This window comes from Colwellia sp. BRX8-4, from assembly GCF_014077345.1.
GTDB lineage: Bacteria > Pseudomonadota > Gammaproteobacteria > Enterobacterales > Alteromonadaceae > Colwellia_A.
The window spans coordinates 1-115343 of sequence record NZ_JACGVS010000004.1 but is presented as its reverse complement, the minus strand read 5'-3'; the positions used below and the strand labels follow the sequence as shown (position 1 = coordinate 115343).

Below are 115343 nucleotides of genomic sequence, written 5' to 3'. Positions count from 1 at the left end.
AAGTCTTCGACTTCTGCATCTTCTTTTTTAAGTAAGTCGACAATAGAATTTAACAGTACGAGTAGTAACTCTTTGTTAATGGCCTTTTTAGGCTCATCACTTAATAAATCTGTATTGCTATTAGTCAAGGTCGCTAAGGCTGATAATATCTTCTGGTGTTCTGTTATCAGTTGTCTCATGAGTGATAAACAGTTCTCAGGTTGCTCTTTTATTTTTCCTTCTAGCTCTGCTGATAACTCAGCTAAACAGAAGGCACCAATGTAAGCGGCATTAGATTTCAAAGAATGAACCATGCGATATAAACTTTCAACGTCTTTATCTTGGTAAGCTTGCTCTATTTTTTGAGGAATTTTTAGGGTACTTTTATGAAAGTCGATAACGAGTTTTTGATAAATATGCTGTCTGCCACCCATCGCCTGCAAGGCTTTCGCACTGTTTAAGCAACTCAGTTGTGCAATGCGATCCATTAATGTTTTTTCGGGGTTATCCGAAATCAACTCAGTAATATCAATATTTTGCTCTTTAATATCGACAGATTTGTTTACCACGGCATTAATTTTATCACTTAAGTATTTTGCCATTAAACTAAATAACGCGTTAGGGTCAATCGGTTTAGTAAAATATTCATTCATACCGGCTGCCAAACATTTATTGAGCTCATCTGGCATCGCGTGAGCTGTCATGGCAATAATAGGCAGCTTTTTAAATTGGGCTTGTTTTCTAATTTCTTGTGTGGCCGTTACCCCATCCATTTCAGGCATTTGAATGTCCATCAAAACTAAGTCATAACTTTTATTGGCTAATTTCTCTAAAGCGACAAGGCCATTTTCTGCAACATCAACATTCGCTTGGGTATCTTCTAAAAACCCTAAAACAACCTGTTGGTTTAACTCATTATCTTCAACTAATAATATGTCGGTTGTTGAAAAATCCATTAAACTTGCATTTTTTATGCTGTAAAAGTCTTCATCAGGGGAGATTTTCAATACATCCATCATCGCCTCTAATAGCAAGCTGGCATTAACAGGTTTCTCTAAGAAGCCATCAATACCCGATGAATGTGCTAACGGCATGGCATCACTTTTATCAAATGCCGTCACCATTAACACTGCTCGAACGTTATATTGATTTTTATCATCTTGTATCGCTTTAGCAAAAGCAATACCATCCATTTTGGGCATACGCCAATCAGTAATAACCAAGTCATAAGATTTATGATTACTTTTTGCCGTTGCTAACAATGCTAATGCTGTTTCTGCGCTGGCTACGGCGGTAATTTCACAATGAAACTCTTGTAACAACTCAGTAATAACATTCAAGCAAAGCTCATTATCATCCACCACTAAAATATTAAGTCCTTTAATAGCGTCAATATTTATCAGCTCATTGCCCGGTAAATCGCTTTTTTCACAGACAATATTAAAGCTAAATTTACTGCCTTTTCCTAACGTACTCTCAACCCAAATCTCACCACCCATCAAACCACTTAACTCTTTACAAATGGATAAGCCTAAACCTGTGCCACCAAATTTTCGGGTAATTGAACTGTCTGCTTGGGTGAACGACTGAAAGAGGTTATTCATTGTTGATTGTTCGAGACCGATACCTGTATCACTCACACTAAATTCAAGCGTAAGCTGATTACTATCATCAGCCATTAATGACTGTTTAGCCAGACCGACTTCAATAAGGATATGTCCTTGTTCGGTAAACTTAATAGCATTACTCACTAAGTTAACTAAAATTTGCTGCAGGCGAACCGGATCAGACTTGATATGCTTTGGCACATCACTATGTACTTTAACAATAAGCTCTAAATCTTTAGCATGAGCACGCAACGCACAAATATTATTGGTTTTCTTAATTAAGCCACCCATATTCATTGTTACCGACTCTACTGACATTTTACCGGCTTCAATTTTGGAGAAATCTAGAATATCGTTAATTAGCCCTAAAAGCGCTTGAGAAGCGTCTTGGGTTTTGCTAATTAAGTCTTTTTGATGGGGATTTAAATCCGTTTTCAGCGTTAAATAACCTAAACCGATAATAGCATTCATCGGTGTGCGAATTTCATGACTCATTTTAGCCAAAAACTCACCTTTTGCTTGCATCGCATATTCGAGTTCAACGGTACGCTCAGCGACTTTCGTCTCTAAACTGCGGTTAATATCTAGCAAGGTTAAATGCGTTTCAACACGCGATAATAGTTCGTATTTTGAGATAGGTTTAGTTAAATAATCATTACCGCCAGCAGAAAAACTTTCAACTAAGTCAACGACTTGATTTTTAGCCGTTAAAAAGATCACCGGTAACTCATTAACTGAATATTTTTCTCGAAGTTTTCGACAGACTTCATAACCTGAAATTTTTGGCATCATAATATCAAGTAAAATTAAATCAAACGGACGTTCCCCCGCCAACAAGCCTTCACTCGCTTGTTCAATAAGCGCTAAAGCTTGCTCACCACCGTGGGCTTGAAAAAGCTGATAATCCAGTGGCAATAAATAGTTATTTAAGACTTGACGGTTAATCGGATCGTCATCAACGATTAATACTCGAAAATCATTATTCTCCTTATTGGTCGTACTATTTTTCGGTGATAAAATATCAACAGGAAAGTAGTCAATAGTGTCATCTAGGGCCTGTAATCGTGATAACTGTTGCTTAGTTTGCTCATGGTTTACATCCCCCACGGCGATAAGTTCACTTAATTCACTATCACTTATATCGTAAATCGGAAGCGTGAAGCTAAATATGCTGCCTTTATTCTGTGTCGAGCTTACCGTTATAGTACCGCCATGTAACTCAACAAGCTGTTTAGAAACCGCTAAGCCTAAACCTGTGCCACTTGCGGCACGCGTCTCGTTACCCGTAACTTGTTCAAATGATTTAAAAATAGTCGCCAAATTTTCTGTTGCAATCCCAATCCCAGTATCACTGATATCAATACAAACAAATTGCTGTTCATCAGTACGGCTATTGCCCACTAATTGCGCAGAAATAGTCACTGTACCTGATGGGGTAAACTTAATGGCATTGCCAACTAAATTAAAAAGAATTTGCTGCAAACGGTCCTCATCAGCTTTGACCGCAGGGAAATCTTTAGCAATATTATTAATTAGTTCAATGTCTTTTGTTTTTAATGTGGCTCGAGATAAAGTAAAGACCACATCAACCATACTATTAATATCAATTGCAGAGGTCTGTATTTGTAAACCATGATTTTTTAATTTTGAAAAATCTAAGATATCATTCACTAAGTTTGATAACCGTCGACCACTTGCCACCACCATGGATAGGTCATGATTCGCTTTTTCCGGCAACTGCCCAGCAACACCGTCAATTAATGACTCGGCTAAACCAATAATACCGTTTAAAGGAGTACGTAACTCATGGGAAGTATTAGCTAAAAATTCATCTTTTAATTTATCAACACGGGTTAAACGTAAATTAATGGCTTGCTCTTTTAAACGTTGGTAATTCAAACGATATATATAAGAGATTAGCGCGCCAATACCGACAATAAAATAAAAAGTAAACGCCCACCAAGAAAGCCATGGCGCTGGTAATACCGTAACGTTTAATGACTTCCCTTGTTCGTTCCAGTAGCCGTCACCATTACTGGCTTTTACCCGAAAGACATAATCGCCTGCGGGTAAATTGGTGTAAGTGGCTCGGCGATTTTTTGCATCGGTATAAACCCATTTTTCATCAAAGCCTTCAAGTGTGTAAGCATATTTATTACTCATTGGCTCAGAAAAGTGGAGAGCTGAAAATTCAAAAGTGATCAGTTTTTCAAGGTGAGTTAATGTTAGTTGTGTTAATTCATTGATGACGGCATCAAGCATAAATGGCTGTTCAGTTTTATTGCCACTTTCTTCATATGAGCCCACTTTAACCGTTTCGTTATGTACCAAAAAATTGGTTAGGACAATGTTGGGTAATCTGGTGTCGTCTTTAATATCTTGTGGATAAAAATGGTTATAACCATTAACACCACCAAAAAACAACTCACCCGATTTGCTTTTATAATATGAAAGTGTGGCAAACTCCTTTGATTGAAGTCCATCGGTAACATCATAGTTTTTAAAATTTTCTGTTTCTGGATTAAAGTGTGACAAGCCATTAGTCGTACTCAACCATAAGTGACCTTGTTCATCTTCTAAGATGCCATAAATAGTAGAACTGGCAAGACCATGTTTTTCTTTATAATGGGTGAACTTTTCTGTTAATGGGTCAAATTTATTTAAACCATTTGAAGTCCCCAACCATAAAATACCGTCACTCGTTTGATGAATTGCATCAACAAATTGATTACTAAGGCTATTGTCATTTTTGGGGTCGTGCTTAAAGTGCGTAAAAGTATTCGTTTTAGGATCAAACTTATTCAAGCCACTAAACATGGTGCCGAGCCAAAGAAAGCCTTTATCGTCTTTATGTATCGCCCATATATTATTTCCTGACAAAGAATTTATATTGTTAGGATCGTGCATAAAGCGAGTAAACTTTTTAGTGCGCGTATCAAATTTATTGAGACCGCCCCCCCAAGTACCTATCCATAAAGTATGCTCATTCTCTTGAAAAATAGGTAGTATTTTATTATGGCTAATACTGTTTGGATCATCAGGATTATGCATAAAGCGCGTAAAAACTTTTGTTTTAACATCAAAAAGATTTAAACCGCCACCCACGGTACCCACCCAAACACCTTGTTTTTCATCATTGATTAACCAAGTAACCGTATTCGATCCTATGCTATTATTATTGGTCGGATCATGTAAATATTGATGATATTCGCCTGTCGTTTTGTCATATTCATTTAACCCTGATTGATAGGTTGAAATTAATAATTTATCAGTAGAGTGTTCCAAGAAGTGAAAAAAAGCACCACCTTGTAAGTTATTATTTTTTGTAACATCTTGTACTGTATGGTTAAATTGTTCTCTAGATACGTCATATTTATCAATACCATTGATATATGTACCTATCCATAGGTTATTTGCATTATCATTAATAATGGCTCTGATATCATTGTCGATTAAGCTATCAGGATTTTTCTTGTCTGATTGCAGGTGCTCAATATTTTTGCTGATGAGGTTATAGCGATAAAGCCCCTTATTCCTAGTCGTTATCCATAAGTCTTTATTATTCTGTAATAAAAATGAGGTAATATGGCTACTAGCAAGTTCATTAATTAATGTGTTGTGATCACTAAGCAAACCACTTTTCTTGTGGTATAAATACAAACCATTTTCAGTGCCTAACCATAATGTATTATCGTCATATTCGAAAAGGCTGGTGATACTTTGCTCTTTCAACTCTACTTTCACAGCGTTCAGCGTCTTAGTTTTCACATCAAAAAAACTAAGTCCACCTTGAGTACCCAGCCATAAATCATTGTTGCTATCTTCGAGAATAACTTGAATATTGTTACGTAAGGCATTATTTTCTTCACTCTGGTGGGAGAATAGAACAAAACTTTCGCCATTAAATTTATTTAATCCATTTTTGGTGCCTACCCATACGCTGCCAAACTTATCAGCAGTTAATGTTTGAACAATATTGTTACTCAAACTATTATTTTGTTTGTTGTCATGTAGAAACGTAGTAAATAACTCGGTACTTTTATTAAACCTATTTAAACCGTTTACCGTTCCAAACCATAAATTTTCATTGCTGTCTTGGGTAATCGATAAAACATTATTATTAGATAAACTATCAAGTTTATCGCTATTGCTGCGGTACACTTTAAATTGATAACCATCAAAGCGATTAAGACCATCAGTAGTACCAGCCCAAATAAAGCCTTGTTTATCGTGATAAAGAGCTTGCACTGATGCTTGTGATAACCCTTGGTCGCGAGAGAAGTGATCAAAACTATACTTCGAGTTTTCTGCATAGCTGTGTAGCGACGTAGCACATAATATGATGAGGGAAAGTAATTGAATTAAGCAGCGCATTTGTTTCTTCTTTTTATAAATAATGATTCAAGTAAGCTGGTATGTAGCTTAAATATAAAGTTTGACATCAACAAGTTATAATTAAAATTATCACTTGACAAGAAATTCAATTAATTACTATGCTATTGCAGCTTTATTTCAATGTACTGGTATAAAGTAAGGTAAATAATACCTCTAATCTAAGGATAAAAATATGTCTAATAATAAAAGTAACGCAGATCATCTACATGACGCTGGAGTAGTGAACAAAGCAGAGCTAAGTGATGAACATCTAAAAGCCATCGATAGTTTATCAAAAGAAGAAGTTGCACAATTAGAGTCTATTCATAAAAGTGCGAACAAAGGCAATGATAAGCCTGTTGGCGTTATTGTTTAATGGAAAAAAAGAATACGTTAACTCATTATCAACGTTTAAATACAAACCTTTTGTTAATGAAAATGCGAGCAGGGGCTGTAAATAGTACTTTTACTCAACTTGCTTGTTACCCTGATGTTTGTATAGAACAAGCCATCGTAAATTATAAAATATCAACGACATCTACAGAGTTGATGAAAGAAGTTATTCGTTGCGCTAAATTACGACCTGAAGACCCTATATCAAAACCCCTTATTGCTTACATGGAACAACATATTCCTGAAGAGCTTAATCACGACGAGTGGTGCTTACAAGACTTAGAAGTACTTGGGGTGCCCAGAGTGTCTGTTATCAATAAAATACCTTCAACCAATTTAGCCGCCTTAATTGGTTCACAATATTACTGGATCCGCCATGCTGACCCGATTGCCTTTATGGGATACTTGGCCTGTTTAGAGGTGAACCACCCTACCGTAGAATATGTTGAAACATTAATTGAAACTTCAGGTCTACCGGCAGCAGGCTTTAACAGTTTAATGCATCATGCCAAAGTTGATTCACATCATAAGCAAGATATTATCGATACGATAAACGCTTTACCATTAACGCAAGAGCAATATAAATTGATGGAACTAAGTGCTTTTCAGACTTATCGCTATGTCGCTTTAGTGATGGAAGATGTTTGTCGGGTAGCACCCGTTCAACAAAAAACGAGTACTTAATATCAAGGTTCGTTATTATTCTTTGTGGTAAGAAAAGTATTTATCTGATTATTTTTCACATAATTTGGTAACTGTTTTTTATATCCACTCACTCGATGGCAACCGCCTTTGCTGCTTTATCTAAATTCAAATATCCTGAAGGATAATCTTTTACATCGGGTAATTTTGGCGTTTTCCCTTTTAATGCAAGTGCTAAATAACAGTGACTTAATGATAGCAACAATTTATTTTTTATCAGTATTGCTAATGCTTTATTCACGTTGATGTCATCATTAGGGAGTGCTAACTCGGCTAACTTACTGATCAAACGACTTTTTGACACTGGCTCTTCACATAATCTGTAAATACATGCTGTTAAACCTGATAATTGATGGGTAACGTTAGTAGCCACTTTACGGGTGTCAATAACAACAATATTTTCGCCTTGGTCGCTCATATAAAGTAAGGGTACTGAGCTACCACTCCACTGCTGTGACCATAGCGTAACTTGCTCTTGTAGTAACTTATGACCCGCTACATTGTGAACATTACCAACAGTTAAACTAAAAACAGCTTGATCTTTTGTTGATTTCTCATCAAAAAAATAGGCGATATTAGCAAGTTCATTCTCTGTTAAAGGATAAATATACTGATAACTTTGTAATGGTTCAAGCGTTAGGCCGTACTTTTTAGGGTCTTTAAAATAAGGGCTAAAGCGCGGATAGCGTATTTTAATCAATTCATGATAAGGTGGTTGTAAGTGCATAATAAGCGGCAGTATTTCTGCCATTTCATCATACCAATGGTCTTTTTCATTTGGCGCTCCACATAACAAATTCCATGAAACCCTCACACCAAAATTTAAGCTCCATTTAAGTGCAGAAACATTTTGAATACCTGTAGCACCTTTAGCAACGAGCTTTAAAAAATCGTCGTGTAAACTTTCAAAGCCAGGTTGTATCCATTTTACCCCAGCATCAGCTAGTTGAGCGACATGCTCTTTTTTCAGGTTAGACTTTGTTTCATAAAAAATATTATATTTTTGTTCCTTACTTAATGCAGGTAGCACTGTTTTCATGTATTCCATCGGCAAAATATTATCAACAATTTCTAATTTATTAATGTTGTATTTTTGATGAAGCTCCTCAAATTCAGCTAATACTGCTGACGAAGACTTTGAGCGATGCGTCATGCTAACACCGTTTAAGCCACAAAAGGTGCAATGCTTTTTGGCTCCCCACCAGCATCCTCTCGAGGTTTCAGCTAACAACCCCGGATGAATACTTGCCGTTAAATCTAAATGATCTAACGTACTAAAATAGCTGTCGTAAATGGGGATACCTACCTGAGCCATATCTTCAATATAACCACGTGGTGGCTTGGTTGACACCTTGTTTTGTGAGAGCAATAAGTCATTATTTTTTTGGCAAATAAAACCATGCGGTAAGTTATGCGTGCCAATAAATTCATTACGCATCAGCTTATCAATGAACTTACCGATAACGTCGTCACACTCACCTGAAAAAACGTAATCAACCCACGGAAAAGACTCACTGATGGTTTGCCCCATAATACTTTCACAATTTGCCCCTCCCAGCATTGTTACTACATTGCTATTTTTTTCTTTGATCATGCGTAGTAACGCCAAAGAGGCACAATTTTGTTGGAAGGTAGAAGTACAGGCTACGACTTTGGGTGAGTCTGCTAGGATGCGATCAGCTAATTCAGCAATATATTGTTCCGCTTTATTTCTAGTGGATAAAAGTTGCTGTTTTATGATGTCGGTCAAATCAGTGAATAGCCCAAAGAAACCGTCATCATCACGTTTTTTGTCCGGAAAAGCACCACGAGAAAATGTCCATTCGCCAATGAGATGTTCAAAAAAAGAGTTGTCTATTTGATCATAAAGTTCAAGGCCAATTTTGGTCGAGAATTCAACATTGCCATATATTGTTTCTACTTGGTGACCATATTTATTAATATAATTTTCAATAAGCCCCAGTGCTAGAGAAGGCCGAGTAATTGAAGAATACGGCATATTGATCAAGTAGATAGTTGAAAGCATGAAAGAGACAAGTCTTATTAAATTTAATTAAACGATATATTAACAACTAAAATTATTTTTCGCTTCCTTTAATCTCTTTTGTATAAAGAGACAAAGTTTGTACACTTTTATCGACCTAACAAAACAAATATTGTATCTTTAGTCATTGTTATTGTTTATAAAGTTAAAAAAGACATGGAAGCCTTGCATAAAAGAACCATACAACCTGATATCCATGATCATCGTGATCACCAATTTTGTCTGCATCACGGTGACAAATCGCCCCAGTACAGCCATATAACTTGCCCAATTAAATTAAAAGAGCAAATGGCTGAAGATATTCTCCCTATGGTAGATTTACGCAAGAGTCTTACCTCTGAGATAATTAACCAAGGCTTACTTAATTCATGTTCAGCCTGTGCTATTGCAGTAGCGGCTGAACTTTATTTAGTCAAAGATAATCAGCCTTTTATTAATGAGAACATCAGTAATATCGATGCTTCACAAATGTTCATTTACTACAATGAGCGCGTAATAGAAGGTAAAGTTGATTTAAATGCCCCTGTTTTTATTCGTAACGGAATTAAATCTTTGTTTAAAAACGGCATTTGTTCAGAAGTCTCTTGGCCTTATCCTGAAACAACATTACCCAAAAGCATTAAAAATATTATTAGGACAGGCAGCGTTGCAGAAATTACAGCAGCGATAGCAAAAGCACTAAAAGACAATGAAACCGAATTACATGCTGCTATTTCACAAAGCCCCTCGATGCAGGCTCTCACACAAGCAAAAAAACATATAATCAACCGTTATTGCAAATTAACCCTAGATAACGGTTTGCTAGACCTAAAAATGTCTTTGTCGAAAGGCTTTCCTGTTATTTTTGGCATGATGGTACCGAGAAGTTTTTATTTAACACCGGCGAGTGGTATTTTTACTATGCCTTCCCAAAATGAAATTAGGCTCGGTGGTCATGCCTTACTAGCGGTTGGATATAATGATGCCGCGCAGCACTTTATTGTTAGAAATTCATGGGGTGAAGAATTTGGCGACAAAGGCTATTGCTATATACCTTATGATTTTTTTATTGGTAAATATAACACCAATCAAATAAGTCAGCCTGAAGAGACACAAGATAACACCTTTAGCTTTTGGTGCCTGACTCATGACTAATTACTGGGTAACAAGTTATGAGTCATCGGTGTGACCATTTAATGGCATTAATCTTAGGTAGATAAACTTAGGTACATAAACTTAGGTACATAAACTTAGATACATTAGCCTAACCATCAATCAATACCGTTAATATTTGCGGATTATTGTGCAATGTTCGATGCACAGGACAACGGTCAGCTATTTCCATTAATCGTTTTTTTTCATTATCACTTAACGGCCCAAACAACTGAACTTTGCGAAGTAATGATTCTATCTTTTCATCATGCTCTGACGCTTTGTCTGCATCATTTAAATAATTACGCTCGTGGGATAAAGAAACTTCAACGTGCTGAAGCGGAATTTTTTTGTGGTCGGCATACATACGGATGGTCATTGCCGTGCAAGTACCTAGAGCAGCAAGTAAATGTTCATAGGGATCTGGACCTGAATTCTTCCCACCTGACTGAGTCGGTTCATCCGCATACCAGTGATGGCTATCACTAAAAACTTCCTGCTGAAATTTGTGATCAAGCTCAGCAACCAAAACATGTCCCTTTGTAATGTTAACAGTCGAGATTTCAGGCGCGGGAAGATAACGACTCGCCCACCCTGAAATTGTTTGAGCAACATATTCACTATCAATTGATTTGGATAAAAGGTGATCAGCGGTATCTAGGCTAACAAAACTTTTAGGGTGTTTTGCCGCTTTGTAGATTTTCTCTGCATCTGCGATATCTACGGTTAAATCAATCGGAGAGTGTAAGACCAATAAAGCTTTATTCAAGTGTTGTATATGTTCTGTCGTTTGATTACGTAAATCATCCAAAAATTGCTTCTTAATTGTAAATTCACGAGAACCTAAACTCACTTTCGCCGAACCGCTTTGTTCAATTTTATCAAGGTGTGCATCAAAGTTATGTATAACATGGCTTACCTCATATGGGGCACCAATCGTTACTACGGCTTTAACTTTTGGAAGTTGTGAAGCCATAGCTAAAACAGCCGCGCCACCAAGACTATGACCTATTAAAAGTTGAGGAGCTTGATAATTTTTTTCAAGGAAGTGAGCGGCTGACAGTAAATCTTCAGTATTGGATGAAAAATTAGTATTGGCAAAATCACCGTCACTATTTCCTAAGCCAGTGAAGTCAAAACGAAAAACGGCAAAACCATGTTGCACCAAAAATCGACTAATACGTGATGCTGCCGCTATATCTTTACCACAAGTAAAACAGTGGGCAAAAAGTACATAGGCTCGAGTTTTTTGATCAGGCGTTTCTAACAAACCTGCTAGATATTGACCTTGGCTAGGAAATTCTACTTTTTTTCTCATCGGTTCTCTCCGGTGTGTTAATTAACGGCGTTAACTTACGTGCTATACGTAGATGACGTTAAGTAAGCAACAGTGGGTCGATAACCGCTTGCCAGTCGGTTAACCTTGATTGGTGATCTAACGGTACTTTACCAGCATTATTTATAAATAATGTTGGTGTTGCCCATACAGCCTTGGTGGCAGCATAACGAATAGGAGTACGAGCCTGGATGTAAGTATCGTTATTATTCATGCTGTTAATAAATTTTTCGCGGTCTACACTGGCATGCTCTTCAGAAAAATCGGCTATCAATTGAATTAAATCATAGTGAGACTTATGTAAAAACTTATCATTATAAAATTGTGCTTGTCGCTCAAATATAAATGTTGTGAAATCATAAAATTTACTGGCGTCACCCTGTGCTAATGCAAATAGCCCTAAACTCATATCCCAAGCCTGTCGGTGATTGCTTAGGGTGATTAAATGCACTCTAAGACTGACAGGCTTATCTTTATAATGTTCAGACACTGCCAGTAACGTTGGCCAGATAGTGCGAGAATGTGGGCATTGAATATCAATAAAAGCATCAAGAGTAATGAGTGCCGCTGCATCACCAAGAAGGAAGCCGCTCGGGCGATGAGGAATAGGTATAGTCATTACAAATATTTCCCTGTATTACTTATCATTGATGATTATAGCTAAATAAATTACCTATGAGACTGTTGAAACTTTGCCATTGAATAACTGTTTTTCAACAAGTCGGTCTAATGCAAAGCGCCCACCATTAAAGATAACAACCAATGCGAGTAATACTCCCCATAATACATGTTCAGCATAGGCGACTGGCGCAATATCTTCTAAACTTATCACAGCAACAATATTAACAAAAAACAAACCTAAAGCAGAAAATCGACTCGCTAATCCAGCCATTAATAACAAGGGTAAAATAATTTCTGCACCTGTACCTAAATAAGCGGCTAATTCAAACGGTAATACAGGTACTTGATATTCATATTCAAATAACATCAGTGTACTCTCCCAATCTCTGAGCTTCGTTAGTCCAGAGGCAAAAAAGGCCCAAGCAACATAAAAACGCGCAGCTAACAATGCGACGGGTTCTAACATACTAATTTTACTGGCAACATTACGATAAAAAAGGCTGGTTTGTAAGAATAGATTTTGTAAAGTATCCATGGTTATTTCTCTTTAAAATAATAAATTAAGTTACGTTCAATAGCACTAATCAGCCATTGTTCAAATGAAAACTCGTTGTCATGATTTACTGCATTAAGGGCTTGTTCTAATGATTTACCAGCCAGTAAGTCATTGATAAAAAGACCTTCATTTATAGTTAATGTTGTTACTTTTGGCTGATATTCAGGACGGTAAACCATCACAAATTGTTCTAAAGGTTTTACTGATAGTGCTTGCCTTGCATTATTCATTGCCATTTTTCGTTGAAGTTCATCTTCATGATGGTGTGCATAAAAAATATCTTCTAATGGAAATGCTGTTTTCAACACGCGCACATTCTGATTAAATTCAATAAAAATATCCTTAGGTTCACTTTCACCAAGCACTTGCAATGACGTTTGTACCAAGGTCTGATCACGACCATTTAATGCACAATGAATGTGCCAATCTAGAGCAGAACAATCAGAAATATAAGGATAAATCATAGCTATTTTTGTTGTTTCTAAAAAGTGAGAAAAATTTTCTCCCCATAGAGCCCAGTCACCTTGGTCTGGTGGCGATCTCCTTAAAAATTGATAAACTAGGTCTTCGCCAATATCACTATCTAACAATTCAAATACTGTTGGAAAACTAATCGTCAATGCTCGTTGAGCGTTAGCCAGTAGGTTTCGTCGATAAACAGTAATACCTTTAGCGTCAAAACCACATTGTTCTAAAACGGTTGAACCTTCATTCCAAATAACGTCTAGCAATGTTTGCTGGAGACTTTTATTGGGTTCCTTTCTACCTGGTTCATTAATGCTTAGCTCAGTTTCAGGTTGTTCACTCATGTGCTCTTTCTCACTAATACCGCATCGGCAATATCACGCGCTTTTTTAGCTTCAGCAACCAGTACTGACCACTCGGGCAAATCGCTGTCCCATTCAATAAGTGTTGGCAGTGCCCCAAAACGGGTTAGCGCTTTTTTATAGCCTAACCAAACTTCATCAGAAACGGGGCAAGCATGATCATCAATGGTTAACTCTCCCACCAAAGGTATGCTACAACCGGCTAAGTGAATTTGTGCCACACTCGCCACGGGTAATTCATTAATATAATCAGCTATAGATTGCTGAATATCGCCGTTATCAAAATTTACACTATTAACGGCAATATTATTAATATCTAATAATATTTTTGCCCCCGTACGTTGATAGAGCTGTGTTAAAAATTCAGCCTCTGAGAGATGGCTTTCATCAAACTTTATATAAGCAGAAACATTTTCAATGATAAGTTCTCGCCCTAAAAAATCTTGTACTTTTTCAACTTGTTCACACATCGAGGCTAACGTCTGCTGAGTATGGGCAATCGGTAACAGATCACCACTGTGAATAACTTGCCCTTGTTGCTGTCCCCAAGTAAAACAGGCATGTTCAGACATAAGAAATGGGTCAATATTTTCCGTTAATTTTTTCAAACGATCCAAGTAATGCTGCGGAATGTTCTGTGCAGAGCCAAGCCCCATTGACGTTGAATGCAAACTGACTGGGTATTTCTCTCTAACTTGTTTAAGTACAGATAACGCAGCGCCGCCTTGACCAAAAAAGTTCTCCGAATGTACTTCAATAAAATCAACCTGTTTGGGCTGAGTTAGTATGTCGGTAAAATGAGGGTGCCTTAGACCAACGCCTATCATTACATTACTGTTTAATACCGACATACTCATTATTTAAGCGCCTTTCGTTGCTTTATAAAGCTTTTTAGCATCTGCTTTTGATAGTCCGCCAAGTGTTGAGCAAGTACCTTTAGTTACTAGCTTCCATTCACCTTTATCGTTATCAACCTTTGACTGACCGGCACATGAATGGGTACCCGCTAAATTTGCACAATCGTTTTGTGCCGCTTTTGCTACGCCATAACATTTTTCTTTCTTATCTGCTGCTTCTGCTGGTGCAACAATACCTGTCGAAATTACTGCAGCTAGTGCTGCACTTACTAATAATTTATTATTCATCATTTATCCTATTATTGTTTAAATGAGCAACTAGGTCCGTTGCTCTAACCATTGTATTAATTGTTGTTGTGGTAAGCCACCTACACGCTGGTCAATAATTGCACTATTATTCACCAACATCAGCGTAGGTACACTACGTATACCATAATTAGCAGCTACACTTGCCATACTATCGACATCAATTTTAATCGTGTTAAATCTATTTTTCATCAGATCAGAGGCTCCTTCAACAATAGGAGACATTGTTTTACAAGGTCCACACCATGAAGCAGTAAAATATAACAGTGAATATTGATGCTGAGATAATAGATCATCAATTGAGTCATCTAATGTTAGTTTTTTCATCATCAAGCCTTACCTAATGGGTGAGTATTAGTCGTAAATTTTTTCAATTTGCGCTTCTGTTAACCCTTTAATATCGGTCCAATTAGTCTGAGCGGTTTCAATATAACCCGGAATATCTGTTACCCATTTTTTTTGCACGTCTTTATTGAGGTTTAAATATAATTTGTCACCACGGATATGCCAGGCCATCGGATCGGTATCAAATTTTTTATTCATCGTAACGCCAAAGGCACAGAAACCACCGTACTGTGGTGCATATTTACTTGGCTCAGATTTAAAAAGGTCACGGTTATCTGCCGTAGAAAACTGGTAAATAGCGCCGTTGTAAGCTGCAGTGAATTGATCTGAGCCTTTCGTTGGTGAGCCTTTAGTAAAATAAGATACCGTATCATAGCCTTTAATCGCTAAATCATTGCCATTGGCATTTACTTCAATATTCGCTGCAAAACTTAAACTGCTAACTAATAAGGCAGAAGTCGCAAAGGTAGATTTTATCAATGTTGAAATTTTCATTTTGTTGCTCCAGTAATTAATTTTTACTCTGTCATGTTCAAAGTTTGTTTATTAATAAGGATGTTTCCTTGGTTGATAATATAGGCCTTTCAATTACCTAAAAGGAATGAGATAGTCCTAACTTTGAACCCTATCGTCCAGAATAGGTATAAAGAGAGATAAAATGGATCAACTTTCAGTCATCTTGCAACGCTTTTCGATGAATACTGAGGTTTTCTTTACCGGAAATTTATGTGGTATTAGTAATTTTAATCGCGAGCAAAATCAGGGACACTTGCACTTACTCCGCAGTGGAGAGTTAACGCTGATTGATGAGCGGGGTAAACCTCAATTAATTAATGAACCGACCGTGTTATTTTTCCCAACACCTCATGCTCATCGTATTATTGGTAGTGAGCATAATCCTCCTGAATTAGTTTGCGCTAACATCATCTATAACGAAAGCTCCTCTAATCCCATTGCTAATGCTTTGCCTACGAGAATGTCCTTTACACTTGGCGAAGACGAAAAACTGAAACAAACTGCAGATTGGTTATTCGAAGAAGCGTTTCACGAACGATGTGGACGACTTCCTATGATTAATTCGTTAACCAATATCTTTCTTATTCATGTACTTCGCCATGTACTCGATAACAATATTATGCAGCACGGATTACTCGCAGGATTAGCCCACCCTCAAGTCTCCAGGGTATTATTAGCTGTTCATGATGCGCCACAGCATCAGTGGAGCTTAGAAGAAATGTCTGAGCTTGCAATGATGTCCCGTTCAAAATTTGCAGATATTTTTAAATGTACTGTTGGTCAAAGCCCTGGAGATTATTTAATTGATTGGCGTATTGTTGTGGCTAAAGGCTTATTAAAACAAGATAAATCTGTGGCATTAGTGGCTAATGCAGTTGGTTATGAAAATGGCTCGGCATTAGCACGGGTGTTTAGAAAAAAATTGGGAATATCCCCAAAGCAGTGGCTTGAACAAACACGCTAACTTAATTTGACTATGTGACATGACTTACCTTTTCAACGCAGCCAAAATTGGCTGCTATTAATGAAGTTATCTTTAATAATAAAACCAGCTATTGAAAAATAAATTATAAATAAAAATTTATGCAATACTGATATATTTTTATTTAACCGCCAAACCGCGAACTAAAAACATTACAATTTTTATTTGCTTAAACACTTAGCTTCAATATGATCTATTGATGAGAATATAGCGGTATATGCAGGGAGATTTTTGGTGAAAGAACATTTAGTCAATAAAAGTAACGTTAGGCGACTAACAAGCGCTGATTTCGGTCAAATATCAAGTGGTGAATCGACACAACTTTTTACCCTGCAAAACAACCGTGGGACTCAGATCAGTATCACTAACTTTGGCGGCATAATCACCGCCATTAACACCCAAGATAGTAAGGGGATTTTTGCTGATATCGTTTTAGGTTACGACAACATTGAAAGCTACGAACACGACCCTTATTATCTAGGTGCCATTATTGGTCGCTACGCCGGTAGAATTGAGCAAGGGACTTTCAGTATTGCTGATGAAACTTTTCAGCTGACCTTAAATGCTCCTGACAGCCAACTTCATGGAGGAAAAAAAGCCCTTAACAAGCAATTATGGCAAGCCAATACATTTCAAAATAACAGCTCGGCAAGTGTAGTGCTCACTTATACTAGCCCCGATGGCGAAGAAGGTTTTCCCGGCACCGTTACTTTTAAAGTAATTTATACTTTAGATGACGATAACCAATTCACCCTTGAATATTTTGCCCACACCGATAAAACTACTATAGTCAATTTAACGCAACACAGTTATTTCAACTTGGCTGGCCATGACAGTGGTAATATTTTAGATCATCAAGTTTATATTAATGCTAACCATTTTTTACCTATGTGTGAACGTGTCTATCCGACAGGTGAAAAAAGCCCCGTTGCTGGAACGGTTCATGATTTTACCAACGCTGCAGACCTACGCACTTTGGGAGATGAAATTAACGGTGAAGATGAACAAATAAAAATTGGCTTGGGTTATGACAATTATTGGCTTTTAAATAAAGAGTCTTTAGGGGGACAAGTGCTTGCAGCACAAGCTGTCGAAAAATCCTCTGGCCGTTGCCTAAGTATTTATTCAGACCAACCTAGCTTAATTTTATATACCGCCAATTATATTGACGGTAGCCAAATAGGTAAAGACCATTGCCGTTACCAGTCACGCGCTGCACTTTGTTTAGAAACCCAACGCGCTAATAGTTTTCACAAGGGCTGCTCTATCGACAATGTACTATTGACCCCTGAAGCAGATTTTTATAGTAAGACTCGCTGGATTTTTTCTTGTCTTTAAAATGAAGATCACAGATAAAAAGGATCGGTGATCCTTTTTATCTGCTGGTAATTACTTAACAAAAAACATGATGAGTGCACCAGCCATTGCGCCAAATAACGCCGCAAATAATATTTGCATATTTGGGTTAAAACTATTGTCTTCTTCATCTGAAAACGCTTCATCAAGCGCTTCAAGTAAAACTATCTCAGTTTGTGCTATTTCAAAAACCGACGCGAGTCCAAGTACGGTATCTTGAGAAGCATTACCGTAACGTTCTACGCGTTGCACCGTTCTTAAGCTAATAGCGCAGGCATCAGCTAAATGTTGTTGGGTCCAGCCATTGGCCGTGCGAAGCTCTTTAATTTTTTTGGCATTAACATCCATCTTATTCACCAAACAACATAAATAAAACGTTAACGGCTAAAAAACCACAAAGTGCACCGGCTACAAAGCAACTTGGGATGAACCACCAGAGTTTATCTTTACTGAGTTGAAGACTTTTCTTTAGTGCTTTTTTAAGTGTTTTTACATGGACATCATTTTTGATTAACGTACAGTGAGTTTCACCGGTAAACATATTAACAACATGTAATTCAACTTCATAGGAGTCTCCACCAATAGAAAAATAATGAATTGATTTACGTCTAAACGACCATTTTCCAGAGACTAATACATCATCAACATAAAGTCGCTCTTTACCATTAACCGCTGAGCAATTTAAGTAAACCGTATGGTCACCTTCAATAAAGCTATAGTTGAAACCCTTGCGAAAACTTATCGTACCTTCCAAATCTCGTTTAGCCGTTGTCATATTCGGTGGTATATTTTTTTCTGAGTTTTTCTTTGTCGTGTTTTCTGCATTATTTTCCATGATGTTGCCTTAGTTAGTCTTATTGGTGTGAGGCCAGTAAAACTTTTTTCGGTAATAACGTCTGCGTCATTGAGGTGACAGTACCCCTAAATGTCATATGACAACATCAGTGTCACATAAACTAACGTATTGAAAATATTAAACAACACAAAATAAAAGAGGGCAACATAATTGTTGCCCTCTTTTATGCTAAGTCAACCTAGTTAACTATACATCTAATAAATCTTTAATTTGTTGGGTGATTTCATCGATTCTATTAATATCTATCGGGGCAATAAAGATAGTATCATCGCCAGCTAATGTGCCTAAAATTCCGGCGGGTTCACCTAAACTGTCTAGCATTCTCGAAATCAATGGCGCACCACCAATACCGGTTTTCAAAATTATTTGCATATTATTATGCTTAACACTGACCACAACTGACTGAATAGATTGCTTTGATTTAGGTACTGCAAGCTCATCAGGTAAAATATAAACAACTTCAGTATTGGCGTTACGCATTTTAACTGCGCCAAGTTTTGACAACAAACGAGATATTTTCGCTTGTGACATGTTTTTAAAACCTTGCTTATCTAAAGCTTCAGCGAGCTGACTTTGTGAACCGTAGCATTGATCTTTTAATAAGGATTTGAATGCTAAAACTAATTCTGCTTCATTTTTTTTACGGCTAGAAATCATATCTTCGCTGGTACAGTGGTTATATTATTTTTTATTTTAAGCGATTAACACTATATTCACCTAGACAAATTTATAAAAAGTAGTGTTAACTTTGTATTTTCACTAAAGAAATAACACCTTAGGATACAAGGCTACATAAATAAAGCCTTAGCCTAAAACAAAAAAAAGTAAAAAGTGGGTAATAAACATCTGAATATAAAGACTTTTATGACAGTTCTGCGCGAGGATGTACCGTTCTTTCATTCCATTAGTATACGGATTTACCCTTCGTTGCTTTTGATTTACTGCTGAGACGCTAAGCAGCAATTTTACTTTACTCGATAGTTATACATATTTACTTGCTTACAATTTTTAAACATTTTTCAAACGCATATGTCTGACAAAATTTGCTTACATTTGTTAACATTTAGTTATATAAAAAATAATAAGAATTTATCGAAGAATCATGAACAATCATCTTCCAAAGACAGATCGCTTAATAGGCTGTAAATTATGTTGAGTAAAAACTTAATAAAAAGTACCTATCAACTCTTTTTTTTATTACTGACATTTATATCAGTACCCGCTTTAGCTGCTGATCCACAACATGAAAATGAAACTACGGTCTTTGATAAAACATTCAGCTGGCAAGCTATGGGTGGGATCTCAGGTATTTACCAACAGAGTCAATTAATGGGGGTTGAGCCATCAGAATTTGAAGATTACCTTAATATTTCACTGTTACTTGATGTTTATTACAAAGGTTTTTTTATCCAATCAAATCATCGTCGCTCTGATGCTGTCACGCTAGGAGGTGAAATAGGCTACGAACTCATTGTTGAAGACAATTGGGAACTCGATATTATCACCAAAACTTATGTACAGGGTTATCAGCCTAAAGAATTAATAAAAAATAGCGACTCTGGTATCGCCACCTTACTCGGTTTACAAGAAAGAGACTCGGGTGAAGGGTTAGGCTTTCGTTATTCCCACTTTTATGACGATGCTATTTTATCGGTCGATGTCGCCGCACTTATCACCGATGGCTGGGTGGCTGATATCTTTTATAGCAAGTTGCTTCCCTATAGAAATTGGGACATTTATCTTGGCGCAGGTCTTACCCACTATTCAGCACAAGTGACTGATTACTTTGTCGGTGTTAATAAGAATGAAGTTTCAGATATGCGTTCTTTTTATAAACCCGGTAGCAGTTATAAAGCACAATTAGAAGTATTTGCTCGCTACCCTATATCTCAAAAGTGGTCGTTTAATGGCGGTGTAACTCAAAGTTATTATTCTGCTTCTTATAATGACAGCCCTCTGATTGGCCAGCAACACTTAACACAAGTGATGTTAGGGGTACTTTATGTCTTTTAAATTTAGCAAAGGACATGCTAAAAAGTGGTTATTAAGCTGTTTATTCGCGGGTTTGACGTCTAGTGTCGCCGCAGAAATAACGCAGGAGAAACAAGTTCAGCAGCTCGAAAAATCGCCAAAAAATCACGTAAGCTTTTCAGCACAGCCAGCTAACTGTATTGCTTTGCGATATGGTAGAACCTGCTACGCTAACGTAAAAATAAATTGGTCTAGCGATATTAAGCAAGATTATTGTCTATTGATTAAACAAGAAAAAACAGCACGAACAGTTCAGCAAAACATAAAATGCTGGAAAAGTAGCAATGGCAACGAAATTATTTTTAATTTTGAATCAAATAAGAAAATTGAATTCCAGCTGATGTCCTCTAAAGACAAGCAAGTTATTGCAGAAACCGCAGTAGAAGTAAGCTGGGTGCACGAAGCAACCCCAAGAAAACGTCGCTGGCGTATATTTTAATGCTAACGTCAGATGTAATAAGGATAAAAAAATGACCAGTCGAATCTTATTAGTAGAAGATGATTTAACCTTAGCTGATTGGGTTTGTGAGTATCTTCGCGAACAAAATTTTATTGTTGATCATGTCGCTCGTGGTGACTTAGTCATGGCCGCCATGGCAAAATTTCAACCACAATTGGTATTGCTCGATATTATGTTACCTGGTTTGAATGGCATTGAAGTCTGCCGATTGATTCGCCAGGAAAGTCAGTTACCGATAATAATGCTCACCGCTAGAGCGGATGAGTTTGATGAAGTTATAGGCTTAGAGGCCGGCGCTAATGACTACGTAATAAAACCTGTTCGTCCACGTGCCCTACTAGCGAGAATAACGGGTGCGCTTAAGCATAGCGCTCCAACCGAATCATCTACGCAAATAATAACCTTCGGTTCACTCATTATTAATGGTGAAGCTAAGCGAGTCACCTATAAAAATGAAGAGGTGGAATTATCGACCAGTTTATTTGCCTTTTTAACTTTTCTTGCTAGCCATGCTGGCGAAGTTGTTGACAGAGACACCGTATTTAAAGCGTTAAAAAGTCGCGAATATGACGGACAAGATCGCCGTTTTGATGTGATGCTTTCAACACTACGAAAAATATTTAAAGACGATCCACAAAAACCACAAAAATTTAAAACGGTTTGGGGTAAAGGCTATTTATTCGTGGCCGATGCGTGGGCTGAATAAAAAATGAAACGCTTGTATATCAGTATGGTAGTTGCCGTGTTGGGGGCATTATTCATTATAAGTTGGGGACTAGATAAACTGGTCGCAAAACAAGGTAATGAACATGAAAATACAGAGTTAGTGGTTTACCAGAAACTCATTGATGGTTTTGAGCAACAGTTATCAAGCATAAAAGCTGATGAATTATTAGAAAAAACCAATCAATTAGCAAAGAACTTTCAAGTCAATGTTTCACTTGAAAGTACCGATAACATTGCTCTGCCACCCTCTTTACTGGCACAACTCTCACAATCAGGTGGTTTATTACTCGCTTCTCAAGATGATGCTTATTTATTAAGAAAGATATCCTTGTATCCACAAACGCTGATACATTTACAATTACCACCGATGGTGCCAGAAAATGAACAAGAAAATTTACTTTTCACCCTGATCCTCTATCTAGGTATTTGTGGTATTTTACTGCTCTGGCTGTTGCCATTAACTCGTCGCCTTTATTTACTGACATTTGCCGCTGCTAAAATTGGCGCTGGCGATCTATCAATACGTGTTCCTTATAACCGTTTATCTTATATAAATACCTTAGAAAGCAGCTTTAATAATATGGCGGCGCGCATAGAGAAATTGGTTGCTGACAATAAAATTCTTGCCCGCAGTATTTCCCATGATATTCGCACACCTATGTCATGCCTGCGATTTGGCGTTGAAGCCGCATTAGACTGTGATGATTTAAACAAAAAAAACAACTATCTTTTGCGTATGGAAAACGAATTGACCCGCATGGAAGATATGACAACTGCTTTTCTTGACTATGCGGGTATGGAACGACAGAGCTTTCATTTAAATACCGAATTAATTGATGTCAATAATCTCATTGAACTGGTGACCAGCGACTGTCAATCATTAGCAGAACAACATAATATTAAATTAACTTGCCAGTCATTAAACATAGAGAAATTCTATTCTTTAGACTTTCATTGGTGTTATCGCGCCGCATTAAACTTAGTGAGTAATGCTATTCAGCATGCCAATTCACAAGTCATATTATCGGTAGAGCTAACCCAGCAAGGGTTTTCCATTGCAGTAGAAGATGACGGTAAAGGTATTCCAAAAGATAAACGAGACGTCATTTTTTCACCTTTTATAAAACTTGATAGTTCACGTTCACGAGAGCAAGGACACTTTGGTTTAGGGCTTGCTATTAGCGCTAAAGTGATGGACTGGCATCAAGGCACCATTAAAGTCATTGCAGGTCTTCATTTATCAGGTGCACGATTTATTTTACTCTTTCCAGCGCAGAGTCAAATTGAAAAATAATAAACATTTACAATAGTTTGCTACCAAGACAACTTGTGATGATAATAAGATGAGTGTGCTATTATCGTTATCATTTACAGAAAGAATGGCCAATTGGTGACTGCTATTTTGCATTAGTACCCTATTAAGTTAGTTGCCACCCTCTACTTACGGTAAATATGAGTAATGCTAAAGCTTTAACTTCCCATATTTATAACTTTCTATTAGTATACCGCCTGATTTCATCTTGATAAAATTAACTAAAGCCTTTTAAAATAAAGGACTATTTTGTTTTTTATTTTTCAAAACTAAACACTAGCAGTAAATAACTATGAGTAAAGTTGTTAATAACACCTCCCTAAAACAAGTGCTAACGAACTATCGATGTTCTGTTGATCAATGTAGCGTATCTCCTTTAGGGAATGGCTTAATTAATAGCACTTACTTAGTGCGGAATATTAACGATAATTTTGTTTTACAACGAATAAACAAAAACGTTTTCAAAAAGCCAGAAGACGTCATTAATAATGCGGAATTGATTAACCAACATTTATTAGCAAAAAAGCAGCAGAATTTATATTCGCTATCGCCAATATGGCAAATACCAACTATCGATAAACAACCTTTTGTTATTGATGAACACAAAGAGTACTGGCGTGCTATTGGCTACATACCGAACTGTTTTACTGTTGAAGAAGTTGAAAACCCCGTACAAGCACGGCAGGTTGGCTCAGCTTTTGCGCAATTTACAGCAGCATTAAGTGATTTTTCTGCAACATCATTAACCGAAACCATTCCTGACTTTCATAATTTATCTAAACGAATGGATGATTTAAAAACGGTAGTCAATACCAATGCTAAGCAGCGTTTATCTTCATGCCAAGCACTCGTTGATTTTTGTTTTGCTCAGCAAGTTTTTATTGATGAAGTCGCTAGCCTTACCCAACAACTTCCGCTGCAAGTTACCCATAACGATACTAAAATTAATAATTTATTATTTTGTACTAAATCCAACCAACCACTTGCTGTCATTGATTTAGATACCTGCATGCAAGGATATCTTATGCATGACTTTGGTGACATGGTAAGAACTTGCTGTTCAAATTTACCTGAAGATGGCAAAGATTTAACAAAGATGGCCGTTAGATTTGATATTTACAGCGCGCTAGCGCAAGGCTACATAGAAGCTTTTGGTGACAAAATGTCGGCACTTGAACGACAAAGCTTAACAATTGGCGCACAATTATTACCTTTTATGCTCGGCGTTCGATTCTTAACTGATTATCTAGATGGAGATAATTACTTTCATGTTAAGCATCAAAGTCATAATGTAGAACGTGCTAAAAATCAGCTTAACCTTTATCAGTTGTTACATAAGGATCGTGAAAAACTGAATAAAATAACCACTGATTGTGCCCTCGCCATAAGTTAACCCCTGCTGTTGCCTTTGGTCAGACTTATAAACGGGGTAAAGTTATATTAAAGGCGACACGACCTGCTAATCAATCAATTCTACCTTCTTTATTGAGTGTTACTTTGCCACTTTTGCGATTAGAGACACAAGTTATAATGAGTGAAGAATCCAATAATGTATCTTATATTTGACGAGTTTGACCTTGTTGTTATTGTTTGTTTTTTAACCTACACTATTTTCAAAATATAATAATAAGAATAATAATGGCTCGCTATAATAACGTCACCCCAAGGTTTGTTAAATACGCCATGTTAGCAAGCATTGCATTTATATTGATAATTGCCAGTAACTTAGTTAATAACATCACAACATTTACTAAAAGCGATAATGAACAACAATTTGTGGAAGTAAGCACATTGCAAACTGGCATTGGTCAGCAGACTCGATTCTCGCTCTCTGATGGTTCAAGAGTTAAGCTCAACACCAATAGCCTAATCGAAGTCAATTTTTCAAAAAAGATGCGCTTATTAACGCTTATAAAAGGCGAAGCGAGCTTTGATGTTACTAAAGATAAAAGTCGACCCTTTATGGTCATGGTGGGTGAAAGATCATTTACCGCCTTAGGGACCATTTTTAATATAGAAAAAAAATCAAACAAAGATATCGAGCTTGTTGTGACCAAAGGCCGTGTTTTAATTACCGAGTCATACCAGCCCATCGATAAATTAGTTAAACAACAAACAAGGTTAACAACAGAAAATTTGCCTGGGGTAGTGATTGCGTCAGGTGAAATTGCCACCATAGAAAATAGTACCTTCACTGCAAATAAAAGCACGTCTTTTGAACAAATTCAGCGAGTACTCGCCTGGCAACAAGGTATGTTAGTTTTTAATGGTCAACCCTTAGATGAAGCTTTAACTGAAGTTAGTCGCTATACCACCATAAAGTTTGAAATCATTGATAGTAAACTCAACCAAACAAAAGTATCAGGCTACTTTAAAGCTAACGATATCGATGGGCTACTTGAATCTTTAAAAAACAACTTTAATGTTCAATTCGAAAAAGTAAATAATAACATCATTCGCTTAAGCCTAAACACCGAAGAAAATCACTAAAGCGTTTATTGCTAAGCTGGCGCCGAATACCGTTTTTAAAAGTATTATCTCATTTACTAAAAAAGCAAAGTGCTAAGACTTTGCTTTTTTAGGTTTTACGGTTAAGCATATTAAATTATTAATATTAGCTATCAGGGTCAAGACCCTGCTTAATTTTTTCTATTCGCTCTTGGTGCCTATGATGCGCTTTCAATGCATTAACAGAAAAGGCGCCAACAATAGCAATAATGGGTATTAATAATGCGAGTGTTGCCGGATTAAGTAGTGTTTCTAACCATCCCATCAGTAAGTCCTTTAAAATTATTAATTAAGCTTTAACGGTTATTCTTCGAAATAAGTCCCCCAACCATCATAATCAACTTTACAAAGGCTGGCTAACTCAAACATTTTTTTAGTCTCTTCGAAAATAATCTCTTCATCGAGCGGTTGTTCAGTAATAATATCAAAAGCGAAAACTTTATCACCATTTTCTAGCTCGGCTTCTTCAGGGTCTTCTATTTCTAAACCCATTTTAAAAGCGGTAATAGCCGCTTTTTCTAGCAGATCAAAATCTGTACTAGAAAAATGATGCTCAATAGTGTGATGTACCTCTTCATTGGTACCATCTTCGATAAGGGCATTCACTAAATTATTGGTGTGATCTTGCCATTGTTGCAAATCTTCATCTATCATCATGATCTCTATTTTTAAACTTTATTTTTTAGGATTAGCTCGTTTCCAGACTCTTTACTGAGCTCAGCAATTTTAACAAGCATACTTTTATGGGCGGTGTTAGCGACTTCTCTAATACTTTCTTTAGCTTGGTTATTAAAATATATAGGCTCTAATAGCTCAATAATCAATTTACCGTTGTTCCAACGACCTAATTTTATCTTGCCGTGTAAATTACTAACACAAACAGGAATAATAGGTACATTTGCTTGTTGCGCTGTTCGAAATGCGCCAGTTTTAAAAGGCAGTAAACCTTTACCATTACTTCTAGTTCCTTCTGGAAATAACCACACAGACAACTCTTTTTCAGTAATCTTTTTTGCAGTTAACGCTATGGTATTAATGGCTTTACTTGAATTTGAACGATCAATTAAAATGTTACCCGTTAACCAATACATTTGGCCGAAAAAAGGGATCCACTTTAAACTTTTTTTGCCAACACTAACAGTAGAAGGCTGAACAGCTGCACTAACAGTAAAAATATCGTAGCTATTTTGGTGGTTACATATATAAACTGCTGGTCCAATATTTTTAATACTTTCTGGTATTCTAACCTCAATAGTTAGGCCTAAAAGTGTAGAGACCTTACTCAAATAATGTGAGGTATGATAGACATTATTACGATGAAAGGGTCGTAAAATACTATAAATACAAGCAGCACAACAAATAAAGACTAAAGCTAGTGTCATGACAATAAAGCGAATTATGGCTAACAAATTTACATCCTAATTATTATATATCGGCGCAGTATACCTTATAGATGTTCGACAACAAAATTCCTTTTTATTAACTAAAATGGGGGTAAACAGCTATTATTTATCTAATGGAAATTATCGGGCTATTTGAATTTCTCTATATTTCATATAAAGAACTTTTAAACGCTCATATCAATACTGCGTAAAAAAGTCAGTAATATCTCTTTATCACCACTGGCATCTAATTCATCAATAACGATTTGCAAGGCAAGCATATCAATTCCTACCCCAAAAGCATCACGTTACGAAGATGGGCCTAGTATAGGCAAAACTAAATAAGGTCCTGGGGCAATGCCCCATAAACCCAGTGTTTGACCAAAGTATTCATTTTGTTTATCTAGACCTATTTTCGTTACTACATCAAATACACCCAAAACACCAAAAATACCAAGAGTGGTATTTACCGCAAAACGACCAAGAGTTTCAACGCCAACACTAGGTTTACTTGTAAAAGTGCGTTGATAAAAACAGAAAACGCTCCTACGTTTGTAAAAAAATACTAACCGCTCTTTCAACAAAGTCAGGTGTTATTGCTTTATAGCCAGCAACAAAAGGTAAAAGTATGTATTCGTCTGCTTTTGCATAAAGTCATACATACGTCGATTGAACCCTTGCCAAGGATCGTCATATCGATTAGTAACCGCTATTTTTTGATGGGCTAAAGACAACTTCACTCGAGGCGCTTCGACATTACCTTCAATAAAAGACAAATAAATAGGGTCATTAAAGCCAACTATTTCACACTCAATATTTTATTAAGCTAAATACTCTCGTTGTTTTTTGTACTGTGTTGACCAAGGTTAATTCTTCGACTAATCAAATATTAAGCGATATAAAGTGGTATTTAAGCTAAATATAACGCCTTTTTTTCAATACTTGCCTATAGTTAACATCTAGTAAAAGTTAATTAAAATAATAAAAACATTAATTTTTTGGAATAGGTTATCTCATGAAAATATTGATAAAATGGATGCTATCACTACTATTTACCTTAAGTGTATTACCTAATGCACAAGCCTACGACGATGAAAAAATAGTACCAAGCGCTATAGAGGGATCCTTAATTAGTGACTGGGCCAATTCGGCGGTAATTTTTGAGGCTTTAGATAAAGGTTATGATTTAGAAGCCATAGGGTTCCCTCTGACAAGCAAAGCCACTGCCCCATCTGAGACACGATTAATCAACAAATCTGAAACTCACCAAATAGCGATCGTTTTTGATAATAAAGCTTTTAGTGCCCAAAGTGGTTTTTCACACCAGGGGCTTGATCAAATTAATGAACAGACTTTTTTTATTCAAGGCAGTTACCGAGTACTACAACAAGAAAATTTTGCCTTACTTGTTACTGCAAAAATAGAGTCTTTAAGTGATCACTCAATCTACCAGTTTTACAGTAATGACTTTGTTTCAAGCGAAGTATCTTCCAGAGATATTAACGGCGCAAAATCCTATGCTAGGTTTGGTATTCTAGGTCAATATTCAATAAACAATAACTGGTATGTGAGCGGAGGGTTAACATCAACAGCTCATGAAGATTCTACAAACAATTTACCTATTAATAATATTCAAAAAGAACAAGTAGCGATATTTGGCACCACCTATATTTTTTAATCTTTGGTCGCAGTAAGATCAATAGAATTTCGTCACCACAAAAGGGGCGCTAAAACATCAATAGAATTGCAAGGGTCGCTATAAGAATTTCGTCATCACAAAAGAGACGCTAAAATATCATTAAAATGGCAAAGGTCGCTATAAGATCAATAGAATGACGTAATCAAAAAGGGTCGCTGTGAGATCAATAAAAAAGCGCTACCATAAAATGGTAGCGCTTTTTTTATCATGCTATTTAATGTTACTTTAGCTGACTAGAATAAGCTTTCATCAATATCAAACAAAGTATCACAACCAGCTTTTATCGACGCAGTCAATGACAAACGACGTGGTAACAAACGTGCGAAGTAGTAGCGCGCTGTTTTTATTTTACTTTCATAAAATTCATCGCTTGAACTTTCTTTAGCCAAAGCTGATTCAGCCATTTTAGCCCAAACAAATGCCATTGCTGTGTAACCAAATACATGCAGGTAATCGTTAGCCGATGTTCCTAACTCTTCAATATTCCCTTGCGCTGCTTTAAGGATATGCTGAGTTAATTCAGCTAAATCAATATTGGCATCTTTTAAAGGTTGAATAAATTCTTGCATGTTATCGGCAGAAGTTTGTTCAATGTAAGTGTTCACTTCATTGATAAAAGTCTGCATTAACTCGCCCTTACTAGCGGCTACTTTTCTTGCTAATAAGTCCATCGCTTGAATGCCATTAGTGCCTTCGTATATTTGTGCGATACGAACATCACGAACCAGCTGCTCTTGTCCCCATTCACGGATATAACCATGACCACCTAAGACTTGTTGACCTGCAACGGTATTATCAAGACCTAAATCGGTAAAAAAGGCTTTCGCTAAAGGAGTCATTAAAGCTGATAAACTCTCACCCTTAGTTTTTAATTCGCCTTCGCCATAGGTTGCCATATCCAGTGTCATTGAAATGTACGTAGACAATGCGCGTGAACCTTCAGTTAATGCCTTCATGTTAAGTAACATACGACGTACGTCACCATGAACAATGATAGGATCAGCTGCTTTCTCTGGATACTTAGCGCCTGACAATGAACGACCTTGTAAGCGTTCTTTTGCATATTCTAAAGCATTCTGGTAAGAACGTTCTGCCGCACCAATACCTTGAATACCAACACCAATACGTTCAAAATTCATCATAGTGAACATGCAGGCTAAGCCTTTATTCTCTTCGCCAACTAAGTAACCTTTTGAGCTATCAAAATTCATTACACAAGTTGCTGAAGCGTGAATACCCATTTTATGTTCAATGGAACCACAGCTCACATTATTAAAATCACCTAATGACTCATCGTCATTGACTTGATATTTAGGGACTAAAAATAATGAAATACCACGAGGGCCGGCTGGCGCACCGGGTAATTTCGCCAATACTAAATGGACAATATTTTCAGTGATATCATGTTCGCCAGCAGTAATAAATATTTTTGTACCACTAATGGCAAAGCTACCATCGTCTTCAGGAACAGCTTTAGTGTAAATCAATCCTAAATCAGTACCAGAATGAGGCTCAGTTAAACACATGGTTGCCATCCAGTCGCCTGCATACAAACGTGTTAAATAGCGCTCTTTCAATTCGTCTGTCGCATGCTTAGCAATCGACAAGCCAGCGCCAGCGGTTAGCCCTGGATATAATGAAAAGGCGATATCTGCTGAACAGAGCATTTCTTCGTGTAATGCCGTGATCACTTTAGGCATACCCATACCACCAAAGTCAGGTTCGCCACCTAAGCCTGTCCAACCACCATCAGCGTAAGTTTTAAATGCTTCTTTATAACCTGGAGCGGTTGTTACTTTACCTTCATTGAAACTTACACCAATTTCATCACCTTGGCGTGAAAGCGGGGCAATTTCTTGCTCAGCTATTTTTGCACATTCTTGTAAGATGGCTTGCGCGGTCTCGCGATCGACATGCTCTGATAAGGTAGGCATTGACTGCCACATTGCTTCCATTGAAAAAACATCATATAACAAAAAATTCATATCTTTTAATGGTGCTTGATAATCAGCCACGGTATTCCCCTAATATTTTTAAATGTTACGACAAATAACATTGTAATTTAACTTTTGAAACAATCATTTCAAACATGCGTTTGAATATAGCAAAATCTGCTTAAAAGTAAAGCGTCAACGATAAATATTAAGTCATCTTTTGTTGATTGGTATGAAAAGTAAAAATGCGTTAATGTTAGCATAGGTAATATCTTTGCTAGTGGTTTGATTATTTTCGATGACTTCTCCTATGTTAACTAAATTTTTATGCATAACGCTTTGCTGTTTAATGCCCTCTTTGGCCTTAGCCGAACAACTCGCCTTTTCAAAAGTAGAAAAAGGAGATAATTACCAATTTAATTATCAATGGCTTGATTATCAGGGTGAAACACAAAGCCTACAATTTTTACTGGCTAAAAAAGCAATATTCGATCGTTTTAGAAACTTCAAAGTATTTAAAGCTGATATGGCAAAATATTCAATTAATAATGCCCTACAAAAGAAGTTACGTGCAGAGCCTATCCGCGGTGTAATGATTGATTTTAATAAAAATTCCACAAATGATGAAATTGTCATAAAAGGACGAAACAACCAAACAATCAATGCCGCCTACGCTAGAGTTTATGAGTTAAAGCAAGCGTTAAGTGATCAATATTTAGCAGATAATTACTATCATCAATTTATAACTCATGATCAAATTAACGCGGTAAAACCAGACCATGGACGATTTGCAAATATTGCCAGCATTGATTTAAAGCCGGTAAAGCCTATTATTCTTAAAAAGTTTTCAATAAAAAACATTCGAAAAGTTACCGACTATGTTTTAGGATTTATACAAAGTATTCCCTATGCAACTTTAGAATCAAGAGTAACCGCCTCTGGAGCAGGTTTTAATCCACCATTAAAGTTATTATGGGAAAACCAAGGTGATTGCGACAGTAAAGTCACGTTAACAGCGGCAATTTTACGTAGCCTAATGCCACGTATAAAAATGATTCTAGTCTTTATTGATAATCACGCTTTACTCGGTATTCAAATGCCTGTGCAAGCAAATGATCAAACAGTTGTTATTGATGGCATATCGTATGTGCTAGCAGAGCCAACAGGGCCTAGGCTTTTACCTTTAGGGAAAATAGCTCCCGCTTCAGAGTTAGCGGTAGGTAACGGGCATTACACAGCAGAGCGGTTCCATAAAAAGGTAAAGCGAGCATTAAAAACAGACCTTAATAATACGACTGTAGTGGGTAAGGAACCATAACACCGAGCTGTTATTAATGTGAATAACGATGAGTTGTTGCAATTAATTAAGCACGTCTAAAATACTCGAAAGTAGTAATTCAGCACTGATAGGTTTTGCCATATGCTTATTCATACCCGCTGCTAAGCTTCTCTGCTTGTCTTCTTCACGGGCGTGCGCCGTCATCGCGATAATGGGTAAGTTATGAAATTCTTTTTGTTGGCGTATTTGTCTAGTCGCTGTTAAACCATCCATGATCGGCATTTGAATATCCATAAGCACAACATCAATATGGTGCTGCTTATCGGTCAATATTTCCAACGCTTCTTTACCATGACCCGCAATAATGACATTGGCTTGCATCGTTTTTAATAGCTCTTTTGCCACCAACTGATTAACTAAATTATCCTCAACCAATAAAACATTAATACCTTTTAAATTATCAATGTCTTGCGACAGGCTTTGCAAAGTAATCGATTCGTTAATGGCTGCTTCAGCCGCAAGCTCTCTAGCTGTTATGACTGAAAATAGCTTACTGATAAAGCTTCGATAAAGTGGTTTTTCTAGCAAGATATAAGAAAGTTTTAATGCCTCAATACGTTCAATGATTTCACTGGAAATACCTTTAGCCATTGGATGACTTATCGCTAATAAAATCTGGTTATCAAGACAGCTTTGATATATTTTTTCTGGATATTTATTAATGCTTTGTTCGTCAATAATCAGCACTACATTTTCATTGTTCTTATATTTGTCGAGTTCCGATAACGCCGTGATATTAACATGGCTTATTTGAGAACCCGCTAGATGACCTATTAACGATTCAGATAATTCTTGAGAATAACTGCACAAGGTCAGTGCTGATTTTTTGCTTGATGCCTTATTTTCAACAACGTTAAAAGGTAAAACAAAAGTAAAGCTAGTGCCTTTACCTAAGTCACTTTTCAAGGAAATGTCACCCGATAAAAGATTGATAATTTGCTGACAAATAGATAATCCTAATCCTGAACCACCATATTCGCGGGTCATCGACTCATCTGCTTGACGAAATGCTTCGAATAAGTGACCTTGTTTTTCTTGAGCTATACCTATACCTGTATCAGCAACGATAAAGCGTACTAAAACCTGTGAGTCATCAAAGATGGTGCCTGCAGCATCATTGCCCGTATTAACTTTTTCAACTGTTAGTGAAATTTCACCTTGGTGGGTGAACTTCATCGCATTATTAAGTAAGTTTGTTAGTACTTGCACCAATCTCATATCATCAGTTAAGACAATATCTGGCACATCAACAGCAATATTTATCTTTAGAGATAATTGTTTTTCACTGATCATACCGATATTAAGTTTAACGGCTTGATCGACTATTTTGTCAATACTGGCGGGCATTTTTATAACAGACATATTGCCAGATTCTATTTTGGCTAAATCAAGCACTTCATCAACCAAATGTAAAAGGGACACAGATGCACCTTCAGCATTTAATATATGTTGCTGCTGTTCATTCGTTAAACGTGTTCTGGCTAATAAAAATAGCATACCTTTAATCGCATTAATTGGCGTGCGTATTTCATGGCTCATATTAGCTAAAAACTGACTTTTTGCTTGGTTAGCATATTCAGCTTGGTTTTTTGCTTGTTCCAAAGCGACATTCGCCGAATACTGCGCGGTAACATCACGTACTAAATTGATAGTGCCAACAATTTCAGCGGTTTGACTATATAACTGGTTACTAAACACCTCATAAGTATTAGCCGGTGTTTCAACAACCTCTGCTAATCCTTGTTCTGTTGACCGTGTTAATGACGCTTCAGACATAGCGACTAATGACTGACCTAACTCGACACTGACTACTTCATTACTACACTTACCAATTAAATCTAGTGAGCCTGCTTGAACAAAGTTTTCAAACGCTTTGTTATACCCCATCATGGTGCCATCTAAGTCGTTAAAAATGATGTAATCAGGAATAGCATCCATCACCGAACGCAGCAAAGCATAGTCACGTTGGTGTTGTTCACTCTTAAGGCGTAACGCTTGGGTTTTTTCGTTAACACGCGTATCAAGAATCACATTTTGATCTTTCATTTGCTGCAATAAAGTACGATTTTGTCCAAAAATATCTTCAACAATTTTAAACCAATATGACCAGTCCGCTGGAGGTTTTACTTTACCTGGATCACCATGTGAGCAATGTTCAATATGATTAATAAATTCTTTAGTGGGCTTCATAAAGGTTTTGCGCGTTACGATATAGATGATACTCATAAAGGCAAATAGCCCGACAAAAAACAAAACCAGCATCAAGATAAATCGATTAAAAATAGAGGCAGTAAATTCTTGATAAGGTTGGTACTTAAGGAGAACCCAACCATTAATAGGTAGTTGATATTTTTGAATGAGCCAAGTGCCCTCTTTGTGACTGTCGGGTAATTGATTAATGCGCTGATAGGAATAACTTGCTAATTGCTTTGGTGCAATATCTTGCCAAGTCAGCTTGGTTGATAAGGCTTGATTATCAGCCGTTTTGTGGATGAGAATATTGTTCTTTTCATCAAGCAATATTAACGCTTGATTAGGTTTACTAATATCAGGCAAACCATCACTCAAACTTGATAAACTAAAGTCCATTAGCACCGCGCCAGCGAGTGATCGATTACGATAGACAGCTGTGCCTAACGAAGCACTCAAGCCTTTACCTGCTGAATCTAAATAAGGTGGTGACCAAAAGAAATTGTCGTCGCCAGGCAATAGCGTTTTAATGCTATTGATATTGTCATTATTTAAGTTATGTTCTGAGAACCGCCAACTATCACGCCCTATCCAAGGATATAGGCTAACAAATTGATTTAAAGAGATGTAATAAAACCAATTAGATTCTTTAATTGAATTTTTGGCAATAATAAATGCTGGCGTTAACGCATTTGCCATTGCCAGCTCTTGCTTTTGTAACTCATCAAAATCAGCAACCTGCCCGATACCCGTTATACTTCCTCGGTAATTTTTTCGATGAGCAAAAGAATCTCGGCTATTTTTCTTTAAATAGAATTCATTACCGTCTTGTTCAAGTGGCGGGGTTGTAGCAAGTAACTCTTCGGGGAAAGAAAGATGATAATTAGCAAATTTTTTAATGCCAGCAATACTTTTTAACCCCAAAATCAAGGTGTTTTCTAACTGCTTAGCACGTGTAGTTAAGGTGCGAAGTTCTCGTGCCTGATATGAATCTAACTCAATAAAATATCGGTAAGACGCTATCGACATAGCAATCAATGTTATTACGATAAACACAGCCAAAACAGAACGATTGTAACGACTAAACACCTGTTCTTTGGAGGACTTATCAAACACTGTTGCAACCTTATATTTATTCAGATAATTTTAATTTATAACAATTAATACATCTTACTTAAAATAGTCTTTGATAACTAGTCGCACGGCTAAGTCGGTCAATTATCAAAACTAAAGGCTCAAAAATGAGCCTTTAAATATTACCTATAAAATCAGCTGACCCTATAAATTTTCCTCGGCGAAAGAGGCTAATCGACTTCTCACCACACCATTTAGATTAATAGTTGAGCTACCTGAAAAGTCTTTAAAACGTTCAACAATATAGGTTAGCCCTGACGTAACCGCCGTTAAATAATTACTATCAATTTGAGCAAGATTACCTGAACAAACCAGCTTAGTACCCTCACCGCAACGAGTGATAATTGTTTTTAATTGCGATGCCGTTAAGTTTTGACATTCGTCGAGCAAAACCAAAGAGTTTTGAATACTTCTGCCGCGCATAAAATTCACTGACTTAAACTGAATATTGGCTTTTTCCATTATGTAATCAAGGCTACCATTCATATTTTCATCTTGTTTATGCAACACTTCTAATGAATCGGTAATAGCCGCGAGCCAAGGCGCCATTTTTTCTTCTTCTGTTCCGGGTAAAAAGCCAATAGACTCAGCAATTTCTGGAGTACTGCGCGTAACGATGACTTTATCATAGAGGCCACGTTCTATTACTTGTTCAAGCGCTGACGCCAGCGCTAGCAGTGTTTTCCCACAACCTGCTGGCCCAGTAAGAATCACTAAATCTATGCTTGGGTCAAGTAAAGCATCCAATGCCATCCCCTGGTAAATGTTTTTTGGATGGATCCCCCACGCTTGTTTTGCCATTAAACGGTCTCGGCTTAAATCCATTATCGACAATTTTTCGTCATCCCAACCAGTAACTTTGCCGGCAAAGTTCTCACTATCATCAATAAGATATTCATTCATGTAAGTATTAGGAAGGACATCACGCTTAACATAGTGGGTGGTATTTCGGCCTTCAGTTTCACTTTCACACTCATTAACATGTTGCCAAAAGTCACCTTCAAACTTGTGATAGCCTTTCGTTAAAAATTTAATATCATCGATAAGCTGATCTGTACGGTAATCCTCAACATAAGCCAAACCTGCGCCTTTAGCTTTTAAGCGCATATTAATATCTTTAGTGACCAAGACAACTTTATTGGGCGCCTTTTTTTCCTGTAGGTATAAAGCCGCGTTAATAATACGATTGTCATTTTCATTAAAAGATAACCGGCCAGCTTTTTGCTCTAAGGTATAATCATTAAAGATTGATAAACAACCACTGGGATGTTCGTCATCATTTTGAGGTAATTTAACACCCGCAAGTACTTCTTCAGGAGTGGCATCGACAAGCATATCTTCAAGTGCACGTATCGCAACACGGGCATCTCGACTAACATCTTTGCGGCGGTCTTTAATGGAGTCTAATTCTTCAAGCACAGTCATGGGGACGACCACGTCGTGCTCTTTAAAAGAGAGAAAAGCGAAAGGTTCGTGTAATAAAATATTTGTGTCTAATACGTAAAGAATTTTTTCATCATTCATACAAAGATCTCCTATCTAAGTTAACGTGACACAGAAGAATCGTTAAGTAAGCTTAATCACTTAGTCTTCAACTGCGACTAAAAAACCAAAAACAGTAACTATACCTTTACCGATCACCTTATTACGTGAATGATAACTTTACTTTGCCAGCTAAATTTATCACTGGCAAGTGGCATCGAAAGATTATTTGTCCTCAGACAAACTTTATTGCCGCCTTTTGTAAATTCTCGGCATTTTTTGGTGATCCTAACTATGATTAACGTTACTATAGCGCCCTTTTTTAATGCCGTATTGGCGTGTTCTGTTGCACAAGTTTTTAAAAATCGTGCAAGGTTTTAATTTTTGGAGTTTTTATATGGTTTTTTACCCTGGTCAACGATGGATAAGTGACGGAGAGTCGGATCAAGGATTAGGCACGGTACTAACGGTTGAACACCGTTTTGTTTCTATTTTATTTACCGCTACCGGTGAATCGCGCCAATATGCCATAGCAAATGCACCATTAACACGTGTTATTTTCAACCAAGGGGATAGTATTCCTAGCCACGAAGGCTGGATGCTTATCGTTGAAGAGGTTGAAGATATTGACAACTTACTCACTTACCATGGTAAGCGCCAAGATACCGGTGAAGAAACGTCACTAAAAGAAGTGATGATTGACCACTTTATCAAATTTAATAAACCGCACGATCGATTGCTTAATGGTCAAGTTGACCGTCTCGACTGGTTTCGTTTACGCAAAGATAGCTTAAAACACCAGCATACTCAGCAGCAATCGCCATTAATGGGTTTAAGTGGTGGCAGAGTCAGTTTAATTCCTCATCAACTTTATATCGCTGAAGAAGTTGGCTGTAGATTTGCACCTCGCGTGTTACTTGCCGATGAAGTTGGTTTAGGTAAAACCATTGAAGCTGGCCTCATTATTCACCAGCAGCTTGTTACCGGTCGTGCACAACGTATTTTAATTATTGTGCCTGAATCACTTATGCATCAGTGGTTGGTAGAAATGTTACGCCGTTTTAACTTACATTTTAGTATTTTTGATAGTGAACGTTGCCAAGAAATAAAAAACTCAGGTGAACAAGAAAATCCATTTAGTACTGAACAACTCGTTTTGGTTAATTTAGATTTTGTTACCAAAAATCCAGAGTGGTATGAAGAGCTCATTGCTGAGGACTGGGATTTAATGGTAGTTGATGAAGCTCACCACTTAAATTGGCATCAAGACAACCCTAGCATTGAATATTTATGTATTGAGCAACTAGCCCAGACTATCCCTGGGGTTTTGTTATTAACAGCAACACCAGATCAACTTGGTCATGAAAGCCACTTTGCACGTTTACGCTTGCTTGACCCTGACCGTTTCTTTGATTATCAAAAATTTACAGAAGAAGAAAGCCATTATACTGAAGTCGCCAATGCCGCCAATGCTTTGGTAGCTAAAGATGCTTTGTCGCCAGCACAACAAGTAACATTGACTAAGCTATTAAAAGAAACTGATATCAGTCAACATTTAATAAACGTCAATATAGCATTGCCCAGCGATAATGAAATACTTGCGCAAGATGCATCACGAGAACAAGTGCTAACACAACTACTCGACCGTCATGGCACTGGCCGTATTCTTTTTAGAAACAGCAGAAATACCATAAAAGGTTTCCCTGAGCGTGAATTGCATTCTACGCCTTTAGCTTTACCAGAGGCTTATCAAGAGCAAATCAATGAGTTTTTATTATCGGACACTAGTGAAAATTTAAAAACCTTGGCTCAAGCTAAACAAGTTTTTACGCCTGAAATTTTATTTTCGTTAAACAGCCATGAAAATTGGACTGATATCGACCCTCGTGTTGACTACTTAATCGAACTTTTACAAACATTGAAAAAAGAAAAGTTATTGGTCATTTGTGCGCATGCACAAACTGCGATTGACTTAGAAGCGGCGTTACGCGTAAAAGAAGGTATTCGTGCAGCGGTCTTTCATGAAGGTTTGAGTATATTCGAACGCGACAAAGCCGCTGCTTATTTTGCCCAAGACGAAGACAGTGCACAATGTTTACTCTGTTCTGAAATAGGCAGTGAAGGTCGAAACTTCCAATTCGCCCATCACTTAGTGTTATTTGACTTACCGAGCAACCCTGATCTTTTAGAACAGCGTATTGGTCGTTTAGACCGTATTGGACAAACACAAACCATTCGTTTGCATGTCCCCTATTTTACTGACTCTGCACAAGGATTACTTTTTGACTGGTATCAAAATGGTTTAAACGCTTTTGAACATACTTGTATCACTGGCCGAGCAATTTTTGATAAGTTTGGTGATAAACTGTTTGATTTAGCCTTAACGGCGCAGTGGCAGTCGACAGCCGCAGAAAAGTTAATCAATGAAAGCCATGAAGAGCACTTAACCCTTAAAGCGGAATTAGAGTCAGGACGGGATAAATTACTAGAATTACGTTCTTCTGGTCAAGGCCGCTCTCACCAACTAGTTAAAGAAATTTCAGCACTGGACCAACAAATTGAATTACCACAATTTATGTTTCAAGTACTTGATGTTTTTGGTATCACTCAAGACGACAAGTCAGATAATGCCATCGCTTTACAGCCTAGTGAGCACATGCTTTGTGGTAATTTCCCTTGCCTGCCTGATGATGGTACAACCATTACTTTTAACCGAGATACTGCGCTAGCTTGTGAAGATTATCACTTATTAACTTGGGACCACCCTATGGTGCGCGGAGCAATGGATTTAGTGCTCAGTGATCAAACGGGTAACTCGAGCATAGGTTTATTGAAAAACCCAGCATTGCCGGCAGGAACATTTTTTATTGAATGTATTTTTACTATCGAAGCAACCGCTCCCAATCACTTACAGCTGGGTCGTTATTTACCGACGACACCCATACGTGTTTTGGTTGATAAGAATGGCACTGACTTGGCAGATAAAGTGGGTGAAAATGTTCTAGATCAACAGCTTGCACCCGTTAAAAAACAAGTAGCGCTACAATTGGTTAAAGCCTTGAAAGATCAAGTAACACCTTTAGTAGCAAAAGCTGAAGCACATGCTAAGCCACAGGTTTTGAGCATTCAAGAAAAAGCCCTAGCCAATATGCATAAAACGCTAGATGCAGAATTTCAACGCTTAACAGCACTAAAAACTATCAACCCAAGTGTTCGCCAGCAAGAGCTCGACTTTATCAAAGTACAGCAAAGTGAATTAAGCCACTACATAGGTAAAGCACAGTTGAAATTTGAAGCGATACGTTTAATAGTGGTGAGTAACTAACGATGTCAAGCCAACACGAAATTCCAAACGATCAGCAGGCACAACAAAAAGTTGTGCCCATGGCGCCAAACCCAGAGTTTGTTTATTGCCCGCCTATGTCGCCTTACCTTGATATAATTTATCGCGATAATGATATTGTGGTGCTCAACAAGCAAAGTGGTTTATTAACCGTGTCAGGTCGCTTACCCGCTCATAAAGATTGTTTACAAAGTCGAGTGAATAAAGTGCTGCCAACCGCAACGGTAGTTCATCGATTAGATATGGCAACATCTGGTATATTGATCATGGCGTTACATAAACCTGCACATGTCGCAATTAGTCGAATGTTTCAGCAACGCGAAACGAAAAAAAGCTATATTGCCCGTGTCTATGGTCATATGAAAGATGATAATGGTTCGGTCGATCAACCGCTTATTTGTGACTGGCCAAATCGTCCACGACAAATGGTTGACCATGAACGTGGTAAACAGTCGTTGACCCATTACCGAGTATTATCACGCGATACTGATGCTAACTCGGTGCCAAGTACCTTAGTTGAATTAACCCCGATAACAGGGCGTTCTCATCAACTACGTGTCCATATGTTATTTTTAGGCCACCCTATTTTGGGTGACAGATTATACTCACATGAGTCAGCGGTTACGGCAAGTGCACGGTTATTATTGCATGCGCAAATGTTAGAGCTCGCACATCCATGTATAGAAAAGACACTCACTTTCAAAGTTCCTTGCCCGTTTCTTTGATAAGCATTTTTTCTGGTTAAGAAAATAAAGTATTTGCCGATAATTGATCATACGTCCATTAAACAATTTTCGGTAAGTACTCACCGCCTATAATTTTAAGGAACATATGTCTTTACGTGTTTTAGCTTCATTAATCATTTTCTGTCTATTTAGCCTTGTTACTATTAACAGTTATGCATTGTTATACCAAGAAGAAAATAAAACCGAAAAGCCAAAAGTTCCAGAGCAGCAAGAGGCGACAAAAACAGCAGATGAATCCGGTGATGCCAGTAAAGTAGCTCCTAAAAAACGTCCAAAAATTTTAGCCCCTATTAATTCGCTGCTGCAACAAGAACAAGATCTGACTCATTACCTAACGGCTGAAAAAATAACGCCTATGTTAGCTGGCGCTCAAGACTTTATTACCATTATCAATGAAAATACCGCCAGTAATCAAAAAGGGGTAATGATACTGCTCCCTGACTGGGGAATGAGTGCAAAAAGTAGCAACGCTTTAAATTATCTACAAAAAGTACTGCCTAGCCAAGGTTGGACAACCATAGCTATTCAGCCACCAAGTATCCCTTTAGGTTACCCTTCTCGCGCATTAAAGCGATCGATTCAACTCGAAGACGATGATAAAACCTTACTGGCACACAAAGAACATTTGACCGAACTAATGACGGCGGTGATGGAAAAAGCTAAAGATTATCCTGGTATATTTGTCGTGGTATCAAAAGGCAGTCATGCCATATTACTGGCCAATTTATACAGTACCGGTAAACTACAATCGCCAAGTGCTATGGTCATGCTTAGTGGTTATATGAATACTACAGAGCAAAGCCTCTCATTTGCTAAAGTACTGGCGACCAGTGAGTTTCCTCTCTTAGATATCTATCTGTCAAGAGAGCAGCAATTAGCGACCTCTGCCGCTAAAATTCGTAAAGCACAAGCAGTTAAAGAAATGAAAGTCTATTATCGACAAACTGAACTGCACAATAATCAAATTGGCTATTACCCTGAAAAAGCGTTGTTAAGGTCAATAAATGGCTGGCTTAAATCTATTGGTTGGTAACATCTGCTATAAACTCAAACGCTGATCTCAATAAGTTACTACCCCGTTAGCTACAATCAACAAAAAGCCCCCGCTGAAGTTATCCTCAGCGGGGGCTTTTTAATCGTTAATACAAGTTAATTCATTAGCTAACCATTATCAGCAGAGCGATTAGCACTTATAGCTTAAACTCTTGCACTGACTGTTGTAATTCTTCAGCTAACTTAGCGACTTCATTACTTGATTGTGCCGTTTGCTGTGCACCTGCCGTTGTTTGTTCAGCAATGGCAACAATAGATTCTAAATTAACGCTAATCTCATGAGCGACGACACTTTGTTCTTCAGCAGCCGCAGCAATTTGAGTACTTTTATCAAATGCCTCGTGAACCGAATGAGTAATAGTTTGCAGCGCTTTCTCAGCTTCTTCGCTCTGCTCTACACAATTTGCGGCTTGCTTCTTACCCGTATCCATAACGCCAACAGCTCGTTGAGCACCGGTTTGCAGTACCTCAATCATGTTTTGTATTTCTTGTGTAGACACTTGCGTTCTACTAGCTAGCGTTCTTACTTCATCAGCAACTACGGCAAAACCACGACCTTGCTCTCCGGCACGAGCGGCTTCAATAGCTGCGTTTAATGCCAGTAAGTTTGTTTGCTCAGCTATGCCGCGAATGACGTCAAGAATACCACCGATAGAAGCACTGTCTTGCTGTAGTTTATTAATAACTTGTGCTGCTTCTTCAACTTCGTCAGCAAGTAAGCCGATAGTTTGGCGATTGCGTTCAGAAATAATTTTTATACGCTTGGCTTCGTCATCAGCTTGCTTTATTTCACCTAGTGTATCATTAGCACTAGATAGTACACTTTGAGAAGTACTGCTCATTTGCGTAGTCGCAGAAGCGGCTTGTTCAACTTGTGAGCGTTGTTCTGCAATAGCAATGGTACCTTGTGCGGTTACCGCTGAAGTTTCTTCTGCGGCAGTTGCTAGTTGTGTAGAGCGACTAACAATACCTTGAATAAGCGTACGCAAACTATCAATTAATAAATTACAGTTACGTGATAATTCAGCAAATTCATCTTTACCCGTTTCATCTAACTTATGAGATAAATCACCAGAAGCAACGATGTTAAGCATTTTATTAACCAAAGACAGTGGTCGGGTAATACTAAGCAGTGTAAACCAAGCAATACCAATTGCGGCAACAATTGAAAAAATCATAATACCTATAGTTTGTGAGTTACCATCGGCCACTTTTTCTTGAACAAGTTTACCCGCCGTCATCGCAGTTTGATTCGCTAAATCGACTTGTTTTTCTAAAATGGCATTGGCTTTTTTGATGTCACGTTCTGCAGCATCTAAGTTTTCTGTTGCGACTTTAAGGGCAATCAGTTGTTTATCTTTGTGAGAAAAAATATCATTGTTAGAGTTAATTAATTCAGTTAATTCACTCAAAGCAACAGACAAATCATCAGCTACATCTTCGGCGCCTTGATTAGATAGCTCGGATATAATATCGGTAAATGATTTATTTACATCAACAAAGCTATTGGATATTTGGTTACCCACTAAATCTGTTGACGACCTGTCGATTAAACCTCGATATTCAAGTGCTGAGCTTACTAGCCCATTAAGTAAGGTTTCAATACTTTCACCTAAACTAACCGCTCGCTGAAGCTTAGTGTCAGCTAAGTCGTGGTCGGCAAGGTCTAGTAACATCGTAGCTGCATCATCAGCTTTTTCTTCAAGGTTAGCTATTTTTTCTCTTAAAATAAGTGCTTGATTAATACTGGCTTGCCTATTACTAAAAACCAATCCTATTTCTTTTTCGAGATCTGCATAAACTGAATCGACTTGACCTAGATTAGTTAATAAAGAATTTTCATTTCGCACCACTTGCTTTAATTTCTTCAGCTCAGTAGAAAAGTCATCTTTATCTTGATTATATGCCGTAAGATTATTATTAAGTGGCGTTAATTCGGTTTGATAATATGCACGTAAAGTAAGGTTACCTATTTGGGTTAAGGTGTTAGCAAGCTTGTTACTCCCTTTTAATGTTGGGATCGCCAACTCACTTTGTTGTACAGTAGAGCCTTTAATTATGTTCAAATTCCATAGAGATATAGCACTAGTTATTACTAGTAAGACTGCAATAATGGCAAAACCACCCATTATTTTCATTGCTACCGTTAAATTCATAAATGTCACCGTGTAAATAGATAGTATTGAGTACGAGTGTAAACTAAATTAATTGCTACTTCCTTGAATGCAGGCCTATATTTTCAAAGCCAATAATCATAGCTTATTTGTCATTATTGTCGATTAGATTATCGGTTAATATTGTTAAAAACTTAACCGTTAATTTTATTATAACAAGCTTAAGCTATTTTTCACCTTTAGTTATTGCTTTATCATAAGTTTTTTTATTTTTGTTTTGTACTGTGGCAAGGCTCAGTAAACAACTGCTTGTCAGACCATCGTAATAACGTTAGATGTCCGCCCCAGACGCACCCTGTATCTAATGCATAAATATTGTCAACAGGACAGTGCCCCATTAATGAAGCCCAATGACCAAATATCCAACTATAATTTGTTTGTTTTTGTGTAAACTCAAACCAAGGTTTTATATGGGCAGGTGCTTGCTCAACTGCAAGCTTACATGAAAACTCTAAGCCATAATCGAGTTGGCAATAACGCATTCTGGTCAGTGAGTTAACGGTCACTCGAAATTTTTCATCAGCAGATTTTGCCAAAGACCATAGATTAGGTTCTTCACCATACATTATGGCTAACCAATCATTTCTTAGCGCTGATGCTAGCTTGATATTAACATCGTTTGCTTGTTCCATAGCTTCTGCAGGTGTCCAAAAGGGTGGCAAACCTGCATGACTCATATAAACATTTTCATTGGGTAACTTTTGGATAAGCGGTTGACTAGCAAGCCAACCCATTAACTCATCAACGTCTGCAGCAGCTAATAATTCATCGAAACAATCACTAGCTTTTGTTTTTTTCAAGCCACCATAAATAGCTAATAAGTGCAGGTCATGATTACCTAAAACCACTCGAGCACTATTACCCAGTGCTTTTATATATCTCAGCGTTTTTAAGGAGTCTGGACCTCTAGCAACCAGATCACCCGCTAGCCAAAGCTGGTCAGTTTCAGGCGAAAAGGCAACTTGGTCTAGTAAGGCGCGTAGTTCGTGGTAACAGCCTTGAATATCTCCGACAAAATAGATAGCCATAAACGAAGCGTCGCAGTTAGTTAAGAATGTGTGGCTGAGCTAAACCAAAAACAGGTATCTCAACTTGTTGCAAGTCATTATCATCACTTAGCATTTGGTAATGGCCCTGCATAGTACCGACTGGGGTTTTTAAGATACAACCGCTGGTATAAGTGTACGTGTTGTCTGGGGCTATGATAGGCTGCTTACCGATAACACCTTCACCGGCAACGGTAGAGGTCTTATTGTCGCCATCGGTAATCAACCAATAACGAGACAATAATTTAACCGGTTTATTACTATTATTGGCAATACTAATCGTATAACTAAATACATAGTTCTTTTCGTTTTCAATCAATTGTGAGGCAATATACTCAGTTTTAACGCTGACCGAAATATCATATCCCATAGAAATTGATTCGACTGTAGTTAATGTTGAATCGTCCTTCATAACTCAACCGGGTTATCAGTTAAGAAATTTGCCAGTTTGATATAATCTGTGATCGGTAAGTTCTCTGCACGAAGTCTTGCATCGATACCTAAAGCCGCTAATTGTTCAACCGTAAACAATTTTTTAAAACTATTGCGTATCGTTTTTCTACGTTGGTTAAATGCCGCCAAACAAACTTGGTTAAGCGATTTAATATCTTTTACTGGATTTTTAATCTCACCATGAGGAATTAATCTCACGATAGCAGAATCAACCTTAGGCGCTGGCTTAAAAGCTTCTGGGCCTATTTGCATAACAGGGATAACCTGACACTGATATTGCGTCATGATTGAAAGTCGACCATAGGCTTTACAATTTTCACTAGCAGCCATACGTTGAACAACTTCTTTTTGCAGCATAAAGTGCATATCTTTCACGCTATCTTTAAACGTTAAAAGATGAAAAATAAGTGGCGTAGAAATGTTGTAAGGTAAGTTGCCAAAAATTCTTAAAGGTCGTTCTGCGGTCGCTATTTCACTAAAATCAAATTTAAGGGCATCCGCTTCGTAAATAGTAATTTTATCAGCAATAAAAGGATGATGGCGTAAACGATGGGCAAGATCTCTGTCAAGTTCGACAACAGAAATAGCACCGGCTCGGTCAATAACCGGTTCGGTTAATGCGCCTAATCCAGGACCAATCTCGATAAGATTTTCTCCTGGCTCAGGGTCGATAGCATCAACAATTTTACTGATCACACCTTCGTCATGTAAAAAGTTTTGTCCAAAGCGTTTTTTGGCCTGGTGGCCTAGATGAGTTTTATTATTCATGATTGATTATTTGCTAATTTAATGGCTGTGGTGATTGCTTCAATAAAGCTTCCTGGGTCAGCTAAGTTGGTACCCGCTAATTCAAGTGCGGTACCGTGATCTACCGAGGTTCGAACAAAAGGTAAGCCTAAGGTAATATTAACCGAAGCGCCAAAGCCTTTATATTTCAAGACTGGCAAGCCTTGATCATGATACATAGTTAAAATGGCATCAGCATCACTTAAGTACTTCTCCTGGAAGATAGTATCAGCAGGTAATGGCCCAATAAGCTTGATGCCTTCATCTCTGAGTACATTTAAGGCTGGGATCATCACATCGATTTCTTCTCGACCTAGATGCCCATCTTCTCCCGCATGAGGGTTTATGCCACAGACGTAGATTTTAGGCTCTTTAATACCAAATTTATTAATAAGATCGGTATTTAAAATACGGGTGACTTTTTGTAAACGTTCTGCGGTGATCGCTTTAGAAACATAAGCTAAAGGAATATGCGTTGTCACTAATGCAACTCTTAAGCCTTCTGTCGCCAACATCATCACGACATCGGCACAGTTAGCTTGGCTAGCAAAATATTCTGTATGACCACTGAAAGCGATACCCGCTTTATTAATTAACCCTTTATGCACGGGGCCAGTGACAATAGCATCGATTTCACCAGAGATATTTTTTTCACTGGCAATTCTTAATGTTTCAATGACATAACTACCATTTTCAGCATTAAGCTCACCAGGAATACAAGCCTCAGCCATATCGACAGACAATATCGTTAGTGTCCCAGCTTTTTGAGGTTTAGCGGCTTTCGAAACATCATAATCAATAAATGTGAGTGGTAAACCTAAAACTTCAGCGCGCTCTTGCATTAACTTTTTACAAGCAATTACCACAAGCTCAACGGGCCAATCTTGCTGAGCAATGAAAATGGTTAAGTCTGGGCCAATTCCTGCAGGTTCGCCTGGCGTGATAGCTATACGCTTTGTCATTATTTTGTATCTCGACTAAAAATCTCTACATAGGCTTCATCACGAAGCTCTTTAATCCAACGCGCACTTTCTAAACCAAACTTTCTATTGAATAAAATGCGACGAGCTTTACTTTCATTCATTTGTTCTGTCGCATCAAGTGTTCTTCGACCGGTTAATTGCGCTAAATGCCAACCAAATGAAGTTCTAAAAGGCTTATGCATTTCATCAACTTTTAATCGCGCTAAGGCCGCCTTAAAAGTAGGATCGTAAACATCAGGGTCTGACCAACCTAGATCACCACCTCGCACTGAAGTAGGTCCGTCTGAATACTCTTTAGCTAAGTCGCCAAAATCAGCTTCACCTGCGTTAACTCTGTCCATAAGGCCTAGCAGAATACTTTCAGCTTTGGCTTCACTCAAGATAACAGAAGGTTCAATCAATATGTGCCGTGCTTTCACTTCTTCTACTTCAACGATTTGCAAACCACGAATATCTATAATTTTTACAATACTAAAACCTAAACCGGTACGGATAGGTCCTAAAATTGATTCTTTTTTCTCACCATCAACAATTGATGAGAATAATGTCGGTAATTCATTGATATTTTTCCAACCTAAATCACCACCTTCTAAGGCATTTGAACCGCCTGAAGAAGCAATAGCAATTTTTGCAAAGTCACTGCCGTTATTAAGCAATTCAATTACTTTTTCAGCCCGAACTTTAGCGGCATTCATATCATCTTGTGTTGGATTCGCTGGGAACTCAATCAGTATGTGTCCCAGACGATATTCAACATCAGTATTAATTTTTTCTTCCATAGAAGAAATCAAATTAGCCACGTCTTGTGGTGAAACATAAATACGGCGACTAACACTATTGCGGCGTACCTCGCCAGAAATAAGTTCAGTTCTGACTAGTTCACGATACTTATCGTAATCTGTGCCATCTTTAACAAGATTCTGACGAAACTGGTCTAACGTTAATTTTTCTTCTTTCGCCATATTCGTTAGCGTTTCATCAAGCTGTGCATCACTCACTTGCACACCCATACGTTCGCCTAATTGAGTGATCAACGCATCGTTGATCAACTTTTCAGTGACCTGCGTTCTTAACGCTTTATCTGATGGTAAACTTTGATCATTTTTTAGTGCTTGTTTTTTTATGGTTGCGATTAGGTCTTTTATTTCAGATTCCAAAACAACACCACCATTTACAATGGCTGATACTCGATCAAGTTCAACTTGTTGTGCTTGTACTGGAAAAAAAGATGTTACCGTCAAAGCGCTTGTTAAAAGTAAAAATTTCAATGATTTTTTCATGTATCGTCTATTTCTTATATTTAATTATTGAGAAAGTAAGGGCGTTTGTAGCCAAATATACTTGAGTTGAACATATCTGTAATGTCTTTTGTTCTCATGCTAAATCTTAGCATAAAACCATTGTTGAATTCATCGCGATTTTTATTATTACTCGATGGTTCATCAAAGTTTGCTGTAATATAACGATGATAAGCAAAACTCAGTGACCAACAGCAACTTTGGTACTGTAAACCCGCATAAGTTTCTATGCTTCGATTTTGCTGTAAATCTTGAGTTACTCGGCTAATAACTTGCCAATTTTTATTTATGCTGACATTCCCCGCTAAAGATAGTTGCTCTAATGTTATACCTGAGACATCACGAGTGTATCGATGGTTCAATTGTATTGTTTGATTTTCACCAAAAAGATAATCAATACTGGTTTGACTCTTGTTGGTAACATCATCTTCTGTATTATATTGAATGTCGCTACTGAACTGCCAACTACTATTTATACGAGCGTAGACTTCTGCCGCTAATGCCGAAGCATCGGCTACAATTCCTTGGTTTTCTTCAAAGGTAAAATTACTGTCATTAAGATAAACAATTCGTCCTAAGCTGACCCTAAGTTGTTCTTGATTGGCACTGTCGAGTAAACGACTCGTTATTCCCCAAGAATATTGATTAGCTTGAGCTATCCTATCTAAACCACTAAAACGTTTATCACGAAATAGACCGTTATAGTCATCTTGTAGTGTGGTTGTATCATATAGCCCTATATTACTTTGATCTTTTTCAGGAATATAAAGATATTGCAGTTGCGGCTCTAAGGTTTGTGTAAAACTATTTCCCCAAAAATGACTTTGCCTATCAAAATTAACCCCACCATGAAAACGGACTTTAGGTAATGTTCTGCTTACACTTTCTTCAAGCTCACTTTCCAAAGGAATATTGTCTTGTTGGTAATGGGTTTGTAGTATTTTAAATTCTGAATTCAAAAACCAAGCTGGCGTAACCAAAGGGAAGGTTAAACCCGCTTCAACATGATAGCGCTGTGCGGTTACTTGAGTTTTATCGGCATTGTCAAAATTGGTGACTTCAGAATAGACATCGAATAACCCGTCTAAAACATCAATTTTTTGATGGCTGGCAAGTTCGAGTTGAGCAAGCGCTTTATAGTTTGTTTTATTATCGCCGAGTACTTCAAAGTCTTGTAATTTTACCTTGGCTTGCCAACTATCCGCAAAATAAGCTAATTCACCTGTTTGATATAAGTAAGCATCATTATCATTGTAGTGCTTACTACCAATATCAACTAAATAGTTATCATCACTAATTGTTGTGTAGTCAACGAAAGCGCGAAAGCGCTCTGAAAAGGTGCCAACATGTTGCATACGCACTAAATATCGTGCATCGGTGCTATTTTCTTGTTCATTGTCTTGATCTAGATATTCGAGATCAAATTGTCCTTGTTGTTCATCATGCAAATAACGAAATTCTGTCATTAATTGACTGCCACGCTTCAACATGTATTTTGGGGTAATCGTCGCATCAATATTAGGGGCAATATTCCAGTAATAAGGAATTGACGTGGTAAAACCTGATTTACCTGAATTACCAATTTCAGGATATAAAAAACCCGATTGTCTATCATCACCAATAGGAATCGTAAAATAAGGTAGGTACAAGACCGGCACATTAAAAACTGAAAACCTTGCATTATAAGCTTCTAAATAACGTTCATCTTTAGAAATATTAATTTCGCTGGCATTCATTTGCCAATCAGGTGAAGCGCCATAACAAGTAGTAAAAGAAGAGTCAATTAATGACAAGGTACCTTCTCTAGACACAGAAATAATACCAGCACCACCGTGTCCTGCTATTCCCGCGAGTTGATACTGAGTATTTTTCAAGGTAGTCGCGCCGAGCGATTCACTTATGTTCAATTGGTCGGCAAAAATATCAATGCCTTTATTTTGAAAGTGAATATCGCCCGTGGCCTTAACCGATGAACTTTCTCTATTAAGCTCAATCTCATTAGCAAGAATTGTCTGCTGACTGTTAATCAACATTACATTGCCGGTAAATTTAGCGACTTTATTTTTATTAATACCCGATTTATCAGCTAAAATAGTGATCGCTTTACTCTTTTCAGTAGATTGAGTAGCGGTTAACTGTGGGTAAGTCGGTATAGGGCATTGAGCCATACCATCGAGAATATCGGTAACTTGTTGAGCAACACTATATTTAGCCATTGATAAACAAGTAATTATTAAAATTAAATAGCGCGGAAATGACATTAAAAGTCCGATAGATGAATGATTAAAGCAACAAAGATGAAAGCGAGCCACATTTTATACTCAAACACTTAGATAATATAGCAATTTTCTTTAGGGTGCTAATTCGGTATATTGGTAATACGGGTTGGCATTACTCATTTATGCCCTCACCTAAGATAACTATTAGTACCATTTACTTGAGGAATAGAAAACTTGCCAAGCTCTCGAATTCAAGCGTTACACCTATGGTTGGATAAACAATTTTCAGGCGAACATATTCAATTGACCCCCTTAACTGGCGATGCTGGCTTTCGCTGCTATTATCGCTTTTCGATAAAGGGTCGTTCATTTATCGCCGTTGATGCCCCTAAAGATAAATCTAATAACGCGGCTTTTGTTTTTATGCAAAAGAGTCTTAAGGATAATAATGTCTTAGTGCCTGAAATTATTGCGGCTGATTTATCACTAGGTTTTCTTTGCTTAGCTGATTTTGGTGAAACGCTATTAGCTGATATTTTATCGACTGAAAATATCATTATCACCTATCAAAAAGCTATCGATATTTTACCAAAAATTCAGTCTGCATTGCCCAAGAATACTCAAGAATTACCGCATTATGATCAAGCATTTGTTGAGCTTGAACTGAATATTTTCTCACAATGGTTATTAACTGAGCACCTATCAATTATATTAACTACTGAAGAGCAACAGCAGTTAATAGATTGCTTTTCAATATTAACAGAAAATATGCTGAGCCAACCGCAAGTCTTAGTGCACCGAGATTACCATAGTAGAAATATTATGATCCTCGAGGATAATAATTTCGGCATTATTGACTTTCAAGACGCGGTCATTGGTCCTATCACTTACGATATCGTCTCGTTACTCCGTGACTGCTACCTGAAATGGCCGAACGAGTCTGTTTCATTGTTACTAAACCGCTATATAGATATAATGACAGAGCACTATTCATTAAACGATATCACTCGCCAGCAATGGCAGCGCTGGTTTGATTTAACTGGCTTACAACGCCACATTAAAGCGAGTGGTATCTTTGCCCGTTTACATCATCGCGATAATAAAAGCGGCTACTTAAAAGATATTCCGCTAACACTTAGCTACCTTGTTGAGATCAGTGAAAAATACCCTGAATTAGCCTCTTTACATCAGCTTTTATTAGTAAAAGTACTGCCTGCGATGCAAAATCTTAAAGCGGGTACATTAACATGAAAGCGATGATTTTAGCCGCTGGTCGTGGTGAACGTATGCGCCCCTTAACGGATCATTGCCCAAAACCTTTACTCAGAGTAGCTGGGATCCCGCTAATCGAATACCATATTAATAAACTCGCCCAGTGTGGCATCACAGATATTGTTATTAACTATGCCTGGTTAGGAGAGATGATCGTTGACTATTTAGGTGATGGTAAAAAATTCGGGGTTAATATAAGCTACAGTCCAGAAAATAGTGGTGCACTTGAAACGGCTGGCGGTATTATTCAAGCGCTACCTTTATTAAGCAATAATAACGATAATGAAGCCTTTATGCTGATAAATGGCGATATATTTACTGATGTTAACTTTGCTAACTTACCGACATTAGCCAAAGACCGGTTAGCGCATATCTGCTTAGTTAACAATCCTGATCATAATATAAAAGGTGATTTTATTTTTGATAACAATCAACTCACCAATATTGTAAATCAGTCAGAATCAACACAGAAAAATACTTACACCTTTAGTGGTATTAGTTTATTTCGCGCTGATTTTTTTAAAGATAAAAATGCCATGCCAGCATTAAAGCTTGGTCCGATGCTCAAAAGTGCGGTTAGCGACGGTACGGTTTCAGCAAGCATACTCGATTGTGCATGGACCGATGTTGGTACGCCAGAACGTTTAGCGTATCTAAATAGATAAGTTAATCAATTAATAACACAAACAGGTAATATTGATAATGAGAATATGGGGAAAACTTTTAGGCTTTATATTTGGTTTTATGCTGAGTAAAAACCTACTAGGTGCATTAATAGGCATGTTTATTGGTCATAACTTTGATAAAGGCAGAGGCCTTAATTTCAATAATCTTTCAGGCTCGAAAAGCTCAGAAAGTGAACGCCAGAGCGCATTCTTTTACACTTCTTTTTCAGTGATGGGCTACATGGCAAAAGCGAATGGCTTAGTGTCAAAGCATGAAATTGAATTCGCCAATGCTTATATGGACAAATTATCGTTGCAGGGAGAGTCAAGACAACAAGCGCAAGATGCCTTTAGAGAAGGTAAAATGGCGGGTTTTCCACTGAACGATAACCTTGCAAAATTTAAACAAGTTTGCGGAAATCGTCATGATTTATTATTACTCTTTTTAGAGATTCAAATTCAAGTCGCTTTTGCTGATGGTCACCTAGACAGTGATGAACGCCAAGCCTTACACACCATAGCGCAGCAATTAGGCTTTTCAAGTAAAGAGCTTGATAGACTCTTAGAAATGATTATCGCTGGTGCACAATTTCATCAAGGTCAATCAGGTAAAAGCTCTCAATCTCAATTAGAGAATGCCTACAAAGTGTTAGGTGTTGCAGCAGACACACCTGAAAAGGATATTAAGAAAGCTTATCGAAAGTTAATGTCGCAACATCATCCTGATAAGTTGGTTGCTAAAGGTTTACCACCAGAAATGATGGAAATTGCCAAACAAAAAGCACAAGATATTCAAGGGGCATACGAGTTAATCACTAAAAACAAATAACCGCTAATGCCTGTTATTACCAGCAGATATTAGTGCCTAGCTTGCTAGCCGCTCAATGAAAAACGCATACTAGCGTATGCGTTTTTTTTCTTTAAGGTGTTTATTTTCGTTGATAAACACAAAAATCCACATCAAAACTATTTTTGTCATCGGCACTGAGTTTAACGCTACAGGTTAGTTGCCAATCTTCCACCGTATTATATTCAGGAAACTGAGTATCGCCATCGATATCGGCTTTGATATGAGTAATGTAAAGACGGTTAGCGAGGGGTAAACAATGGCTGTAAATAGCACCACCACCAATGACCATCACTTCGTCTACTTCACCCGCTAGCAGTAAAGCTTGCTCGACTGACGTAGCACTGTCTACACCATCAGCGCGGTAGTTTTGGTCACGTGAAATAACAATATTTTGTCTACCTGGTAAAGGACGACCAATAGATTCATAGGTCTTTCGCCCCATAATAATCGGCTTACCTAACGTCGTTTTTTTAAAATAGGCTAAATCAGCCGGTAAGTGCCACGGCATATTATTATCTTTGCCAATAATACGGTTATCAGCATGGGCGACAATCATCGAAAGTAGGGTCATTAACATGGTCTCTCTAAAGGGAATAATTCACTATGTGCTTAATGAAATAACTCATTATTGTTTCACGGGCTTATTTAACATCACTCATCAGGGGATGATAGCGATTTACCCCCTAAAAAAAAAGCTCAAGTAAATTATACTTGGGCTTTTTTATAACAACTAACTAAATGAACAGTGAATAATTACTTACGATATTCAACTTCTACATCGTATTCATCTTCATCCCAGTCTTCGTCACCTAATTCGTCTTCAACGCCGGATACCGCTTCTTCGTGGTAAGTATCCCACTTGAACTCAACCGTTTTATCTTCAGGTGTTTCTTCGATTTCTGGAGGAAGCCCTTCGATAAAAGTCATCACGCCTTGCGTTAGGTCAGCGGTACCAAATTTATTGATAGCAGAGACACTTCGTACTTCGCCAGTCCAATTTAAGCCAGCAACAATACTATCTGTTAGCGCTTTCGCTTCATCTTCTAACATTAAATCAAGCTTGTTAAACACTAACCAGCGCGGTTTAGCAAAAAGTTTTGCTGAATGACGCTCTAATTCACTGATAATAGTTTTAGCGTTTTCAAGCGGATCAGAACCATCGGCAGGCATTACATCAACAAGATGTAATAAAATTCGACAACGCTCTAGATGCTTAAGAAACTGTGTACCTAAGCCTGCGCCTTCTGCTGCGCCTTCAATCAAACCAGGAATATCAGCAATAACAAAACTACGTTGCGTATCTAGGCGAACTACACCTAAGTTAGGCGCCAACGTAGTAAATGGATAATCTGCTACTTTAGGTCGAGCCGCTGAAACACTGCGTATCAAAGTAGACTTACCTGCATTAGGTAAACCTAACAAACCTACATCGGCGAGTAACAATAGCTCAAGCTTGAGACTACGTATTTCGCCCGGTGTGCCATCGGTTTTTTGACGAGGAGCGCGGTTAGTACTACTTTTAAAACGCGTATTGCCTAAACCATGCCAGCCGCCTTTAGCCACTAACATTTTTTGTTCATTGCGGGTTAAGTCACCTAATTGTTCACCGGTGTCTACATCCATAGCACGTGTACCAACAGGTACTTTCAAAATTAAATCTTCTGAACCTTTACCCGTACAATCACGACTTTGACCGTTTTGACCGCGCTTAGCACGATGAAAACGCTCGAAGCGGTAATCAATTAAGGTATTCAGGCTTTCGTCAGCCATTAAATAAACGTCACCGCCGTCACCGCCGTCACCACCATTAGGTCCGCCGTATTCAATGTACTTTTCTTTTCGAAAACTTACACAACCGTTGCCGCCGTCTCCGGCCTCAACTCTAATTTCAACTTCATCAACGAATTTCATGGTGCTTTGAAACACTCCAAGATTAAACTATTGCCTTATTATAAGTTATTTTTTGCACTTACGAAAACAAAGTTATTTTTTATACAAAATGAATACCCTTTAAACTAATTAAAGTTACATCATTAAAAGTAAATAAATTTTCAACAACGAGGCGCTTGGTTAAGCAATAGCTGACTATTGGGATTGAAGCAACGAAGTTATTGACTATTTAGGTCATTTAAAAATGAGCCATTAATTAGTGCAATAAGTATTAGATACTCAAGTAATTAAGTATCAAAAAAAAACCCTGCTTAAAGCAGGGTCTTTATTAAGTTTGAGTAACGTTACTAAGCAACAATACTTACAAACTTACGGTTTTTAGGACCTTTAACATCAAATTGTACTTTACCATCAGTTAAAGCAAATAATGTGTGGTCTTTACCAATACCCATGTTTGTTCCAGCGTGGAATTTAGTACCACGTTGACGAACAATAATGTTTCCAGCTAATACAGCTTCGCCACCAAAACGCTTAACACCAAGGCGTTTAGCTTCTGAATCGCGACCATTTCGTGTACTACCTGCAGCTTTCTTATGTGCCATCTTAAATCGCTCCTAATTAGCCGTTAATGCCAGTAATTTTCACTTCAGTGAACCATTGACGATGGCCCGCTTCTTTACGTGAATGCTTACGACGTTTAAATTTAACAATTTTAACTTTATCAGCACGGCCTTGATTTACAATCTCAGCTACTACTTTACCGCCAGCAATGTAAGGCGCGCCTACATTAACTGCTTCGCCGTCAGCGATCATTAAAACGTTATCGAATTCTACTGTTGCACCAATTTCAAGCTCAAGCTTTTCAAGGCGAACTGTTTGTCCTTCAGTTACGCGGTGTTGTTTACCGCCACTTTGGAATACAGCGTACATACCTACTCCGTAAAGCGTCATTTTATTTAGACGCTAGATTTTAAAATATAGGGCGCGAATTCTACGCGAAGATTTTTATTCAGGCAAGTCTAATTCGCATCTATTTCTATTTAATTTACTTATCGATAAACTATTCCGCTACAGCCCTTTATTGCTAAATATTTTCGTGTAAACTCATGCTTCATAAAATCTCTCAAATACAACAACAAAGGTAGCTATAGCCTTCTATGGATATCAAACACATACAAGCCCTCGCTCAAAAAGATATGACAGCGGTAAATAATGTTATTTATTCGCAAATAAATTCTGATGTTGCGTTAATTAATCAGCTTGGCGTTTATATTGTCAATGCCGGTGGAAAACGCATGCGTCCCATGCTAACGGTTCTCGCCGCACGTGCTTTTGGTTATCAAGGTAATGATCATATCTCTATTGCCGCCATTATTGAGTTTATTCACACCGCGACCTTATTACATGATGATGTTGTTGATGAATCAAACATGCGTCGTGGTCGAGAAACTGCTAATGCCCTATTTGGCAATAGCGCCAGCGTACTCGTTGGTGACTTTCTTTATACTCGCTCTTTTCAGATGATGACCAAGTTAGGCAATATGAGAATAATGGATATATTGTCTGATACCACTAACATTGTTGCCGAAGGTGAAGTATTGCAGTTAATGAACTGTAATGACCCTAGCACCACCGAAGAAAGTTATTTTCAGGTTATCTACTGCAAAACAGCGAAACTGTTTGAGGCCGCAACACGTTTAGCAGCAGTTATTGCCGGGCAAGATGAAAAAATTGAAAAAGCGATGCAAGAATACGGTAAATACTTAGGCACGGCTTTTCAATTGGTTGACGATATTATGGACTACACCGCCGATGCTAAAGCGATGGGGAAGAATATTGGTGATGATTTAGCTGAAGGCAAGCCGACTTTACCATTACTTTATGCCATGAAGCACGGTAATGCGCAGCAAAAGCAGCTAATAAGCGACGCTATTGAACATTGCAATGGTATGGAGCATTTAGACGAGATACTCGCTGCAATGGAGCAAACAGGCTCTCTCGTGTACACACAAAAGCAAGCAGAGCGAGAAGCGGATAAAGCCATTGATGCGTTAAAAATATTACCCGAGTCTGAACATAAGCAAGCGCTGATATCTCTGGCCCATATTGCTGCAAATAGAAGCGTATAATCATGAAGACCCATTTCGGCTTTTATCTTAATCTTCTTGCTATTTTGTTATTTATTCCAGGGATATTATTACCGATGTTCTCTTTGAGCATGGATGTTAGCGCCACTATTGCCGGACCTGCGCTGACCTCAGAGTTAATTAACAAAGAGCTTTCCCTGTTAACTACAATTCAAGAGCTGTGGCAGAACGATCGTTTATTAGTGTCTGTGCTCATTTTTATTTTCTCTATTTGCATTCCTTTGTTGAAAACGGCTTTAGTGGCTTGGTCCTATTTTAAGAGGAAGACTCAGCTAGAAAGAAAAATTATTAGCTTTGTTGGTGCGATTGGAAAATGGTCAATGGCTGACGTTTTTGTTGTGGCAATATTTTTAGCTGTTTTGTCTACTAACCATGCAGAAACAGCAAGCCAACAAACGTTAAGTATTATGGGCTTTAAACTCAATTTAATGATCAGCAGTGAAACACTGTCGGCTGTTGGCCCTGGTTTTTATTTCTTTTGTGCTTATTGTTTACTGTCATTAGTTGGTACGCAGCTGAGTCAAAGTGGTCTAAACAAAAGCCAGCTTAACGACTAGTCCTATAATCTGTTCATCGATATTATCTGTAACAGCATTATCATTGATTATTTTTAGAGATAAAAAAACCGCTAGTCTTTACAGAGCAGCGGTTTTTTTTATTGCAAAAACATCAGCCAATAAATTTAAATTTACTGAATGAAGCTAATGCTAACGTTCAACAAATTAACCTTTGATGAAGTTAATACCTTCAGTAATGTCAGCTTTCAATGTGTCTAACATATCAACTTTCGCTTTTTCTTCAAAAGCACTTAGTTTACCGTAAGATAAAATTTCGCTAACGCCATTTACGCCTAAACGTACCGGTTGTGCGAAAAATTGTGCATCTTCACCTGCGCCTTCAACGTAAGCGTAATCAACCACATCTTCGCCTTGTAAACCTTTAACTAAAGACATACAAAAACGAGCAGCAGCAGCGCCCATAGATAAAGTAGCAGAACCACCACCGGCTTTAGCGTTAACAACTTCAGTACCTGCGTTTTGAATGCGAGGTGTTAAAGCAGCAATTTCTTCATCAGTAAAAGTAACACCTTCAACTTGTGAAAGAAGTGGTAAAATAGTGGTACCTGAGTGGCCACCAATTACTGGAACTTTAACTTCAGCAACGTTTAAGCCTTTTAATTCAGCAACGAACGCTTCACTACGAATAACATCTAGCGTAGTAATACCAAAGACACGAGCCGCGTCGTAAGTACCTGCTTTTTTGAAGACTTCAGCAACGATAGGAACCGTGCCGTTAACTGGGTTAGTAATAATACCGACTAACGCTTTAGGACAGTTAGCAACAATGCCTTCTGCTAATGTTTTAATAATGCCCGCATTAACCGCGAACAAATCAGCACGATCCATACCTGGCTTACGTGGCATGCCTGCTGGAATTAAAACGATATCAGCGCCTGTTAATGCGTCGCCTAATGCGTCAGCACCAAAACCTTCAACGGTAACAGCTGTAGGTATGTGTGATAAATCAACAGCAACACCTGGAACAACTGGTGCTACGTCATACAAAGATAGCTCAGAACCCGCTGGTAATTGAGTTTTTAATAATAATGATAACGCTTGGCCAATTCCGCCAGCAGCGCCTAAAACAGCAACTTTCATTTGATGTCTCCGGTAGTTAAAGAATATTTGAGTAAATACGTAAATTTTCGTGCCCAAAAGATATAGCATCGGCCACTAAAAAACAATTAATATTAAACTATATATGGCATTAGGATACCGTATAATACTTTTAATGAAATAATACTTAGGTCTTACTTCCTCATCATTAAGAATTTAAGATTAAAAAAAGTGTAGTAGAAAAATAACAAAGAGTACCGTTAAATTATGACAGTTTCACAAAAACAAGAAGCATTAACACAAGCTTTTAAAGATTTATTAAAGCAAGAGCAGTTTGGTTCTCAAGGCGATATAGTTGATGCGTTGAAGAAACAAGGTTTTGATAATATCAGCCAGTCAAAGGTTTCACGTATGCTCAGTAAATATGGCGCAGTTCGCACCCGCAACGCTCGCCAAGAAATGGTTTATTGTTTACCAGCTGAACTAGGCGTTCCAACAGCGAAAAGCCCTTTACGCCAACTAGTGATAGATATTGAATACAATGAAGTCATGATTATTGTTAGAACAAGCCCCGGCGCTGCCCAGTTAATCGCTCGCTTACTTGATAGCTTAAGTAAAAGCGATGGAGTACTGGGTACGATTGCCGGTGATGATACTATTTTTATTGCCCCAACCCATGTTGGACAAATAAAAGAAACCATTGCTAAATTAGAGTTACTTTTTTCAAGAAACTTAAATTAAGCTGAGTTCGAAGACAGTGAGCCATAGTAACATCGCGATTTTACCGGTTTATTAAAGTGCCAACTTCGCTAAAAAATTCAAACTTGGTGCAAAAAAAGATGCGCCAGTTTCTGCTTGGGTATATTTAAGTAGATGATCAAAATGACCATGAGCATCACTTTGAATCATGGCTTTTAACATCATCTCAAATGGCTCAGGCGAGCGGCAATAAGAAACAAAAAACAAGCCCTGTAACTTCATATCACCATACGGCATACTTTGTCGTACTATTTCGATAGCGTTACCGTCTTCGTCTTTAAGGTTTACTCGCTTAGTATGCGCGGTCGCTGGTTTATTTTCATTGGAATATTCTTCATTATCCAGTTTTGTTCGTCCAAAAATATCTTCTTGGTCTTTAACCTTTAAGTTATCCCATAAGTTCAAGTTATGGCGATAACGTTGAATATGTAAATAACTGCCTGCTGCAAACTCTTCACTCTCTTCATTCGCAATTAGCGCAACTTTGCGGCGGTGTGAACCTTGTGGGTTTTCTGTGCCATCGACAAAACCCGTTAAATCACGACCATCAAGAAACCTAAAGGCACGCACTTGCTCAGCCAGTTCAACGCTGTTGGCTAATAAAGCACAAACCTTGGTACTAACAATATGATTAACGTCTGCACGGTCGCTTCTTATTTCGATATAAAGATCATAACTATCAGCCGGAGCTGCGCGATCATCACATTCAAGCGCGGAAAAAGGCTTTAAATTTTTAGGTCTTCCTTGTGGATACAACTCATCCCAATAGTTAGCACCGATAGCAATAACACCAGCTAAGTTAGATTCTGAAAAACGATCTGCGTAATGATCGAATAAGGCAGGTAATCGAGAAAGTGCGTGACGAACATGAGCATTTTTATCATCTAAAACATTAAACATCAGATAATAACCGTGCAAACTAGGTTCTGCGCAAATACCGAATTGTTCTCTTGCCATCAAAATTCCCAAAAATGTAATGTATATTAATATTTCAATTTTACACAGTTTCTTAAAATTCACAGTAAATCATTTACGATAATAAAATAAGATAAAACCGTGTTGCTTTTTACAGCTATGCCAACGCACTTTTATTAGTATCGGCGCAAGTACTGATAATTTCTGTGCAGCTAAAAGTATTAGCCTTTATCTTGTACATAAAAAAACAGCCCTGAGGCTGTTTTATGATTTATCTTGTTAATATAGATAACACTAGTTGGTATTAAGTAAACTCAGGGTAAGCTTCCATACCACAATCTGATTTATCCATACCTTGATACTCTTCTTCTTCAGTTACACGAATACCCATAACTTTCTTAAGTACATACCAGACCACAAAACTTGCACTAAATACCCAGACAAAGATGGTTGCCGCACCGATTAATTGTCCACTAAAGCTTGAAGCAGGGTTAGTAAGAGGAACAAGCAGTAAACCAAACAAACCAACGACACCATGTACTGAGATAGCACCTACTGGATCATCTATTTTCAGTTTATCTAAACCAACCACTGACAAGACAACGATGACACCAGCGACCATACCAAACAAGGTTGCTTGCAATGCCGTGGGTGTTGAAGGCTCAGCAGTAATAGCGACTAATCCCGCTAATGCCCCGTTTAATGTCATGGTTAAATCTGCTTTTTTAAATAATAATTTCGCAAAAATTAACGCGGCAATAGCGCCACCAGCGGCCGCTGCATTGGTATTTAAAAAGACCATAGCAACTGAATGTGAACTGTTGATATCGGCAAGCTTTAAAACTGAACCACCGTTAAAGCCAAACCAACCCATCCATAAAATAAATGTGCCTAATGTCGCCATAGGTAAGTTAGCACCTGGAATGGCATTAATACGACCATCCGCTCCATATTTACCCTTACGTGCGCCAAGTAACAAGACACCCGCTAATGCTGCTGATGCACCTGCCATGTGGACAATACCCGAGCCAGCAAAATCAGAAAAGCCTAAGTCACCTAGGGTGTACAAACCAAAGACAGCATTACCGCCCCAAGTCCAGCTACCTTCAAGTGGATAAATAACGGCAGTTAACACAACGGTAAAAATAAGGAATGCCCATAATTTCATGCGTTCAGCGACGGCACCAGAAACAATCGACATCGCTGTTGCAACAAAGACCACTTGAAAGAAGAAATCAGACGCTTTGGAATATATAGCTCCGCCATTAAAACCATCTTCACGGCCAGAAAATTCTTTTAATACCGCATCAGCATCGATTGTTTCGATGCCAGATAAGAAAAAACCACCACCGTACATAATTTCGTAACCGCAGGCCAAATACATCATGCAAGCAATAGCATAAAGCGCGACGTTTTTAGTCAAAATTTCTGTGGTATTTTTTGCACGCACTAAACCGGCTTCTAACATAGAAAAACCCGCGGCCATCCACATAACAAGAGCACCACATATCAAGAAATAGAAAGTGTCCATTGCATACTGTAATTGAAAAATATTTTGTTCCATGATTTACCCCTTAAATAGCTTCAACATCTTGCTCACCAGTACGAATACGTACAGCTTGCTGTAAGTCATAGACAAATATTTTACCATCGCCAATTTTACCTGTGTGCGCCGACTCGGTAATTGCTTTGACTAAGCGTTCAACAACATCATCATTGACAGCAATTTCAAGTTTCACTTTCGGTAAAAAGTCCACTTGATACTCAGCACCACGATACAGTTCGGTATGGCCTTTTTGTCGTCCAAAACCTTTTACTTCACTGACGGTTAGTCCTTCAACACCAATTTCAGAAATTGCTTCTCTGACATCATCCAGTTTGAAAGGTTTTATTATTGCGTTAACCATTTTCATTATGTTTAGCCTTATTTATGATTTGTACATAACAATACAAATGTTATGCCAAAGACTAAAATACTTAATATTCATAAGGTTAAGATAAACAATAAAAAAAAGGCTATTTAAAAGCACTTCGTTGGTGCATGAAATTTTATCAATGACAGTAATTGGTGCATGATTTAATTAGCATGCAAGGAAGTCCCGTTTGTTAAATAAAACTATTAGCGGTGTTAGGCAAGGAAAGGTTAATTAGCAAGGATGGCAAAGACAGTTCTGCTATCTAAGAGGTTTATTACTCGGTGACAACTCATGATTAATGAGTGTATTAGCTGCGCAGACAAGGTAAGTGTAATAAAAAATGAGATGAGGTTAGCTCAGCAAAGAAAAGCTATTGCTAAATAGATCACTGCCCTCACCCACAGTTATTATATCAAAAGATATAGCGGTTAATAAAGCATAGAGGCACTTGGGTTAAGTACAGCAAGGATACTTAAACGTTCCATATCACAGAAGTCGCTGGCATCACGCAACAGCTCTTGTTGCACTGATAACGCATCGAGTTTTTCATCACTAATGACATCGGCTTGGCAATGACTTTTGCATTGGTGGTTCAGTGTCATTATTCGTTTAGCAATATAAAGTAACTTAGTTTCGTCGGTACTATGTTGAAACTCCTCTTCATCTTGATAACGTATAGGTTCAATCAAGCTGTAAGGAAGTTGCCATTGTTTTAATAATTCAGCGGTAATGTCAGCGTAGGAAAAACCCAGTGTTTGTAGTTGTTTAGTCCAAGGCAATTCATCTGAATTAATATGCTTACATTGTTCTACTTTTTCAGGCATAAATTGATGTATGACTAATTCGCCTAAATTATGCAGCAAACCTAAAATAAATAATCGTTCCGCATTAGGTACGTTTAGTTTAGTGCCTAAAAATTTAACCGTTAATGCACAGTCAACACTACGCTCCCAAAAGTCATCTAAATATTCGGGACTGGCTTTTAGTTTTCTAAAGGCATCAGTGGTAAAATAAGCAATAACTAAGTTGTAAACTTCGGTAATACCCAAGATTAAAACCGCTTTAGAAATAGTGTCTATTTTACCAGGATAGTTAAAAAAAGAGCTATTTGAGAGCTTTAAAATAGTCGCTGACAAGGCGGGATCAAGTAAAATGACATCCGCTATATCATCAATAGTTGATGATTCGTTATCAATTAACTCTTTAATGCGGATAAAAGAATCCGACAATACAAATATTTCACTCGCCTGTTCGGCGTATTCAACAGCATTCATAACAAAAATCCTAACAAGAAATATAGGGTTGTTTTTATATAAAAATAAAACACTCAGCAAATAAATTGAAAGCTAACACCCGCTGATGGCTCAGTTTTTCAATAATATACAAGGTATTAGCAATAACCTAAATTTTACTCAAGTATAGACACTATATTAATAATAAGTGACTTATTTTCAGAAAAAGTCTAATTAGTCTTCAACGGTTAAGGCAACTTGGTAAGAGCCAAATTTTCTAATATTAATAACCCCCTTATCAAAAATAAGATATTGGCCTTTTATCCCTTGCAATAATCCTGAGACTTGGGGGGTTTTATCAAAGTTAAAAGAGCCGATTTTTTCTAAGTACTGTTCAACAGGAAAGTTCAAATTGACTACTGGTTCGTCAAGTAATTCAACGGCGTCTTCACCAAAGCGTAATTTAATATCGTCTAACTGTGCTGCAATTTCAGGTAGTAATGCTTGTGCTTTCGCTTTTAAATCAACCATTTCACCCGCACCTTTTAACATAGCTCGCCAGTTTGTTTTATCGGCAATAAACTTAGCCAGTGCTATTTCAACTAAACCCGATTGTAAGCGTGTACTTACTCTAAATAGTTTTAAAGCTTGTGTTGCACCTTGGTCAATCCAGCGGGTGGGTATTTGAGTATGGCGAGTAATGCCAACTTTAATGCCAGAGGTATTCGCTAAATAAACATAATGATTAACCATGCAATTTTTTACACCCCATTCAGGCTCACGACAAGTCCCCTGAGCATGATGGCAAGTTTCAGGTTTCATAATACACATATCGCATTGAGCGAGCTTTTGCATACACGGATAACAAAAACCTTGCGAATAACTTTTCTTGGTTACTCTTGCACAATGACGACACGCTATTTTACCTTGGTAATCTAAAGTAATATTTTTCCCAATTAACGCATTCATATCAATGAGCTGATCGCCTATAGGTAATTGGTAATGAACGAGTCCGTTTTCATCTAACTGAGCAGTCATTTTACTCAAAGCACCTGCATCGTAATGGGTCATTTATTGTCTCGGTATGTTTGATGGAGAAATTTATAGGGCATGGTATAAAACTCTGTAAATGACAGCCAGCTTTTTATCGATTTCAGCAACAAAAATTGCGATACTATTGTTATATCAGCAAAACCTTTACAGCCAAGCCAACTTGTATGCAAAAAAAAGAACCAACCGCCAAGCCAACTTGGTTTGTTTATTATTTACGTTGTGCAGACAACAGTTTATACGCGGGTATTACTACCGACTTAATTCGCCGTTTAGGTGAGCATAATACTTGTAATAAAACAGGGGCTAAATATACGCGGGTTCGGCGGCCGGTCGAATTAGTTTACGCTGAGCCCCAAGAAAATCGTCAACTCGCTTGCAAGCGCGAATATCAACTAAAGAAGTTTACTAAGCTTAAAAAAGAGACCTTAGTGAAAAACTTTAAGCCAATAATTTTTTAGAAAAGCCCTGACAGTACTGGTCTGCTTAGTATTACTTTTATTAGATAATTTCCATTTATCGACAAGTAACTGCTAGTATACGGCGGTTTTCACATAATAGATGTATGCAAAATGTTTCTAGAACGTTACTGTAATATTACAAACAATCAAATTAGTTTTTCTCGTCAGCAAGGTAGCGATTTCGCTAAAATAGTTGCCGATGATTTCAATCCGCTGCACGATGCCGATGCAAAACGTTTTTGCGTGCCAGGTGATTTACTTTTTTCATTAGTGCTAGAAAAGTCAGGTTTATCACAAAATATGGGCTTTACTTTTTCAGGTATGGTGACCGATGGCATTAAACTCAATTTTCCTGAAAAAATTGTCGAATCAGCAAGTATTCTTGATGATAATGCTAAAGAATATATGAAAATAGAGGCTTCAGGACAGTGTACAACTAACCGTCAATCGATCGATGCTTTGATCCGCGCCTACGTTGAGTTCTCTGGCCATACTTTTCCACATATTTTAGTGAAATTGATGTTTGAAAAAAATGTCATGATCAACCCAACACGTCCAATGGTGATGTACGAGAATATGTTTATTCATTTAGATGAAGTTGATTTTTCCGACGTGCAATTGCAATTAACGACGCCTAGCTTACTCATTGACGGTAAACGGGGTAAAGCAACCTTGCCTTTTGACTTAGTCGCTGATGGCAAAGTGATTGGTCATGGTAAAAAGCACATGTTACTCAGTGGCTTAAGAGATTATGACCAAACCACTATTGATAGTCTCGTTAATCATTACAATGATAAAAAAGCGCAGTACTTAAAATAACCCCTTAATAAGATGATGCGAGTTAAAATTTTATTAACATCATTTTATCAAACGCTAGCTGTTGTGTTCTTCTGTTTTCCACACAAAAAGCAAACTTTTTAATTGTTTTAGGTCGCGAGCATTGCTTTGGCTGTTGATAGTACTCCAGCCATGCTCGCAACTTTTCTCCTTGATATCGAGATTTTAAGACCAGCGCAGCTGAGGTTTCGAAGGGATCTATACGGTTTTCTTTAATATCACTAGCTGAACTTCTCGATAACTGCTGACCTTTAACAGATATTTTTATCGGCTTTTTTTTCTGTTTATTTTGCTTATTTACTATGGGCTTTTTTAATCGACTTTGTTGACATTGCCACCATTTTGTTCGAGCACTTTCTTCTTTTTTTTTCAAACGTTCACTTCGTTTTACCCTATGAGCTTGTTTTTGCTGAGAATGAATAATAGCTAACTTATCTTCATAGCTCTGACAGTGATTATTCTCAGATAAGCTTTGCCGATATAAAATTAAAGCCATATTTATAAAACAAATTCCAAAATTTACTTTTTACTTAAAATGTAATTTATACTTAAAATGTACTATATACATACCTCCGCCTTGAACTTAGTAATATAACAACAACTAACATTAACAGCTTAGTACATTTAATTAACATTACATTAGCAATCACAAAAAAAACTTCTATACTAAAACCTATCGAGAAATGAGCAAGGATGTTCAATTTTGAAAATATTCACCTTAAAATATTTTGCCATATTCACCAGTTTTATCCTTTGGCCACAAGGCTACACCTCAGAGTTACCAAAAATTCAGCTGGCTACGCCTTATAAAGTAGAGAGTAAAACCCCGATAAAGATCAGCGAATATTTTGTTAGTGAAAAACTTGACGGTATTCGAGGTTATTGGAACGGTAAAAACTTATTAACCCGTGGCGGTAATCTTATCCATGCGCCAAAATGGTTTACTCAAGGTTGGCCATTAACCTATCTTGATGGCGAACTATGGAGCAAGCGTGCTGAATTTGAAAAGATCAGCAGCTGTGTTAGAAAGCATGCCCCCCAACAGCAAATCACAATAAGTTGTTGGCAGAAAATACGCTTTATGGTTTTTGATTTACCCAAGCATTCAGGTACTTTTAGTGAGCGTATTAAGCAAATGAAAGCTGAGATGGCAACAACTGACAATCACTATTGGCAAATCATAAAACAAGAGAAAGTAAACTCAATTGCGATATTGAATCAACGTTTAGCAGACGTGGTCGAAAAAGGCGGGGAAGGACTGATGCTACATCATCAAGCCGCCTATTATAAAATAGGGAGAAGCCAAGACCTGATAAAATTAAAACAATATGATGATAGTGAAGCGATCGTTGTTGCTTATATCGCAGGTAAAGGTAAATACAAAAATATGATGGGATCGATAAGAGTAAAAATGAAGTCAGGCTTACTCTTTAAAATTGGTAGTGGTTTTACTGACGAACAACGTAAAAACCCACCAAAGATTGGTAGCACAATTACCTTTAAATACATTGGTAAAACAGCGCGAGGTGTGCCAAAATTTGCTAGCTTTTTACGTGTGCGTACCTTAGCGTTGAGCCAGTAAAATAGACAAAATTACGATTCAATCCTTTAAAAAAGAGAATAATAATTAATGGAATTTCACTTATGGTTATCTTTTGTGGTTATTTGTATGATGGGCGCTTTATCACCAGGCCCGAGTTTAGCATTAGTCATCAAAAACACCCTCGCTGGCGGAACACCACAAGGTTATGCGACGGCGATTAGTCACGGTTTAGGCGTTGCACTTTACGCGGCGATTACAGCAACAGGCATAGCGGTAATTATCGTTAAATCGCCTTTAATATTTAGTATTATTCAATATGCAGGCGCTGCTTTTTTACTTTACTTGGGGGTAAAATCATTATTAAGTAAAAAAAATAACCAAGTATTTTCTCAAGATGACTCCGCGGCAAAAACACAGGTAAATGGCTGGCGAGATGGCTTTTTAATTGCCTTTTTAAATCCTAAACTTGCTATTTTCTTTCTCGCATTATTTAGCCAGTTTTTAGCAGGAGATGCCAGCAGTGAACAAAAAGTAATAATGACCGCCACCGTAGGCAGCATTGATGCTTTATGGTATTGCCTAGTAACTTTTACACTATCGCGCGGTAATATCATTAGTAAGTTACGTGAAAACAGCCATATTGTTGACAAGGTAACCGGCAGCTTTTTGATATTACTTGCAGCACGAATAGTGATTAGCTAAGTCTGGCTTATTAAGACATTTCAATATAGCGAAAATAAAGTACTTTCAAGCCCTTACCTGCTTCAGCCTCAACAAACACCTCAGGGTTATCAATACGATGCTGAAATTGACACTGAGGGCACTCTCTAGCGACTTCCGCTAACAAAAAGTCCTCACTTAAATCAGGAGAGTTTAAACAGAGTATAACATCACTATTATTTGCCATTAATACCGGCAAACGTTTAATTATTTTCTGATAATCTCGCTCAATATTGACACTCCCTTTTTGAAATGAAGGTGGATCGCAGATTAATAAATCATAAGGACCATATTTTTTTAACTTGCCGTAAGACTTAAATATATCGACACCTTCATATTTTACCTTACTCGCTTCTTGCTTATTAAGTTTATGGTTTTCACGTCCTGTTGATAAAGCGCCTTTACTCATATCAATATTAACGACTTGCTCTGCACCACCGGCGATGGCAGCAATAGAGAAAGCACAGGTGTAGGCAAAAAGGTTTAACACTTTTTTACCTTCACTGTTATCTTTGACCCACTGGCGGCCATTACTCATATCAAGAAACAGTCCAGAATTTTGTGCCTTCCCCAAACTAAGGTGATATTGCAAACCATGTTCTTGTGCGTTTAATGCGGTAATCTCTTCTCCCCAGAGTACTTCACTTGGCGAAAATTTTCGGCTGCGATACTGCACTTGAATAGATAGACATTGTGGTAGCAACTGCTGGATCACGATAACTTGTTCACTTAACCAAGCCTCTTCAACCTCTTGGTAAAGCGTAATAAGCACAACGGGTGAGAACCAATCAACATTAACATGGGTTAAGCCAGGGTAAGCATGACCACGACCGTGAAATAATCGCTGACAATCGACGAGCTTATTTTCATTTTGAAGACTGACTAAAATAGGTTGAAGATGTGTTTGAAGCGTTGAATTCATAACTTAATTTTTTATGGCCAAAAATAAAGCCGCATAATAACAAATTATGCGGCTTTACGTTCAAATCGTTTGCCTGTTTAGTCTAGATTAATAAACTAAAATCCAAAAATACTAAAAGCAAAGAATTTTTGTGTCACCGTATTCAAGAAAATACCCAAGACAATGACTGGAATAAAAGTGCCTAATGAAAAGTTAACGTACTTTTCTACCCAAGAGCCTTTATAGGTATCGTTACCAATAGCCAGCTCTTCTGACAAGTTATGCTTTTTCCAACGATAGCTAACGAAAACACATAATAAAAAGCCGTTTAACGGTAAAATAGTATCGTAGAAAATATCATAAACCACGTCAAAGAATGAACGTGTGCCCCCAGCATAACTGGTAAATTCAGTAAAGAATGACACCATACCAAAAGAGACCATAGCAAAGACTGTTAGCGCGCCACCAACAATCATTAAAATTGATAAAGCTTTTCTGCGGCTATGTTTCTTTTCAGTCACTAAGTAAGAAACGGGTACTTCAATAATCGATACCAGTGATGTTATTGCAGCAAAAAAGACCAACAGGAAGAAAAATGCCGCAACAGCACTCGCACCAATATAACCAAGCGACACTTGTAATGCTAAAAATATTTTAGGTAAAAAAGTAAAGATCAATGAGACTGAGCTGTCACTTAATTCCGCTGGGTTAACATTCGGGTTGAATGAAAACACTGCAGGTAAAATCATTAAACCCGCAGTAAAGGCAACAGCGGTGTCGGTTAGTGCAACCAGTTTTGCAGAATTAACTATGTCGGTTTTATTATTAATATATGAACCGTAAGTAATTAAAATCCCCATACCGAGTGATAGCGAGAAAAAGGCTTGTGACAATGCGCCATTAATGACTGAAGGAGTAATTTTATCAAAATCAGGAACAATAAAGAATTTCACACCAGCAAAAGCATTTTCTAGTGTTAAGACGTAAACCACCATAATTAACAACATCACAAATAATGTTGGCATTAAAACTTTTGCCGCTTTTTCTATGCCCTCTTTGACACCTGCCACTAAGATGAAGTTGACAATAGCCGCTACGGCAAACATAGCAACAAATAAATAGGGACTGTTGATGAACTCACCAAAACCATTGCCACTGGCTAAGTAATCTAATTTACCCGCGAGTGTTAATGCAACATAGCCAAAAATCCAGACCGTTAGCACCATATAAAAAACCGCAATCATAAAGGGAGTTAAGACACCGAATATACCAGCGATACCCCAACCTCTACTGCCGCCACTTAACGCTTTGTAGGCGCCAACAGGTTCTTTTTGGGTTTTTCGACCAACGGCCATTTCTGCAATCATTACCGGTAAACAAATTAAAAATACGAATATTGCATACATGATTAAAAATGCGCCACCCCCATTTTTAGCTGCGTTTACTGGAAAGCCAACTAAATTGCCAATACCAACAGCAGAACCTGCTGCTGCCAAAATAAATCCAAGTTTAGAGCTAAACTGCTCTCTCGATGCGCTCATAAATGTCCTTAATTATAATTATTTGTAGGGCATATTTTGTATAGTTTATTAACTATACGAAAAAAAGAATTGCCTGATGCTAGCAGGCTTTATAATTAATGTCTTCTTTTAGAACGAAGGTATTAGTAATTAAGTGTATAAATATAGTTGCACTTAGACAACAACCAGCCAAGCCATTGAAAAACAGACAATAAAAATAATATATTTAGCAAGATACGCTTCTGTACAGCCCCGTTTTGCTATTTTGAGAAGAGCCCACCATTCATAATAGTAAGAATATTTTCCGCTTCTTCTGCCGCAAACACTATTGCCTGAGCTAAATCATCACTTGAAATATTTAAATTCGCGCATAAGCTTTCATCAACACTATCATCATAATCAAACTGATCAGGGTGACTATCAACTAAAGCTAAGCGAGATGCTAAATAGAGTACCTTGACATCTTTATTAATTTGAATAGTTTTCGCTTCATTAAAGTGACGGATCGGTAAAATGATTTTTTCAGGTATTTGCCATATCTTTAACAGTTCGGCAGAAATATCAGTATAAGTAAAACCCAAGGCTTGCTTTTGTAATACCCAAGGCAATTGTTCTGCTGAATATTTTTCACATTTTTTTGCAATCTCAGGGGTTATTTTTGCGACAATCAATTCACCAAAATTTTGCAAGAGTCCGGCAACAAAAAGCCGTTCAATATCTCGTATACCTGCTTTAATGGCTAAGTTTTTAGTCGCTAAGCCACAAAAGATACTCATTCGCCAGAAGCGTTTTAAATCGATAGCCTGATTTGAAAAATGCTTAAAAGCGGTTGCCGCAACATCCACTAACATCATGTTATAAATAGCTTGCGTACCTATAATGGTAATGGCACGTGAAATAGTACTTATTTCGCCAGGAAAACTATAAATCGCACTATTTGCTATTTGTAATAAACGCGAAGTCATCGAAGGATCGACACTGATCACATTAGCAAAGTCTTCAATGCTTGAATCTTCATTGTCCATTAAGGCTTTAATTTTAAAGCAGGCATCGGGAAGCGCAAAAGAGCCATTGGCTTGAAGCGCATATTGGTGAGCATCCATTGGGTTATCAATCATTTTTTATAGAATAATATTAATAGTGTAGCTTGTTGCTTTAAAACAGAAAACAAAAAAACGCAGTGATCTTCATCACTGCGTTTTTATATTTTCTATTGAGGTGTTTTACTGAGCGAAAGTTTTTCCAAAAAAATCACCTTGGTTCCATGTTGGACGCTTATCACCATTAGCAATTTCTAAACCTATCATCATATTCACTTCGGCAAAACTTGCCGCGGCATCGTAACGAATAGGTAAGGTTATTTCATCACTGTGCTGATGATAATGATTTTTAAGAAAATCACCAAATACCGCACCACCATCTATTTCAGGATCTTTAGATTTAAAGCCCGTCATTAAGAATACAGATGGAATACCAGCTTTTACAAAGCTGTAATGATCGCTGCGAGTAAATAACGCCTGCTCTGGCATAGGATCATCACTTAACGATAAATTAATTTTTTCGGCAGCACTCGCAACAATAGGCCCTAAACTTGAGTGTGTAGAACCGAAAGCAATAATATCGGCGAACGGATACAAAATTAATGGCATATCTAAATTAACATTGGCGACCATTTTTGATGTAGGTACCGTTGGGTTTGTTGCAAAATAACTAGATCCTAATAAGCCTTTTTCTTCAGCCGTTACCACCACGAACAAAATAGAACGCTTTGGCTTTTCAGGCATAGCCGATAACAAACGCGCAGTTTCTAATAGTATTGCAACGCCTGAAGCGTTATCAAGCGCACCATTATTGATTTTATCTTCTTCATCACCATGACTACTAAGACCGATATGATCAAGATGCGCACTAAAAACAACATACTCATCTTTTAGACTTGGATCGCTTCCTTCAATAGCAGCAATGATATTAGGGCTAGTGATCTCTTCATGACGACTTTTACTGGCCATTTCAACGGTTGATTTTAATGCAAAACCTTTAATGGCAACATTGTTTGTATCGTCGCTAAGTATATCCGCTAAGGTTCGCTCAGCACCAACAAATAAAGCCGCTGCAGACTCGGCACTAATATAAGCTCCGCCTTTCAACTGGGGATGTTTACCAAAAGGTATTCCGTCTTTATCTAACCAGTTAAGCCTTGGTGCATCGGCATAACTAGCCGTTTTAGTAAAGGTGCGTACTGCATCGCGTTTTGGCGTATGAATCGTGATAAAACCAACAGCACCATTTTTCACAGCATTTTTTAATTTTTCACTACCCGAGCCAATATGAGCGCCTTCTTCTGAAGGTAAATCGTCTGGACGGCCTGTTAAGACGACAACAACTTTTCCTTCAACATCAATATCTTTATAGTCGTTATAACCAAAATCTTCAGAAACAACGCCGTAACCAATGAAAACAGTTTCCGCTGATATAGCCGATTCTGTCGATGTACTGTCGCCCGACATAATAAACGCATCTTTAAATGTGAGCGCAACTTCACCATCGCTATTAATTACCGATAACTTAGCACTATTTTCTTCAAGAAACGCTTTACGAAAAGTAACTTGCTGCTCAAATCCTGCTTGCTCACCCATAGGCGTTAAACCTAATTGCTTGAAGTATGACTTTACGTAATTAGCCGCAATTTGGTAACCATCGCTGCCGGTATCTCTGCCTAACAATGTATCGTCGGCTAAAAATTCTATGTGAGCTCGAATATTGTTTTCATTAACTTGTGGTGCTTTTTCGGCAACAGTTGTCGTTGCTTTTTCGCTTTGTCCACACGCAGATAAGAATGCGATAGTTAATAAACTTACGCTGGCTATTAATTTAAATTTCATTGGTTTTTTCATATTATGACTTAATTTTTTTTAAGATCAGTAGATTTATATCGACCGTCACTATAATGATTGTAAAAATAAAACGCTAGTATAGTGACAAAGTTATTGGTTAACACTAATGGCAATTAAAGCTGACAGGTCAAAGGGAAAAGTACTGTTAATACCAATAAGGTGTGGTGGTATTATTTAGATAAACTACTTGAGTAAATATTTTTCAGAGTCAGCCGCAGCCATAGGCTTAGCATAATAATAGCCTTGGCCATACCGACACGCCATAGCCGTTAGTAGTTCGGCATCGGCTAAGTTTTCAATACCTTCTCCAACCGTGCCCATATTCAAATTAGTAGCTAAATCTATAATTGTTTTTATGATTGCTTGATGATTATCATGTTCATGAGCGTTGTTAATAAATGAGCGATCAATTTTCAGCACATCAATAGGAAAACGATGTAAGTAGCTAAGACTTGAATAACCGGTACCAAAATCGTCAAGCAGAATTTTAACGCCTAGCACTTTTAAAGTATTCATATTCTCTAGCACTAAATCACTATTTTCTAATAAAGCACGCTCAGTTAATTCGACTCTTAGTTGGCTAGGTTTAATGCCCACACGTTGAATTATTTCTTCAATATCTGCGGGCAGGGTTGCACTAAAAAAGTGATTACCATAGAGGTTACAGCTCACATATAAATCGTTACGACCACAGATTGCTTCCCACTTTTTTAACTGTAGACAAGACTTTTCCAGAATAAGAAAATCAATCGCCATGACTAAATTCGTTTCTTCAGCTAACGGGATAAAATCATCGGGATAAACAAAACCACGCTTATTGCTCTGCCAACGCGCCAGTGCTTCAAAACCAACAACAGTTTCAGTTTTTAAATCAACGATAGGTTGAAAGTAAGGAGAAAATTCACTATTGGCTATGCCATCACGAATATCGGCTTCTAATTCCAGGGCATGTTGCACTTTTTTCTGCATACTAGAATCAAACACTTCATAACGTCCCTTACCTTTATCTTTTGCATGATACATGGCGGTATCAGCATCTCTGAGCATAATATCAGCACTGTCATAACGTTCATTATTAAACAACACGCCAATACTTGTGCCAATAAAAATACTTTGATTTTCAATAGTAAAGGGCGTCGCTAAAAAATCAGTGATACGTTGCGCAATATCATAAGCTTCATGATTAGATTCGAGGTCTTCAATCAAGATAACAAATTCATCACCACCTAATCGAGCAACAGTGTCTTTGTCTCTGACCAGTACTTTTAACTCTTTGGCTATTTCTTGTAAAAGTAAGTCACCGGCATGGTGGCCTAAGCTATCATTAACGACTTTGAAACGGTCAAGATCTAAAAACAACACAGCAAATTTAAGATCTGCTTTTCGTTTATGACAGGCGATAGCGTGGTTTAATAAATTAATAAATAAAGTACGGTTAGGTAAACCGGTTAGAATATCGTGCGACGCCGTATGTTGTAACTTCTCTTCAGCTTGTTTTCTTTGCTTGATTTCGTCTTCTAATGCCACAGTTCGCAGCTTAACTTGCTGCTCTAGAAGGATATGAGACTGTCGTTCAACTTCTAATATGTCACGTCTTTGAATCGCTGATGCAACATGCTGAGAAACAAACTTCAATAGCTCGGCATCTTGTTCGGTAAAGGTTGTTGCTAAATTATAACTTTGTAAGACCATTGCTCCCAACACTACACCTGAATGTATTAATGGCACGCCCAGCCAAGATTTAGTTTCTATTTGTGGCTCTTTTGTCTCACCTTGTTGATACAAGGCATACATTTTCGGGTAATTAAGTAATTGAGTTTCACCGGTACGAATAATATATTCGGTAAAGCCATTCCCTAATACCCTAGGCTGCGAGTCGACGGCTGCATTGGTAGAGTTTTGATCTAAATAATAAACAAAAGTTAGTGTTTTTGAATGTTGATCATATTTAGTAATATAAAAGTTTTGTGCGTTAATTAACTGACCAACAATATTATGAACCATCGAATAAAATTCATCAATATGGAGCGTAGCATCGTTGGTTAACTCTGATATTTTGAAAAGTGACTCTTGCAATAGTTCTGATTTTTCTCGTTCTCTAATTTGCTTCATTAATTCGCGAGTGCGAGAATTTACCGCATTTTGTAAACGCTCATGGTCGTGTAAACGGGTCATAGCGGTAACTATATGCTGAGCGGTAAATTCCATTAGCTCAAGGTCATCTACTTGGTAACGGAGTGCTTCGGAATAACTTTGTACGGCCATAACGCCAATAACAACACCATCATTAAGTAATGGTACACCAAGCCAGTCAGTGCTATCGGAGCCAATACGTTTGATTGAATTATTAGTTTCTAATTCAGTCACAATTTCAGGGGTCGCCAAGAGTGGTTTAGCCGTTTCAATAACATAGCAAGTCATAGAACCTTCAAATGCTTCAAGGGGTGACTTACCTAGAGGATAATCATCTTTTTCATCCACATCATAAACGAACTCTAACGTTGAAAGGGTTTGGTCATAAAGGGCAATATAAAAATTTTCAGCTCTCATCACTGATGCAATGGATTGGTGAACTTGACCATAAAACATACTTAAATCTGCACAGTCATGAGATAACTGGTTTAACTTAAAAAGTGCAGTATAACGATCTTCGAGCTTACGGTATTTGTCTAGCAAAGAAATGGCTTCCTTTGCTAGCAAGCTATCGCTCTCGTTCAGCTTATCAAGTTCGTTATTTAAAGGGTCTGTCATACATTACAACTTGGGGTGAGAGTAATAAATTTACTCTATATAATGACGATATTTAAGCAAAATATCCACTAGATGAAATAAAATACTAGCAATGAGTTAGCTCATTATTATAAAGGAGCACAAGGCTCCTTTATAATTTATTGCTTAACTATTAATATATTACTTATGGTAAGGCTTACTTAAACGATGTACTGATTCTATAAAGTGGCCCGCATGTTCTGGATTCACATCAGGATGTATACCATGACCTAAATTAAAGACATGTCCAGTACCACCGTCACCAAAGCCGGCAAGAATTTTGTCAACTTCTTGCTCAATACGAGGTAATGGCGCGTAAAGCATTGAAGGATCCATATTACCTTGTAAAGCAACTTTGTCGCCAATACGGGCTTTAGCATTTTCAATATCTATGGTCCAATCAAGCGCTACTGCATCACAACCAGTTGCCGCAATAGACTCTAACCACATACCGCCATTTTTAGTAAATAAGGTTACCGGTACTTTACGCCCCTCATTGTGACGAGTTAAACCATCAACAATTTTAGCCATGTACTGTAATGAAAATTCGTTATAATCACGTGGTGATAACACACCACCCCATGTATCAAAGACCATAACAGATTGCGCGCCGGCAGCAATTTGTGCATTCAAATAAGAAATCACTGAATCCGCTAACTTATCTAATAGCATGTGTAATGTTTTTGGCTCAGCAAACATCATTTTTTTGATTTTGGTAAAGGCTTTTGAACTACCTCCTTCAATCATATAAGTCGCTAATGTCCATGGACTACCTGAAAAACCAATCAGAGGTACTTCGCCCTTTAATTCTTTACGAATAGTACGTACCGCATTCATTACATATTGTAATTCTACTTCTGGATCGGGTATGCCTATTTTTTCTACATCAGCTTTACAGGTAATAGGACGCTCAAATTTCGGCCCTTCCCCTGTTTCGAAATATAAGCCTAAGCCCATAGCGTCAGGAATAGTTAAAATATCGCTAAATAAAATGGCGGCATCAAGCGGAAAACGACGTAACGGCTGAATGGTAACCTCACATGCAAGATCAGCATCGCGGCATACCGACATAAAATCGCCAGCGTTTTTGCGAACTTCACGGTATTCAGGTAAGTAACGCCCTGCTTGTCTCATCATCCATACTGGTGTGTAATCTACAGGCTGACGCAAAAGCGCGCGTAAGTAAGTATCGTTTTTTAATTCAGTCATGAAGTATCTTCCCATTTTTATATGCGCGCATTCTACCATTAGCAATTTTTTGGGTCTATGTTCTAAATCAATTCGTTGCTGTAATAATTAGATCTATTTATGATATAAAAACAATAAGCGATTAGTAATCAGTCACTTAATTTCAATAAATATAATTAATTGTAACAAAAGTTACTTTATACGAAAAAAATCGTGGTATAAATGCTCTATTAAAGTTGTTGCGTTAGCTTTTTCGCTTTGTTATAAATTGCCCCGCGTTAAAGAAGTACACAAATAAAAATAATAAAAATAAAAGAAATAACTAAAAAGAAGCTAGTATAAACTAGACCTACAGCGAGCAATTCAAGCCTTACACTTTGTAAGGCTTTTTTATTGCCTAAAGAAAAGTATCGCGTTAATAGGCCTTATGAACATAGGCAATGGTTAAGTCCTGTAAAGAATAAACACGCTTGTATAAATAGTTAAACTCTCTTCAAAACTTATTCTTTGGTTGTGAATTTCTAGCAATTTAACCGATATATTTGCTCCTATTAAACTGTAAAATGTCGTACAATTACCTTAATTTATTAATAACTTTTAATCATTACGGAAATCCCCCATGAAAAAAATTATCATTTTATTAACTATTTCAACATTAAGCAGTTCGGCTATGGCACAGGAAACTAGCTGGTTTGATAGCTTAAAAAGCTTTGTTGGAATGGGCGAAGTTGAAGAGCAAAGTGTAAAATTGCCAAGCACTGAAGGTTTAGTTGAACAGTTAACAAATTCATTAAATGTTAATACTGAACAAGCAGCTGGCGGTATGGGTGCTATTTTTAATTACGTAAAAAGTAATGTTTCAACAGAACAGTTTAGTCAGTTAGCTAAATCATTACCGGGTGTCGATGGACTTGTTAGTCAAATGCCTGATATTAGCGAACTTAGCTCTGGCAAAGGCTTAAGCGGTTTACTTGACAAAGCTTCACAATACAGCGATTCATTAAAGTCTATTAATGATATAAAAAAGCAATTTGAAGCATTAGGTTTAAATCCAGAAATGATAAGCAGCTTTGTATCTAGTGCTCAAAGCTACTTAGACACTCCACAAGGGCAAGACGCAAAACAAGTATTAACGCAAGGTTTAGGCAAGTTACTCGGGTAACTTGATCTATTAGCGACTAATCGCTGCAGCTAATTTCACTGCGTTTACTAAAACAGAACTTCAGTGAAATTAGCAAATATTGATTTTTAACGACTCAATATTGATCTTTAACGACTCATTATAGACTGTAATTAATATACGCTAATTACCGCTTCATATAACGGCTTTCCCTTATTATAATCATCAAAGAGCAAAAATAACGAATACCCTACCGACGATAGACTGTAATTAATATATGCTAATTACCGCTTCATATAAGGGTTTTCCCTTATTATTATCATCAAAGAGCAAAAATAACGAATACCCTACCGACGGTATTTCGATACCATAATTACTTTCATAGGCATCGTCAGGAAAAGACTGTTGAAGTTGTTCAAATGATCCCCCTTGAATAAAATCCCCCAAAGCCCAAATAGCTTTTGAATTAGCGTTATCGTTTATAAAGACTTCTTCCAACAAATGAATTTCAACAAGTTCAGTAGCGTTTACCTTTAACATTAAATGTTGGTTATAAAGATTGATAGTGATCCCTCTTGGCAATACTATCCGCCCTTTAGCTTCACCAAGCTGCTCTGCAAGGTTATTAACGTTTATCTCTTTGTTTGATACTAGGGCTAAATACGCCTGTGTAATTGCCTCGTTTTGAATCACTTGATCATCAAAAGGCAGCATACGACTTTCTTTATAGTTGCTTTGCTCCATAGAGAAGCCACCCAACGTATATTTCTTTTCATTGGTATGAGAATTTTTACTGGCAATAAAATTTAGTGTTAGCACCTTGTTTTGGCTATTTAAGACTAATTGATTCTTTTCATTTAAAGGTTTATCTAATGCTAATGCAGAATAAACGTCCTTTAAAAGTGCTTTTCTACCGACCTTATTGTTGATCTTCCAAGCATTGGCATCAAAAAAATCAAGTAAAGGAATTTTATTCAAAATACTGGCTGATAAATATGGCAAAGTACTTTGTACCTTTACTAATTTATCCAATTGAAAATGCAACCAATGGTGTCTTCCGTAACCTATAATCAACTCATCAGCCAGCAAGGTTAATTGCACATTAGGCTCACCAAATTTTTTGATGACTTGTTGATAGCTATCGCCCAACTTTACGCCATAAAGACCGTTAGCCAAAGATACCTCAGTATTGATAACTTCAGGCCGGCCAACTCTAGAGTCAGCAGAAGTCAATTTGAAGGTCATCATACTTTTTGCTTTAACACCGTCATGATTATAAGCGGTAAATCTTTGATGGATGACATGTGGAGTGCCCATTTCATGGGCTACTTTTTTCTGTTGACACTGCACAATTAGCTTAGCAATAAAACGTATTTGTTGTTGCCCACCCTTTTCATCTAAAACGTTAATATCTTCTATTTTTTTATCGATGATAATGACACCATTGGCGCCAGCATCTATCGCTTTTTGTTGTAATTGATTTAATAATCTCTTGGTAGTTTTAGCCATTTGCTGCGCTTTAGCCATACCAATAACACTCGTTTCTTTAATGACTTGGTATTCACAATTAGGGTAGTAGTCAAGAATAGGTGGCAGTACGACTTCCTCAACGGCTGAAAAAGCAAACAAGGAAAAGAGTAAAAAACAATTAAAGGTAACTATTTTTAGAAAAATGTGCATTAAGGTAACTCCGCTATAATTCATGAATAACTTATATTTATAATAAAATAGCTTTATCAATTACTAACTTTTTGGTCAGTGCATTGATGGCTGGGTAGCGTAAATAAAAATCATTAATATCAATATCTTCAACCTTTGCTTGTAAAGGTTCAGTAACGTTAACATTGATGTGGCGGTTTATATTTTTACTTCTTCGCTCTGCTTGAAGAGGATAATTTAAAAATAAACCTTGTGGATCAAGGACCTCACTCTCCATAGTTTGCCATGCTTGATACCAACTTGCATGGCGATCACCTGAAGCTAAGTTTGTCGCTAAAGACAGGTTAACCACTAGGTTTTTATAGGACGAGTAATTTGTTCTAGCGCCAATAAAAGTGGCTTGGCTATTACTTTTTGCCGTTTCAGAGTCAAACATAGATAACAGTTCGATGGTGTTATCTGTTAATGATTTATTTAAATCTATCAGTAACTTTGCACTTAGGTGCTTAGCGAGCTTAGGTAGATAATCTCTCTCGCGCTCAATGAGCGTTAGTTGGGCTTTAATTCCACGCTGTAATGCAAACCCTGTTGGTAGTATTGACTCGAGGTCACTGCTGTTTATTCGACTTAGCGCTTTGGTTAATTTGGCTTTACTTTGCGTTAACTGGTTGATCACGCTATTAATCTTTATTAAGTCCCAGTCATCAACAGGTCGATTAAGACATTCCTGATAAATTTCAGGTAGATCTGTTGGCCGACTAGTAAATGATTCGCTAATAAATTGCATTATTTTTATTATCGGCACTAACTTTTTAGCTGCTTGTATTAATACTTTTTTATTTTCGGTACTGGGGAAGTGCTGATGAGAATCATGACTTAACAGATAAGCTAAATAGTAATCGCCCTGAGCAAGGTGAACTTGTGCCGCTATTAATTTATCTTGAGCTTTTTCGGCAAGCGTTAATTCAGCTTGGTATTGTGAGGGTTTTAGTTGAACCAGTTTTTTTAATGCGGTGATTGAGTGAGTGAGGTTGAGTTCTTGCTTAGCTTGCTGATATGCCTGCAAGGCTTCGCTATGTTTCGTTGGACTACACGATACGAGTAAAAAAAGTAATCCTACTATAAAAATTCTTTGATAAATAGCCATTAGATAAATTCCATTTTACATTAACGTTTATGTCTAAACTGAATATAAAGTATCAACTAATCAATAACTAATCAAATATTTGTTCAATATTGAGTTCAAGTTGCTTGTCGCTTTTTGCCGTATTACAAGAGTTGCTCAAAGCGAACAACTTTTCCTTTTGTTGTATGATTTCTGTGGTGATGGTTTGGTTATCTTCGCTTAAGGTCAACAAGCCAATACCACTGCCATTAAATGAAGTTACATCGTTAGCTGAGTCAATGTAATTAGGCCTTCTCACACGGACCTTCATCCGCCTTCTTTTTGTAAACCAGTTAAGCGGTGAATAAGTCGCATACAAATATTTATTTAGCCTTTCTAAGGTATGTAATAAAGCGGCCGGAAATTCATTTTTTAAACCGCTACAGGTGACTTGTAATATTTTTTAGCTGTCACGACGAAAACGGTAAGTCACTTTATAAACAAAAGAATAGTGCACATCACCTGTAAGAATAATAAAATTAGGCGGTGTTTTATTGTGTCTAAAAATATTTAACATCACATTAGCTGTGCCAGAGTGTGCCATCCAGTTTTCAGCATCTACTGCTAAAGGCTTTCCCCAAAAAGTAAAAATACGCTGAATAGTTTCAATCAACTTAACCCCATAAATAGGTGCAGCAGAGACCATGATAATATTAGGCTCATTAATTAACGCTTGCTGTAGGGCTGATAATGACTGCCAGAAGGTTTGCCGGCATTACTTTCAGAGTACCATCGCTGGGTGCGTGTATCTAATACAACGATTTTAGGTGAGGTATTTAAACTATAATGCCATTCATCCCATTTGAGTATTTTATCAATAAGTTCACTATGGTTTAAATCCCCAGTCGAACTCAATACCGTTTGGGGTTCTCTAATCAAGCCAGAGAATTTTTCAGGCCTATTGCCCCAAAACTTGGCATAAGCAATATCCAATTAACGCCTTTCCTATAATTTTTTTGAAAACGTAAAATTATGTAAGCCACCGTAAACAATTAACATACAATTTTTAAATGTTTTTGGCTTGTAACTCTCGGTAAAATCTTTTCATACCCCTTGTGCCCTCCTTTTTATATGCACAATAAATTATTGAGAAAACACCATGAAAAGATTATTACTTAGCGCTTTACTATTTGCCGGATGTGCAAGCCATGGGGTTGACCGAGCAGAGCAACACCAAATAATTAAAGAATTTTATGCGACTATTGCGTCGGTTACTCCGGTAACTTTATCTTCAGAGGTCAAAACAGGTATTATTACCGGTGCTGGCATTGGCTTATTAGGCGAACTTGACGGTAACCATAAAGATATGATTGCAGGGACCATCGCTGGGGCATTAGTTTTTGGGTTATTTACCGCTTTATTTGAAGGGAGTAATGATGCTTTTCAGTACCATCTAAATTCCGCCATCCAAGGTGAATTTGATGTCATTCAAAAGCAAAAAATTCCTGAATCAGTAAGTTGTGTAAAAGTGCGAAGTGGTAAAACGGTTACGTTAATGGCAGCCTCACCTGAAAACTGTTCTAACTTATTTAAATAACTTATACTGATTTCACATAGGATTCTAGAGCAAAAATATGCAAAAGTTATTATCTACTTTACTGATACTTTTTTTATTTTCTTGTGGCTCTGTGTCAATGAGCAATGGTCGACAAAAAATTATAATTAATGGTCAATCAACTCCTTGCGATATTCACCGCAAAGAGATCGATCCCAATTGTAAAACAGAGAATAAAAGCCAAACACCACAAGTAAACATTAAAGCTGATAACCCCAGCGCGGAATAATCGCTTGTTCAATACCTAAATGATCCAACATTCTGCCCACCATAAAATCAATTAAATCATTAATCGACTTGGGGTGATGATAAAAGCCAGGTGCCGCTGGCATGACAGTAACGCCCATTTGTGAAAGTGTCAGCATATTTTGTAAGTGTATGGTAGAAAAAGGTGATTCTCGTACCACTAAAATCAACTGCCCTCTTTCTTTAATAACAACATCGGCAGCACGCTCAATCAAGTTGTCACTCATACCTAAGGTAATAGCGGCTAATGTGCCCGTTGAACAAGGACAGACAATCATTTTTTTAGGGGCAGCAGAGCCAGAAGCCACGGGAGAGAACCATTGTTCTTTGCCAAAGACTGTGATTTGTGAAGGTTTTGCCTTAAATTTTTCACTGAGAAATTGAGTGGCGCCGTCAGGTGAACCCGGTATTTTAATGCCAACTTCTGTGTCAAGAACAACCCGTGCTGCGCTTGAACATAAAACATAAATTTGTACATTCGCAGCAACTAAACATTCGATTAATCTTAATGCATAGGGAGCACCAGATGCGCCGGTAATTGCGACAGTAATTTTTTCTCGAAACTCGTTCATAACTATCCTTTCTTTGCTAATTGATCTAATATTTTTTGGTGAATATTGCCAAATCCACCATTACTCATCACAACGATAGTATCGTCTGCTTGTGAGTTGTTAACGATATGACTCACTAAAACATCGATATCTGTCTCAACAAAACACGGCTGTCGGCATTCTTTAATCAGTGTATTTACTGACCATTGCACTTGCTCGTCTTGAAATAAATAGACAACGTCTGCTTGCGCTAATGATGCTGGAAGGGTGTCTTTATGAACACCTGATTTCATGGTGTTTGATCTTGGTTCTAATACCGCGATTACTCGACATGATTGATCGCCTTCACCGTTAGCACTTACATTCGCTCGAACACCGGCTAACGTTTTAGCAATAGCGGTAGGATGATGGGCAAAGTCATCAAATACACGTACCTTCCCTACTTCACCGCGCAGCTCTAAACGCCTTTTGGTATTAATAAACTCAGCCAGTGCATCAATAGCAACATGGCTAGGAACGCCGGCATGTCGAGCAGCGGCAATAGCCATTAAACCGTTATCGATATTAAAATCACCAATTAAGTTCCATTTTACTGTGCCTTGTATTTCATCCTTAAAGTAGACAATAAACTCACTACCATCGCCAGTAAGCTTTTCTGCATACCAGCCAGATTTACTAAATTCATTCTCGACACTAAATTCGGTGGGTGTCCAACAACCTTGCGCTAAAGTTTCAGTGATGGCTGATTCATTTTTGGGTGACAACACTAGGCCGTTACTTGGCACCATACGAATAAGATGATGAAATTGGCGTTGTATATCAGATAAGTCATTAAAAATATCAGCGTGATCAAACTCCATGTTATTAATCACTAAGGTGCGCGGACGATAATGAACAAACTTAGAGCGCTTATCAAAAAAGGCGGTATCGTATTCATCGGCTTCAATGATAAAAAAGGGGGCGTCACCTAAACGTGCCGAACAATCAAAATTTTGTGGTACACCACCAATTAAGAAACCCGGTTTCATATGAGCATACTCTAGGATCCAGGCAACCATAGAGCTAGTGGTAGTTTTGCCATGAGTACCCGAAATAGCGATGACCCAACGGTCTTTTAAAACATTATCTAATAACCACTGCGGGCCAGACGTGTAGGCGATATTTCTATCGAGTACGTATTCAACCATAACATTGCCGCGTGACATGGCGTTGCCAACAATCACTAAATCAGGCTCATCTTTTAAATGTTCTGTTAAGTAGCCTTGTTTTAACTCAATACCTAATTGTTCAAGTTGTGTGCTCATTGGCGGATAAACATTAGCATCGCAACCTGAAACACGATGCCCCAGCTGTTTTGCAATAGCGGCGATACCGCCCATAAATGTACCGCAAATACCTAAAATGTGAATATGCATGTTATGTCCGTTAAAGCTTGGTTACCTTGGCAATGCTGTAGTAACCAGTAATAAAAATAAGATCAAAATAATCTCTGATAATATACCTGATAAGATAGTAAAAAGGCATTGCAATGCCTTGTTAATTTAGTAAGTATGCATAGCCATACTAAATTAAAGGATGCGACGTGCGATCACCTTCACTACAATCACTTCATATTTACCCGATTAAATCGGCTGCTGGTATTTCATTATCGACTAGTTGGGTTGATGACTTGGGCTTGAGCCTTGACCGCCGTTTTGTCATAACAGATAAAAATGGCCAATTTATAACCGCCCGCACTGAACCAACACTTTGCCTTATTAAGGTTAATTTATCTGCACAGGGCTTAATATTAACCGCTCCAGATATGCCAGCGCTGCATCTACTTTATCAAGAATTGTCACCCATTTATAAAAAAGTAACGGTATGGCAAGATGAAATACAAGCACAGTATGGCCATGAAAATTTTGATTTATGGTTCAGCCAATTCCTAAAAAAACCTTGCCAGCTTCTTTATTTTGGTAAAAAATCACAGCGTTTAGTTAGCAAAAGTCATAAAAAAATTGCCTTTGCTGACGGTTATCCACTATTGCTTACCTCTCAAGCCTCACTCGATGATTTAAATAACCGGCTAACTCAACAATCAATCCCTGCGATTACCATGAAACAATTCAGACCTAATATTGTGGCTAACCTCTGCGATGCCTACGCCGAAGACACTTGGCAGCATATTCGTATTGGCGAGGTTGAATTTGAAGTAACTAAGCCTTGTTCACGTTGTATTTTCACTACAGTGAACCCTAACAATGCCGAAAATCATCCACAGCAAGAACCGCTAACAACCTTAATAAACTACCGACAAGTGGCCAGTGGAGATGTGATGTTTGGGCAAAATTTAATTGCGCTTAATCAAGGAAGTATTCAGCAAGGTGATGAAATTGTTATTTTAAAGAAGCAAAATCCACCTATATTTATTGCCAAACCAACAACAAAAACAGCTAACAAAAAAACGACTGCACAAGCCAGTGTTAACAAGGAGCCAAAAAAAATGCGTAAAGGAAAAGTTAATTTAAACTTTGAGTCATGGAACAAAAACGTTATTGGCAACACAAAAGACTCTATTTTAGAACAAGGTGAATCAGCAGGAATGCTACTCCCCTATTCATGTCGTGGTGGCATGTGTGGTCGTTGTAAAATAAAACTGATCGATGGTGATGTTAAACAATTAGCTAACGACGGTTTAAGTGACGATGAGAAAGAACAAGGCTTTGTTTTAGCTTGTAGCTCAGTGCCACAATCAGACTTAGTGTTAGCAAAAAGATAATAAGCAACCGCTTTTATTGAAAAATAATTCCCGATAAACCTTTGATACATATATCGTAACGTGACTAAAGTGAACGGCAATTGATACCGTTCTCTTTTTAACGACTATCCATTTTTTTATAACCCACCTTGTATGAAAAAGCGTTGATAAGCAGATATGCTTTACTTTAGCGCTGAGATAATTCAATCCTCTTTACTATATTTTATCTGCTATGTATTTAGCATTTTATCATTCTACTTTTAATCCGCTCTAACAGTATCAAGCTAATGTTTGATGTAAATCAACAATAAAACAGCTGCATCATTAGACAAAATCACAACTTGATTTAAATCAAACTTTGCATTTTAGCAAAGTGACAAAATCAGCCCATTAATTAGTTCTCAAGAAATAAACATTAAACCATATTAAATAACGCCACTGTGTGTGACCTCCTTGTTTGGTCGCAATAACGTGTGTCGAGCCAAAAGATACATACATAAAATAGATAGGATATACACGATGAAATTTACGAAAACAAAATTATCACTGGCTTTAATTACCGGTTCTATTATTTCTGCGCCTTTTGCTATGGCAGACGATGCGGCATTCAATTCAGGTATTAAAAAAGCACTAACAGACAGTAAAGTAAATGTGAGCTTACGCGCCCGCTATGAAGGTGTCGATGAAGACGGTGCAAATGGCACCACAGATAAAGATGCAACAGCGTTAACAATAAAGTCTCGTCTAACCCTACAAACAGGCAATTATAAAAAATGGTCGTTAGGCCTTGAGGTTGATAATGTAACCGCCATTGTTGATGATTATAATGACTTAACCTTTGATTACTCTGGCAGTGATGCTGTCGTTGCTGACCCTGAAATAACCGACGTTAACCAGGCTTTTTTACAATACAATAGCGAAAAAGTTAAATTAACAGCAGGTCGCCAACGTATTTTACATAATAATCAGCGTTTTATTGGTGGTGTTGGCTGGCGTCAAAATGAACAAACCTATGACGGTTACCGTATTGAATATACCGCAAGCGCTGCACTTTCCCTCGATTACAGCTACATCTATAACGCAAACCGCATTTTTGGCGATGACAAAAAAGGTGACGATCTTTCAGGTGCTTTTCATTTTGCGAATGCTGCCTACAAAATTAATACCGAACACAAAATATCAGCATTTGCCTATGTATTAGACTTTGATAGAGCACATGCAATGTCTTCAAGCACCTTCGGCGCTCTTTACAATGGTAAATTTGGCGCGGTAAGCGTTAACTTAAGTGCAGCAATGCAAAGCGACGCCGGTGATAACCCCGTAAATTACGATGCTAACTACTACAATGCTGAGATAGCCACTGACTTAGGTCAAGTTACGTTATTAGCAGGCATTGAGGTTTTAGGCAGTGATAACGCTAAAGCAGCATTTAGTACACCTTTTGCGACCTTACATAAATTCCAAGGTTTTTCAGATAAATTCTTAAATACGGGTAGCAGTACTGGCATGCCAAATGGTGTTGAAGATACATACATTACCGTTAAAACAAAATTGGCTGGAGTTAAGTTAGCGGCAACATTCCATGACCTAGCGGCAAATGAAGGCAATATAGACTATGGTACAGAATTAGATCTTGTCGCCGCCTATACCTTTAAAAAGGATTACGACTTACTGGTAAAATTTGCCCGTTACAGTGCTGATGAATTGAGTACGGATACCAGCAAACTATGGATACAAGTTGCAACTAAGTTCTAGAAACTTACGCTTGAACATCATCTTAATTAAAGGCTGTTACGTAAGTATCAGCCTTTTTTATGTGGGGTGTCTGTTATGTTATTAAAAAACCAACAAAAACAACAGCAAAGCAGCAAAGTAGAAATATATAATGAATTGTCAATGATGAGCGATTAGAATAGCCGCGTTTATTATCTTCCTACCCAAGGGACTATTTTGTTATTAATGCTCGACAATTACGACTCTTTTACTTTTAATTTAGTACATTACTTCCAAGCATTAGGGCAAGAGGTCGTCGTTGCACGAAATGACCGAATAACTTTAGCTGAAATTAGGGTACTATCACCCCAGTATATTGTTATTTCTCCAGGTCCATGTTCTCCAAATGAAGCGGGATTATCATTAGAGATAGTTAAACACTTTGCCGGTAAAGTGCCAATTTTAGGTGTTTGTTTAGGTCATCAGTGCATTGCACAACACTTTGGTGCAAGTATTGAAAAAGCACTTGTCGTGATGCATGGGAAAACAAGTAGAATAAAACATAACGAAAGTGGCTTATTCCATCAATTAAATAACCCTTTAACTGTGACCCGCTATCATTCATTAATTGTTAATAAAGACACTTTGCCTGATTGCCTTGAAGTAACGGCTTGGAGCAAAGATGAACAGGGTAAAAACAATGAAATTATGGCCTTAGCCCATAAAACATTGCCTATTATAGGTGTACAATTTCATCCTGAATCGATTTTAACGGAACAAGGTATGATGTTACTGAAGAACTTTATTACTCACTGCAAATAAAAAAAAATTAGCGTCAGGCGATCACTCTCATTTGTCATCATTCATACTTTTGTGTATGTCGCCGATAAAGACTATTCAAGTTCAACTTTATTGGAAAACACCCTATTAGCTCATGCAGATATTTGAAAACAACGACCTAGTCGCCCCAATATATAAAAGAGCGATGAGCTTAATGATCAGTAAAGGCTTTGCTGAAAAGCAAAGTGGAAAAGTGTCTGTTGCTGTCCATCAAAACAGCGAACAAGCTAATCGCCGCAGAGAATTACTTGCGGTTGAAGAAGAAGCAAATAAAAATAAAATCATTCAGGCCCACGGAGAAAGTTTCTTTACTGAGCAAGTCATGGCTAAATTTTTTACCCATGTGACCACTGAAGTGAACAAAAAATTTGATAACAAAGAAAACCTCTACAACAAAATATTAAAAATTGAAGATGCCATTCCCAGTATTATGGAAATACTGTCAGTGCGCGCCGCTTCGATTAATCGTATTATTCCTTTAGCTAAATCATTACCTTGGTTAGCAAATGAGCTAATTAATCTGGTCAATAAACCACAGTATCGTAAACGGGCCGATGTCCAAGTTACTGACGCAAGTTTAGCATTAAGTTATATCGGCTTAGACAATTTAAAGTTAGTCATGCCAACCTTTATGCTCAAACATTGGTTACCTAATAGCACGGCTCCTTACACGTTAATGAAAAGAAAACTTTGGAATGACAGTTTGGCTGTTGCCATGTCTTCCTCCGTATTGGCTAAAAAAGCAGGTATGGATGAATTTTCGGCTTTTGCTGCTGGCATGTTTAGTCACCTAGGACTAATCGCGGTTTCTCGCTGCTTTTTAACCACTTACAGTGAGTTACATACCGCAGAATTAAAAGCTGCTTACGAGAATAAAGATAAAAAACTTCATGATACATTAGTTGCCTTTGACGCTTCACCAGACTTATTAATCGAACAGCTAATAACACGCAGTAGCAAGATATCAGCAGATTTAGTGGAGTTGATGCGTCTAGACCGCTTGCAAATTACCGAAGCTATATTTGATCTTGCCTACACAGAAACATTAGAAAAAATGTGCCCACTAGCGCAAATAGTCACCAAAGCAAAAGCGTATGTTGCTTTTAGAAGCTTAGCTAAAGATGATTTAATCAGTAATGATGAAGCTAAGTTACTGTTAACAACAGTACGAATCACGCCACAAGAAATCAATTTATTAAAGAAAAGCGACATTGATCACATAAAATTAAATTTTAAATAATTTTTGATTAATTATGAAAAGTTTACCTATTGTTAATAACGCACTGAGTTCGTTACCTCACGAGCAATTCCGTTAGTAAGCCTATAAAACTCTCTTTATATAGTTATGCATCTATACTGAATAAAACATGGCAAGCCTTTGTTTTATAAGGTCTGCAGTCATTTTGAGCAAGACAGTACTTGTTTTCTCTGTCATACTTAGCGCCTAATTTTTAGCTTCATCATTTTTATGTCTGCTGAAAAATAAACTAATATAAGGTTTTTACCTGCTGAGCTATTTTGCGGTAATGCCAAGATACACTGCACAGCAGTGTTTAATAACTTGAGGTGTGAACAATGACTAACCATTTTCCTGTAGACCGTAAATTATTTGATGACGTAATGGTACCTAACTATGCGCCGTCAACGGTAATCCCTGTACGTGGTAAAGGCTCTCGTGTTTGGGATCAACAAGACCGTGAATTTATTGATTTTGCTGGCGGTATTGCGGTTAACTGTTTAGGCCATTGTCACCCAGCATTGGTTGGCGCATTAAAAGACCAAGCTGATAAAATTTGGCACTTATCTAACGTAATGACGAATGAACCCGCTTTACGTTTAGCTAAAAAAATGGTTGATCATACTTTTGCAGATAAAGTTTACTTTGCCAACTCGGGCGCTGAAGCAAATGAAGCAGCCCTTAAATTAGCTCGTCGCTGGGCACTTGATGTTCATGGCGCAGGCAAAACACAAATTATTGCATTTAATCAAGGTTTTCACGGCCGTACTTTCTTTACCGTTACTGTTGGTGGACAAAAAGCTTATTCAGATGGTTTTGGCCCTAAGCCTGGTGATATAGATCACGTTGACTACAACGACCTAGAAGCACTAAAAGCAATTATGTCTGATAAAACTTGTGCCATAATGATTGAACCATTACAAGGTGAAGGCGGTTTAGTTTCTCCTACACAAGAGTTCATTGAAGGTGTGCGTGAACTTTGTGATCAACATAACGCTTTACTAATCTTTGATGAAGTACAGACAGGTGTTGGCCGTACTGGCGACTTATATGCTTATATGGGTCTAAATGTTGTACCTGATATTTTAACAACCGCAAAAGCATTAGGTGGTGGTTTTCCAATCGGCGCGATGATAACAACAACCGAACTTGCTAAACACCTTAAAATAGGTACTCACGGTAGTACTTATGGTGGTAACCCATTAGCCTGTGCTGTAGCTGAAGCCGCATTTGATACGGTTAATACGCCAGAAATTTTAAATGGTGTAAAAGAAAAAGCAAAACGCTACGTTGCAGGTTTAAACGCAATTAATGCTAAGCATAAAGTATTTAAAGAAATTCGTGGTAAAGGCTTGTTAATTGGTGCGGTACTAACCGAGCAGTATCATGGCAAAGCAAAAGACTTTTTAAACGCTGCTTTAGAAGAAGGTGTTATGACCTTAGTTGCTGGCGCAAACATTATTCGTTTTGCTCCTTCATTAGTTATTCCAGATGCTGATATCGATGAAGGCTTAGCGCGTTTTGAAAAAGCTGTTGCTAAACTAGCAAAATAGTCATTGTTAAATTACGTTAATAAAACAATTACACCGTTGAAATTGTAGTTATTTTTCTAAAATGACTGCAATTTCATTTTTCTTTGTAAAAAATGAGATCTTTCTATGATTATTATACGCCCTATTCAAGCGAGCGATTATGACTCTTTACATCGTATTGCGATAGAATCAGGACACGGTTTTACATCACTACCTGTCAATGAAGGCTTATTAAAGCAACGTATCGCTCATTCTGAGTATTCTTTCGATAAAGATGTGTCGCACCCGTCTAGCGAAGGTTATCTGTTTGTAATGGAAGATACTGACACGGGTCAGGTTGTTGGTACAAGTGGTATTGAAGCCGCTGTAGGTTTAGAAGATGCTTTTTACCATTATCATTTAGGTAAAGTCGTCCATAATTCTCGTGAGTTAGGCATTTATAATACCGTAGAAACATTGTCACTGTGTAATGACTACACGGGTGCATCTGAAATTTGTACTTTGTTTTTGGGTGAGAGTCACCGAAAAAATAAAAATGGCCGTTTTCTGTCTCGTTGTCGCTTTTTGTTTATGGCTGAACATCACGAGCGCTTTGCAGACACAGTTATCGCTGAGATGCGTGGTATATCTGATGAAGAAGGACGATCTCCTTTTTGGAATTGGTTAGAAGAGCATTTCTTTTCGATGGACTTTCCAACAGCCGATTACTTAACCGGTATTGGTAAAAAAGTCTTTATCGCTGAGTTAATGCCAAAGCATCCTATCTATGTCAGTTTATTAAGCAAAGATGCACAAAAAGTGATTAACGAAGTTCATCCTAAGACATTACCTGCCTTGCGATTATTAGAAGCCGAAGGTTTTGCCCGCCGAGGATACGTTGACATCTTTGATGGTGGCCCCACGGTTGAAGCACAAACAGCCAAAGTAAAAACAATTCGAAATAGTGGCAAGTATCAAGTCATTATTGGTGAGACAGATGATAAAGCTAATTTTATTATTTGTAACACGAAAGTTGCAGGTTTTAGAGCTGTTCAAGCAAAGGTATCGCTAAGAGCAACTGCTGAACAGGTGTTGATGTCAGACGATATCGCTAAAGCACTGCATGTAAATGAAGGTGATTTTGTACGCTTAGTTCGCAATTAAAGTAAACCTTGATTCTCTAAGCAATCATTTTATTTCACTGAGCAGCGCGCAGTGAAATAATAATTAGTTCATTAGGTGGGTTTTTATGTCACCTGGTAACGTCGTAAAGTATAAGGACAGAAAAATGTCAAAAGCAATACAATTAATTAATGGTCAGTGGCAAGCAGGTTTAGGTCACGATGTTAGCTCGTTAAACCCAGCAAGAAACACAGTTATTTGGCAGGGAAAGTCTGCTTCTAAAGAACAAGTTGATATTGCGGTAAAAAGTGCGAGAGCTGCGTTTGAGTCATGGGCAGACATGAGCCTTGAAGCACGTATTGCTATTGCTGAAAAATTTGCTGTGCTTCTTGGCGAGAACAAAGAAAATCTGGCAATAACCATTGCAGAAGAAACAGGTAAGCCTCTTTGGGAAACCCGTACAGAAGTTGGCGCCATGATGGGTAAAATAGCGATTTCTGTCAAAGCAAACAATGAGCGAACGGGTACTGTTGAAAACCCAATGCCTGGCGCAAAAGCAATGATACGTCATAAGCCTCATGGTGTTGTTGCCATTTTCGGTCCTTACAACTTCCCTGGTCATTTACCTAACGGACATATTGTTCCTGCATTAATAGCGGGTAACACAGTTGTATTTAAACCAAGTGAATTAACACCAAAAGTTGCTGAAGAAACCTTAAAACTTTGGTTACAGGCGGGTTTACCAAACGGTGTCATAAATCTCGTACAAGGTGAAGTTGAAACAGGCAAAGCGCTTGCTTCACATCCACAAATCGATGGTTTGTTTTTTACCGGTAGTTCAAATACTGGCCATTTATTACATGAACAATTTGGCGGCCAACCGGGTAAGATTTTAGCTTTAGAAATGGGTGGAAATAACCCACTAATCGTTAAAGATATTAGCGATGTTAAAGCGGTAGTGCATGATATTATTCAATCAGCCTTTGTTACTACAGGACAGCGTTGTACCTGTTCAAGACGCTTATTTATTGAAGCAGGCGAACAAGGTGATGCTATTATCGCTAAGCTTATTGAAGCGACAAAAGCGATTAAAATAGGTTATTTTGACGATGAAGAACAACCTTTTATCGGTTCAATGATTTCTGAAAAAGCAGCGTTAAGTCTTGTTGCTGCACAGCAACAGTTACTAGATTTAGGTGCACAATCATTAGTTGAAATGAAGCATTTAGAAGCAGGTACTGGTTTTATTTCTCCGGGTATTGTTGATGTAACATCGATTAAAGCTATGCCTGATGATGAGCATTTTGGTCCATTATTAAAAGTATACCGTTACACAGATTTCGACGCGGCGATCAATGAAGCAAACAACACTTCATTTGGTTTGTCTGCTGGCCTATTAAGTGACAGCGAAGATTTATACAACCACTTCTTCCGTAGAATACGTGCAGGTATTGTTAATTGGAATAAACCAATTACAGGCGCAAGTAGTGCGGCTCCATTTGGTGGTATTGGCGCAAGTGGTAACCATAGAGCAAGTGCATTCTATGCAGCTGATTACTGTGCTTACCCAGTAGCCTCTGTTGAAGCACCTAAAGTGTCATTACCAGCAACATTAAGCCCAGGCTTGAGTATTTAGGCACACTTACAGTAATGTACGCTAATAAGTTAATAATCAAAGCTGGGCTTCGTCCCAGCTTTTTTAAGAATATAGATCAAATCTAGCCATTCAGCCTGAATAGTTAGCAGTGACACGCATTCTCATAAATCCTTTTAAAATGAACGCCTCTCTTTAACTATTCATTAGCCACTAATTTTACCTACTCCTACTACGGATATTTACATGACAAATATTAATTCAATTCAACACCAGCAAGTTACTGACTTGTTTACTAACATTTGGCAAAACTATATTGAAGTTACGCCTTCTGCCGATAAAATTCATCATTTACTCAGCTCAGGAGGCGATTTAATCAACGATCATGTTGCTTATCGAACCTTTGATAGTGCGAAGGTAAATTTAGATAAATTAGCCGCGATCTTAATAGCGCTAGGTTATAAATATTCTGGTGAATATGACTTTTCAAGCAAAAAACTTAATGCAAAACATTTTGAACACAGTGATGCGAGCTTGCCAAAAGTTTTTATCAGTGAATTACGCGTCAAAGAATTCTCAGTTAATGTTCAAAACATTATCGAAAAAATGGTTAGTGCTATAGACGATGAGAAGGTTGCACAGAGTAGTTTCTTGTATTCAGGTACGCATTGGCAAGTAAGTAAAGCAGAGTACCAAACCTTGTTGGCAGAAAGTGAATATGCCGCTTGGGTGGCTGCTTGGGGTTACCGTGCAAACCACTTTACTGTCAGTATCAATCACCTAGATAACTTTTCGACTATTGAAGAGGTAAATAGCGCCGTTAAAGCAGGTGGGTTTTTATTAAACACTACCGGCGGTGAAATCAAAGGCGACTCAATCGTTAAACTTGAACAATCGTCAACCATGGCAGATAAAGCTATTGTTAAATTCTCAGATGGAGAAGCAGAAATCCCTAGCTGTTTTTATGAATTTGCTAAGCGATACCCATTAGATACTGGCGAGCTATATGCTGGTTTTGTTGCGGCTTCTGCAGATAAGATATTTGAAAGTACCAACGTAGCAGCATAATTGTTGTTCGACACCCCATCAATGGGCTAGATTATAGCGAGCAGAAATAAAGCTCTGTTCGCTAAACTTTTACAACATTGATATTACTTTGCATCGCATAGTTCCCCCCTCTTTCATTCCACTGATATTAGTTGCATTGTCGATTAGAAATAACAAAAACCTTTTGTTGATGTTCAGTCTTTCTATTTGGGTACTTATTTCGGAGCCTTTTGTTCGAATAAGAACTTATCCTTTTCCGATATTATAATTAGTCTTTCATGTGACCAGTATTTAAAGCATCGCTGATGACTGAAAGGGATCAACCCTTACTATGCATACACAGCTATTTATAGATAAGCGTTTCATTTAACGCCCTCTAATTCTTAATGTATGGCATTTACCCTTATATAAATACAGCAAACGTTAAAGTTCAGTGAACAATAAATATCGCTTGTTAAATATTAACCATAAAAAAACCCGCTAAGTAGCGGGTTTTTTAACAACTAAATTATTATTTAAACAATTTTTAGAAGCGGATTGAAGCGCTTAAACGAACATAACGTGGAGTCTGCCAGTTCTGTGCTAAGCCGTAAGTTGGGCTAACAAAGTAGTTACCTGAACCGTCTTCATTAAAATCAGTTCTAGATTCATCATCATAAATCTCGTCGAATTCAGATGCTGTATCATTGTTAAATACGTTGAAAACATCTGCACGAAGATTTAAGTCAAAGTCTTCAAATTCAATGTCGTAACTAGCCGTTAAATCAAGGTTCCAAAGAGAATCTGTTGTACCTTCTGAACCACGTTTAGCTAATTGACCGCCTTTGTAGAAAGACTCTGAACCATATGCCTGAGCAAATATATCAGTTGGGTGAATACCAAATGCACTTCTTGGCTTACCTGCTTGCCATGAGAAGTTTGCACCAATATTCAAGTCATCAGTAACTTGGTAAGAACCAAATACTTTAACTGAATGACGACGGTCATTTGGTAAGTTACCATCACCACCATCTAATAAACCAGGTTGGTCAAAGTTAGTTGTTAAACCAGCGTCATCTTGACCGTTGTCTGAACGAACTAAACCTTCGTTGTTACCCCAGCTATGAGACCAAGTGTAAGTACCAGTTAACATCCATTTGCCATCCCACTCTTTGTTAACAGTTACGTCAACAGCAGCATATTTACGGATAGCTTCAGGGTAGTTTAAGTCAGATGCAGGAATAGTGTATTCTTGATTAGCTAAAGGACCATTGAAGTAATCACCATTTGCATCTACTTGATTATCATCAGGGTCAGTAGTTACAGTGATATCTGTACCAGGATTAGTTAGTACATAATAATGGAAACCTGTACATTCAGTACAAGCTGAACCGAATTCACGATTAACATATTCATTAAAACCATAATCGATTGCAACATCTTCAATAGTTGTTGCTAGCTCACGGTAAGTACCTTGAACTGCCATGCTCCATTCGTCATTTAACTGGAACTGGTAACCGGCAATGAATTCATCTGAATACATAGGGTCGATGCTTGAATCAACGATTGCGCCTGCTTCTGGAACATCACCGTTTGAGAATACATCTCTAGGACGACCATCGTAAGTACCACCAGTTAGATTAGGAACTTCTAACCCGTCGCTGCTCATACCGTCGTAGTTGTAGTAATCTTGAGTATAAGTTTCAGCACCGGCTAAACGAATGTTAGTGTTAGCAGCGATTGGAAGATAGTAACGACCGTAGCTTGCCCATATTTTAGACTCGCCATCGCCCATAACATCGTATACTGCGCCTAAACGTAATGCCCATTGGTTTTCAAGTTTAATGAAAGATTCACCAATACCATTCTTGTTTTCAAATGAATCGTTACGAATACCAGCATTAATAACTAGATCGTCTGTAGCTTGCCATTGATCTTGAATGTAGTATGCAAAGTTTTCTGATTCAAAAGAACCACCGCTGCTGTATGTACGGTGACGCACATAATCAATCGTAGTATCATCTTCACCGATTACGTATAAGTAGTAAGCGCCACCAGAGTTAATTGTTTGTTGGTTTGCCGTTAGTGATTCTTTATCAACACCAAAACGTATTTCATGATCACCTAAGTACCAATCAGCATCGATACGAACAACTTGACGCTGATCATCACCTTCACCAATGCTAAAGTTAGCAAAGTTACCACCAGGAACAAACGCTCCTGTTCTAGTAAAGTTACGGTAAATAGCTGGGTTAGCATCTAAAACACTACCAGCTGTACGGTCTGTTTCATTGATACCGTATTGAACTGATACTGAAAAATCGTCAGTAATAATAGACGTTAATTTAGCTGTGTAGTTCAAACCACCATTGTCCTCAAAACTTTCTTTTGGTTCAGCACCAGTAGAACCAATATAATCAGTTCTCAATGTAGTTGTAGTACTTTGATCAGAGAAAGCTGAGATTTCAAGGATATTGTTTTCAGTAATATACCAATCTACTTTTGCACCCCAGAAAGAATCATCATCTTTTTGTGAGTATAAGCTTTGTGCAATACCTTCTGGAGTAGAAGCTTGTCCACCGTTGTATTCAAATTCATCGCTACGCGGGCTGTATAGTGCGTAATAGAAAAGAGTATCTTCGATGATAGCGCCACTTGCCCATAAGTTAACTTCGTAGAAGTCATTCTCATCGCCAGTGTTATCAATACGTAAAGTACCGTCATCACGTTTTTGTGATTGCTTATCTTCTCTTAAAGCATCTGGTTCGTAGTAAACATTTACGCCAGATTTAAATTCGTTTGAACCACTTTTAGTTTTTGCGTTAATTACGCCACCAGTAGCACGACCAAATTCAGCCGAGTAACCACCAGTTTTAACTTCAAATGTATCATACATTTCAAATGGTGGTTGACTAGAACCAACACCTGTACGGAAGTTAGTAATGTTAAGACCATTCACGTAGTAAGCATTTTCAGCTACAGATGCACCACCAATAGATGGGTTGTTACCAAAAGCAGAATCACCTTTAGTTGTACCCGGTGCTAATAAAGCAACACCAGTGAAATCACGTGCAACAGGTACTCTATCAAGAGTTAAAGTATCAACAACGATACCTGTGCTTGAACTTGTGATATCAACCATAGCAATAGCTGAACCAGTAACTTCAATACGCTCAATATCATCAGCAGCTAGAGTCATGTTAAGGCTAACTTTACCGCCCATACCAACTTTAACATCTTTTTGAGCTGTGATTTGGAAGCCATCTTTCATTGCTGTAATGTCATACATTCCAGGAGGAAGAAGCGGGAAGCGGAAAGAACCTTCGCTATCAGAAACAACAGAGCGGGTTAAACCAGTTTCTTTGTTTACAATTTTAATTGTAACTGAACCAAGAACTTGACCACTTTGGCTAATAGAACTACCAGTAATATAACCTGTTGTGTTATTTGCCATTGCGGGCATTGCTGCACTCAATGACATCGCTACTGCTACAGCAGTAATTGATTGTTTAAAGCTACGCTTTAAAATAGAATTTTTCATATTAGTGTTTCTCTCTGGACTTATAGTTTAAATATTTATTGTTTTAAATTCTTTGAATATTTCAACAAATTGTTACATTAGGTAACAATATCCATTAATTCTGCCTGAATATAGAAATATTACAACCCCTATTACAAAAATGTTTTTGAACTTTTTTATTAGTACCTAACCAACTGTTAACCAATGAAATAATCAACCTATTAACCAAGCCACATCCAAATATGTATCGATTTATAGACGCTATAAACAAAAAAAAAGCCTTTTTGTAACTTTTTTGTAAAAATATTTTATACAAAATATCCGTATTAATTGAAATATTCCAAATATCAGTAATCAAATTAAGCTATAAATCACTTGAGGGAGCAACAATGAGTTCTACTTTATATAATACAATTCAATTTAACTGCAGCTCTGTAGCTGAGCGATTTAAAAAACATAACGATTCACCTCGCCCAGAAATAATGCCAATGTTTGATTCATTCCCATATTTATATGACCCGTTAAAAGATTAAGGGGTAATTTTCGTTAATGTTTAGGCAAAGTGTTGAGTAGAAAAATAATGATCAGTTTAGATGAGCAAGCAGCCAAGGTTCTACGCGACGACAGTTAACGCATGAAATAAACCTAGTTAATAACTGAGGTATCTAGATATATAAAAAAAATGCCAGCAAGATGCTGGCATTTTTATTAAGTTATCATTTAATTAGAAAGAAAGACGCGCACCTAAGTATAGTCTTCTAGGTTGAACCCATTCAATAGCTTCACCAAAGGCATAAATACCGTCACCCGCTTTAAGATCTTGTTCACGTACACCTGCTTGATCATCCAAGACATTAAACATATCTACAAAAAATTCTGCTTTGTATTCATCAAAATCATAAACATATTTAACACGAAGATCTAAAGTACCATAGGAAGCACTAGTGTTAGCTGCGACCACACCATCTTGAACCCAACGTGAAGAAATACCGCCAAAATCATAAGCATTATCTTCACGTAACGGGAAGTGACGACTACCGCGAGCGTAGTTAGTACTATAAAGTGTCCCCGAGTTCCAGTTGTAAACAGCACCAACTTCAATGCCATTGTCAAAATAATAACTACCTGCCAGTTTCGCTAAGTATTTAATATTACCCGGTTGATCACCCCACATATTAGGTGCGGCTGGATCTAACTCTAATACATCACCTTGGTAATCAGCGTTGCCATCTGAGTTTGAATTACCTTGCGCATCGTTATAAGTAAAGGACGCAAGCATTGACCAATTGTCTGTACGGCGTTTACGGAAAGTTGCCTCAAGACCTTGATATTCACGTTTTGCACCAGACAGTGTGCCGATAACAAAGTTTGATTCAGGAGCTTCTGAATATCCAAAGTATGAATAAGGTAAGTAAAAGGGTGAATTTACTAATGCTTCATTATTTGGATCTGAGAAAGTTCCTAGGTCATAATCTTCCATGATATCTTTGGTTACACGCTTAGTGTAAGTAAGATCAATACTCATATCGTCAGATAAGGCTTGCGTATAACCAATTAATAACTCGTCCGTGTAGGGCGTTTTAATACTGGGAGCGAAAAAGGCATCTTGACCACCCTTTTGACCACCACGTGTACGGAATGTTAGCCAGCGGTCACCAGCAAAAACTTGCTCTTCACGAACAGGGCCCGTCAGATTACCCGCAAAACTTGTCATGTCGGTACGAATCGGATCATAGTAGCGACCAACAAAAGCAAAGACTTTACTTTCCCCATCATTATTAATGTCCCATGCAGCACTTAAGCGAGGAGCAATTTCCCAGTCGAACGTTTGAATCGTATCGCCTGCAGATGAAATATGCTCATATTTTTCCGAACGTATGCCAATATTCACCGAAATACCATCATCATTGCTCCATTCATCTTGAATAAAGAATACTTGACCTTCAATTGACATTTCAACCGGAGCTGTTTGGGTCATATTAATGCGATAAACATTATTTAAACCATTTGGATTACCCGTAGTACTATTAAAAGTCATCTCATCTAATTCTGCACGACTAATTTCACCATCATTATCTGAATCTAACAGGCCTAAATAGTATGCGCTATCAGTTGCTACCATCGCATCTAGAATGCCATCTACGTCACTGTCTGAATCAGAAATATCGGTAGTTCCTGTCCAGCTATCGCTAACATAGCTACCAAAGGTAGCACCTGAATTTTGACCTGGAATTGATGTGTATTGTGCGCCGTCACCAGTATATTCTAGGCTGGTTTTAAAGGTACTTTTAGTTTGTGAGTAACCGGTTTTAATAACATGAGAGCCAAAATCACTCGTATCTAAATAATATTCGGCAGTAATTTTCATTTCAGTGCCATCACGACTGGTAATAGAGTCAGAACCGAGTCCACCGAGTGAAAGATCACGACCCGTAGGGTTACCCCCTAAATAAGCCACATCATTTCTTGAAGATTGGTCTGCGGCTAAACTAGACAGTTCTCCTTCATGTGAAGCATATTCTGCAGTAACAATTAAATCATCCCATGTATGAGAGTATTCAAAATGCAGATTATCACCACCTTGTTTTCGAGCTCTATCTCGATTATTAAAGAGTGACGCATCAGCTGAACCACTTATTTCTGTTGGATCGTTAAAGTACGAAACAACAAAACGATCATTTTGAGTTGCTTGCCAAGTTAATTTAGCAAAACCTAAATCAGCTTCATTAGTAATCGTGCGTTGAAGTGCACCCGTTTCTGGATCAGCAACATCTTCTTCAAGGTCTTTGACTTGATAAGAAGTAAAGAACCATAATTCATCTTTGATGATTGGACCACCAAGCGTAAAAGCCGTATCAAAGGTTGAAAAGCTATTTGCATCTTCATTTTTGTTATCAGCAACTAAGCCATCATTTTGCAGGTAGTAGTTAACAGAACCATGAAATTCATTACTACCTGACTTAGTAATAACGCGAGAGACTAAACCTGCACCACCGGCAAACTCAGCAGGAATACCACCTGTCAGTATTTGTTGTTCTTGAATAATTTCGGAGTTAAAGTTTGCACCAAATGTACCTGTGTTATTATCGGTAACATTAATATTATCAATATAATAAACGTTATCTGTAGATACCCCTACACTGCCACCACTATCACTATAGTTAACACCTGATTTAGAGGAAGGGTTTCCACCTGTAGAAGGTTTAGTACCTGGTGCTAATTGTAAGTATGCTTGATAATTACGCGCAGTAGGCAAAGATTCAAGCATTTCTAAAGTTAAATCAATACCTGATGTCGTTGAGCTAGTATCAATGGTTGCAACAGAGCCTCTCACTGAAATCACTTCGATATTATCCCCAATACCAGATAAGATGTAATTTACATCAAAGCTTTTACCTGACACTACACGCACTTTATCACGTGAAAAAGGTTCAAAACCATTACCTGTTATTTCAACTTCATATTTAGTTGATGGGTCTAAACCTGATAATCTTAAGTAACCATTTTTATCAGTTACGCCTTTGCGGCTAACTAAACTTTCAGAAGTGCTTACATTTACAACGGCACCCGCTACAGGTTTACCTTCTGCATCAGTTACTTGGAATTTTAGACCACCGGTATCTGCAAATGCTGTACTCATACCTAGAACAGTCGTTACAGCGATAGCTGCAATTGAGCGTTTAAAGTTTCGCTTTAAATTAGAATTTTTCATTATTAGTATTTCTCCCTGAACTTATAATTTTAATTATTTAAAATCATGAGGTTAACTTTTAAACAAATCGTTCGTTTAATTAACAACCCCTTGATACTGCCTGAATATGGAGATATTACAAGCCTTTAAGTCAAAGTTATTTTGAACTTTTGCTGACTAAGCTAACCATATGATATTTATATAAATGTCTATTTATTCGTACAGTAATGTTTGCAACAATATATCTTTTTTAATAAAAAAAAAGACTAATTAATAGACATATTTCAATCTAAATTGTTTTTATAAATAACGAAAAAATAGCAGTGACCAACCTTGATCAAACGCCTACATAAGAGGTATGGTATATTTTTTTATAAAGGTTACATTTTTAATGGTTACAGATACTGAAGGTTACATCCATATTATCGAATACTTGACTGAGCATTTCAGTTTATTTGAAAACTCCTCCTCAGTAAGTGCTGATTCAGATACCGTTATGAGCGTTATTGAACAAGAATTAAGTGAACAAATCATCAGTATTTGCAGCCAGAACGAAGCGTTGTCTTTTAATCAGCGCAATACTATTATTCGAGAAGTTGATGCTATTGTTTATGATTTAGAAGAGATTCTCTCTGGCGTTATTAACAATAAAGTCACTAACGAGCAAAAAACATTCATTAAAGAATTTGCCTTACTGATTAAGAATTTATTTGATAGCGAAATTCATAGTCAGTTTTTATCTTAAGGCGTTGAGCGAATTATTTCGAGCAATAATATTTACCAACAAAAAACCTGATCACGACCCGAGTCTTTCGCTTGATATAATGCTCGGTCAGCGCGGGTAAAGAAATCATCAAAGTTATCATCTGTAAATCTTATACAAGTAACACCGATACTAACAGTTACTTTAATTTCGCCCTGCCACTCACCTTTTATAATTAGATTACTTTGATTAAGTCGAATACGCTCTGCGACAACCTTTGCTGACTGCAATGTAGTTTCAGGGAGCAATATTGAAAATTCTTCACCGCCAATACGGGCTAAAATATCTTCTTGTCGAAGACAAGGAAGTAAACATTGAGCCACTGACATTAGCACCTTATCCCCTATCGGATGGCCATAGCTATCATTGATACCTTTAAAGTGGTCAATATCAATAGCAATCAAGGATAGAATGCGAAGGTGCCTTTTAGCACGATGAAACTCTCGTTCAGCATGATCAATAAAATAGCGGCGGTTATACAGCTTAGTTAATGAATCGGTATTTGCTTGTTTTCTAAATTCTTCTTTTAACGCATACAATTCACTGACGTCGGTAGAAAATCCAATTAACGTTGGAAGTTCACCTTGGTGTTGATAAGGAATTTTTGTACTAATATAGTAGCGTACATTACCTTGTTCATCTGCTGAGGTTTCTTCTATGGTTTGTTTTTCGCCCGTATCAAAAACTTTTTGATCAGATTGGTTAAAATGCTCAGCAACATCAAGTGGTAAAACCTCAGTGTCTTTCTTACCAATAATATTCTCTGCTGTCGTACCAAATAAATCAGCAACTTTACTGTTTACATATTTAAATGTTCGCTCATTATCTTTCATGTAAATATAAGCATCAACATTATCAAGTACCGTATGAAGTAATTTTTTCTGTGCTTTAATTATTTTTTGGAGCTTTTTTTCTGCTGTTATATCTGTTGATACACCACAAATACCGATGACATTGTTAGCATCATCGAACAAGGGTTTTTTAACCGTTTTATATATCCGGGTTTCTTGTAGGGATTTGATGAAGTTTGTTTCTTCATTTTCTACAGTTATAGCCTCTTTAATAACCTTTCGATCATTTTCTTTTAGTTGCTGAGATAACGCTAAATCAAAGAAATGACTATCATCAAAGCCAATGATATCTGTTGAGTTAATATTAAATAAATCCAGTACAGCCTGGTTTACATAGGTATAGCAACCATGAATATCTTTAGTGAATATACAAGTGCCAACGTTATTTAACACTTCCGTTAACATCTTAACGTCTACGGATAAATTATCCTTTGACGTTGAAGTAACGGGTAATGGTTTCTTTTTACTCACTAATAAACCTTAACTGTTGATGATATTACAGAAAGTTTAATTGTAGTTGAAAATTAATAATAGGCATTATGCTTGCGACATAATCGTTATTTAGCCAATATTTATTCAGTGGGTAAGCTTGCATAGTGCAGAGACTGGAGAGAGGATTAAGCGCTAAAGTTATCTTGATATAACCCAAGAGAAAATGACTTTCTATTGGGTTATTAAATCATCAGTGTTAATAAGCTATGACTTTAAATTAGTAAGCGCCGGCCGCATAGGTTAATTCATAGCTGTGGCTGTATATTTCTAATATATTACCAAAAGGGTCTTCCATGTAAATCATACGATAGGGCTTTTCACCGGGATAGTAGTAACGCGGCTCTGCCATACGTTTTTTACCACCTGCTTCGACAATTTTTTCCACCAGTTCTTCAAGATTAGGATCTTGCACACAAAAATGAAACACGCCTGTTTTCCAGTATTCAAAGTTGTCTTCTGGATTTTCTTGATTAGCAAATTCGAATAGCTCAACGCCGATGCGGTCGCCTGTCGACATGTGGGCTATTTTAAATTTACCCCAATTAGCACCAAATACGTCGGTACACATAGCGCCAATGGGGCTATCATCTTCAATGATTTCTGTTGGTTTCATTATTTCATACCAACCTAAAACGCCAGTATAAAATTCAACAGCAGCCTCTAAATTAGGGACTGAAATACCGATATGGGAAAAAGTTCTTGGATATGCTTTACTCATTTTTATTACCTCGTTAAATTTGATAGACAAAGTATAGTGAACTTTATAAAGTATATAAAATTATCATTTGTAATATAAATGAGTACATTTTGTTATGATAAATCTTATTTGGTTAAAAACATTTTGCACGCTTGCTGACGTTGGACATTTTACCCAAACAGCAGAAATTCTTTTTATGACGCAATCAGGCGTAAGCCAGCATATAAAAAAACTTGAAGCGCAGTTGGACATTTTATTATTAACGCGGGAGGGTAAGTCTTTCTCATTGACCGATGCGGGTATTAAATTACGCCAACAAGGACAAGATTTATTAGACACATCTGCTGATATCGAAGCTTCAATTAAACAAGATGATGCTTTTATCGGTGTCATTAAAATAAGTACACCTGGCAGTGTCGGCTTAAAACTATACCCAAAGATGCTTGATATGCAGCAACGCTATCCGGCGCTTATTATCGATTACACCTTTGCACCCAATAAAAATATAGAGCAAAATTTAATTGAGCGAAAAATTGACCTGGGGATACTCACTGAGTTAAATAGGAGCCCACAGTTAGCCTACAAAAAAATAGCCATTGAGCCTTTGGTTTTAGTAACGTCAAGTGATATCACAAGTATCAACTGGCAAGTGCTTACTTCTATAGGTTTTATCAGCCACCCTGACTCAGAACATCATGCACAACAATTATTGAGTAAAAATTACCTTGAATTTGAACATACAAGTCAATTTAAGCACAAAGGATTTTCTAATCAAATAAGTTTGATTTTATTGCCCGTTAGCCAAGGATTAGGTTTTACCGTATTACCCCTGCATGCGGTAAACGCTTTCCCTGAGCAAAGCCTGATAAAAGTACACACATTGGAGATACCGGTCAGTGAAACCTTATATCTTTGCCAAAACAAACATTCGTTTGACACTCAAAGGAGTCAATTAATTAAAAAATCGATTCGTAAATTTATTTTATAACATTGACTATAAAAACTCACTTAGCCTATGAATTTTTTAGCGATAAGCAAACACTCAAATCGGCTCATCGTGACTTAATTGTAAATTTATTTCCAGCCGACCCGCCATTGATCACTAACTTTTAGATCACGCCAATCTATGGTGTATTCATTATGAGTCATCACCGCTTCGATAACACAGGCAATTACTTTTTGTTCTTCGTCAAACTCCACCTTAGTGATAATAAAGTGTTTTTCTTTATTGGTAATATCAACTTTAGTCCACTTACTATTGATGAGGGCTTTGGGATTAATTTTATTCATCTTTACCTTAGTGTATAAGTTATTGTTTCAAAAAAGACAGTGTAAATATCGATAATGAAAATTGCCCAGGGACTTTTTTAGTCATTAAAAATCCGACTTCTTTAATATCTTCTGAGTTAAGTAAAGGCGCATTTGGTATAGCCCTTCCACGAAAAGTTGCTTTAAAGTCTGCAAGCTCGAAGATATGATTTTCACGCTTATTAGCGACGGTTTTAAAGTCATGTTTATAAGCTAACCGGTAGCCATTTACATAAATAATTAGCCTTAATTGATAGGCTTGCCCGTCACCTTCGGTGTTAATAACAAGTTTCTTATAAGATTGTGGAAGATTATCGACAGCACGAAAAACCGAACTAAAGCCGCCATTATTGTCTAGAGAGATGCTACCGCTAAAAATGCCATGATCTTGAGAAAATATCATTTCCCCGTTTGATAAGCCGCCCATAACGCCATCATTGGTTATCCGCCAGCGTCCGTTTTCTTGCTTTGAAAAATCAATCATATAAGCCTTATTATTGCCACTTGAATTATCATTGGCCTGGTTATTAATATTGTTACCACTGGCATAAGCACTGAAAAAAAAACATAAAATTAAAATAAATCGCATCAATAAATTCCACTTAAGTATTCTATATTGCCTTTTAAATACGCAAAATAAACTTGTTAAGATCAAAACCACTAAAAATGAGCTAAAATTAATACTCTAACGTATGTAGTGTTAGATTTAATTTAAAATAATAACCAACGAGTAAAAATATATGCGCATTTTTTTATTGATATTGTTCATCAGCCTTGCCTCAGGTTGTAGCACAAAATATACAAATCAATTAGTCACAGGTAAAGCTTTTCCAGCGGTTACCGGACAAACATTAGAAGAAAATACAGTCAATATTCCAGCCGATTTCAACAAAGAATTTACTTTATTATTAGTAGGCTACAAACAGAATTCACAGTTCGATATCGATAGATGGTTAATCGGTTTAGATATGACTGAAACTAAAGTCGATGTCTATGAGCTCCCGACTATTCAGGGATTGTTCCCAAAAATGTTTAGTACTTTTATCGACAATGGTATGCGTGCTGGTATTCCAAAACCTCTTTGGAAAGGGGTGATTACAATTTATGAAGACGGTGATAAGGTTCAAGCTTTCACTGGAAATGAAAGCCCTAATAACGCGCGAGTATTACTGTTAGATAAAAATGGCATCATTGTTTATTTTTATGATGACGGTTTTTCAGTTGCAGCGCTTAATGAGTTGAGAGATAAGTTAACGCCATCGAGCTAGTGTAACTTTGTTGAGACTTGTGCAAGAGACAGCAATTAACCGTTACTGTTTTTTGCCAATTTTAGCTATTTACCCAAGGTTTATTCTTATCTATTTATATACCCATGCTTCTTTATTTCCTTCAACGTTGTCGTCAAAATATTTTGAAACACGACATATTAACTCACCACTTCACCCTTGATTTTTACCGCACCAAAACGGGGCACTTAATCACATCAGTGCACTTTCCTCGATTACTCATCATTGCCCTTCCCTTCACTAACTTCAAAAAAAACTATTTATTACAATAGATTAATAGCAAAACACTGTTTACTAATGATCTGGCATAAGACTTGATGCTCTAATGATAATGAATCGTTATCTATAGTGAAAATTATGCTCTCTGCTTTTATTGAACAACACAAACTACCTGATGAATTCAGCGACACCGTTAGACTGCATTATCAACCACTTGCTGAGCGAATATTGGGGCAATTCAAAAAACACAACACACCGTACTTTGTCGGCATCAATGGCTGCCAAGGTAGTGGAAAGTCAACATTAACAGATTTTCTCGCTGAATATTTAACAACACAATACCCTCTTAATGTGGTGGTAATGTCTTTAGATGATTTTTATCTAACAGGTGAAAAACGTCAGCAGCTTGCAGAAAACATTCACCCATTATTAGCGACAAGAGGTGTGCCAGGCACTCATGATATGGCGACTCTTGAGCACGTACTTTTGCAATTAAAAGCTAAAAAAACGGGGTTTTCTATCCCTAGATTCAATAAGGCTATCGATGAACCCTATCCAAAAGAGCAGTGGACTGTGGTTGATAAACCAATAGATATTATTTTATTAGAAGGATGGTGTTGGGGGGTAAAGCCTCAAACTGAAGAACAACTAAGGTCAGCTATTAATGAACTTGAATTGCAGTATGACGCTAAAGGTGAATGGCGAAATTACGTTAATCAACAACTGAGCGAGGCTTATGTTCCCTTGTACAAAAACATGGATTTTTGGTTAGCACTGCAAGCACCATCATTTGACTGTGTTTATAAATGGCGATTAGAGCAAGAACAAAAATTACAAGCTAGAAACATCAACTTAGCTAATTCAAAGGTAATGTCTCCTGAAGAAATATTAAACTTCACCCAATATTTTCAGAGACTTAGCGTACAGAGCTGCACGACTATCGCACAATCTGCCGACGCAATATTTTACTTAGATTATGCTCGCCAAATCAAAGATGTGCCGCTAAAGGAAGTACGATGAGCTCATTAAGAACACTTGTTTTTAGTGACTTAGATGGAACCTTACTCGATCACTTCACTTATCAATCAAGGCCCGCAGATAAAACACTTGCGCAATTAAAATGTGCAAATATTCCGGTTATTTTAAATACCAGTAAAACCCTTGCTGAATTAGCCATTATTCATCGTGAACTCAAACTAGATACCCCCTTTATTATTGAAAATGGTGCCGCTATTTATATACCTATAGCTACTTTTTCAGCACAACCTGCTGACACTGAAATTGTTGGTGACTATTGGGTAAAATCTTTCTGTTTACCAAGGCAGCATTGGTTATCTTTATTAGCTGAACAAACTGATGAATTTAAAAAGTATTATCAAGGTTTTTCCACTATGTCTGCAGCTGACCTTACCGAAATAACAGGGCTGTCGTTAACAGAAGCTAAGCGCGCTCAACAAAGGCAATATGGTGAACCCATTCAATGGTTCGGTGATGAGGTCAGCAAAAATAGCTTTATAGAGCATCTTATTGATCTAGGAGCCAATGTTGTTCAAGGTGGTCGGTTCATTCATGTCGGTGGCTACTGCGATAAAGGCCAAGCCCTAATTTGGCTAACTGAGCAATATCGAGAAAATTTTAATAACCCTGCAATTCTGACCATTGCCTTGGGTGATGGTGAAAATGATAGCCCAATGCTAGAAGCCGCAGATATCGCGGTACAAATTCGCTCACCCGTTCATAACTTCCCCAAACTCTATCGCCAATTTAAAACGACTCGTACGCAAGATTATGGTCCTGAGGGTTGGGCTCAAGCACTACAAACCCTGCTTGCAAAGCAACTACTTTCATCTTCTACTATTATATAAGAGGTAAACCATGGCTGATTTTTATCAAAACGGTACAGTAACCACGCTACATAACTTAGCACAGCGTGAACCAGCAGATATGGCAGCTGAAATACTAGCCTTCTCTAAAAAGCGCTCTTTAGGGCTTATTTTACCTTCATTATTTTCTGAATTAGAAGGCAAAGCCTTACCCGATATTATTAATAAAATTAAAGGTGTCGAATATTTATCAGAAATAGTTATTGGTCTTGACCGTGCCGATCTTAAACAATATAAACACGCCTTAACTTTCTTTGGTCAACTGCCGCAACATCACCGAGTATTATGGAATGACGGTCCAAGATTACAAGCGATAGATGCAAAATTACATGCCCTAGGGTTAGCCCCCAAAGAGTTGGGTAAAGGCCGTAATGTTTGGTATTGCATGGGCTATATTTTAGCTTCGGGTAAAGCGGAGTCAATTGCCCTACATGATTGTGATATTTTGACCTACGAACGTGAACTACTAGATAGACTACTTTATCCTGTTGCTAACCCTATGTTTAATTACGAGTTTGCTAAAGGTTTTTATGCACGAGTTGCCGGTGGAAAAATAAATGGCCGTGTATCTCGTCTATTAGTAACACCGCTAATTAAAGCGTTGAAAAAAACAGTCGGTCATTGTGACTATTTAGAATACATGGACAGTTTTTTATATCCTTTAGCGGGTGAATTTTCTTTCCGTCGAGATGTATTAAACGATATTCGTATTCCTAGTGATTGGGGCCTTGAAATTGGTGTGCTCTCAGAAATGTATCGCAACTATTCGCCTAACCGTTTATGCCAAGTTGATATTGCGGCGACCTACGATCATAAGCATCAAGATTTATCTTTGGATAATACTGATGGTGGTTTATCAAAAATGTCGATTGATATCAGTAAAGCCTTTATTCGTAAACTTGCTACCCAAGGCGAAACGTTCACGGCAGAAAAATTCAGAACATTGAAAGCGACTTACTATCGTATTGCGTTGGATTATGTCGAAACTTATCGAAATGATGCCATGATGAATGGCCTTAAACTTGATATTCATAATGAAGAAAAAGCAGTTGAGATGTTCGCACAGAATATATTAACCGCGGGCAATACCTTCTTAGATCAACCCATGGACACACCGTTTATTCCTTCTTGGAATAGAGTAGTTAGCGCCATACCTGATATTTTATCGCAACTAAAAGAAGCGGTAGAGTTAGATAACGAAGAATTCAGACAAGCATTATAAAAAAAGGTGCCACATGCCAACGCAAGATAATCAGTTAACACCTAAATTGCAGGGTAATTTAAAAGAAAAGTTAGTTCAGCAGCTTTCGACTATCTATCACGATGTCCCGCTTGAAAAGCCAGTAAGTGATATTGCCCAATCTCTGCTTGATATTATGGGGTTATCTAAAGAAACAATGGCGGCGAAGCCTTTCTCAAACCATTGGTCAGAAGAAGATATTATCTTAATAACCTATGGCGATAGTATCGTTAAGGCTGATGAAGCACCACTCAAAACGTTGAAGACTTTTTTAGACACTAACGTTAGCAATACGATTAACAGCGTGCATATTTTACCTTTTTTTCCTTATAGTTCTGATGATGGTTTTTCAGTTATCGATTATTCATCGGTAAATGAGTCGTTAGGTACTTGGCAAGATATTGGCCAGATAAGTGAACATTATCGTTTAATGTCTGATCTCGTCATCAATCATTGTTCAAGCAGAAGTGCATGGTTTGACAACTTCATTAAAGGTGAAGGACAAGGCAGCGATTATTTTTTTACGGCTCTTGCTGATGATGACTTGTCAGCCGTTGTGAGACCAAGGACATCGCCCCTCTTAAAGGAAATTGAAACTGGCAAAGGCAAACAATTTGTTTGGTGCACATTCAGTCATGACCAAGTTGATTTTGACTTTCGTAATCCTGAAGTTTTAAAAGCTTTCGCTTCTATTATTAAACAATACCTTGATATGGGTGTAAAAATATTTCGTCTAGATGCCATCGCGTTTTTATGGAAAGTAGTAGGAACACCCAGTATTAACTTACCGCAAACTCACGAGGTGGTCAGGTTATTAAGGACGCTTATTGAGTCAGCTAAACAAGATGCTGTTATTATCACTGAAACCAATATCCCCAATACGCAGAACCTCACTTATTTTGGTAATGCCAATGAAGCCCATGGGATATATAACTTTTCATTACCGCCGTTGTTATTAAATACCTTGCTAACGGGTAACTGTTTATACCTTAAACGCTGGCTAATGAGTATGCCTCCTGCGCAAGATGGCACTATGTATTTTAACTTTATTGCATCACATGACGGTATTGGTTTACGCCCGGCAGAAGGATTATTAGATGAAGCTGAGCTGGATAATTTAGTACAGGCAGTAGAAAATTTCGGTGGAAAAATATCTTGGCGCACTACAGATACCGGCCAACAAAAAGCCTATGAAATGAACATATCACTTTATGATGCAATGCAAGGCACAGTGCGAGGTAAAGATCAGTGGAATTTTGAGCGTTTTATTTGTGCACATGCCATTATGTTTGCCCTCGAAGGCATACCAGGTATCTACATTCACAGCATGCTAGGCACACAAAATGATTATCAAAAATTAGCAAATACCCATCATAACCGTGCAATTAACAGGCGTCGCTGGCATGTAGAAGCTTTAGAAGAAGCACTTAATGACAGTAACTTACACCATGCAAAAGTGCTTTCATCATTAAAATCTTTATTGGCGTTAAGAATTAAACAACCCGCCTTTCATCCTAACGCAACGCAATTTACCCTGCATTTAGGTTTGCAATTGTTTGGTTTTTGGCGACAAAGTAAAGACCGAAAACAAAGCATGTTTTGTGTGAGTAATATTTCTGATCAACCGGTAGTATTACCCTTGAGTGAGCTGAACTTAATTATTACCGAATCATGGTTTGAACTTATTACCGCAGTAAAAATAACAGAGTTAAACCAAGAGCTTACTTTGTCACCTTATCAAACAGTATGGATATCAAATATATAAAGTGAAAAGTTAAAAATAAACGCTATACTAAAAATAATTTTGGTATTAACTGCAGATTAGCTTTGGAATAGCAGGGGGATTATCAATGCATGATTATTTTGCACCTCATGGTGAATTCAAATTACACGTGAGCAATAATATAATTATCGCGCGCTTAACGGGATCCTGGAATAAAGAGTGTGCGGAAAATTTTTCACAAGCATTTATAGCGCAAGTGAAATTGTTAAAAATACAAAAATGGGCGCATTTAGTCTTCTTAGATGACTGGCAAATAAGTGTTCCTGAAATTGTCCCTGTTGTTGATGAGTTAGCCGCTTTTTGTATTTTAAATGGTTTAGAAAAATCAGCGCAAGTCGCCAATGAATCAATGATGAAAAAAATGTACCTCGATAAAATGGCAATTGAAACACGCAGTAACTTTGAGAGGCGAATATTTTCTGATCAAGATAAAGCGATTAGCTGGCTCAGTGAATATGGTTTTACTACAACAAAAGGATTAAAAGCTTACGAGTTAGTATAGCTTGATGGTGCTGCTAGAAGTTTTTCGTAAACACTAAAAGCAACTGTAAACTGCTTTTATCTTCAACTAGAGGACTGTCAGTAATACTTTTATCAAACCAAGTGTATTCAAGATTTAAGCGGGTATATCCGCCAAAAAAAACAGGGGTCGCGATTGAAAATCCAAGATTTTTATTAACGCCACTATGACCAAGGTAAGCCCCCCTATTTTGATTCACTTCGTCTTTAGAAACACCATAATAGTAATCAACATGATGTTTATCTAAGAAACTGAGTGAAATTGAGGGTTCGAAAAATATTGGCCCATACCTAAAAACATGACCAATCGTTGATTTTATCTCAAAACCATTTGAGCGATTTAGTGCATCAAACATCGAAGAAAAGCCGATTTTCCAATCATTTTGTTGATAATCAACACCAAAGCCGACATCAAATGAACTTTTTCTTTTTCTCATCCCTTCGAAAATAGCACTATCAGATTCATCAAACCCTTGGAATCTTGGGGATAATTTTGCGGAGAGAGTTAATCGATTCGCATTTATTAACTTATAATTAATAAATGGTCCAAATACCGATAAGTTTTCTCCTTGATATCCCAATAAAGGTAAAGGCATTACTCGGGTGTTATATCCCTTATATATCTCTTTATTAACACTGATACCTACGCCGTATAAAAGTAAGCGCGTAATTAGCCCCACATACCAATATTAATCGAGCCTGCGCATAATTATCTTAGTAAATTAACATGAGGTAATTATGAATAAACAGCAAAAAATCAAACACTGGCAAAACATTTTTG

General features: G+C 37.5%; 105 protein-coding genes (1 of these 105 running past the window's edge). 46 read left to right on the top strand and 59 right to left on the bottom strand.

The window, feature by feature from the left end:
* Positions 1-5960: the 5' portion of a response regulator gene (locus tag H4J56_RS05320; protein WP_182258974.1), read on the bottom strand. The gene continues 139 nt to the left of window position 1, outside the view; the window shows 5960 of its 6099 coding nt (coding positions 1-5960); its start codon is at positions 5958-5960; the stop codon falls past the left edge of the window.
* A gap of 193 nt (positions 5961-6153) precedes the next feature.
* Between H4J56_RS05320 and H4J56_RS05315 the strand changes: the two genes are divergently transcribed.
* Both H4J56_RS05315 and H4J56_RS05310 read left to right on the top strand, forming a co-directional pair.
* A complete protein-coding gene (locus H4J56_RS05315) occupies positions 6154-6336 on the top strand; it encodes a hypothetical protein (protein ID WP_182213698.1) in 183 nt (60 codons plus the stop codon).
* Positions 6336-7037, top strand: a complete 702-nt coding sequence (locus H4J56_RS05310) for an iron-containing redox enzyme family protein (protein ID WP_182258973.1) — start codon at positions 6336-6338, stop codon at positions 7035-7037. The genes H4J56_RS05315 and H4J56_RS05310 overlap by 1 nt, the downstream gene beginning before the upstream one ends.
* A gap of 88 nt (positions 7038-7125) precedes the next feature.
* On the opposite strand, the gene H4J56_RS05305 is transcribed toward H4J56_RS05310, so the two are convergent.
* A complete protein-coding gene (locus tag H4J56_RS05305) occupies positions 7126-9081 on the bottom strand; it encodes a RiPP maturation radical SAM C-methyltransferase (RefSeq protein ID WP_182258972.1) in 1956 nt (651 codons plus the stop codon).
* Between the two features lie 174 nt (positions 9082-9255).
* Between H4J56_RS05305 and H4J56_RS05300 the strand changes: the two genes are divergently transcribed.
* The gene (locus H4J56_RS05300) at positions 9256-10233 is read left to right on the top strand and encodes a C1 family peptidase (protein ID WP_182230201.1); all 978 of its coding nucleotides are present in this window, start codon (positions 9256-9258) and stop codon (positions 10231-10233) included.
* Between the two features lie 109 nt (positions 10234-10342).
* On the opposite strand, the gene H4J56_RS05295 is transcribed toward H4J56_RS05300, so the two are convergent.
* The 8 genes from H4J56_RS05295 to H4J56_RS05260 are packed head-to-tail and all read right to left on the bottom strand — an operon-like array spanning position 10343 to position 15573.
* A complete protein-coding gene (locus H4J56_RS05295; protein WP_182258971.1) occupies positions 10343-11548 on the bottom strand; it encodes a bifunctional alpha/beta hydrolase/OsmC family protein in 1206 nt (401 codons plus the stop codon).
* A gap of 58 nt (positions 11549-11606) precedes the next feature.
* Positions 11607-12185: a thioredoxin domain-containing protein gene (locus H4J56_RS05290; protein WP_182213706.1), complete on the bottom strand. Its 579-nt coding sequence runs from the start codon at positions 12183-12185 to the stop codon at positions 11607-11609.
* Between the two features lie 54 nt (positions 12186-12239).
* Positions 12240-12722, bottom strand: a complete 483-nt coding sequence (locus tag H4J56_RS05285; RefSeq protein ID WP_070375773.1) for a DoxX family protein — start codon at positions 12720-12722, stop codon at positions 12240-12242.
* 2 nt (positions 12723-12724) lie between these two features.
* Complete coding sequence (locus tag H4J56_RS05280; protein ID WP_182250960.1) at positions 12725-13552, bottom strand: putative DNA-binding domain-containing protein; 828 nt, start codon at positions 13550-13552, stop codon at positions 12725-12727.
* Positions 13549-14427: a DUF692 family multinuclear iron-containing protein gene (locus H4J56_RS05275; RefSeq protein WP_259368160.1), complete on the bottom strand. Its 879-nt coding sequence runs from the start codon at positions 14425-14427 to the stop codon at positions 13549-13551. Before H4J56_RS05275 ends, H4J56_RS05280 begins: the two co-directional genes overlap by 4 nt.
* 3 nt (positions 14428-14430) lie before the next feature.
* Positions 14431-14715 (bottom strand): DUF2282 domain-containing protein, encoded by a 285-nt coding sequence (locus H4J56_RS05270; RefSeq protein WP_070375771.1) that lies wholly within the window; start codon positions 14713-14715, stop codon positions 14431-14433.
* Between the two features lie 30 nt (positions 14716-14745).
* Positions 14746-15060 carry a co-chaperone YbbN gene (locus tag H4J56_RS05265; protein WP_182258970.1) on the bottom strand — a complete coding sequence of 105 codons (315 nt, stop codon included), beginning with the start codon at positions 15058-15060 and terminating at the stop codon, positions 14746-14748.
* 27 nt (positions 15061-15087) lie between these two features.
* The gene (locus tag H4J56_RS05260; RefSeq protein ID WP_070375769.1) at positions 15088-15573 is read right to left on the bottom strand and encodes a YHS domain-containing (seleno)protein; all 486 of its coding nucleotides are present in this window, start codon (positions 15571-15573) and stop codon (positions 15088-15090) included.
* A gap of 163 nt (positions 15574-15736) precedes the next feature.
* On the opposite strand from H4J56_RS05260, the gene H4J56_RS05255 reads away from it, so the two are divergent.
* Positions 15737-16558 carry an AraC family transcriptional regulator gene (locus tag H4J56_RS05255; RefSeq protein ID WP_182221754.1) on the top strand — a complete coding sequence of 274 codons (822 nt, stop codon included), beginning with the start codon at positions 15737-15739 and terminating at the stop codon, positions 16556-16558.
* A 252-nt stretch (positions 16559-16810) separates the two neighbouring features.
* Entirely contained in the window at positions 16811-17914 is a 1104-nt protein-coding gene (locus tag H4J56_RS05250) for an aldose epimerase family protein (protein WP_182258969.1), read from the top strand.
* 51 nt (positions 17915-17965) lie between these two features.
* Here the strand turns inward: H4J56_RS05250 and H4J56_RS05245 are convergent, their stop codons facing one another.
* From H4J56_RS05245 to argR (H4J56_RS05235), 3 genes are all read right to left on the bottom strand, one after another.
* Positions 17966-18280 carry a helix-turn-helix domain-containing protein gene (locus H4J56_RS05245; RefSeq protein ID WP_182221753.1) on the bottom strand — a complete coding sequence of 105 codons (315 nt, stop codon included), beginning with the start codon at positions 18278-18280 and terminating at the stop codon, positions 17966-17968.
* A gap of 1 nt (position 18281) precedes the next feature.
* Positions 18282-18767, bottom strand: coding sequence for a hypothetical protein (locus tag H4J56_RS05240; RefSeq protein ID WP_182213717.1), 486 nt, complete (start codon positions 18765-18767; stop codon positions 18282-18284).
* A 207-nt stretch (positions 18768-18974) separates the two neighbouring features.
* The gene (gene argR / locus H4J56_RS05235) at positions 18975-19445 is read right to left on the bottom strand and encodes a transcriptional regulator ArgR (protein WP_070375764.1); all 471 of its coding nucleotides are present in this window, start codon (positions 19443-19445) and stop codon (positions 18975-18977) included.
* Positions 19446-19937: 492 nt separating this feature from the next.
* Between argR (H4J56_RS05235) and H4J56_RS05230 the strand changes: the two genes are divergently transcribed.
* The 6 genes from H4J56_RS05230 to H4J56_RS05205 all read left to right on the top strand — a co-directional run bounded on the left by H4J56_RS05230 (position 19938) and on the right by H4J56_RS05205 (position 25807).
* Positions 19938-20801, top strand: a complete 864-nt coding sequence (locus tag H4J56_RS05230; protein WP_182213719.1) for a MipA/OmpV family protein — start codon at positions 19938-19940, stop codon at positions 20799-20801.
* Complete coding sequence (locus tag H4J56_RS05225) at positions 20791-21258, top strand: DUF3019 domain-containing protein (RefSeq protein WP_182258968.1); 468 nt, start codon at positions 20791-20793, stop codon at positions 21256-21258. The genes H4J56_RS05230 and H4J56_RS05225 overlap by 11 nt, the downstream gene beginning before the upstream one ends.
* Before the next feature lie 31 nt (positions 21259-21289).
* Positions 21290-21985, top strand: a complete 696-nt coding sequence (locus H4J56_RS05220; RefSeq protein ID WP_182169277.1) for a response regulator transcription factor — start codon at positions 21290-21292, stop codon at positions 21983-21985.
* 3 nt (positions 21986-21988) lie between these two features.
* Entirely contained in the window at positions 21989-23299 is a 1311-nt protein-coding gene (locus H4J56_RS05215; RefSeq protein WP_182242307.1) for an ATP-binding protein, read from the top strand.
* A 310-nt stretch (positions 23300-23609) separates the two neighbouring features.
* Entirely contained in the window at positions 23610-24710 is a 1101-nt protein-coding gene (locus H4J56_RS05210) for a phosphotransferase enzyme family protein (RefSeq protein WP_182258967.1), read from the top strand.
* A 245-nt stretch (positions 24711-24955) separates the two neighbouring features.
* Positions 24956-25807 carry a FecR family protein gene (locus H4J56_RS05205; RefSeq protein ID WP_182213726.1) on the top strand — a complete coding sequence of 284 codons (852 nt, stop codon included), beginning with the start codon at positions 24956-24958 and terminating at the stop codon, positions 25805-25807.
* 124 nt (positions 25808-25931) lie between these two features.
* On the opposite strand, the gene H4J56_RS05200 is transcribed toward H4J56_RS05205, so the two are convergent.
* The 5 genes from H4J56_RS05200 to H4J56_RS05180 form a co-directional block, all read right to left on the bottom strand.
* A complete protein-coding gene (locus H4J56_RS05200) occupies positions 25932-26090 on the bottom strand; it encodes a hypothetical protein (RefSeq protein WP_182213728.1) in 159 nt (52 codons plus the stop codon).
* 38 nt (positions 26091-26128) lie between these two features.
* Entirely contained in the window at positions 26129-26482 is a 354-nt protein-coding gene (rraB, locus tag H4J56_RS05195) for a ribonuclease E inhibitor RraB (RefSeq protein ID WP_259364676.1), read from the bottom strand.
* 11 nt (positions 26483-26493) lie between these two features.
* The gene (locus H4J56_RS05190) at positions 26494-27234 is read right to left on the bottom strand and encodes a 1-acylglycerol-3-phosphate O-acyltransferase (protein WP_182258966.1); all 741 of its coding nucleotides are present in this window, start codon (positions 27232-27234) and stop codon (positions 26494-26496) included.
* 281 nt (positions 27235-27515) lie between these two features.
* On the bottom strand, positions 27516-27788 hold the full coding sequence (locus H4J56_RS19990) for an MlaA family lipoprotein (RefSeq protein WP_220465907.1): 273 nt from the start codon (positions 27786-27788) through the stop codon (positions 27516-27518).
* 12 nt (positions 27789-27800) lie between these two features.
* Entirely contained in the window at positions 27801-27983 is a 183-nt protein-coding gene (locus tag H4J56_RS05180; RefSeq protein ID WP_182258965.1) for a hypothetical protein, read from the bottom strand.
* A gap of 239 nt (positions 27984-28222) precedes the next feature.
* Here H4J56_RS05180 and H4J56_RS05175 point away from each other — a divergent pair, with 239 nt between their 5' ends.
* Complete coding sequence (locus H4J56_RS05175) at positions 28223-28885, top strand: hypothetical protein (protein ID WP_182213732.1); 663 nt, start codon at positions 28223-28225, stop codon at positions 28883-28885.
* Positions 28886-29139: 254 nt separating this feature from the next.
* On the opposite strand, the gene H4J56_RS05170 is transcribed toward H4J56_RS05175, so the two are convergent.
* A complete protein-coding gene (locus H4J56_RS05170) occupies positions 29140-30921 on the bottom strand; it encodes an acyl-CoA dehydrogenase C-terminal domain-containing protein (protein ID WP_182213733.1) in 1782 nt (593 codons plus the stop codon).
* 229 nt (positions 30922-31150) lie between these two features.
* Here H4J56_RS05170 and H4J56_RS05165 point away from each other — a divergent pair, with 229 nt between their 5' ends.
* Positions 31151-32158: a hypothetical protein gene (locus H4J56_RS05165; protein ID WP_259366348.1), complete on the top strand. Its 1008-nt coding sequence runs from the start codon at positions 31151-31153 to the stop codon at positions 32156-32158.
* A gap of 42 nt (positions 32159-32200) precedes the next feature.
* Here H4J56_RS05165 and H4J56_RS19890 read toward each other — a convergent pair whose 3' ends face one another.
* Together H4J56_RS19890 and H4J56_RS05155 are read right to left on the bottom strand one after the other, a co-directional pair.
* The gene (locus H4J56_RS19890) at positions 32201-35485 is read right to left on the bottom strand and encodes an ATP-binding protein (RefSeq protein ID WP_182258964.1); all 3285 of its coding nucleotides are present in this window, start codon (positions 35483-35485) and stop codon (positions 32201-32203) included.
* A gap of 162 nt (positions 35486-35647) precedes the next feature.
* On the bottom strand, positions 35648-37027 hold the full coding sequence (locus H4J56_RS05155) for a PhoH family protein (protein WP_182221744.1): 1380 nt from the start codon (positions 37025-37027) through the stop codon (positions 35648-35650).
* Positions 37028-37382: 355 nt separating this feature from the next.
* Here H4J56_RS05155 and rapA point away from each other — a divergent pair, with 355 nt between their 5' ends.
* The 3 genes from rapA to H4J56_RS05140 all read left to right on the top strand — a co-directional run bounded on the left by rapA (position 37383) and on the right by H4J56_RS05140 (position 42107).
* Complete coding sequence (rapA, locus tag H4J56_RS05150; protein ID WP_182221743.1) at positions 37383-40310, top strand: RNA polymerase-associated protein RapA; 2928 nt, start codon at positions 37383-37385, stop codon at positions 40308-40310.
* 59 nt (positions 40311-40369) lie between these two features.
* Positions 40370-41053: a pseudouridine synthase gene (locus tag H4J56_RS05145; RefSeq protein ID WP_182213885.1), complete on the top strand. Its 684-nt coding sequence runs from the start codon at positions 40370-40372 to the stop codon at positions 41051-41053.
* A 106-nt stretch (positions 41054-41159) separates the two neighbouring features.
* Positions 41160-42107, top strand: a complete 948-nt coding sequence (locus H4J56_RS05140) for a DUF3530 family protein (protein WP_182221742.1) — start codon at positions 41160-41162, stop codon at positions 42105-42107.
* Positions 42108-42264: 157 nt separating this feature from the next.
* Here the strand turns inward: H4J56_RS05140 and H4J56_RS05135 are convergent, their stop codons facing one another.
* From H4J56_RS05135 to H4J56_RS05105, 7 genes are all read right to left on the bottom strand, one after another.
* Positions 42265-44283, bottom strand: coding sequence for a methyl-accepting chemotaxis protein (locus H4J56_RS05135; protein ID WP_182221741.1), 2019 nt, complete (start codon positions 44281-44283; stop codon positions 42265-42267).
* 224 nt (positions 44284-44507) lie between these two features.
* Entirely contained in the window at positions 44508-45329 is an 822-nt protein-coding gene (locus H4J56_RS05130) for a symmetrical bis(5'-nucleosyl)-tetraphosphatase (protein WP_182221740.1), read from the bottom strand.
* Between the two features lie 16 nt (positions 45330-45345).
* Positions 45346-45759: a Co2+/Mg2+ efflux protein ApaG gene (gene apaG, locus H4J56_RS05125; protein ID WP_259364818.1), complete on the bottom strand. Its 414-nt coding sequence runs from the start codon at positions 45757-45759 to the stop codon at positions 45346-45348.
* A complete protein-coding gene (gene rsmA / locus H4J56_RS05120) occupies positions 45756-46568 on the bottom strand; it encodes a 16S rRNA (adenine(1518)-N(6)/adenine(1519)-N(6))-dimethyltransferase RsmA (RefSeq protein ID WP_070375746.1) in 813 nt (270 codons plus the stop codon). Before rsmA ends, apaG begins: the two co-directional genes overlap by 4 nt.
* Positions 46565-47548 carry a 4-hydroxythreonine-4-phosphate dehydrogenase PdxA gene (gene pdxA / locus H4J56_RS05115; RefSeq protein WP_220465259.1) on the bottom strand — a complete coding sequence of 328 codons (984 nt, stop codon included), beginning with the start codon at positions 47546-47548 and terminating at the stop codon, positions 46565-46567. The genes rsmA and pdxA overlap by 4 nt, the downstream gene beginning before the upstream one ends.
* Positions 47548-48849, bottom strand: coding sequence for a peptidylprolyl isomerase SurA (surA, locus tag H4J56_RS05110; RefSeq protein WP_182213745.1), 1302 nt, complete (start codon positions 48847-48849; stop codon positions 47548-47550). The genes pdxA and surA overlap by 1 nt, the downstream gene beginning before the upstream one ends.
* A gap of 20 nt (positions 48850-48869) precedes the next feature.
* On the bottom strand, positions 48870-51128 hold the full coding sequence (locus H4J56_RS05105; RefSeq protein ID WP_182221739.1) for an LPS-assembly protein LptD: 2259 nt from the start codon (positions 51126-51128) through the stop codon (positions 48870-48872).
* Between the two features lie 192 nt (positions 51129-51320).
* On the opposite strand from H4J56_RS05105, the gene H4J56_RS05100 reads away from it, so the two are divergent.
* Genes H4J56_RS05100 through djlA form a run of 3 tightly spaced genes read left to right on the top strand, consistent with a single transcriptional unit; the run spans position 51321 to position 53852 of the window.
* Complete coding sequence (locus H4J56_RS05100; RefSeq protein ID WP_182221738.1) at positions 51321-52337, top strand: aminoglycoside phosphotransferase family protein; 1017 nt, start codon at positions 51321-51323, stop codon at positions 52335-52337.
* Positions 52334-53023, top strand: a complete 690-nt coding sequence (gene murU, locus H4J56_RS05095) for an N-acetylmuramate alpha-1-phosphate uridylyltransferase MurU (protein ID WP_182221737.1) — start codon at positions 52334-52336, stop codon at positions 53021-53023. The genes H4J56_RS05100 and murU overlap by 4 nt, the downstream gene beginning before the upstream one ends.
* Positions 53024-53060: 37 nt before the next feature.
* Positions 53061-53852: a co-chaperone DjlA gene (djlA, locus tag H4J56_RS05090; protein WP_070375740.1), complete on the top strand. Its 792-nt coding sequence runs from the start codon at positions 53061-53063 to the stop codon at positions 53850-53852.
* A gap of 100 nt (positions 53853-53952) precedes the next feature.
* Here the strand turns inward: djlA and folA are convergent, their stop codons facing one another.
* The 4 genes from folA to rplU all read right to left on the bottom strand — a co-directional run bounded on the left by folA (position 53953) and on the right by rplU (position 56693).
* The gene (folA, locus tag H4J56_RS05085; protein ID WP_182258963.1) at positions 53953-54444 is read right to left on the bottom strand and encodes a type 3 dihydrofolate reductase; all 492 of its coding nucleotides are present in this window, start codon (positions 54442-54444) and stop codon (positions 53953-53955) included.
* Positions 54445-54626: 182 nt separating this feature from the next.
* Positions 54627-55784 carry an Obg family GTPase CgtA gene (cgtA, locus tag H4J56_RS05080; protein ID WP_070375739.1) on the bottom strand — a complete coding sequence of 386 codons (1158 nt, stop codon included), beginning with the start codon at positions 55782-55784 and terminating at the stop codon, positions 54627-54629.
* A gap of 326 nt (positions 55785-56110) precedes the next feature.
* On the bottom strand, positions 56111-56365 hold the full coding sequence (gene rpmA, locus H4J56_RS05075) for a 50S ribosomal protein L27 (RefSeq protein ID WP_070375738.1): 255 nt from the start codon (positions 56363-56365) through the stop codon (positions 56111-56113).
* A gap of 16 nt (positions 56366-56381) precedes the next feature.
* Positions 56382-56693 carry a 50S ribosomal protein L21 gene (gene rplU, locus H4J56_RS05070; protein WP_070375737.1) on the bottom strand — a complete coding sequence of 104 codons (312 nt, stop codon included), beginning with the start codon at positions 56691-56693 and terminating at the stop codon, positions 56382-56384.
* Positions 56694-56920: 227 nt separating this feature from the next.
* Here rplU and ispB point away from each other — a divergent pair, with 227 nt between their 5' ends.
* On the top strand, positions 56921-57892 hold the full coding sequence (gene ispB, locus H4J56_RS05065; protein ID WP_182221735.1) for an octaprenyl diphosphate synthase: 972 nt from the start codon (positions 56921-56923) through the stop codon (positions 57890-57892).
* Between the two features lie 2 nt (positions 57893-57894).
* Positions 57895-58467, top strand: a complete 573-nt coding sequence (locus H4J56_RS05060) for a paraquat-inducible protein A (RefSeq protein WP_182221734.1) — start codon at positions 57895-57897, stop codon at positions 58465-58467.
* Between the two features lie 165 nt (positions 58468-58632).
* On the opposite strand, the gene mdh is transcribed toward H4J56_RS05060, so the two are convergent.
* Positions 58633-59568 carry a malate dehydrogenase gene (gene mdh / locus H4J56_RS05055; protein WP_182213758.1) on the bottom strand — a complete coding sequence of 312 codons (936 nt, stop codon included), beginning with the start codon at positions 59566-59568 and terminating at the stop codon, positions 58633-58635.
* Between the two features lie 225 nt (positions 59569-59793).
* Here mdh and argR (H4J56_RS05050) point away from each other — a divergent pair, with 225 nt between their 5' ends.
* Positions 59794-60267 carry a transcriptional regulator ArgR gene (argR, locus tag H4J56_RS05050; RefSeq protein ID WP_070375733.1) on the top strand — a complete coding sequence of 158 codons (474 nt, stop codon included), beginning with the start codon at positions 59794-59796 and terminating at the stop codon, positions 60265-60267.
* Between the two features lie 51 nt (positions 60268-60318).
* Here argR (H4J56_RS05050) and H4J56_RS05045 read toward each other — a convergent pair whose 3' ends face one another.
* The 5 genes from H4J56_RS05045 to H4J56_RS05025 form a co-directional block, all read right to left on the bottom strand.
* Positions 60319-61242, bottom strand: coding sequence for a Dyp-type peroxidase (locus H4J56_RS05045; RefSeq protein ID WP_182213759.1), 924 nt, complete (start codon positions 61240-61242; stop codon positions 60319-60321).
* Positions 61243-61504: 262 nt separating this feature from the next.
* A complete protein-coding gene (locus H4J56_RS05040) occupies positions 61505-62764 on the bottom strand; it encodes an ammonium transporter (RefSeq protein ID WP_182213761.1) in 1260 nt (419 codons plus the stop codon).
* Positions 62765-62774: 10 nt separating this feature from the next.
* Positions 62775-63113 carry a P-II family nitrogen regulator gene (locus H4J56_RS05035; RefSeq protein WP_070375731.1) on the bottom strand — a complete coding sequence of 113 codons (339 nt, stop codon included), beginning with the start codon at positions 63111-63113 and terminating at the stop codon, positions 62775-62777.
* A gap of 431 nt (positions 63114-63544) precedes the next feature.
* A complete protein-coding gene (locus H4J56_RS05030) occupies positions 63545-64390 on the bottom strand; it encodes an HDOD domain-containing protein (RefSeq protein WP_070375729.1) in 846 nt (281 codons plus the stop codon).
* A gap of 192 nt (positions 64391-64582) precedes the next feature.
* A complete protein-coding gene (locus H4J56_RS05025; RefSeq protein ID WP_182251406.1) occupies positions 64583-65419 on the bottom strand; it encodes a DUF2797 domain-containing protein in 837 nt (278 codons plus the stop codon).
* 146 nt (positions 65420-65565) lie between these two features.
* Between H4J56_RS05025 and H4J56_RS05020 the strand changes: the two genes are divergently transcribed.
* On the top strand, positions 65566-65859 hold the full coding sequence (locus tag H4J56_RS05020) for a GIY-YIG nuclease family protein (RefSeq protein ID WP_182213763.1): 294 nt from the start codon (positions 65566-65568) through the stop codon (positions 65857-65859).
* A 111-nt stretch (positions 65860-65970) separates the two neighbouring features.
* The gene (locus H4J56_RS05015; RefSeq protein WP_182258962.1) at positions 65971-66678 is read left to right on the top strand and encodes a DUF3581 family protein; all 708 of its coding nucleotides are present in this window, start codon (positions 65971-65973) and stop codon (positions 66676-66678) included.
* A 22-nt stretch (positions 66679-66700) separates the two neighbouring features.
* On the opposite strand, the gene H4J56_RS05010 is transcribed toward H4J56_RS05015, so the two are convergent.
* Positions 66701-67192 carry a hypothetical protein gene (locus tag H4J56_RS05010; RefSeq protein WP_182258961.1) on the bottom strand — a complete coding sequence of 164 codons (492 nt, stop codon included), beginning with the start codon at positions 67190-67192 and terminating at the stop codon, positions 66701-66703.
* A 207-nt stretch (positions 67193-67399) separates the two neighbouring features.
* Between H4J56_RS05010 and H4J56_RS05005 the strand changes: the two genes are divergently transcribed.
* Both H4J56_RS05005 and H4J56_RS05000 read left to right on the top strand, forming a co-directional pair.
* Positions 67400-68278, top strand: a complete 879-nt coding sequence (locus tag H4J56_RS05005) for a DNA ligase (protein WP_182222445.1) — start codon at positions 67400-67402, stop codon at positions 68276-68278.
* A 48-nt stretch (positions 68279-68326) separates the two neighbouring features.
* Entirely contained in the window at positions 68327-68941 is a 615-nt protein-coding gene (locus H4J56_RS05000; protein ID WP_070375724.1) for a LysE family translocator, read from the top strand.
* 10 nt (positions 68942-68951) lie between these two features.
* Here the strand turns inward: H4J56_RS05000 and H4J56_RS04995 are convergent, their stop codons facing one another.
* The 6 genes from H4J56_RS04995 to hemE all read right to left on the bottom strand — a co-directional run bounded on the left by H4J56_RS04995 (position 68952) and on the right by hemE (position 78252).
* Positions 68952-69881, bottom strand: a complete 930-nt coding sequence (locus H4J56_RS04995; protein WP_182222446.1) for a class I SAM-dependent methyltransferase — start codon at positions 69879-69881, stop codon at positions 68952-68954.
* 95 nt (positions 69882-69976) lie between these two features.
* Positions 69977-71401 (bottom strand): sodium-dependent transporter, encoded by a 1425-nt coding sequence (locus H4J56_RS04990; protein WP_182222447.1) that lies wholly within the window; start codon positions 71399-71401, stop codon positions 69977-69979.
* Between the two features lie 239 nt (positions 71402-71640).
* Positions 71641-72483 carry an HDOD domain-containing protein gene (locus H4J56_RS04985; RefSeq protein WP_083278183.1) on the bottom strand — a complete coding sequence of 281 codons (843 nt, stop codon included), beginning with the start codon at positions 72481-72483 and terminating at the stop codon, positions 71641-71643.
* Between the two features lie 120 nt (positions 72484-72603).
* Positions 72604-74262: a M28 family peptidase gene (locus tag H4J56_RS04980; protein WP_182213771.1), complete on the bottom strand. Its 1659-nt coding sequence runs from the start codon at positions 74260-74262 to the stop codon at positions 72604-72606.
* A gap of 195 nt (positions 74263-74457) precedes the next feature.
* The gene (locus H4J56_RS04975; protein ID WP_182258960.1) at positions 74458-77025 is read right to left on the bottom strand and encodes an EAL domain-containing protein; all 2568 of its coding nucleotides are present in this window, start codon (positions 77023-77025) and stop codon (positions 74458-74460) included.
* Between the two features lie 159 nt (positions 77026-77184).
* The gene (gene hemE, locus H4J56_RS04970; RefSeq protein WP_182222449.1) at positions 77185-78252 is read right to left on the bottom strand and encodes a uroporphyrinogen decarboxylase; all 1068 of its coding nucleotides are present in this window, start codon (positions 78250-78252) and stop codon (positions 77185-77187) included.
* Between the two features lie 598 nt (positions 78253-78850).
* Here hemE and H4J56_RS04965 point away from each other — a divergent pair.
* Positions 78851-79393 carry a DUF2780 domain-containing protein gene (locus H4J56_RS04965; protein ID WP_182213778.1) on the top strand — a complete coding sequence of 181 codons (543 nt, stop codon included), beginning with the start codon at positions 78851-78853 and terminating at the stop codon, positions 79391-79393.
* Between the two features lie 228 nt (positions 79394-79621).
* On the opposite strand, the gene H4J56_RS04960 is transcribed toward H4J56_RS04965, so the two are convergent.
* From H4J56_RS04960 to H4J56_RS04940, 5 genes are all read right to left on the bottom strand, one after another.
* On the bottom strand, positions 79622-81031 hold the full coding sequence (locus H4J56_RS04960; protein WP_182258959.1) for a hypothetical protein: 1410 nt from the start codon (positions 81029-81031) through the stop codon (positions 79622-79624).
* A gap of 37 nt (positions 81032-81068) precedes the next feature.
* The gene (locus H4J56_RS04955; protein ID WP_182169204.1) at positions 81069-82157 is read right to left on the bottom strand and encodes a hypothetical protein; all 1089 of its coding nucleotides are present in this window, start codon (positions 82155-82157) and stop codon (positions 81069-81071) included.
* A 67-nt stretch (positions 82158-82224) separates the two neighbouring features.
* Positions 82225-82446, bottom strand: a complete 222-nt coding sequence (locus tag H4J56_RS04950) for a hypothetical protein (RefSeq protein WP_182169203.1) — start codon at positions 82444-82446, stop codon at positions 82225-82227.
* Positions 82447-82578: 132 nt separating this feature from the next.
* Positions 82579-82821 carry a hypothetical protein gene (locus H4J56_RS04945; protein ID WP_182258958.1) on the bottom strand — a complete coding sequence of 81 codons (243 nt, stop codon included), beginning with the start codon at positions 82819-82821 and terminating at the stop codon, positions 82579-82581.
* Between the two features lie 20 nt (positions 82822-82841).
* Positions 82842-83108 carry a hypothetical protein gene (locus H4J56_RS04940; protein ID WP_182258957.1) on the bottom strand — a complete coding sequence of 89 codons (267 nt, stop codon included), beginning with the start codon at positions 83106-83108 and terminating at the stop codon, positions 82842-82844.
* Positions 83109-83274: 166 nt separating this feature from the next.
* Between H4J56_RS04940 and H4J56_RS04935 the strand changes: the two genes are divergently transcribed.
* Both H4J56_RS04935 and H4J56_RS04930 read left to right on the top strand, forming a co-directional pair.
* Positions 83275-83712, top strand: a complete 438-nt coding sequence (locus H4J56_RS04935; protein ID WP_182169200.1) for a hypothetical protein — start codon at positions 83275-83277, stop codon at positions 83710-83712.
* A gap of 37 nt (positions 83713-83749) precedes the next feature.
* Positions 83750-83959 (top strand): hypothetical protein, encoded by a 210-nt coding sequence (locus H4J56_RS04930; RefSeq protein ID WP_182213787.1) that lies wholly within the window; start codon positions 83750-83752, stop codon positions 83957-83959.
* Here H4J56_RS04930 and H4J56_RS04925 read toward each other — a convergent pair.
* Both H4J56_RS04925 and mpl read right to left on the bottom strand, forming a co-directional pair.
* The gene (locus H4J56_RS04925; protein ID WP_182213789.1) at positions 83931-84548 is read right to left on the bottom strand and encodes a flavin prenyltransferase UbiX; all 618 of its coding nucleotides are present in this window, start codon (positions 84546-84548) and stop codon (positions 83931-83933) included. The genes H4J56_RS04930 and H4J56_RS04925 overlap by 29 nt on opposite strands.
* Positions 84549-84550: 2 nt before the next feature.
* Positions 84551-85942, bottom strand: coding sequence for a UDP-N-acetylmuramate:L-alanyl-gamma-D-glutamyl-meso-diaminopimelate ligase (gene mpl / locus H4J56_RS04920; RefSeq protein ID WP_182230220.1), 1392 nt, complete (start codon positions 85940-85942; stop codon positions 84551-84553).
* 167 nt (positions 85943-86109) lie between these two features.
* Here mpl and H4J56_RS19885 point away from each other — a divergent pair, with 167 nt between their 5' ends.
* The 8 genes from H4J56_RS19885 (at position 86110) to H4J56_RS04880 (ending at position 96352) form a co-directional block, all read left to right on the top strand.
* Positions 86110-87288, top strand: a complete 1179-nt coding sequence (locus H4J56_RS19885) for an MOSC N-terminal beta barrel domain-containing protein (protein ID WP_182242286.1) — start codon at positions 86110-86112, stop codon at positions 87286-87288.
* A 498-nt stretch (positions 87289-87786) separates the two neighbouring features.
* Entirely contained in the window at positions 87787-89022 is a 1236-nt protein-coding gene (locus H4J56_RS04910) for an alginate export family protein (RefSeq protein WP_182258956.1), read from the top strand.
* 195 nt (positions 89023-89217) lie between these two features.
* Positions 89218-89802, top strand: coding sequence for an aminodeoxychorismate/anthranilate synthase component II (locus tag H4J56_RS04905; RefSeq protein ID WP_182258955.1), 585 nt, complete (start codon positions 89218-89220; stop codon positions 89800-89802).
* A gap of 112 nt (positions 89803-89914) precedes the next feature.
* Positions 89915-91060, top strand: coding sequence for an HDOD domain-containing protein (locus H4J56_RS04900; RefSeq protein ID WP_182169190.1), 1146 nt, complete (start codon positions 89915-89917; stop codon positions 91058-91060).
* Between the two features lie 335 nt (positions 91061-91395).
* Entirely contained in the window at positions 91396-92610 is a 1215-nt protein-coding gene (locus tag H4J56_RS04895; RefSeq protein WP_070375700.1) for an aspartate aminotransferase family protein, read from the top strand.
* A gap of 105 nt (positions 92611-92715) precedes the next feature.
* Entirely contained in the window at positions 92716-93732 is a 1017-nt protein-coding gene (gene astA, locus H4J56_RS04890) for an arginine N-succinyltransferase (RefSeq protein ID WP_182213797.1), read from the top strand.
* Positions 93733-93856: 124 nt separating this feature from the next.
* A complete protein-coding gene (astD, locus tag H4J56_RS04885; RefSeq protein ID WP_182222451.1) occupies positions 93857-95326 on the top strand; it encodes a succinylglutamate-semialdehyde dehydrogenase in 1470 nt (489 codons plus the stop codon).
* 204 nt (positions 95327-95530) lie between these two features.
* Positions 95531-96352, top strand: a complete 822-nt coding sequence (locus tag H4J56_RS04880; RefSeq protein ID WP_182251415.1) for a DUF1338 domain-containing protein — start codon at positions 95531-95533, stop codon at positions 96350-96352.
* A gap of 505 nt (positions 96353-96857) precedes the next feature.
* Here the strand turns inward: H4J56_RS04880 and H4J56_RS04875 are convergent.
* Positions 96858-99851 (bottom strand): TonB-dependent receptor, encoded by a 2994-nt coding sequence (locus tag H4J56_RS04875; protein WP_182258954.1) that lies wholly within the window; start codon positions 99849-99851, stop codon positions 96858-96860.
* Between the two features lie 368 nt (positions 99852-100219).
* Between H4J56_RS04875 and H4J56_RS04870 the strand changes: the two genes are divergently transcribed.
* Positions 100220-100363, top strand: a complete 144-nt coding sequence (locus H4J56_RS04870) for a hypothetical protein (RefSeq protein WP_182258953.1) — start codon at positions 100220-100222, stop codon at positions 100361-100363.
* Between the two features lie 191 nt (positions 100364-100554).
* On the opposite strand, the gene H4J56_RS04865 is transcribed toward H4J56_RS04870, so the two are convergent.
* Positions 100555-103542: a TonB-dependent receptor gene (locus H4J56_RS04865; RefSeq protein ID WP_182242281.1), complete on the bottom strand. Its 2988-nt coding sequence runs from the start codon at positions 103540-103542 to the stop codon at positions 100555-100557.
* Between the two features lie 370 nt (positions 103543-103912).
* Between H4J56_RS04865 and H4J56_RS04860 the strand changes: the two genes are divergently transcribed.
* Positions 103913-104266 (top strand): DUF3802 family protein, encoded by a 354-nt coding sequence (locus tag H4J56_RS04860; protein ID WP_182213806.1) that lies wholly within the window; start codon positions 103913-103915, stop codon positions 104264-104266.
* 32 nt (positions 104267-104298) lie between these two features.
* Here H4J56_RS04860 and H4J56_RS04855 read toward each other — a convergent pair whose 3' ends face one another.
* Both H4J56_RS04855 and H4J56_RS04850 read right to left on the bottom strand, forming a co-directional pair.
* A complete protein-coding gene (locus H4J56_RS04855; RefSeq protein ID WP_310733828.1) occupies positions 104299-105606 on the bottom strand; it encodes a GGDEF domain-containing protein in 1308 nt (435 codons plus the stop codon).
* Between the two features lie 238 nt (positions 105607-105844).
* Entirely contained in the window at positions 105845-106345 is a 501-nt protein-coding gene (locus tag H4J56_RS04850) for a lactoylglutathione lyase family protein (protein WP_070375692.1), read from the bottom strand.
* A gap of 94 nt (positions 106346-106439) precedes the next feature.
* On the opposite strand from H4J56_RS04850, the gene H4J56_RS04845 reads away from it, so the two are divergent.
* Positions 106440-107312, top strand: a complete 873-nt coding sequence (locus H4J56_RS04845; RefSeq protein ID WP_182213807.1) for a LysR family transcriptional regulator — start codon at positions 106440-106442, stop codon at positions 107310-107312.
* Positions 107313-107398: 86 nt separating this feature from the next.
* Here H4J56_RS04845 and H4J56_RS04840 read toward each other — a convergent pair whose 3' ends face one another.
* The gene (locus tag H4J56_RS04840) at positions 107399-107614 is read right to left on the bottom strand and encodes a TIGR02450 family Trp-rich protein (RefSeq protein ID WP_182213809.1); all 216 of its coding nucleotides are present in this window, start codon (positions 107612-107614) and stop codon (positions 107399-107401) included.
* A 19-nt stretch (positions 107615-107633) separates the two neighbouring features.
* A complete protein-coding gene (locus tag H4J56_RS04835; protein ID WP_259368158.1) occupies positions 107634-108221 on the bottom strand; it encodes a CIA30 family protein in 588 nt (195 codons plus the stop codon).
* A 151-nt stretch (positions 108222-108372) separates the two neighbouring features.
* On the opposite strand from H4J56_RS04835, the gene H4J56_RS04830 reads away from it, so the two are divergent.
* The 6 genes from H4J56_RS04830 (at position 108373) to H4J56_RS04805 (ending at position 114545) form a co-directional block, all read left to right on the top strand.
* Positions 108373-108900, top strand: a complete 528-nt coding sequence (locus H4J56_RS04830) for a hypothetical protein (RefSeq protein WP_182258952.1) — start codon at positions 108373-108375, stop codon at positions 108898-108900.
* Between the two features lie 375 nt (positions 108901-109275).
* Positions 109276-110157, top strand: a complete 882-nt coding sequence (locus H4J56_RS04825; protein WP_182258951.1) for a kinase — start codon at positions 109276-109278, stop codon at positions 110155-110157.
* Positions 110154-111002, top strand: a complete 849-nt coding sequence (locus H4J56_RS04820; protein WP_182242277.1) for a mannosyl-3-phosphoglycerate phosphatase — start codon at positions 110154-110156, stop codon at positions 111000-111002. Before H4J56_RS04825 ends, H4J56_RS04820 begins: the two co-directional genes overlap by 4 nt.
* A gap of 10 nt (positions 111003-111012) precedes the next feature.
* On the top strand, positions 111013-112242 hold the full coding sequence (locus H4J56_RS04815) for a glycosyl transferase (protein WP_182242276.1): 1230 nt from the start codon (positions 111013-111015) through the stop codon (positions 112240-112242).
* 13 nt (positions 112243-112255) lie between these two features.
* Positions 112256-114025 (top strand): alpha-amylase family glycosyl hydrolase, encoded by a 1770-nt coding sequence (locus H4J56_RS04810; protein WP_182230224.1) that lies wholly within the window; start codon positions 112256-112258, stop codon positions 114023-114025.
* Positions 114026-114110: 85 nt separating this feature from the next.
* Positions 114111-114545: a hypothetical protein gene (locus H4J56_RS04805; protein WP_182222452.1), complete on the top strand. Its 435-nt coding sequence runs from the start codon at positions 114111-114113 to the stop codon at positions 114543-114545.
* A 13-nt stretch (positions 114546-114558) separates the two neighbouring features.
* Here H4J56_RS04805 and H4J56_RS04800 read toward each other — a convergent pair whose 3' ends face one another.
* Complete coding sequence (locus H4J56_RS04800) at positions 114559-115242, bottom strand: MipA/OmpV family protein (RefSeq protein ID WP_182258950.1); 684 nt, start codon at positions 115240-115242, stop codon at positions 114559-114561.
* Between the last annotated feature and the right edge of the window lie 101 nt (positions 115243-115343).

What these genes read in the sequence shown, in the direction of transcription:
- pdxA (WP_220465259.1), bottom strand. Translation starts at nt 47,548, where the DNA reads ATGACAAAGCGTATAGCTATCACGCCAGGCGAACCTGCAGGAATTGGC.
- H4J56_RS04840 (WP_182213809.1), bottom strand. Translation starts at nt 107,614, where the DNA reads ATGAATAAAATTAATCCCAAAGCCCTCATCAATAGTAAGTGGACTAAA.
- murU (WP_182221737.1), top strand. Translation starts at nt 52,334, where the DNA reads ATGAAAGCGATGATTTTAGCCGCTGGTCGTGGTGAACGTATGCGCCCC.
- H4J56_RS05305 (WP_182258972.1), bottom strand. Translation starts at nt 9,081, where the DNA reads ATGCTTTCAACTATCTACTTGATCAATATGCCGTATTCTTCAATTACT.
- mdh (WP_182213758.1), bottom strand. Translation starts at nt 59,568, where the DNA reads ATGAAAGTTGCTGTTTTAGGCGCTGCTGGCGGAATTGGCCAAGCGTTA.
- H4J56_RS04875 (WP_182258954.1), bottom strand. Translation starts at nt 99,851, where the DNA reads ATGAAAAATTCTATTTTAAAGCGTAGCTTTAAACAATCAATTACTGCT.
- H4J56_RS05285 (WP_070375773.1), bottom strand. Translation starts at nt 12,722, where the DNA reads ATGGATACTTTACAAAATCTATTCTTACAAACCAGCCTTTTTTATCGT.
- H4J56_RS05060 (WP_182221734.1), top strand. Translation starts at nt 57,895, where the DNA reads ATGAAGACCCATTTCGGCTTTTATCTTAATCTTCTTGCTATTTTGTTA.
- mpl (WP_182230220.1), bottom strand. Translation starts at nt 85,942, where the DNA reads ATGCATATTCACATTTTAGGTATTTGCGGTACATTTATGGGCGGTATC.
- H4J56_RS05175 (WP_182213732.1), top strand. Translation starts at nt 28,223, where the DNA reads ATGAAAATATTGATAAAATGGATGCTATCACTACTATTTACCTTAAGT.
- H4J56_RS05105 (WP_182221739.1), bottom strand. Translation starts at nt 51,128, where the DNA reads ATGTCATTTCCGCGCTATTTAATTTTAATAATTACTTGTTTATCAATG.
- H4J56_RS05130 (WP_182221740.1), bottom strand. Translation starts at nt 45,329, where the DNA reads ATGGCTATCTATTTTGTCGGAGATATTCAAGGCTGTTACCACGAACTA.
- H4J56_RS05290 (WP_182213706.1), bottom strand. Translation starts at nt 12,185, where the DNA reads ATGACTATACCTATTCCTCATCGCCCGAGCGGCTTCCTTCTTGGTGAT.
- rpmA (WP_070375738.1), bottom strand. Translation starts at nt 56,365, where the DNA reads ATGGCACATAAGAAAGCTGCAGGTAGTACACGAAATGGTCGCGATTCA.
- rapA (WP_182221743.1), top strand. Translation starts at nt 37,383, where the DNA reads ATGGTTTTTTACCCTGGTCAACGATGGATAAGTGACGGAGAGTCGGAT.
- cgtA (WP_070375739.1), bottom strand. Translation starts at nt 55,784, where the DNA reads ATGAAATTCGTTGATGAAGTTGAAATTAGAGTTGAGGCCGGAGACGGC.
- argR (WP_070375764.1), bottom strand. Translation starts at nt 19,445, where the DNA reads ATGATTTCTAGCCGTAAAAAAAATGAAGCAGAATTAGTTTTAGCATTC.
- rplU (WP_070375737.1), bottom strand. Translation starts at nt 56,693, where the DNA reads ATGTACGCTGTATTCCAAAGTGGCGGTAAACAACACCGCGTAACTGAA.
- H4J56_RS04975 (WP_182258960.1), bottom strand. Translation starts at nt 77,025, where the DNA reads ATGACAGACCCTTTAAATAACGAACTTGATAAGCTGAACGAGAGCGAT.
- H4J56_RS05045 (WP_182213759.1), bottom strand. Translation starts at nt 61,242, where the DNA reads ATGGCAAGAGAACAATTCGGTATTTGCGCAGAACCTAGTTTGCACGGT.
- H4J56_RS04955 (WP_182169204.1), bottom strand. Translation starts at nt 82,157, where the DNA reads ATGGCTATTTATCAAAGAATTTTTATAGTAGGATTACTTTTTTTACTC.
- H4J56_RS04910 (WP_182258956.1), top strand. Translation starts at nt 87,787, where the DNA reads ATGAAATTTACGAAAACAAAATTATCACTGGCTTTAATTACCGGTTCT.
- astD (WP_182222451.1), top strand. Translation starts at nt 93,857, where the DNA reads ATGTCAAAAGCAATACAATTAATTAATGGTCAGTGGCAAGCAGGTTTA.
- H4J56_RS04825 (WP_182258951.1), top strand. Translation starts at nt 109,276, where the DNA reads ATGCTCTCTGCTTTTATTGAACAACACAAACTACCTGATGAATTCAGC.
- H4J56_RS05295 (WP_182258971.1), bottom strand. Translation starts at nt 11,548, where the DNA reads ATGAGAAAAAAAGTAGAATTTCCTAGCCAAGGTCAATATCTAGCAGGT.
- H4J56_RS04835 (WP_259368158.1), bottom strand. Translation starts at nt 108,221, where the DNA reads ATGCGATTTATTTTAATTTTATGTTTTTTTTTCAGTGCTTATGCCAGT.
- H4J56_RS04860 (WP_182213806.1), top strand. Translation starts at nt 103,913, where the DNA reads ATGGTTACAGATACTGAAGGTTACATCCATATTATCGAATACTTGACT.
- H4J56_RS05015 (WP_182258962.1), top strand. Translation starts at nt 65,971, where the DNA reads ATGTTTCTAGAACGTTACTGTAATATTACAAACAATCAAATTAGTTTT.
- H4J56_RS05165 (WP_259366348.1), top strand. Translation starts at nt 31,151, where the DNA reads ATGTTAACTAAATTTTTATGCATAACGCTTTGCTGTTTAATGCCCTCT.
- H4J56_RS04810 (WP_182230224.1), top strand. Translation starts at nt 112,256, where the DNA reads ATGCCAACGCAAGATAATCAGTTAACACCTAAATTGCAGGGTAATTTA.
- H4J56_RS04895 (WP_070375700.1), top strand. Translation starts at nt 91,396, where the DNA reads ATGACTAACCATTTTCCTGTAGACCGTAAATTATTTGATGACGTAATG.
- rraB (WP_259364676.1), bottom strand. Translation starts at nt 26,482, where the DNA reads ATGATGATAGATGAAGATTTGCAACAATGGCAAGATCACACCAATAAT.
- H4J56_RS05315 (WP_182213698.1), top strand. Translation starts at nt 6,154, where the DNA reads ATGTCTAATAATAAAAGTAACGCAGATCATCTACATGACGCTGGAGTA.
- H4J56_RS05025 (WP_182251406.1), bottom strand. Translation starts at nt 65,419, where the DNA reads ATGACCCATTACGATGCAGGTGCTTTGAGTAAAATGACTGCTCAGTTA.
- H4J56_RS05225 (WP_182258968.1), top strand. Translation starts at nt 20,791, where the DNA reads ATGTCTTTTAAATTTAGCAAAGGACATGCTAAAAAGTGGTTATTAAGC.
- H4J56_RS04935 (WP_182169200.1), top strand. Translation starts at nt 83,275, where the DNA reads ATGAAAAGATTATTACTTAGCGCTTTACTATTTGCCGGATGTGCAAGC.
- H4J56_RS04880 (WP_182251415.1), top strand. Translation starts at nt 95,531, where the DNA reads ATGACAAATATTAATTCAATTCAACACCAGCAAGTTACTGACTTGTTT.
- H4J56_RS04865 (WP_182242281.1), bottom strand. Translation starts at nt 103,542, where the DNA reads ATGAAAAATTCTAATTTAAAGCGAAACTTTAAACGCTCAATTGCAGCT.
- H4J56_RS04925 (WP_182213789.1), bottom strand. Translation starts at nt 84,548, where the DNA reads ATGAACGAGTTTCGAGAAAAAATTACTGTCGCAATTACCGGCGCATCT.
- apaG (WP_259364818.1), bottom strand. Translation starts at nt 45,759, where the DNA reads ATGAAGGACGATTCAACATTAACTACAGTCGAATCAATTTCTATGGGA.
- H4J56_RS05230 (WP_182213719.1), top strand. Translation starts at nt 19,938, where the DNA reads ATGTTGAGTAAAAACTTAATAAAAAGTACCTATCAACTCTTTTTTTTA.
- H4J56_RS05275 (WP_259368160.1), bottom strand. Translation starts at nt 14,427, where the DNA reads ATGAGTATGTCGGTATTAAACAGTAATGTAATGATAGGCGTTGGTCTA.
- hemE (WP_182222449.1), bottom strand. Translation starts at nt 78,252, where the DNA reads ATGACTGAATTAAAAAACGATACTTACTTACGCGCGCTTTTGCGTCAG.
- H4J56_RS05215 (WP_182242307.1), top strand. Translation starts at nt 21,989, where the DNA reads ATGAAACGCTTGTATATCAGTATGGTAGTTGCCGTGTTGGGGGCATTA.
- surA (WP_182213745.1), bottom strand. Translation starts at nt 48,849, where the DNA reads ATGAAAAAATCATTGAAATTTTTACTTTTAACAAGCGCTTTGACGGTA.
- H4J56_RS05145 (WP_182213885.1), top strand. Translation starts at nt 40,370, where the DNA reads ATGGCGCCAAACCCAGAGTTTGTTTATTGCCCGCCTATGTCGCCTTAC.
- H4J56_RS05020 (WP_182213763.1), top strand. Translation starts at nt 65,566, where the DNA reads ATGCAAAAAAAAGAACCAACCGCCAAGCCAACTTGGTTTGTTTATTAT.
- H4J56_RS05255 (WP_182221754.1), top strand. Translation starts at nt 15,737, where the DNA reads ATGGATCAACTTTCAGTCATCTTGCAACGCTTTTCGATGAATACTGAG.
- H4J56_RS04845 (WP_182213807.1), top strand. Translation starts at nt 106,440, where the DNA reads ATGATAAATCTTATTTGGTTAAAAACATTTTGCACGCTTGCTGACGTT.
- H4J56_RS04820 (WP_182242277.1), top strand. Translation starts at nt 110,154, where the DNA reads ATGAGCTCATTAAGAACACTTGTTTTTAGTGACTTAGATGGAACCTTA.
- H4J56_RS04965 (WP_182213778.1), top strand. Translation starts at nt 78,851, where the DNA reads ATGAAAAAAATTATCATTTTATTAACTATTTCAACATTAAGCAGTTCG.
- H4J56_RS04985 (WP_083278183.1), bottom strand. Translation starts at nt 72,483, where the DNA reads ATGGATGCTCACCAATATGCGCTTCAAGCCAATGGCTCTTTTGCGCTT.
- H4J56_RS04850 (WP_070375692.1), bottom strand. Translation starts at nt 106,345, where the DNA reads ATGAGTAAAGCATATCCAAGAACTTTTTCCCATATCGGTATTTCAGTC.
- astA (WP_182213797.1), top strand. Translation starts at nt 92,716, where the DNA reads ATGATTATTATACGCCCTATTCAAGCGAGCGATTATGACTCTTTACAT.
- H4J56_RS04815 (WP_182242276.1), top strand. Translation starts at nt 111,013, where the DNA reads ATGGCTGATTTTTATCAAAACGGTACAGTAACCACGCTACATAACTTA.
- djlA (WP_070375740.1), top strand. Translation starts at nt 53,061, where the DNA reads ATGAGAATATGGGGAAAACTTTTAGGCTTTATATTTGGTTTTATGCTG.
- H4J56_RS05280 (WP_182250960.1), bottom strand. Translation starts at nt 13,552, where the DNA reads ATGAGTGAACAACCTGAAACTGAGCTAAGCATTAATGAACCAGGTAGA.
- H4J56_RS05200 (WP_182213728.1), bottom strand. Translation starts at nt 26,090, where the DNA reads ATGGGATGGTTAGAAACACTACTTAATCCGGCAACACTCGCATTATTA.
- H4J56_RS05035 (WP_070375731.1), bottom strand. Translation starts at nt 63,113, where the DNA reads ATGAAAATGGTTAACGCAATAATAAAACCTTTCAAACTGGATGATGTC.
- H4J56_RS04830 (WP_182258952.1), top strand. Translation starts at nt 108,373, where the DNA reads ATGCGCATTTTTTTATTGATATTGTTCATCAGCCTTGCCTCAGGTTGT.
- H4J56_RS04950 (WP_182169203.1), bottom strand. Translation starts at nt 82,446, where the DNA reads ATGAAGGTCCGTGTGAGAAGGCCTAATTACATTGACTCAGCTAACGAT.
- H4J56_RS05245 (WP_182221753.1), bottom strand. Translation starts at nt 18,280, where the DNA reads ATGGATGTTAATGCCAAAAAAATTAAAGAGCTTCGCACGGCCAATGGC.
- H4J56_RS04805 (WP_182222452.1), top strand. Translation starts at nt 114,111, where the DNA reads ATGCATGATTATTTTGCACCTCATGGTGAATTCAAATTACACGTGAGC.
- ispB (WP_182221735.1), top strand. Translation starts at nt 56,921, where the DNA reads ATGGATATCAAACACATACAAGCCCTCGCTCAAAAAGATATGACAGCG.
- H4J56_RS05265 (WP_182258970.1), bottom strand. Translation starts at nt 15,060, where the DNA reads ATGAAAAAACTAACATTAGATGACTCAATTGATGATCTATTATCTCAG.
- H4J56_RS04900 (WP_182169190.1), top strand. Translation starts at nt 89,915, where the DNA reads ATGCAGATATTTGAAAACAACGACCTAGTCGCCCCAATATATAAAAGA.
- H4J56_RS05300 (WP_182230201.1), top strand. Translation starts at nt 9,256, where the DNA reads ATGGAAGCCTTGCATAAAAGAACCATACAACCTGATATCCATGATCAT.
- H4J56_RS05260 (WP_070375769.1), bottom strand. Translation starts at nt 15,573, where the DNA reads ATGAAAATTTCAACATTGATAAAATCTACCTTTGCGACTTCTGCCTTA.
- H4J56_RS05010 (WP_182258961.1), bottom strand. Translation starts at nt 67,192, where the DNA reads ATGGCTTTAATTTTATATCGGCAAAGCTTATCTGAGAATAATCACTGT.
- H4J56_RS05155 (WP_182221744.1), bottom strand. Translation starts at nt 37,027, where the DNA reads ATGAATGATGAAAAAATTCTTTACGTATTAGACACAAATATTTTATTA.
- H4J56_RS05040 (WP_182213761.1), bottom strand. Translation starts at nt 62,764, where the DNA reads ATGGAACAAAATATTTTTCAATTACAGTATGCAATGGACACTTTCTAT.
- H4J56_RS04960 (WP_182258959.1), bottom strand. Translation starts at nt 81,031, where the DNA reads ATGCACATTTTTCTAAAAATAGTTACCTTTAATTGTTTTTTACTCTTT.
- H4J56_RS05240 (WP_182213717.1), bottom strand. Translation starts at nt 18,767, where the DNA reads ATGGAAAATAATGCAGAAAACACGACAAAGAAAAACTCAGAAAAAAAT.
- H4J56_RS05135 (WP_182221741.1), bottom strand. Translation starts at nt 44,283, where the DNA reads ATGAATTTAACGGTAGCAATGAAAATAATGGGTGGTTTTGCCATTATT.
- H4J56_RS04995 (WP_182222446.1), bottom strand. Translation starts at nt 69,881, where the DNA reads ATGAATTCAACGCTTCAAACACATCTTCAACCTATTTTAGTCAGTCTT.
- H4J56_RS05140 (WP_182221742.1), top strand. Translation starts at nt 41,160, where the DNA reads ATGTCTTTACGTGTTTTAGCTTCATTAATCATTTTCTGTCTATTTAGC.
- rsmA (WP_070375746.1), bottom strand. Translation starts at nt 46,568, where the DNA reads ATGAATAATAAAACTCATCTAGGCCACCAGGCCAAAAAACGCTTTGGA.
- H4J56_RS05210 (WP_182258967.1), top strand. Translation starts at nt 23,610, where the DNA reads ATGAGTAAAGTTGTTAATAACACCTCCCTAAAACAAGTGCTAACGAAC.
- H4J56_RS05000 (WP_070375724.1), top strand. Translation starts at nt 68,327, where the DNA reads ATGGAATTTCACTTATGGTTATCTTTTGTGGTTATTTGTATGATGGGC.
- H4J56_RS04945 (WP_182258958.1), bottom strand. Translation starts at nt 82,821, where the DNA reads ATGGTCTCTGCTGCACCTATTTATGGGGTTAAGTTGATTGAAACTATT.
- H4J56_RS04930 (WP_182213787.1), top strand. Translation starts at nt 83,750, where the DNA reads ATGCAAAAGTTATTATCTACTTTACTGATACTTTTTTTATTTTCTTGT.
- argR (WP_070375733.1), top strand. Translation starts at nt 59,794, where the DNA reads ATGACAGTTTCACAAAAACAAGAAGCATTAACACAAGCTTTTAAAGAT.
- H4J56_RS05205 (WP_182213726.1), top strand. Translation starts at nt 24,956, where the DNA reads ATGGCTCGCTATAATAACGTCACCCCAAGGTTTGTTAAATACGCCATG.
- H4J56_RS04980 (WP_182213771.1), bottom strand. Translation starts at nt 74,262, where the DNA reads ATGAAATTTAAATTAATAGCCAGCGTAAGTTTATTAACTATCGCATTC.
- H4J56_RS05220 (WP_182169277.1), top strand. Translation starts at nt 21,290, where the DNA reads ATGACCAGTCGAATCTTATTAGTAGAAGATGATTTAACCTTAGCTGAT.
- H4J56_RS05030 (WP_070375729.1), bottom strand. Translation starts at nt 64,390, where the DNA reads ATGAATGCTGTTGAATACGCCGAACAGGCGAGTGAAATATTTGTATTG.
- H4J56_RS05270 (WP_070375771.1), bottom strand. Translation starts at nt 14,715, where the DNA reads ATGAATAATAAATTATTAGTAAGTGCAGCACTAGCTGCAGTAATTTCG.
- folA (WP_182258963.1), bottom strand. Translation starts at nt 54,444, where the DNA reads ATGACCCTACTTTCGATGATTGTCGCCCATGCTGATAACCGTATTATT.
- H4J56_RS05310 (WP_182258973.1), top strand. Translation starts at nt 6,336, where the DNA reads ATGGAAAAAAAGAATACGTTAACTCATTATCAACGTTTAAATACAAAC.
- H4J56_RS04990 (WP_182222447.1), bottom strand. Translation starts at nt 71,401, where the DNA reads ATGAGCGCATCGAGAGAGCAGTTTAGCTCTAAACTTGGATTTATTTTG.
- H4J56_RS04870 (WP_182258953.1), top strand. Translation starts at nt 100,220, where the DNA reads ATGAGTTCTACTTTATATAATACAATTCAATTTAACTGCAGCTCTGTA.